The organism is Streptomyces cyslabdanicus (assembly GCF_052663305.1).
The window spans coordinates 1-97,169 of record NZ_JBQRUW010000055.1 but is presented as its reverse complement, the minus strand read 5'-3'; the positions used below and the strand labels follow the sequence as shown (position 1 = coordinate 97,169).

87 protein-coding genes, 1 other RNA gene and 6 pseudogenes are annotated in these 97,169 nt (G+C 72.5%); 43 read left to right on the top strand and 51 right to left on the bottom strand.

The annotated features are described in order from the left end of the window. Positions 1-319 precede the first annotated feature (319 nt). From ACTYVM_RS30405 to ACTYVM_RS30370, 8 genes and pseudogenes are all read right to left on the bottom strand, one after another. Entirely contained in the window at positions 320-1,771 is a 1,452-nt protein-coding gene (locus tag ACTYVM_RS30405; protein ID WP_445529045.1) for an amidase, read from the bottom strand. A 209-nt stretch (positions 1,772-1,980) separates the two neighbouring features. After that, a pseudogene (locus ACTYVM_RS30400) lies at positions 1,981-2,550 on the bottom strand (ADP-ribosylglycohydrolase family protein); the annotation flags it as partial. 233 nt (positions 2,551-2,783) lie between these two features. Beyond that, a complete protein-coding gene (locus ACTYVM_RS30395; RefSeq protein ID WP_445529038.1) occupies positions 2,784-3,431 on the bottom strand; it encodes a class I SAM-dependent methyltransferase in 648 nt (215 codons plus the stop codon). Between the two features lie 157 nt (positions 3,432-3,588). Next, positions 3,589-5,328: an MFS transporter gene (locus ACTYVM_RS30390; RefSeq protein WP_445529037.1), complete on the bottom strand. Its 1,740-nt coding sequence runs from the start codon at positions 5,326-5,328 to the stop codon at positions 3,589-3,591. 248 nt (positions 5,329-5,576) lie between these two features. Beyond that, on the bottom strand, positions 5,577-6,209 hold the full coding sequence (locus tag ACTYVM_RS30385; RefSeq protein WP_445529044.1) for a response regulator: 633 nt from the start codon (positions 6,207-6,209) through the stop codon (positions 5,577-5,579). A gap of 58 nt (positions 6,210-6,267) precedes the next feature. Further along, positions 6,268-7,596 (bottom strand): sensor histidine kinase, encoded by a 1,329-nt coding sequence (locus tag ACTYVM_RS30380; RefSeq protein WP_445529036.1) that lies wholly within the window; start codon positions 7,594-7,596, stop codon positions 6,268-6,270. Between the two features lie 45 nt (positions 7,597-7,641). Next, complete coding sequence (locus ACTYVM_RS30375; RefSeq protein ID WP_445529043.1) at positions 7,642-8,361, bottom strand: ABC transporter permease; 720 nt, start codon at positions 8,359-8,361, stop codon at positions 7,642-7,644. 8 nt (positions 8,362-8,369) lie between these two features. Then, entirely contained in the window at positions 8,370-9,308 is a 939-nt protein-coding gene (locus ACTYVM_RS30370; RefSeq protein ID WP_445529035.1) for an ABC transporter ATP-binding protein, read from the bottom strand. Between the two features lie 196 nt (positions 9,309-9,504). Here ACTYVM_RS30370 and chsH3 point away from each other — a divergent pair, with 196 nt between their 5' ends. Continuing rightward, positions 9,505-10,362 carry an enoyl-CoA hydratase ChsH3 gene (gene chsH3, locus ACTYVM_RS30365; RefSeq protein WP_445529034.1) on the top strand — a complete coding sequence of 286 codons (858 nt, stop codon included), beginning with the start codon at positions 9,505-9,507 and terminating at the stop codon, positions 10,360-10,362. Between the two features lie 56 nt (positions 10,363-10,418). Here chsH3 and ACTYVM_RS30360 read toward each other — a convergent pair whose 3' ends face one another. From ACTYVM_RS30360 to ACTYVM_RS30350, 3 genes and pseudogenes are all read right to left on the bottom strand, one after another. Then, on the bottom strand, positions 10,419-10,574 hold the full coding sequence (locus ACTYVM_RS30360; protein ID WP_445529033.1) for a hypothetical protein: 156 nt from the start codon (positions 10,572-10,574) through the stop codon (positions 10,419-10,421). A 149-nt stretch (positions 10,575-10,723) separates the two neighbouring features. Beyond that, the gene (locus ACTYVM_RS30355) at positions 10,724-11,047 is read right to left on the bottom strand and encodes a hypothetical protein (RefSeq protein ID WP_445529032.1); all 324 of its coding nucleotides are present in this window, start codon (positions 11,045-11,047) and stop codon (positions 10,724-10,726) included. Between the two features lie 636 nt (positions 11,048-11,683). Further along, positions 11,684-12,928, bottom strand: a pseudogene (locus tag ACTYVM_RS30350) (hypothetical protein); the annotation flags it as partial. A 196-nt stretch (positions 12,929-13,124) separates the two neighbouring features. On the opposite strand from ACTYVM_RS30350, the gene ACTYVM_RS30345 reads away from it, so the two are divergent. From ACTYVM_RS30345 to ACTYVM_RS30335, 3 genes are read left to right on the top strand one after another with little or no spacing between them, the layout of a single operon-like run. Continuing rightward, positions 13,125-14,006, top strand: a complete 882-nt coding sequence (locus ACTYVM_RS30345) for a Nif3-like dinuclear metal center hexameric protein (protein WP_445529031.1) — start codon at positions 13,125-13,127, stop codon at positions 14,004-14,006. A 13-nt stretch (positions 14,007-14,019) separates the two neighbouring features. Then, a complete protein-coding gene (locus ACTYVM_RS30340) occupies positions 14,020-14,763 on the top strand; it encodes a zinc ribbon domain-containing protein (protein ID WP_445529042.1) in 744 nt (247 codons plus the stop codon). Between the two features lie 36 nt (positions 14,764-14,799). After that, a complete protein-coding gene (locus ACTYVM_RS30335) occupies positions 14,800-16,083 on the top strand; it encodes a bifunctional RNase H/acid phosphatase (RefSeq protein WP_445529030.1) in 1,284 nt (427 codons plus the stop codon). Between the two features lie 62 nt (positions 16,084-16,145). On the opposite strand, the gene yaaA is transcribed toward ACTYVM_RS30335, so the two are convergent. After that, positions 16,146-16,946 carry a peroxide stress protein YaaA gene (gene yaaA, locus ACTYVM_RS30330; RefSeq protein WP_445529029.1) on the bottom strand — a complete coding sequence of 267 codons (801 nt, stop codon included), beginning with the start codon at positions 16,944-16,946 and terminating at the stop codon, positions 16,146-16,148. Positions 16,947-17,022: 76 nt separating this feature from the next. Here yaaA and ACTYVM_RS30325 point away from each other — a divergent pair, with 76 nt between their 5' ends. The 9 genes from ACTYVM_RS30325 (at position 17,023) to ACTYVM_RS30285 (ending at position 25,438) form a co-directional block, all read left to right on the top strand. Next, positions 17,023-18,558 (top strand): RNB domain-containing ribonuclease, encoded by a 1,536-nt coding sequence (locus ACTYVM_RS30325; protein ID WP_445529028.1) that lies wholly within the window; start codon positions 17,023-17,025, stop codon positions 18,556-18,558. Between the two features lie 175 nt (positions 18,559-18,733). Beyond that, on the top strand, positions 18,734-19,312 hold the full coding sequence (locus ACTYVM_RS30320) for a Uma2 family endonuclease (protein ID WP_445529027.1): 579 nt from the start codon (positions 18,734-18,736) through the stop codon (positions 19,310-19,312). Positions 19,313-19,366: 54 nt separating this feature from the next. Further along, positions 19,367-19,768: RNase P RNA component class A (gene rnpB, locus ACTYVM_RS30315), an RNA gene on the top strand. Positions 19,769-19,948: 180 nt separating this feature from the next. Continuing rightward, a complete protein-coding gene (locus ACTYVM_RS30310) occupies positions 19,949-20,407 on the top strand; it encodes a PaaI family thioesterase (RefSeq protein ID WP_445529026.1) in 459 nt (152 codons plus the stop codon). Between the two features lie 400 nt (positions 20,408-20,807). Beyond that, positions 20,808-22,646, top strand: coding sequence for a sensor histidine kinase (locus tag ACTYVM_RS30305; protein ID WP_445529025.1), 1,839 nt, complete (start codon positions 20,808-20,810; stop codon positions 22,644-22,646). Positions 22,647-22,814: 168 nt separating this feature from the next. After that, positions 22,815-23,234, top strand: coding sequence for a roadblock/LC7 domain-containing protein (locus tag ACTYVM_RS30300; RefSeq protein ID WP_400025587.1), 420 nt, complete (start codon positions 22,815-22,817; stop codon positions 23,232-23,234). Beyond that, positions 23,231-23,587, top strand: a complete 357-nt coding sequence (locus ACTYVM_RS30295; RefSeq protein WP_400025589.1) for a DUF742 domain-containing protein — start codon at positions 23,231-23,233, stop codon at positions 23,585-23,587. Before ACTYVM_RS30300 ends, ACTYVM_RS30295 begins: the two co-directional genes overlap by 4 nt. Continuing rightward, on the top strand, positions 23,568-24,185 hold the full coding sequence (locus ACTYVM_RS30290; protein ID WP_400025590.1) for a GTP-binding protein: 618 nt from the start codon (positions 23,568-23,570) through the stop codon (positions 24,183-24,185). The genes ACTYVM_RS30295 and ACTYVM_RS30290 overlap by 20 nt, the downstream gene beginning before the upstream one ends. Then, positions 24,182-25,438, top strand: coding sequence for a cytochrome P450 (locus ACTYVM_RS30285; RefSeq protein WP_445529024.1), 1,257 nt, complete (start codon positions 24,182-24,184; stop codon positions 25,436-25,438). The genes ACTYVM_RS30290 and ACTYVM_RS30285 overlap by 4 nt, the downstream gene beginning before the upstream one ends. 276 nt (positions 25,439-25,714) lie before the next feature. On the opposite strand, the gene ACTYVM_RS30280 is transcribed toward ACTYVM_RS30285, so the two are convergent. After that, positions 25,715-26,944, bottom strand: a complete 1,230-nt coding sequence (locus tag ACTYVM_RS30280) for a cytochrome P450 (RefSeq protein WP_445529023.1) — start codon at positions 26,942-26,944, stop codon at positions 25,715-25,717. A gap of 221 nt (positions 26,945-27,165) precedes the next feature. On the opposite strand from ACTYVM_RS30280, the pseudogene ACTYVM_RS30275 reads away from it, so the two are divergent. Next, positions 27,166-27,552: pseudogene (locus ACTYVM_RS30275) on the top strand (nucleotidyltransferase domain-containing protein); the annotation flags it as partial. A gap of 10 nt (positions 27,553-27,562) precedes the next feature. On the opposite strand, the gene ACTYVM_RS30270 reads toward ACTYVM_RS30275, so the two are convergent. From ACTYVM_RS30270 to ACTYVM_RS30230, 9 genes are all read right to left on the bottom strand, one after another. Continuing rightward, positions 27,563-28,393: an urease accessory protein UreD gene (locus ACTYVM_RS30270; protein WP_445529022.1), complete on the bottom strand. Its 831-nt coding sequence runs from the start codon at positions 28,391-28,393 to the stop codon at positions 27,563-27,565. Then, a complete protein-coding gene (ureG, locus tag ACTYVM_RS30265) occupies positions 28,393-29,154 on the bottom strand; it encodes an urease accessory protein UreG (protein WP_445529021.1) in 762 nt (253 codons plus the stop codon). Before ureG ends, ACTYVM_RS30270 begins: the two co-directional genes overlap by 1 nt. Further along, positions 29,144-29,914, bottom strand: a complete 771-nt coding sequence (locus ACTYVM_RS30260) for an urease accessory protein UreF (protein WP_445529020.1) — start codon at positions 29,912-29,914, stop codon at positions 29,144-29,146. Before ACTYVM_RS30260 ends, ureG begins: the two co-directional genes overlap by 11 nt. A 21-nt stretch (positions 29,915-29,935) precedes the next feature. Then, a complete protein-coding gene (locus tag ACTYVM_RS30255) occupies positions 29,936-31,645 on the bottom strand; it encodes an urease subunit alpha (protein WP_445529019.1) in 1,710 nt (569 codons plus the stop codon). Beyond that, positions 31,638-31,949: an urease subunit beta gene (locus ACTYVM_RS30250; protein WP_445529041.1), complete on the bottom strand. Its 312-nt coding sequence runs from the start codon at positions 31,947-31,949 to the stop codon at positions 31,638-31,640. The genes ACTYVM_RS30255 and ACTYVM_RS30250 overlap by 8 nt, the downstream gene beginning before the upstream one ends. Positions 31,950-32,107: 158 nt before the next feature. Further along, positions 32,108-32,410, bottom strand: coding sequence for an urease subunit gamma (locus ACTYVM_RS30245; RefSeq protein WP_445529018.1), 303 nt, complete (start codon positions 32,408-32,410; stop codon positions 32,108-32,110). A gap of 95 nt (positions 32,411-32,505) precedes the next feature. Next, positions 32,506-32,997: a hypothetical protein gene (locus tag ACTYVM_RS30240; RefSeq protein WP_445529017.1), complete on the bottom strand. Its 492-nt coding sequence runs from the start codon at positions 32,995-32,997 to the stop codon at positions 32,506-32,508. 191 nt (positions 32,998-33,188) lie between these two features. Further along, positions 33,189-34,994: a peptidoglycan recognition protein family protein gene (locus tag ACTYVM_RS30235; RefSeq protein WP_445529016.1), complete on the bottom strand. Its 1,806-nt coding sequence runs from the start codon at positions 34,992-34,994 to the stop codon at positions 33,189-33,191. Between the two features lie 528 nt (positions 34,995-35,522). After that, on the bottom strand, positions 35,523-35,885 hold the full coding sequence (locus ACTYVM_RS30230; RefSeq protein ID WP_445529015.1) for a hypothetical protein: 363 nt from the start codon (positions 35,883-35,885) through the stop codon (positions 35,523-35,525). A gap of 144 nt (positions 35,886-36,029) precedes the next feature. Here ACTYVM_RS30230 and ACTYVM_RS30225 point away from each other — a divergent pair, with 144 nt between their 5' ends. Then, complete coding sequence (locus ACTYVM_RS30225; protein ID WP_445529014.1) at positions 36,030-38,012, top strand: sensor histidine kinase; 1,983 nt, start codon at positions 36,030-36,032, stop codon at positions 38,010-38,012. Beyond that, positions 38,000-38,641, top strand: coding sequence for a response regulator (locus ACTYVM_RS30220; protein ID WP_445529013.1), 642 nt, complete (start codon positions 38,000-38,002; stop codon positions 38,639-38,641). Before ACTYVM_RS30225 ends, ACTYVM_RS30220 begins: the two co-directional genes overlap by 13 nt. On the opposite strand, the pseudogene ACTYVM_RS30215 reads toward ACTYVM_RS30220, so the two are convergent. Together ACTYVM_RS30215 and ACTYVM_RS30210 are read right to left on the bottom strand one after the other, a co-directional pair. Continuing rightward, positions 38,623-38,805, bottom strand: a pseudogene (locus tag ACTYVM_RS30215) (hypothetical protein); the annotation flags it as partial. The gene ACTYVM_RS30220 and the pseudogene ACTYVM_RS30215 overlap by 19 nt on opposite strands. Positions 38,806-38,866: 61 nt before the next feature. Beyond that, a complete protein-coding gene (locus ACTYVM_RS30210; RefSeq protein WP_445529012.1) occupies positions 38,867-39,412 on the bottom strand; it encodes a DoxX family protein in 546 nt (181 codons plus the stop codon). A 216-nt stretch (positions 39,413-39,628) separates the two neighbouring features. On the opposite strand from ACTYVM_RS30210, the gene ACTYVM_RS30205 reads away from it, so the two are divergent. Together ACTYVM_RS30205 and ACTYVM_RS30200 are read left to right on the top strand one after the other, a co-directional pair. Beyond that, a complete protein-coding gene (locus ACTYVM_RS30205) occupies positions 39,629-40,624 on the top strand; it encodes an aldo/keto reductase (protein ID WP_445529011.1) in 996 nt (331 codons plus the stop codon). A 139-nt stretch (positions 40,625-40,763) separates the two neighbouring features. Continuing rightward, positions 40,764-41,990 carry a D-alanyl-D-alanine carboxypeptidase family protein gene (locus ACTYVM_RS30200; RefSeq protein WP_445529010.1) on the top strand — a complete coding sequence of 409 codons (1,227 nt, stop codon included), beginning with the start codon at positions 40,764-40,766 and terminating at the stop codon, positions 41,988-41,990. Between the two features lie 305 nt (positions 41,991-42,295). Here ACTYVM_RS30200 and ACTYVM_RS30195 read toward each other — a convergent pair whose 3' ends face one another. Next, positions 42,296-43,054 carry an SDR family oxidoreductase gene (locus ACTYVM_RS30195; protein WP_445529009.1) on the bottom strand — a complete coding sequence of 253 codons (759 nt, stop codon included), beginning with the start codon at positions 43,052-43,054 and terminating at the stop codon, positions 42,296-42,298. A gap of 89 nt (positions 43,055-43,143) precedes the next feature. Further along, positions 43,144-44,202: a Gfo/Idh/MocA family protein gene (locus ACTYVM_RS30190; RefSeq protein WP_445529008.1), complete on the bottom strand. Its 1,059-nt coding sequence runs from the start codon at positions 44,200-44,202 to the stop codon at positions 43,144-43,146. 129 nt (positions 44,203-44,331) lie between these two features. Between ACTYVM_RS30190 and ACTYVM_RS30185 the strand changes: the two genes are divergently transcribed. The 5 genes from ACTYVM_RS30185 (at position 44,332) to ACTYVM_RS30165 (ending at position 49,505) form a co-directional block, all read left to right on the top strand. Next, the gene (locus ACTYVM_RS30185; RefSeq protein WP_445529007.1) at positions 44,332-45,639 is read left to right on the top strand and encodes a multidrug effflux MFS transporter; all 1,308 of its coding nucleotides are present in this window, start codon (positions 44,332-44,334) and stop codon (positions 45,637-45,639) included. Beyond that, positions 45,588-46,775 carry a serine hydrolase domain-containing protein gene (locus ACTYVM_RS30180; RefSeq protein WP_445529006.1) on the top strand — a complete coding sequence of 396 codons (1,188 nt, stop codon included), beginning with the start codon at positions 45,588-45,590 and terminating at the stop codon, positions 46,773-46,775. Before ACTYVM_RS30185 ends, ACTYVM_RS30180 begins: the two co-directional genes overlap by 52 nt. 167 nt (positions 46,776-46,942) lie before the next feature. Next, positions 46,943-47,938 (top strand): small ribosomal subunit Rsm22 family protein, encoded by a 996-nt coding sequence (locus ACTYVM_RS30175; protein WP_445529005.1) that lies wholly within the window; start codon positions 46,943-46,945, stop codon positions 47,936-47,938. Positions 47,939-48,025: 87 nt separating this feature from the next. Next, a complete protein-coding gene (locus ACTYVM_RS30170; protein ID WP_445529004.1) occupies positions 48,026-48,667 on the top strand; it encodes a TetR/AcrR family transcriptional regulator in 642 nt (213 codons plus the stop codon). 100 nt (positions 48,668-48,767) lie between these two features. Beyond that, entirely contained in the window at positions 48,768-49,505 is a 738-nt protein-coding gene (locus tag ACTYVM_RS30165; RefSeq protein ID WP_445529003.1) for a bifunctional DNA primase/polymerase, read from the top strand. Between the two features lie 79 nt (positions 49,506-49,584). Here ACTYVM_RS30165 and ACTYVM_RS30160 read toward each other — a convergent pair whose 3' ends face one another. The 4 genes from ACTYVM_RS30160 to efeO are packed head-to-tail and all read right to left on the bottom strand — an operon-like array spanning position 49,585 to position 53,834. Continuing rightward, positions 49,585-50,592 carry an SCO2278 family lipoprotein gene (locus ACTYVM_RS30160; protein ID WP_445529002.1) on the bottom strand — a complete coding sequence of 336 codons (1,008 nt, stop codon included), beginning with the start codon at positions 50,590-50,592 and terminating at the stop codon, positions 49,585-49,587. Beyond that, complete coding sequence (gene efeU, locus ACTYVM_RS30155) at positions 50,552-51,424, bottom strand: iron uptake transporter permease EfeU (protein ID WP_445529001.1); 873 nt, start codon at positions 51,422-51,424, stop codon at positions 50,552-50,554. The genes ACTYVM_RS30160 and efeU overlap by 41 nt, the downstream gene beginning before the upstream one ends. A gap of 3 nt (positions 51,425-51,427) precedes the next feature. Next, the gene (gene efeB / locus ACTYVM_RS30150; RefSeq protein WP_445529000.1) at positions 51,428-52,687 is read right to left on the bottom strand and encodes an iron uptake transporter deferrochelatase/peroxidase subunit; all 1,260 of its coding nucleotides are present in this window, start codon (positions 52,685-52,687) and stop codon (positions 51,428-51,430) included. Between the two features lie 10 nt (positions 52,688-52,697). Next, positions 52,698-53,834 carry an iron uptake system protein EfeO gene (gene efeO / locus ACTYVM_RS30145; protein WP_445528999.1) on the bottom strand — a complete coding sequence of 379 codons (1,137 nt, stop codon included), beginning with the start codon at positions 53,832-53,834 and terminating at the stop codon, positions 52,698-52,700. A 257-nt stretch (positions 53,835-54,091) separates the two neighbouring features. Between efeO and ACTYVM_RS30140 the strand changes: the two genes are divergently transcribed. After that, on the top strand, positions 54,092-54,823 hold the full coding sequence (locus ACTYVM_RS30140) for a DUF4097 family beta strand repeat-containing protein (RefSeq protein WP_445528998.1): 732 nt from the start codon (positions 54,092-54,094) through the stop codon (positions 54,821-54,823). Positions 54,824-54,845: 22 nt separating this feature from the next. Here ACTYVM_RS30140 and ACTYVM_RS30135 read toward each other — a convergent pair whose 3' ends face one another. From ACTYVM_RS30135 to ACTYVM_RS30125, 3 genes are read right to left on the bottom strand one after another with little or no spacing between them, the layout of a single operon-like run. Continuing rightward, on the bottom strand, positions 54,846-55,700 hold the full coding sequence (locus ACTYVM_RS30135) for a heme ABC transporter ATP-binding protein (protein WP_445528997.1): 855 nt from the start codon (positions 55,698-55,700) through the stop codon (positions 54,846-54,848). After that, positions 55,697-56,791: a FecCD family ABC transporter permease gene (locus tag ACTYVM_RS30130; RefSeq protein ID WP_445528996.1), complete on the bottom strand. Its 1,095-nt coding sequence runs from the start codon at positions 56,789-56,791 to the stop codon at positions 55,697-55,699. Before ACTYVM_RS30130 ends, ACTYVM_RS30135 begins: the two co-directional genes overlap by 4 nt. After that, complete coding sequence (locus ACTYVM_RS30125) at positions 56,788-57,792, bottom strand: heme/hemin ABC transporter substrate-binding protein (protein ID WP_445528995.1); 1,005 nt, start codon at positions 57,790-57,792, stop codon at positions 56,788-56,790. Before ACTYVM_RS30125 ends, ACTYVM_RS30130 begins: the two co-directional genes overlap by 4 nt. Positions 57,793-57,903: 111 nt before the next feature. Here ACTYVM_RS30125 and ACTYVM_RS30120 point away from each other — a divergent pair, with 111 nt between their 5' ends. The 3 genes from ACTYVM_RS30120 to ACTYVM_RS30110 all read left to right on the top strand — a co-directional run bounded on the left by ACTYVM_RS30120 (position 57,904) and on the right by ACTYVM_RS30110 (position 61,873). Next, a complete protein-coding gene (locus ACTYVM_RS30120) occupies positions 57,904-59,436 on the top strand; it encodes an HtaA domain-containing protein (RefSeq protein ID WP_445528994.1) in 1,533 nt (510 codons plus the stop codon). Positions 59,437-59,537: 101 nt separating this feature from the next. Next, positions 59,538-61,118 (top strand): HtaA domain-containing protein, encoded by a 1,581-nt coding sequence (locus ACTYVM_RS30115; protein WP_445528993.1) that lies wholly within the window; start codon positions 59,538-59,540, stop codon positions 61,116-61,118. Positions 61,119-61,183: 65 nt separating this feature from the next. Further along, a complete protein-coding gene (locus ACTYVM_RS30110; RefSeq protein WP_445528992.1) occupies positions 61,184-61,873 on the top strand; it encodes a PhzF family phenazine biosynthesis protein in 690 nt (229 codons plus the stop codon). A gap of 45 nt (positions 61,874-61,918) precedes the next feature. Here the strand turns inward: ACTYVM_RS30110 and ACTYVM_RS30105 are convergent, their stop codons facing one another. Together ACTYVM_RS30105 and map are read right to left on the bottom strand one after the other, a co-directional pair. Then, on the bottom strand, positions 61,919-62,566 hold the full coding sequence (locus tag ACTYVM_RS30105) for a biliverdin-producing heme oxygenase (RefSeq protein WP_445528991.1): 648 nt from the start codon (positions 62,564-62,566) through the stop codon (positions 61,919-61,921). A gap of 202 nt (positions 62,567-62,768) precedes the next feature. Continuing rightward, on the bottom strand, positions 62,769-63,626 hold the full coding sequence (map, locus tag ACTYVM_RS30100; RefSeq protein ID WP_445528990.1) for a type I methionyl aminopeptidase: 858 nt from the start codon (positions 63,624-63,626) through the stop codon (positions 62,769-62,771). A 58-nt stretch (positions 63,627-63,684) separates the two neighbouring features. Between map and ACTYVM_RS30095 the strand changes: the two genes are divergently transcribed. Next, positions 63,685-63,933, top strand: coding sequence for a hypothetical protein (locus ACTYVM_RS30095; RefSeq protein ID WP_445528989.1), 249 nt, complete (start codon positions 63,685-63,687; stop codon positions 63,931-63,933). 62 nt (positions 63,934-63,995) lie between these two features. Here the strand turns inward: ACTYVM_RS30095 and ACTYVM_RS30090 are convergent, their stop codons facing one another. Both ACTYVM_RS30090 and ACTYVM_RS30085 read right to left on the bottom strand, forming a co-directional pair. After that, entirely contained in the window at positions 63,996-65,273 is a 1,278-nt protein-coding gene (locus ACTYVM_RS30090) for an MFS transporter (protein WP_445529040.1), read from the bottom strand. Positions 65,274-65,459: 186 nt separating this feature from the next. After that, positions 65,460-66,060: pseudogene (locus tag ACTYVM_RS30085) on the bottom strand (hypothetical protein). Between the two features lie 107 nt (positions 66,061-66,167). Between ACTYVM_RS30085 and npdG the strand changes: the two are divergent. Together npdG and ACTYVM_RS30075 are read left to right on the top strand one after the other, a co-directional pair. Next, positions 66,168-66,872 (top strand): NADPH-dependent F420 reductase, encoded by a 705-nt coding sequence (gene npdG, locus ACTYVM_RS30080; protein WP_400025648.1) that lies wholly within the window; start codon positions 66,168-66,170, stop codon positions 66,870-66,872. A 4-nt stretch (positions 66,873-66,876) separates the two neighbouring features. Further along, positions 66,877-67,143 carry a hypothetical protein gene (locus ACTYVM_RS30075; protein WP_445528988.1) on the top strand — a complete coding sequence of 89 codons (267 nt, stop codon included), beginning with the start codon at positions 66,877-66,879 and terminating at the stop codon, positions 67,141-67,143. On the opposite strand, the gene ACTYVM_RS30070 is transcribed toward ACTYVM_RS30075, so the two are convergent. After that, positions 67,133-67,942, bottom strand: a complete 810-nt coding sequence (locus ACTYVM_RS30070) for a site-2 protease family protein (RefSeq protein WP_445528987.1) — start codon at positions 67,940-67,942, stop codon at positions 67,133-67,135. The genes ACTYVM_RS30075 and ACTYVM_RS30070 overlap by 11 nt on opposite strands. Before the next feature lie 152 nt (positions 67,943-68,094). Here ACTYVM_RS30070 and ACTYVM_RS30065 point away from each other — a divergent pair, with 152 nt between their 5' ends. Beyond that, a complete protein-coding gene (locus tag ACTYVM_RS30065) occupies positions 68,095-71,976 on the top strand; it encodes an AfsR/SARP family transcriptional regulator (protein WP_445528986.1) in 3,882 nt (1,293 codons plus the stop codon). Between the two features lie 20 nt (positions 71,977-71,996). On the opposite strand, the gene ACTYVM_RS30060 is transcribed toward ACTYVM_RS30065, so the two are convergent. Further along, positions 71,997-72,878, bottom strand: a complete 882-nt coding sequence (locus ACTYVM_RS30060) for an ABC transporter permease (protein WP_445528985.1) — start codon at positions 72,876-72,878, stop codon at positions 71,997-71,999. Further along, entirely contained in the window at positions 72,875-73,900 is a 1,026-nt protein-coding gene (locus ACTYVM_RS30055) for an ATP-binding cassette domain-containing protein (RefSeq protein ID WP_445528984.1), read from the bottom strand. The genes ACTYVM_RS30060 and ACTYVM_RS30055 overlap by 4 nt, the downstream gene beginning before the upstream one ends. 753 nt (positions 73,901-74,653) lie before the next feature. Here ACTYVM_RS30055 and ACTYVM_RS30050 point away from each other — a divergent pair. After that, the gene (locus ACTYVM_RS30050) at positions 74,654-75,667 is read left to right on the top strand and encodes a LysR family transcriptional regulator (RefSeq protein ID WP_445528983.1); all 1,014 of its coding nucleotides are present in this window, start codon (positions 74,654-74,656) and stop codon (positions 75,665-75,667) included. A 220-nt stretch (positions 75,668-75,887) separates the two neighbouring features. Here the strand turns inward: ACTYVM_RS30050 and ACTYVM_RS30045 are convergent, their stop codons facing one another. Then, positions 75,888-76,100 (bottom strand): hypothetical protein, encoded by a 213-nt coding sequence (locus ACTYVM_RS30045; RefSeq protein WP_445528982.1) that lies wholly within the window; start codon positions 76,098-76,100, stop codon positions 75,888-75,890. A gap of 10 nt (positions 76,101-76,110) precedes the next feature. Continuing rightward, a complete protein-coding gene (locus ACTYVM_RS30040; RefSeq protein ID WP_445528981.1) occupies positions 76,111-76,446 on the bottom strand; it encodes a recombinase family protein in 336 nt (111 codons plus the stop codon). 184 nt (positions 76,447-76,630) lie between these two features. Here ACTYVM_RS30040 and ACTYVM_RS30035 point away from each other — a divergent pair, with 184 nt between their 5' ends. The 4 genes from ACTYVM_RS30035 to ACTYVM_RS30020 are packed head-to-tail and all read left to right on the top strand — an operon-like array spanning position 76,631 to position 79,275. Then, a complete protein-coding gene (locus ACTYVM_RS30035; RefSeq protein ID WP_445528980.1) occupies positions 76,631-77,092 on the top strand; it encodes a GntR family transcriptional regulator in 462 nt (153 codons plus the stop codon). Then, a complete protein-coding gene (locus tag ACTYVM_RS30030) occupies positions 77,089-78,003 on the top strand; it encodes an ABC transporter ATP-binding protein (protein WP_445528979.1) in 915 nt (304 codons plus the stop codon). The genes ACTYVM_RS30035 and ACTYVM_RS30030 overlap by 4 nt, the downstream gene beginning before the upstream one ends. Continuing rightward, a complete protein-coding gene (locus ACTYVM_RS30025; RefSeq protein WP_445528978.1) occupies positions 78,000-79,082 on the top strand; it encodes an ABC-2 membrane transporter-related protein in 1,083 nt (360 codons plus the stop codon). The genes ACTYVM_RS30030 and ACTYVM_RS30025 overlap by 4 nt, the downstream gene beginning before the upstream one ends. Positions 79,083-79,095: 13 nt before the next feature. Beyond that, positions 79,096-79,275: a DUF6191 domain-containing protein gene (locus ACTYVM_RS30020; RefSeq protein ID WP_445528977.1), complete on the top strand. Its 180-nt coding sequence runs from the start codon at positions 79,096-79,098 to the stop codon at positions 79,273-79,275. Between the two features lie 59 nt (positions 79,276-79,334). On the opposite strand, the gene ACTYVM_RS30015 is transcribed toward ACTYVM_RS30020, so the two are convergent. The 3 genes from ACTYVM_RS30015 to panB form a co-directional block, all read right to left on the bottom strand. After that, positions 79,335-79,691, bottom strand: coding sequence for a Tn3 family transposase (locus ACTYVM_RS30015; RefSeq protein WP_445528976.1), 357 nt, complete (start codon positions 79,689-79,691; stop codon positions 79,335-79,337). A gap of 7 nt (positions 79,692-79,698) precedes the next feature. Next, the gene (locus tag ACTYVM_RS30010; protein WP_445528975.1) at positions 79,699-79,905 is read right to left on the bottom strand and encodes a Tn3 family transposase; all 207 of its coding nucleotides are present in this window, start codon (positions 79,903-79,905) and stop codon (positions 79,699-79,701) included. Positions 79,906-80,007: 102 nt separating this feature from the next. Beyond that, positions 80,008-80,874, bottom strand: a complete 867-nt coding sequence (gene panB / locus ACTYVM_RS30005) for a 3-methyl-2-oxobutanoate hydroxymethyltransferase (RefSeq protein WP_445528974.1) — start codon at positions 80,872-80,874, stop codon at positions 80,008-80,010. Positions 80,875-81,065: 191 nt separating this feature from the next. On the opposite strand from panB, the gene ACTYVM_RS30000 reads away from it, so the two are divergent. The 4 genes from ACTYVM_RS30000 to ACTYVM_RS29985 all read left to right on the top strand — a co-directional run bounded on the left by ACTYVM_RS30000 (position 81,066) and on the right by ACTYVM_RS29985 (position 86,048). Next, a complete protein-coding gene (locus tag ACTYVM_RS30000; RefSeq protein ID WP_445528973.1) occupies positions 81,066-82,664 on the top strand; it encodes an MFS transporter in 1,599 nt (532 codons plus the stop codon). A 120-nt stretch (positions 82,665-82,784) separates the two neighbouring features. Beyond that, positions 82,785-83,411 (top strand): TetR/AcrR family transcriptional regulator, encoded by a 627-nt coding sequence (locus ACTYVM_RS29995; protein WP_445528972.1) that lies wholly within the window; start codon positions 82,785-82,787, stop codon positions 83,409-83,411. Positions 83,412-83,704: 293 nt separating this feature from the next. Continuing rightward, the gene (locus ACTYVM_RS29990; protein ID WP_445529039.1) at positions 83,705-84,643 is read left to right on the top strand and encodes an endonuclease/exonuclease/phosphatase family protein; all 939 of its coding nucleotides are present in this window, start codon (positions 83,705-83,707) and stop codon (positions 84,641-84,643) included. Between the two features lie 109 nt (positions 84,644-84,752). Continuing rightward, positions 84,753-86,048 (top strand): MFS transporter, encoded by a 1,296-nt coding sequence (locus ACTYVM_RS29985; protein WP_445528971.1) that lies wholly within the window; start codon positions 84,753-84,755, stop codon positions 86,046-86,048. Positions 86,049-86,319: 271 nt separating this feature from the next. On the opposite strand, the gene ACTYVM_RS29980 is transcribed toward ACTYVM_RS29985, so the two are convergent. The 4 genes from ACTYVM_RS29980 to ACTYVM_RS29965 all read right to left on the bottom strand — a co-directional run bounded on the left by ACTYVM_RS29980 (position 86,320) and on the right by ACTYVM_RS29965 (position 91,904). Further along, positions 86,320-88,074, bottom strand: coding sequence for an NAD+ synthase (locus tag ACTYVM_RS29980; protein ID WP_445528970.1), 1,755 nt, complete (start codon positions 88,072-88,074; stop codon positions 86,320-86,322). A 350-nt stretch (positions 88,075-88,424) separates the two neighbouring features. Then, complete coding sequence (locus tag ACTYVM_RS29975) at positions 88,425-90,329, bottom strand: S53 family peptidase (protein ID WP_445528969.1); 1,905 nt, start codon at positions 90,327-90,329, stop codon at positions 88,425-88,427. A 274-nt stretch (positions 90,330-90,603) separates the two neighbouring features. Then, positions 90,604-91,236: a DUF305 domain-containing protein gene (locus tag ACTYVM_RS29970; RefSeq protein WP_445528968.1), complete on the bottom strand. Its 633-nt coding sequence runs from the start codon at positions 91,234-91,236 to the stop codon at positions 90,604-90,606. Then, a complete protein-coding gene (locus tag ACTYVM_RS29965; protein WP_445528967.1) occupies positions 91,233-91,904 on the bottom strand; it encodes a thioredoxin-like domain-containing protein in 672 nt (223 codons plus the stop codon). The genes ACTYVM_RS29970 and ACTYVM_RS29965 overlap by 4 nt, the downstream gene beginning before the upstream one ends. 154 nt (positions 91,905-92,058) lie before the next feature. On the opposite strand from ACTYVM_RS29965, the gene ACTYVM_RS29960 reads away from it, so the two are divergent. Then, positions 92,059-92,502 (top strand): RrF2 family transcriptional regulator, encoded by a 444-nt coding sequence (locus ACTYVM_RS29960; protein ID WP_445528966.1) that lies wholly within the window; start codon positions 92,059-92,061, stop codon positions 92,500-92,502. Positions 92,503-92,672: 170 nt separating this feature from the next. Here the strand turns inward: ACTYVM_RS29960 and ACTYVM_RS29955 are convergent, their stop codons facing one another. Further along, positions 92,673-93,872: a globin domain-containing protein gene (locus ACTYVM_RS29955; RefSeq protein WP_445528965.1), complete on the bottom strand. Its 1,200-nt coding sequence runs from the start codon at positions 93,870-93,872 to the stop codon at positions 92,673-92,675. 331 nt (positions 93,873-94,203) lie between these two features. On the opposite strand from ACTYVM_RS29955, the gene glnA2 reads away from it, so the two are divergent. Then, positions 94,204-95,565 (top strand): gamma-glutamylpolyamine synthetase GlnA2, encoded by a 1,362-nt coding sequence (gene glnA2 / locus ACTYVM_RS29950; protein WP_445528964.1) that lies wholly within the window; start codon positions 94,204-94,206, stop codon positions 95,563-95,565. 64 nt (positions 95,566-95,629) lie between these two features. Here glnA2 and ACTYVM_RS29945 read toward each other — a convergent pair. Further along, a pseudogene (locus ACTYVM_RS29945) lies at positions 95,630-95,989 on the bottom strand (tyrosine-type recombinase/integrase); the annotation flags it as partial. A 224-nt stretch (positions 95,990-96,213) separates the two neighbouring features. Here ACTYVM_RS29945 and ACTYVM_RS29940 point away from each other — a divergent pair. Then, a complete protein-coding gene (locus ACTYVM_RS29940; RefSeq protein ID WP_402690543.1) occupies positions 96,214-96,414 on the top strand; it encodes a hypothetical protein in 201 nt (66 codons plus the stop codon). The last annotated feature ends 755 nt before the right edge of the window (positions 96,415-97,169 follow it).

The following is a 97,169-nucleotide window of genomic DNA, read 5'->3' as shown; positions in this document are numbered from 1 at the left end:
TCCAGTACGAGGGCCAGGGCCCGGCACTCCCCCAAGCTCTTCGAGCAGGGGGGACCCCCAGAGCACGCACCTGACGCCGCGAGGCCCGCCCTCCGGGCGGACGACGGGAGTTTGACGACAGGACCTAGCGGCCGTCCATGGAGTCCATAGGGCCCCTGGCGGGCCGGTGGAAGCCACCGGCGCGGTGGGCGTCGGTCGTGGCCGGCCGGCGCCGTCCGTCGATTCCGCTGATCTCCACATCGACCTGCACCTACGGTGCGGAGGCAGCAGCTGGGCGTGATCCGCACCCCGCCCTCGACGGACACCCAGGTAGTACTCCCTACTTCGGTGCCTGGAAGCCGCCGATCTTCTGCTCGAGCAGTTCGGCCAGCCGCAGCGGGGTGCGGTCCTCGAACATCGGACCGATGAGCTGCACTCCCACCGGCAGACCCTCGGGCGATCGGCCCGCTGGTACAGCGGTGGCGGGTAGACCGGGCAGGGTGGCCAGACCGGCCCAGACCAGCTGGTCGAAGTACGGGTACTCGACGCCGTCGATGTCGATCCGACGTTCCATCAGGTCGGGGTTGTGGTCGTGCGGGAACGCGGGAGTGGGCGTGATGGGACACACCACGGCGTCGAACTCGGTGAAGAACTGCCGCCAGCCATGGCGGTGGAGCTCGTGAAAGCTGTTCGCCTCGATCCAGTCGCGGTGGCTGAGCACCATGCCGCGCAGCCGCGTCGCATCGAGACTCTGGTCGTCCGCGCTCAGTCCGGCGGCGCGGGCCCGCAGTTGCTCGTACGCTTCGACGGGAAAGCGTGCGACGGAGCCCGAGAACAGGAACTTCGTGTAGAGCACCGCGGCTTCGGCCAGATCGGGCAGCAGCGGACTGTCCCGCTCGACGCGAGCACCGGCGTCGACAAGCGCGTCGGCCACCCGGCCCACGCCCGCCCGCACGGCGGACCCGGTCGGAATGAGCGGATGCTCGTCGAGGACCAGGACCCGGAAGTCGCGGAGCCGTTCGTGGCGCGCGGGCGGCAGCGTCAGGTGGTACGCCACACCGAGCGTCAGCGGGTCCGGCCCGGCCATGACGTCGAGCAGGAGCGTGAGGTCGCGAGCGGTGCGCGCCATCGGACCGACGACGGCGAGGTCGTGCTCGACCGGCAGGGCCGGCCCGGGCGGCGGGACCATGCCGCGGCTCGCTGCCAGCCCGAGTGTCGGCTTGTGCGCGTAAATGCCGCAGAAATGCGCGGGGGTGCGCAATGAACCGGCGAGGTCGGAGCCGATGGACAGCGCGCCGAATCCGGACGCGAGGGCCGCCGCCGAGCCGCCGGAGGATCCGCCCGACGTACGACGGTGGTCCCACGGGTTGTTGGTGGTGCCGTAGATCTCGTTGAAGGTCTGTATGTCCTGCAGCCCGATGGGCACATTGGTCTTGCCGAGCACCACCGCGCCCGCGGCCCTGAGCCGCGACACCTGCACCGCGTCCTTTGCCGGCACGAAGTTCCGGTGCTGCGGCAGACCCCAGGTCGTGGGCAGCCCCGCAATGTCGTACGACTCCTTGACCGTCACCGGAATGCCCAGCAGCGGCCGGTCCTCACCGCGGGCACGCGCCCGGTCGGCATCGCGCGCGGCGGCCCGCGCACGGTCGAAGTCCGGCACACAGATAGCGTTGATCGCCTCGTCGTCGCGTTCCATACGGGCGATCGCCTCGTCGGTCAGTTCCGCCGAGGTCACTTCACCGGCACGCAAGGCAGCCGCGAGTTGTTCGGCCGTCGGAAAATTCCACTCCATGAATGCGACCGTATGGGCCTGCGGAAAAGGGCACGAAATGCCATTTCGCACAACGGGGTGGATCTCCCCGTACTCATCTGCCTGACGGTCCTCGACCCGATCGTCGTAGTGCACCGCGCGCGGCGTCTGGACCAGCCGTTGGTCTAGGAGTGGTGTCCGTGCAGCCAAGCGGGCAGGGGCTCCGTGCGGTTGCGCCAGGGGGCGGGGATGCCCTCGGTACCGACGCGGGAGGCGACGATCGCGCGGCTGGCGGCGACGGCGACCGCGACGGCCCCGGCGACGGCCTCGGGGTGGGTGTGGGTCACCTCGGCGGACAGGGCAGCCTGCCGGGCCGCGTGTTCCGGGTCGCCCGGGTAGCGGGCGCCGAGAGGGGCGACGCGCATCGCCGCACCGTTGCCCCAGGAGCCCTGCCCGTCGAACAGCCCGGCCGCGAGTTCGCGCCAGTTGTTGCCCTGGCGGACCAGGCGCAGCAGGCGGTTCATCGCGGGACCGTAGCCGCGGTCGAAGTCGTGCCGTTCGGCGAAGCAACGGGCGAGTTCATCCTGGTCCACCTCACCTCGCCGCACGGCGAGTTGGTGGAGGGAGCAGGCCATCTCCGTGTCGTCGGTCCACGGCCAGGGCGCGTCAGGCAGTTGCCGGGCACGCAGAGCGGGGAGGTTGTCGGGGACGAAGAACTGGGCTCCGAAGGCGTCGCCGACGGCCAGGCCGTTCAAGGCGTCGCGGGCGGTGGCGATGGGATCGATCGGAGAACTGTCGAAGGAGTACGAGCGGGAGGCCATTGCCGGGCATCCTGCCAATCCCGACCCATGCAGGCCACTGGTTTCATCGTGTGGAGAACCGCGCCTGCGGGACCACCGGTCGCGTCGGGGTCCCCCGGGCTGGTCGCGTGCTGACTCTTCGCGGCCGGGGGCGATGCGACGGCGCCCCCTCAGAGCAGGCGGAGCGCAGGGCTAGGTAGCCGTGGATCGTGCCCGCGTCTGTCAGTGCCTGGAGGAACTGCGGCGACCATGGCTCATGCGGCTTCCGTTCGGCGCAGGACGCGTAGTGATCCGGTCGACGGCAGTTCGGTGAACTCGCCCGATTCCAGGGCCCGGAGGTAGACGCGGTACGGGGCCTGTCCGGTGAACTCGTCCACCGGGTCCGGGAACACGTCGTGGATGACCAGCAGCCCGCCCTCGGCCAGGTGCGGCGCCCATCCCTCGTAGTCGGCGCCGGCGTGCTCGTCGGTGTGGCCGCCGTCGACGAAGACCAGGCCGAGCGCGGTGTTCCACAGGGCGGCGATCTGCGGTGAGCGGCCGACGAGTGCCACGACGTGGTCCTCAAGACCCGCCCGGTGCAGGGTCCTGCGGAACGTCGGGAGCGTGTCCATCAGCCCGATCTCGGGGTCGACCGTCTCCGGGTCGTGGTACTCCCAGCCGGGCTGCTGCTCCTCGCTGCCGCGGTGGTGGTCCACGGTGAGCGCGGTGACCCCGGCCCGCCGGGCCGCGTCGGCGAGCAGGATCGTCGAGCGCCCGCAGTACGTGCCGACCTCAAGCAGCGGCAGCCCGAGCCGCCCGGCCGTCACGGCCGCCGCGTACAGTGCCAGCCCCTCGTCGGTGGGCATGAACCCCTTCGCTGCCTCGAACGCGGCGAGGATCTCTGGCTCGGGTGCCGCGGGCATGGGGTCCTTCCGGTCGTGCGTCGTGATCGGTCGTCTCGATCGGTCGTCTCGGGCGTACGTGTCGTGCGTCCGTTCAGGCCGCCATGGTGCCGCACCCCCGGTCGCGGGGCGACAGGGGGTGCGGTGGCGTGCGTGTCAGGCGTACGTCGCGCGGAGGTCAGGCGGTGACCGACTCGCCCGGCAGGGACAGGTCCAGGTCGACGGGGCGGTCCTCGCCGTGGTGGGCCGCCGCGCTGGCGTGCGGGCCGTGTCCGGCGGCGCGGGCGGCCAGGACGTACGGGCCCTGGGACGGGACCGCGAGGGCGTAGCTGCCGTCCTCCGCGGAGAGCGTGGCGCCCGCCTGGCGGCCGCGCCGGTCGATCAGCGTGACCTTGGCGCGGGCGACCGGGGCGCCGCCGGCGTCCAGGACCCGGCCGCGGAAACCGCGCAGGACCGCCTCGGCCCTCGCCAGGTTGGCGTCCTCCTCGCTGCTCGCGCGCAGCCGCAGTCCCGTCGGGAGGTTCGGCTTGGGCAGGCACAGGGCCAGCACCAGGCCCACGACGACGGCGGCCGTGGCGATCAGGAAGGAGACGCGGAAACCGTGCAGGGTGGGTATCGCGACGCCGCCGCTGTGGTGCGCGGTGTTGGCGAGCACCATGCCGATCACGGCGCTGGACACGGAGGTGCCGATGGACCGCATCAGGGTGTTGAGACCGTTGGCCGCGCCCGTCTCGGAGGCCGGGACCGCGCCGACGATCAGCGCGGGCAGCGAGGAGTACGCCAGTCCGATGCCCGCGCCCAGGACCACCGAGACGACGACGGTCTGCCAGGCCGCGTTCATCAGGCCGAGGCCGGCGGCGTACCCGACCGCGATGACCAGCAGTCCGATGATCAGGGTGACCTTCGGGCCGTAGCGGGTGGACAGACGGGCGTAGACCGGCGCGGTGAACATCATGGTCAGGCCCAGCGGGGCCACGCACAGACCGGCGACGACCATCGACTGCCCGAGCCCGTAACCGGTGGCGGTGGGCAGCTGGAGCAGCTGGGGCAGGACGAGGGAGACGACGTAGAAGCTGACGCCGACCATGATCGAGGCCAGGTTGGTCAGCAGCACCTCGCGGCGGGCGGTGGTGCGCAGGTCGACCAGCGGGGCCGCGATCCGCAGCTCCATCAGGCCCCACAGCAGCAGGACGGCGACGGCCGCCGCGAACAGGCCGAGCGTGGTGGGCGACGACCAGCCCCAGTCGCTGCCCTTGGTGACGGGCAGCAGGAGCAGGACCAGGCCGCCGGACAGGCCCAGCGCGCCCGGCAGGTCGAAGGAGCCCTCGGCGCGCGCCGGCGACTCCGGTACGACGAGGAGGGTGAGGCCGATCGCGAGGGCGCCGAGACCGGCGGCGCCGTAGAAGAGGGTGTGCCAGTCGGCGTGCTGGGCGACCATGGCCGCGGCGGGCAGGGCGAGACCGCCGCCGACGCCGATCGAGGAACTCATCAGCGCCATGGCGGAGCCGAGCCGCTCGCGCGGCAGCATGTCCCGCATCAGGCCGATGCCGAGCGGGATCGCGCCCATCGCGAAGCCCTGGAGCGTGCGGCCCACGATCATGGGCACAAGGGCGGAGGTGAACGCGCTGACCAGCGCGCCGACCACCATCACGGCGAGGCTGGCGATCAGCATGCGGCGCTTGCCGTACAGGTCGCCGAGGCGGCCCATGATCGGCGTGGCCACCGCGCCGGACAGGAGGGTCGAGGTCAGAACCCAGGTGGCGTCGCTGGGCGAGGTGTCAAGGAGCTGCGGCAGGTCCTTGATGACCGGGACGAGCAGGGTCTGCATCACCGCGACTGCGATTCCCGCGAAGGCGAGCACCGGGACGACGGTCCCGCTCGCGCTCCGTTCGGGCCGTCCGGTCGTCGTGAGCGTCATCGAGTGGGGCCTCCGGGCCGTGAGGGGGGAACAGGCGGTCATCCGTGCGGAACGGGCGCCGGGTGAACCCCGTAGACCCAGGCAACTATTCCGATGCTTTGGCGTACTAACGAATTCTTGACCGTTCCGTGAGGATCTGAACGCCTGTCAGGACGCGTGCGGACCTGGGGAGTGGGGGTGGCGGCGGTCCGGCGGTTGTGGCTGTCCGGTGGTCGCGGTCGTGCCGGCGGCCGCGGTCGGCCCGGTGGTCACAGCCATCCCTGGCGGCGGGCCTCCCGTACGGCCTCCGTGCGGTTGCGGGTGCCGGTCTTGCCGATCGCGGCGGACAGGTAGTTGCGGACGGTGGACTCCGACAGGTGCAGCCTCGCGGCGACGTCGGCGACCGTCGCCCCGTCGGCGGAGGCCCTCAGCACGTCGCACTCGCGGGCGGTGAGCGGACTGGGGCCCGCGCTGAGGGCGGCCGCGGCGAGTACCGGGTCGACCACCGTCTCCCCGGTGAGCACCCGACGGATCGCGGCCGCCAGTTCCTCCACCGGCCCGTCCTTGACCAGGAAGCCCCCGGCCCCGGCCTCCATGGCGCGGCGCAGATAACCGGGCCGGCCGAAGGTGGTCAGGATCAGCACCCGGCAGCCGGGAGCCTGCTCGCGCAACTCGGCGGCGGCGTCCAGACCGCTCATCCCGGGCAGTTCGATGTCCAGCAGCGCCACGTCGGGGCGGTGGGTCAGCGCGGCGTCCACGACGGCGTCGCCCGCCGCGACCTGGGCGACGACCTCCATGTCGTCCTCCATGCCGAGCAGCAGGGCGAGCGCGCCCCGCATCATCTGCTGGTCCTCCGCGAGCAGGAGGCGGATGGACTTGGCGGGCCGGCGGTCCCCGGGCATCTCGTTCACGGACCAAGGCTATGGACTCGCGCCCCGCGGGCGCGGGCACTCGGGGCAGTTACCTCGACGCGGAGCCGAGCCGGGCGCGGCCGCTGTCCACCGGCTTCCCGGTCTCCACCGGCTTCCGGCTGTCCACCGGCTCCCCGCTGTTCACGGGCTCCTCGCTGTCCACGGGGACTTCGGCCGTCACCGTGAAACCGCCGTGGGACGAGGGGGCGGCCCGCAGCGAGCCGCCCGCCGCCGCGAGGCGTTCGGTCAGCCCCTTCAGACCGGTGCCGCCCACCGCAGCCGGTCCCGGATCCCCGGTCGGTCCCGGATCCCCGGTCGGTCCCGGATTCTCGGTCGGGTCCGAGTCCTGGAGCTGCCCCGGGACCCTGACGCCGGTCCGCCCCCTGGAGGTGCCGTCCCCGTCGTCGACGACTGTCAGACGCGCCCGCCCGGCCGTGCCGGTGACGGTGATCTCGCAGCGGCTCGCGCCGCTGTGCCGTACGGCGTTGGTGACCGCCTCGCGCACCACCCAGCCCAGCAGCGCCTCCGCGTCCGGCGTCAGCGGAGGGCCCGAGCGGCGTACGACGGGCTCGATGCCGGCGGCGGTCAGCGCCGAGCGGGCCCGGTCCAGTTCCGCGCCGAGGCCGCCCTCGCGGTAGCCGGTGACCGCCTCGCGGATCTCGGTGAGCGCCTGCCGCCCGACGGACTCGATGTCGGTGATCTGCGTGAGGGCCGCCCCCATGTCGCGGGCCGCCAGCCGTCGGGCCGCCTCCGACTTCACCACGATCACCGACAGCGTGTGGCCGAGCAGGTCGTGCAGGTCCCGGGAGAAGCGCAGCCGCTCCTCCTCCACGGCCCGACGGGCCAGCTCCTCACGGGCGGCGCGCAGTTCCCGTACGGCGTCGGACAGGCTGAGGATCACCGCCGTCACCACCGTCGACAGGAACGTGCCGTAGCCGATGTTGATCCCGTTCCAGCCCTCGTGCAGCCCGGCGACGACCCCCGCGAACACGCCCAGTCCGACGCCGAACCGGCCGAGCGACGGCCCGCGCAGGGACGCGCCCGCCGCCAGGCCGAACAGCGGCAGGAACAGCAGCCAGGTGCCGCCGTACCCGACGGCCAGACCGCACGTCACCAGGAACAGCAGCAGCAGCGCGAGGCGGGTGGAGCGGGCCGTGCGCGTCTGCTGGTGGAAGGCGCGGAACACCACATAGACGTAGAGCGAGTTGAAGGCCAGCAGGCCCAGGGCGCCGATCCACGGGTTGGGCGTCTCGCCCTGGAAGAGGTTGGAGAAGGCGCCCATCCCCATCAGCAGCCAGGGCAGCAGGGAGAAGCCGTTGGGCGGCGGCCCCGGGTGCTCGGACTCCAGCCCGCCTCGGCGCCCCATCCCGTTTTCCATGCGGCAGGAGATCCTGTGTGACCAGCTCATGTTCCGTTCCCCCGATCAGGCCTCGCCGGCATGGCGGCGGTAGGACAGCACAGCGTACGAACCGAACAGCGACAGCCAGGCCGCCAGTACGAGGATGGCACCCGCCGCCGGGGCGGTCCCCTCGGTGACCGAGATTCCGAGTTCGGCGATCCCGCGCGTGGGCGTGTACCCGGACAGGGCGCGCAGCCAGCGCGGGAACAGCTCCACGGGGAACCACAGGCCGCCGAGCACCGCGAACCCCAGATTGCACACCATGTTGACCACGCCGGTGGTCTGCGCGGTCAGCTTGTAGCCGTTGCCCAGCCCGAGCAGGGTGAACGGGATCGAGCCGAGCCACAGCAGCAGCGCCGTCGACACCCACTGCCACGCCGCCAGCCGTACGCCGTTGAGCAGGCCGCCCGCCAGCAGTACCGCGCAGATCGCGGGCAGCACGGTCACCGAGGCGGTCAGCGCCCGCCCGGCGACGACCTGGCGCGGCGTCATCGGGGTCACCCTCAGCTGCCGCAGCCAGCCGACCGTACGGTCCTCGGCGACCCCGCCGCCGGTGTTGAGGGCCGAGCCGACCGCGCCGTAGGCGGCCATGCCGACCATGGAGGCGGTCCGCCAGCCCCGGTCGGCGCCGTCGCCGAGGTTGGTGAACAGCAGGTACATCATCACCGGCATCGCGATCCCGCCGATCACGAAGCCCAGGTCGCGCAGGGCGCGGCGCACCTCGAGGCGCAGGTAGTCCAGTATGTCGCGCATCACGCCGCCTCCCGCTCTCGCTCCGTGGCCGCCCGCGCGCCCGTCAGGGCGAGGAACGCGTCGTCCAGCGACGCCGGTGCGACCTCAAGACCGCGCACGGCACCCAGTCCGGCCAGGGCGATCACGGTCGCGTCCGGGTCGTCGGTGCGCAGCCGCGCCCGGTCCCCGCGCACCTCGAGGGACCGCACGCCGGGCAGGAGGTCCAGGCCCTCGGCGCCCCGCCCGGCCAGGTCGAAGGCGACCAGGCCGCCGCCCGCCGCGCGCCGCAGTTCCTCGCCGGTGCCGTCGGCGACGAGCCGGCCGTGGTCCAGGACGAGGATCCGGTCGGCGTGGGCGTCGGCCTCCTCCAGGTAGTGCGTGGAGAACAGCACCGTGCGACCACCGCGCGCGTAGGTCCCCATCGCGTCCCAGAAGGCGTGGCGCGCCTCCACGTCCAGGGCCGCCGTCGGCTCGTCCAGCACCAGCAGCGCGGGGTTGCCGGCCACCGCGACCGCGAACCGGACCCGCTGCGTCTGGCCGCCGGACAGCCGGTCCACCCGCCGTCCGGCCAGGTGCGCGATCCCGGCCAGTTCCAGCGCGCGGGCGACGGACAGCGGCGCCGGGTAGCGGCCGGCCACGAAGGCCACCAGCTCGCGGACGGTGACCCGGGGCACCGCCCGTGCCTCCTGGAGCATGGCCCCGACCCGGCCCGCGCGCACCGCCCGCTCCGGCGGCCCGCCGAACAGTTCGACTCTGCCCGCGTCGGGCGCGTGCAGGCCGAGCAGCAGCGAGATCGCCGTCGACTTGCCGGCGCCGTTCAGGCCGAGCAGGGCCACCGTCTCGCCCCGCTCGATGGTCAGGTCGACGCCGTCGACCGCGCGTACGGCGCCGAAGGCCTTGACCGCCCGTGTGAAGGACACGGCACGTTCCGTGTGTGTCATGTCTACGACCTGTGTCATGTCTACGACGCTACGAACTCCCCTGCCGGGCGGGGCAGATGCGCTTGTACGGACTCCGGCAGGACAAATGTCACGGCCGGCGGATGTGCCTCGCGTCTCGCGTCTCGTGCCTCGTGCCGGACTGCCGGATTCCTTCACAGCCGAAGGGCGCTGGGCTATACAGGGGAGCGCCAGGAGATTCTGATTCCGGAGACCCATGCCCATCGACGCAGCCCAGGCCCTCGCGGCCGAACCCCGTACCGGTGAGATCTCCTGGAGCCACGGGGACGTCCTGCTCTACCACCTCGGCATCGGCGCGGGCCTGCCCGCCACCGACCCCGGTGAACTGCGCTACACCCTGGAGACCCGGCTGCACGTCCTGCCGAGCTTCGCCACCGTCGCCGGCGGCGGCCCGCCCGGTGTGATCAGAGGCCTGTCCATGCCCGGCGTCGACGTCGACCTCGCCCGTGTCCTGCACGGCGGCCAGTCACTGACCGTGCACCGCCCCCTCCCGGCGGCGGGTACCGCCACCGCCACCAGCCGTATCGCCGCCGTGTACGACAAGGGCACGGCGGCCGTCCTGGTCATGCGCACCCAGGTCGGTGACGGCGACGGCCCGCTGTGGACCGACGAGGCGGAGATCTTCGTCCGGGGTGAGGGCGGCTGGGGCGGCGCCCGCGGTCCCTCCGCCCGCCCCGTGGCGCCGGCCGGCGAGCCGGACCGGGTCGTCGAGCGGACGGTCCGCGAGGACCAGGCCCTGCTCTACCGCCTGAGCGGCGACCGCAACCCGCTGCACGCCGACCCGGAGTTCGCCGGGCGCGCCGGCTTCGACCGGCCCATCCTGCACGGGCTGTGCACCTACGGCATGACCCTCAAGGTGGTCGTCGACACGCTGCTCGGCGGTGACGTGGCCCGCGTACGGTCCTACGGCACGCGCTTCGCCGGGGTGGTGTACCCGGGGGAGACCCTGCGCATCCGCATGTGGCGGGGGGACGGCGGGGTCCTGGTGACGGTGAGCGCCGTCGAGCGGGGGGACGCGCCGGTGCTGACCGGCACGGTCGTCGGCCACGCCTGACACGAAACGGCCCCGCCCGTCAGCTGACGGGCGGGGCCGCGGCGTTCGACGTGCCGTCAGGCCGCCGATTCGTTCTGCTCCGCGGGCCTGCGGTGGCGGCCGCTGGGTGCGGTCTCACCGTCGCCGATCGAAACCGGACCCCGGTGCTTGCCGTGAGCCGCGGACTCTTCGACGTCGGCGGCGGACGGCTGGTTCGTGCTGGCGTCGCTCATCGGAAGAAATTCACCCCGTCAACAATGATCTTTCGTGCAGCCGGGCGAGTCTAACCGGCACACCTCGGGTCGAATCCAGGCGGCCACGCCGACTGGCACTACTTCGTTACAAGCCGCCCCAGGGGTTGGAGTACGCGCCGTCCGCTGCGTCAGCGACGGCCCCTGCACTTCGCCGCGAGCACGCGCAGGAGTTCGGCGCGGCGGGCGGTGCCGAGCACGTAGCGCTTGCCGTCGGACACCGTGATCTCCACGGCGTCGTGTCCCCGCATGACCAACCCGAGCGTGCCGTCCGTGGTCATGCGAAGTCCCAGGCCCTGCATGTCGCGAGCCTGAATCCGACGGGGCTGGACGGCGACCACGTCGGTGACCTCGATGGTTCTCCTCCACACCGGAAACAGGGACAGGACGATCTTCTCGTCGTCGATCCGGAGCGTGCTGTGCATCGACAGCATCAGCACAGGCACGAGGCCCATGCAGGTCACGACCAGGAGGCGGGGAACGATCTGCGCCGACTGGGCCCACAGAAACGGGGTGCTTGCCGCGCAGGCAGCCAGGAACACGGACAGAGGGATGTCGACAGGGCGAGGCAGACGCCTCCGTTCACAGAAGAGCAACGTGCCTGTCCGCCTCTTCTCCGTCACACCGCCACCTCCCGAGGGCCCGATCCAGCCGTGGCCTCTCGGCTGCCCATCGAGGGGGCGGAGGTGCCACTTCGGGTGAGTCTCCACGGTAGTCAGGCCCGGGTCGAGCCAACTGGAGGCTCCGAAGGCCGGATCCGAGGACCACCAGCCTCCCTACTTCCGCTCCGATCGTAGGAACGGTGCCTGTTGGAGCGGAACGGGACGGGGGGTGGGGCGGGGGCCGAGCGGGGGCGGAGAACCGGGTTCCGGTGCGGAGCCGGGGGGCGTTGCGGCTTCGGGTGGGACGTGCGCGGGTGCTTCGGACGCGGGGCGGGGGCCGGTTTCGCGCCCGATGAGGGGGGTGGTGCCGAGGGTCGCGTGCGTTCTGGTTCCCGGGGTGAGGTGCCGGCGCGGGGCGGCTTCGGCTTCGCGAGGGACTTGGGGGCCGGTGTGGTGTGCGGGGTCGGGCCCGGTGGGGGGTACGGCCGGGGGTGCGGGATGCGGTCCGGCGTCGGCTCGCGGTCCGGATGCGGCGGGTGGTTCGGGCTCGGATCGCGGCGTGGATGCGGCGGGTGGTCCGAGCTCGGATCGCGGCGCGGACGCCGTGGATGGTCCGGGGCGTGGGGCGGGGGCCGGGGGCAGGCCCGGCGTGTCGGGTGGGGTGGGGGTCGGGGTGCGGGCCCCACCCGGTTCCGGCGCCGGGGGTGACTGCCTTGTGGGAGACGTCCACCGCGCCACACCGCACGGCACCGCGCTCGTGGCGTAGGGCAGACGGAGTACGCCGTCGTCGGTCCACAGTCCGGACCCGGCCAGCCACCCCTCGGGTGCCCGAAGATGACGTACCTGACGCTCGGCGGGCTGCCACACGGCCACCCAGCTGCCGGACGCGCCGTCGCACCGCAGCGCCACCCCGCACTGCTCGGGGGTGAGGACCTGCCCCGGCTGGATCGCGAACGGCGTCACCGCGCAGTCCGGCAGCCGCAGGCACTCCGGGAAGCGCACCGGCTGCGTGCTGCCCAGCACGCCCCAGCCCAGCCGCTGCCGCCCGGGCGAGGGGGCGTCCGAGCGGATCAGCAGCAGTCCGCTGTCGAGGTCGGCGAGCAGCAGCCGGTCGTCGCTTCCGGCGGCGATCTGGAGCAGCGGCGACGTCTCGCCGCCGCCCTCCAGGTCCACCACGACCGCCTTGGTGCGCCCGCCCGTCTCCTGGTCCAGGGCCAGCATCCGCCCGGCGCGGTCCAGCCAGACCCCGCCCGAGCAGCGACCCGGCACCTCGGCCAGGTGCTCGGGCCCGAAGCCGCCGCCCACCACCAGCCACACCGCCGAGGACCGCCGGCCCACGGCGAGCGCGTAGGCCCGCTCGCCGCCGGGCGCCGGGGGCAGCAGTCGCAGCCCGGTGCCCTCCGGGCACTCGATGGCGCCGAGCGGCAGCTCACCGGTGCCCGGGCCGGTCGGGTACAGCAGCGAGAAGGTGTGCCGGCCGGCCACCAGCCGCCGGATCAGCACCCGGCCGTCGCCCATCGGCAGCACCTCCGTGCCGGGCTCCTCGGGCTGGTTGCCGGGCAGCGGCACCGCGTACGGCTCGGGGCCGTCCAGCGTCCAGCGCTCCGGGTACCAGGAGTCGCCGCCGCGAGCGAGCCGGGCGGCGTAGGCGCCGTCCACCGTGATCGTGCAGCCCGCCCGCGGGGTACCGTCGTCCTCGCCGGCCGCCGAAGTCTCGACAATGCAGGCTGTCATTCTTCGGTCACCTCCTGCCAGGACGGTAGTTTTCCTCCGCACACAGGACGGACCGGCGGGCGGCTGCTTCACACATACGGGTGGCCCAAAAACGATTCGCCTGAGGAAACCGAGACCGGTGTGCTGAGCGGACCGGTCCGTACGGAGGCGACGGGACCGGTTCAGCCGCGGCGAACACCCAGGTAGCCTTGCACCCGTGCCCCGTCTGTCTGAAGTCATCGCCGCGCTGGAGAACCTGTGGCCCGCCGAGCGGGCCGAGTCCTGGGACGCGGTCGGCACCGTCGTGGGCGACCCCGAGCAGGAGGTCGGCCGGGTCCTGTTCGCCGTCGACCCGGTCCAGGAGATCGCCGACGAGGCGGTGGAGCTCGGCGCGGACCTGCTGGTCACCCACCACCCGCTCTACCTGCGCGGTACGACGACCGTGGCGGCCTCCACCTTCAAGGGCCGCGTGGTGCACACCCTGATCAAGAACGACATCGCCCTGCACGTGGCCCACACCAACGCGGACACCGCCGACCCGGGCGTCTCCGACGCGCTGGCCGGGGCGCTGGACCTCAGGGTCGTACGCCCCCTGGTGCCGGACACCGCCGACCCGGAGGGCCGTCGCGGCCTCGGCCGGGTCTGCGAACTGGACCATCCGCTGACCGTGCGCGAACTCGCGGCCCGCGCCGCCGAGCGGCTGCCCGCCACCGTGCAGGGCATCCGCGTGGCCGGCGACCCGGAGGCGGTCGTCCGCACGGTCGCCGTGAGCGGCGGCTCCGGCGACAGCCTCTTCGACGACGTACGGGCCGCGGGCGTGGACGCCTTCCTCACCGCGGACCTGCGCCACCACCCGGCCTCCGAGTTCATCGCGGCCGGCGCCCGCAGTCCCCTCGCGCTGCTCGACGCGGCGCACTGGGCCACCGAGTGGCCCTGGTGCGAGCTGGCCGCCGCCCAGCTCGACGGGATCTCCGACCGGTGCGGATGGGGCCTGCGCGTCCACGTCTCCAAGACGGTCACCGACCCCTGGACCGCCCACGCGGCGTCCGCCGCCACCCTTCCGACGAGCGCTTCGCGCGCCCCTTCCTCTACTAGCTAACGGGAGCCCCCAACTGAACGCCGCGCCCGCCGACCAGATCCGACTCCTCGACGTCCAGGCCCTCGACGTCCGCCTCCAGCAGCTGGCCCACAAGCGGAAGTCCCTGCCCGAGCACGCCGAGATCGAGTCGCTGAACCAGGACCTCACGCAGCTGCGCGACCTCCTGGTGGCCGCGCAGACCGAGGAGAGCGACTGCGCACGCGAGCAGACCAAGGCCGAGCAGGACGTGGACCAGGTGCGCAGGCGCGCCGCCCGTGACCAGCAGCGCCTGGACTCCGGCGCGATCACCTCGCCCAAGGACCTGTCGAACCTCCAGAACGAGATCGTGTCCCTCGCCAAGCGGCAGGGCGACCTGGAGGACGTGGTCCTGGAGGTCATGGAACGCCGCGAGTCCGCGCAGGAGCGGGTCACCGAGCTGACCGGGCGCGTCGCCTCCGTCCAGGCGAAGGCCGACGACGCGACCGCGCGCCGGGACGCGGCCTTCGAGGAGATCGACGGCGAGGTCGCGTCCGTGACGAAGGAGCGCGAGGTCATCGCCGGTGCCGTACCCGCGGACCTGCTGAAGCTCTACGACAAGCTGCGCGGGCAGCAGGGCGGCATCGGCGCGGCCAAGCTGTACCAGCGCACCTGCCAGGGCTGCCGGCAGGAGCTCGCCATCACCGAGCTGAGCGAGATCCGCAAGGCCGCCCCCGACACGGTCGTACGCTGCGAGAACTGCCGCCGCATCCTGGTGCGCACCGCCGAGTCCGGTCTGTAGTCGGGTCTGTAGCCGGGTCTGCAAGGAGCGAGCGGCGTGCGGGAGTTCATCGTCGAGGCCGACGGCGGGTCACGGGGCAATCCGGGGCCCGCGGGCTACGGGGCGGTGGTGCTGGACGCGGCGACGGGGGAGACCCTGGCGGAGCACGCGGAGTACCTCGGCGTGGCCACGAACAACGTGGCCGAGTACCGGGGCCTGCTGGCCGGCCTGCGCGCCGCGCACGCCCTGGACCCCTCGGCGGCCGTGCACGTCCGCATGGACTCCAAGCTCGTCGTCGAGCAGATGTCGGGCCGCTGGAAGATCAAGCACCCCGGTCTGAAGCCGCTCGCGACGGCGGCGGCGCGGGAGTTTCCGGCCGACCGGGTGACCTACGAGTGGATCCCCCGCGAGCGCAACAAGCACGCCGACCGGCTGGCCAACGAGGCGATGGACGCGGGCGGCCGCGGCGAACAGTGGTCCGGCCCGTCCGCGGACACGCGGGTCGGCCCGGCCACCGACCGACTCCCCGACACCGGCCAACTTCCCGGCGCCGAACAGCTCCCCGGCATCGGCGCGGGCACTGACCAGCTCCCCGGCACCGGCGCGAGCGCCGACGTGCGGGCGGCGCGCGCCACCGCCGCGGGCGGCCCGGAGGCTTCCGCTGCCGGTGCGGAGCCGGACAGGGCCGCCACGCCCGGCTGGGCACCCGCCGACCTCGGTACCCCCGCCACCTTCGTTCTGCTGCGGCACGGCGAGACGCCGCTGACACCGCAGAAGCGTTTCTCGGGCAGTGGCGGCACCGATCCGTCGCTGTCCGGCGTGGGCCGGGAGCAGGCCGAGAAGGTCGCGGCGGCGCTCGCCCGGCGCGGCACCGTCCAGGCCGTCGTGTCCTCGCCGCTCGCCCGCACCCGCGAGACCGCCGGTGTCGTCGCCGCCCGCCTCGGCCTCGACGTGACCGTGGAGGAAGGGCTGCGCGAGACCGACTTCGGCGCCTGGGAGGGGCTCACCTTCGGCGAGGTGCGCGAGCGCTACCCGGACGACCTGAACGCCTGGCTGGCCTCCCCGGAGGCCCAACCCACCGGTGGCGGCGAGAGTTTCGCGGACACCGCGGTCCGGATCGCCGCCGCCCGGGACAAGCTGGTCGCCGCCCACGCGGGCCGCACGGTGCTGCTCGTCACCCACGTCACCCCGATCAAGACGTTCGTCCAACTGGCCCTCGGCGCCCCGCCGGAGTCCCTGTTCCGCATGGAGCTGTCGGCGGCGTCCCTGTCGGCGGTGGCGTACTACGCGGACGGCAACGCGAGCGTCCGCCTGTTCAACGACACGTCCCACCTGCGCTGAACGCCACCGCCGCGCGGGCGAGCGGATGCCCACGGCGTGGGCCGCGTGGGCGGATCCCCGCGTCAGTGGATCTCCGTCACCACCACGTCCAGCGCCCACGGCCGCCCCGCCTTCCCCGGCGGCTCCGCCTCCACCACGTACCCGAGGTCCCGCAGCGCCTCCACCAGCTCCGCCGGGTCCTTCGGGGCGGCACCCTCGGTCAGCAGGGCGCGTACGATCCGGCCCTTCGTGGCCTTGTTGAAGTGGCTGACCACGGACCGCTTCTCCACCCCGTCCACGACCTGGGAGTGCAGCACCCGCACGGTCGCCGTCCGGCCGGCGACCTCCCCCTTCGGCCTCCACGCCGCCGCGTACGCCGAGGACCGCAGGTCGAGCACCAGCCCGTCACCGGCCGTCTCGGGCAGCACCGAGGCCATCGGCGTGCGCCAGTACGCGGCCAGCGCGCCCAGTCCGGGCAGCTTCACGCCCATCGAGCAGCGGTAGGACGGGATCCGGTCGGTCACCCGCACCGCGCCCCACAGCCCCGAGAAGACCAGCAGCGAGCGCGCGGCGCGCCGCTTGGCCGCCGGGTCGAGGGAGGCCAGGTCCAGGGCGTCGTAGAGGACCCCGGTGTAGATCTCCCCGGCGGGACGCGTCCCCGCCGTGCGCAGCCCGGCGTTCTTGGCGACCTCGCCGCGCAGACCCTCGCTCAGCCCCAGCACCTCGCGGGCCTTCTCCTCGTCCCCGGCGCACAGCTCCACCAGTTCCGTCAGCACCGTCTCACGGGCGGCGGCCAGCCCCGGCAGCGAGAGCGACTCGGGCCTCAGCGGGGCGCCGCGGCCGGCGGCGGCCTTGCCTTCGGACGGGGGCAGCAGGACAAGCACGGAGTTGCTCCTTCGGGTAGCGCTCCGCGACAGCGTACGGCGTGCCGCCCGCGCGCCTCCGCCCTACGCTCGCTGTATGCCCCGCCGCCCGCTCCGCGTGACCGGCGCCCCCGAAGGACCCCTGCGGGCCGCCCTCGCCGCACTGCGCACCACGCTCGGTGTGCCCGGAGGCTTCCCGCCCGCGGTGCTCGCCGAGGCGGAACGGGCCGCGCGGGACCCCGCGCTCCCCCTGCACGACGCCACCGACATCCCGTTCTTCACCCTCGACCCGCCCGGATCCGCCGGTCGTGACCGGGCCGGACTCGACCGGGCCGGACTCGACGGGGCCGGTCGCGAAGGGTCCGGACTCGACCGGGCGATGCACCTGTCCCGCCGGGGCAGCGGCTACCGCGTCCGCTGCGCCGTCGCCGACGTGGCCGCCTTCGTCGTGCCGGCGGGCGCCGTGGACGCCGAGGCGCACCGGCGGGCGGTCACCCTGTACCTCCCCGACGGCGGCGTCCCGCTGCACCCGGCCGTCCTGGGCGAGGGCGCCGCGAGCCTGCTGCCCGGGCAGACCCGGCCCGCCGTGCTGTGGACGGTCGACCTGGACGCGGAGGGCCGCACGCGGTCCGTCGACGTCCGCCGCGCCCTGGTCCGCAGCCGGGCACAGCTGGACCGCACCGGCGTGCAGAAGGAGATCGACGGCGGGACCGCCGACGAACCGGTCGCGCTGCTGCGGGACGTGGCACGACTGCGGGAGCGGCTGGAGGCCGAGCGCGGCGGCATCTCGCTCGTGGTGCCCGAGCAGGAGGTCGTGGAGCACCCGGCGGACGTGCCCGGGGGCCGCGCCTACGAGCCGGCGTACCGCGCCCCGCTCCCGGCCGACCGCTGGAACGCCCAGCTCTCCCTGCTCACCGGCATGGCCGCCGCGGAACTGATGCTGGCCCACGGCACCGGCGTACTGCGCACCCTGCCGCCCGCCCCCGACGGCGCGGTCGGCCGCCTGCGGCGCAGCGCGCACGCCCTGGGCGTCGACTGGCCGCACCACGTGTCCTACACCGCCCTCCTGCGCACCCTCGACGCGGACCGGCCGCGGCACGCGGCCTTCCTGCGGGAGTGCGCGTCCCTGCTGAGCGGCGCCGGCTACACCGTCTTCCGGGACGGCGGTCTCCCGGCGATCACCACGCACGCCGCCGTCGCCGCGCCCTACGCGCACTGCACGGCCCCGTTGGGCCGCCTCGCCGACCGGTACGCCACCGAGATCTGCCTGGCCGCCGCGGCCGGTCAGGACGTGCCCGAGTGGGTGCTCACCGGGCTGGACGCGCTGCCGGAACGGATGGCCGAGGGCACCCGGCGCGCGGCCGCCGTCGAGCGGGAGTGCCTGGACGTGGTGGAGGCCGCGCTGCTGAAGGACCGGGTCGGCGAGCTCTTCGACGGCTGGGTGATCGACGTCGACGCACACGGCCCCACGGCCGGCACCGTCCGCGTGGAGTCCCCGCCCGTCGTCGCCCGCGTCGAGTCCGGCACCGTCGGCGCCGCCCCCCTGCCCCTGGGCGAACGGCTCCGCGTACGCCTCACCCGGGCCGACCCGTCCGCCCCACCACCCGCGAGGGTGCGCTTCACCCCCGCGTGAGCACCCGCACGAGCCCACCGGCATCCTCGGCGTGGAACCGCACGAGCCGCACCGCCGGTCCGGCGGCTGACCCGGGTGGTGCTCCTGTGCCACGATCGAGGGAAGGTTCCCGGTCTCTCGAAAAGGTGATCTTGGAATGTCCCAGTCCGGTGAGCGACCGAAGGAGGGGCGTGACATGACTGCCGTGGCTCATGAGCCCACCACGCCGGCTGAGGGCCTGCTGGAGATCTTCCTGTCCCTCGACACCCCGGAAGGCTTCCGGGCCGAACTGATCGAGGGGGAGATCGTCGTGACGCCGCCGCCGGACGGGGAGCACGAGAAGTACATCAGCCGGGTCGTGAGGCAAGTGATCAAGCGGCCCAGGATCGACATGGACTTCTCGGGGAACAAGGGGCTGAAGCTGACGAAGGGCGGCGGGTGCCCGAAGAACTACGCGGTCCCGGACGTCACGTTCGCTGCCCTGAAGCTCGATTTCTTCGGGGGCGCCGACTGCTGGATGCCCTGTGACGGTGTGGCCATGGTGCTGGAGGTGACGTCCGCCAAGCCGGAGGCCGACCGTGAGGCCAAGCGCCGCTGCTATGCCCGAGAGGGGATTCCCCTCCATCTGCTCGTCGATCGCGACGCCTCCATGGTCACGCTGTTCAGCGAGCCGGAGAAGGGCGACTATCTACGGCTGCTCAAGCGCTCGTTCGGCGACTCTCTGTCTCTCCCCGAGCCCTTCGCCTTCGACCTAAACACAGCGGACTTCCTCTGACCAGCCGGAAGCGGTACCGGTCTGGGTGACCGGTACCATGGTGCCTACGGCAGACGAGCCGGGCGGACGGCCGCGTGGAGCCCTCAGGGGCTTCCCGAGGAACGTCCGGGCTCCACAGGGCAGGGTGGTGGCTAACGGCCACCCGGGGTGACCCGCGGGACAGTGCCACAGAAAACAGACCGCCGGGGATCTCGGTCCTCGGTAAGGGTGAAACGGTGGTGTAAGAGACCACCAGTGCCCAGGGTGACCTGGGCAGCTCGGTAAACCCCACCCGGAGCAAGGTCAAAAGGGGCCGCCGCAAGGCGGCCCTGCGCGGACGTTCGAGGGCTGCCCGCCCGAGTCCGCGGGTGGACCGCACGAGGCCGGCGGCAACGCCGGTCCTAGATGGATGGCCGTCGCCCCGGGCTCCGCGAGGAACCCGGGGAACAGAACCCGGCGTACAGCCCGACTCGTCTGCCGCTTCCTACGGCTTTGACTGGGAAAGGGCCTCCGACCTGCGTCGGGGGCCCTTTCCGTGCCTTCGGTGCCATGATGATCGTCCTCGGCGGGTTCCTGCTGGTGGAACGTCTGGTCGGCTGACGGGCCCGCCCTCGGCCCGTACGCACACCTGGATGTCCGCCGAAGGAGAGAACGTACGTGGAAGACTTCACGCAGCAGGAACAGGCACACCCCGCGGTCCACAAGCGCGTGCAGGACAGCTTCGACCGCCAGGGGCTGATGGCCCACCTCGGCGCCCGGATAGCGCACATCGCGCCGGGCCGCGTGCACATCGTGCTGCCGTCCCGCCCCGAGGTGACCCAGCAGCACGGCTACATCCACGCGGGCGCCACCAGCGCCGTCGCCGACACCGCGGGTGGCTACGCGGCGCTCACCCTGTTCTCCGAGGACTCCGACGTCCTCACCGTCGAGTACAAGATCAACCTGATCGCGCCCGCCGTCGGCGACCACATCGAGGCGATCGGAACCGTGTTGAAAGCCGGAAGCACCCTGACCGTCTGCCAGTTGGAGGTGTACGGCGTCCAGGCGGAGGGCGGGCGCAAGCTCGTCGCCAACGGCCAGCAGACCCTGATCCGTGTGACCAGGCCCGCCCCGTGAGTCCCAACTGCCCCGGAAGGCGGATGTGTTCCGCTTCGGCTTGCCCGTGCTTGGCTGGAAAGTGGTTGGTGGTGTTCGGAGTTGACGCGCCAGGGGAGTTCGTTTTTACAAGTTTGACACTTCGTCAACACATTTGGCAGCCTGTCCCCGTGCGCCGGCCGGGCTGAGGGTATGTCATCTTCCTTATCACGAGCGGGCGTTCAGGCGGTTGGTTCACGACGAAGTTGGGTCACCGGCGGTCTGTGCGGCCGGTCAGATCTTCTCGCGCGACAGTGTGGCTAGCATGATCAGGAACCCGGTCGGAAGATCGTCATCCACTTGGCGACCTCCTTTCCGACCTGCGGCCGCCGTGAGTCGGCTGCCCCGTTTCTTCTGATCTCCTGGACCGAGGGACCGCGGAATGTCAGTGCCTGCACCGCCCAGTCAGCACCGGCCGGCGAAGGCGCCGCACACCTCGCCGACCATGCCCCTGGTCGTGCTGGTGGTGGGCGCCACGGCCGGCGGTGTGGCCGTCACGCTGGCGCCGTCCGGCGTCCACACCTGGGCGCTGACCGTGGCGGCGGTCGCCTGGGTGTGCGTGGCCGTGACCGTCCTCGTGAGCCATCGGCTCGTCCAGCGGGCCCGGCGTACGGCCGCCGCGCAGACCTCCGAGACCGGCCGTCTCAGGGCGCAGTCGGCGCAGCTGTCGGCGGAGACCGCGCACCTGGTCAACGTGGTGCTGCCCGACCTTGCCAAGCGGCTGCGGGACGGCGCGAGCGCGACCGACGCGCTGGGCAGCGTGCCGCCGCCGTCCGAACCGCAGTTGGGCCGGATCGCGCACACCTTCGCCGCCGCAGTCGAGGAAGGCGTGCGGCACGCGGCAGCCCTGGACGGCGAGCGCCGGCAGGCCCAGCGGGAGCTGAACGAGGCGGCCGACGCGCTGGAGCGGCTGGTGCAGGAGACCCTGCCCGCCGCGGTCGCCCGGCTGCGCGAGGGCCAGTCCGCCGACACGGTGCTCGCCGAACTCGACCTGCCGCGGCTGCCCATGGTCCGCACCCCGACCGAGTCGTTCGTCCGCGAACTCGCCCACAGCGAGCGGCGCGCCGCCGCGGCACAGGCCGCCTCCACCAAGGCGCTCAGCCGCGTCCAGGCCAAGTCCGTCAGCATGCTCGCCGACCTGCGGGACATGCAGGAACGACACGGCGAGGAGGTCTTCGGCGACCTGCTGAAGCTGGACCACGGCACCTCCCAGCTCGGACTGATGACCGACCGGCTGGCGCTGCTCATGGGCGGCCGGTCCAGCCGCGCCTGGAACAAGCCGATCGTGATGGAGAGCATCCTGCGCGGCGCCGTCGGCCGTATCGCCGCCTACCAGCGGGTGCGCCTGCACTGCTCCACCACCGCCGCGATCTCCGGCTTCGCCGCCGAGGGCGTCATGCATCTGCTCGCCGAGCTGATGGACAATGCCGCGAACTTCTCCCCGCCCATCGACGAGGTGCACGTCTACGTCGAGGACCGCAGCGCCGGCATGGTCGTCACCATCGAGGACAGCGGCCTGAAGATGGCCGACGCGGCGATGCGCCGCGCCGAGGAGGCGGTGTCCGGCCACATGACCGACCTCGCCTCGCTCCAGGGCACCCGGCTCGGCCTCGCCGTGGTCGGACGGCTCGCGGTGAAGTACGGCATCAGCGTCAACTACCGCCCCTCGTCGCGCGGCGGCACCGGCGTCGTCGTCCTGCTGCCCCCGCAACTGCTCGCCCAGCAGCGCGAGTCGGTGTCGCGCGAGGTGGCCGGCCGCCCTGCCGCGGGGGCCGCGCCCACGCCGGGCCCCGCCCCCGCCGCCTCGCTCGCCCCGGCGCCCGAGCCCACCTCGCGCCCCGGCGCCGGCACCCCGGAGCGGCCCGCCGCCCGGCCGGAGCTGCCCGAACAGGGCCTGCCCCGGCGCGCCACCGGCGCCACGCCGAACGGCCTGCCCGTCCGCGCCCCCGGCCGCACCATGGCCGAGGCGGAGCGGGAGCGCGAGCAGCGCCGGTCGGCGTCCGAGGCGGCGTCCGGGTCGGCGACCGGCTCGGCATCCGGGGGCGCGTCAGAGGCGGCGGACGGAGCCCGCCCGGAGCCGCGTTCGGCACGCGACGCCGGCGCACGGTTCGGCGCCTTCCACCGCGGGCGCCGGTCCGCGGGCGGCACCGCCGGGCCGGACGCCGGGCCGGACGCAGGACCGGACGCCGGGTCCGAGTCCGAGCCGCCGGCCGCCCCGTAGCCGCCGACCGTTTTCGTACGGCGCCTCCGAGCCGCCGGCCGCCCCGTAGCCGCCGCCCCTTCCCGTACGGCGCCCGGGGCGTCGGCGCTCACTTCCCGCTCGAGTTCCTGAGATTGGAGGAACGGGCCGGTGACCGGTCAACCGGGCACCACCGTCCCATCACCCATCATGCAGACCACCGACAACAGCCTCACCTGGCTTCTGAAGAGCCTCCTGGAGCGCACCCCCGGAACCCGGCACGCTCTCGCCCTGTCCCGGGACGGCCTGAAGCTCTGCTGGACCGAACACCTGACGCTCGACCAGGCCGACCAGCTGGCCGCGATCTGCTCCGGCATCCAGGCCCTCGCCCAAGGCGCGTCCGTGGAGTTCGGCGACGGCAGCGGCGGCGTCCGGCAGTCCATGACCGAATTCCACGGCGGCCTGCTGTTCATCGTGGAGGCCGGCGAGGGAGCGCATCTGGCCGTCCTCGCCGAGGAGGACGCCGACCCCGGAGTGGTGGGCCACCAGATGTCGGAGCTGGTGGAGCAGATCGGCGAGCACCTGCGCGCCGAGCCCCGGGATTCCGTTCCGGGCAGTGCCGCCTCGTGATGCGCAAGCCCGTGGACACCGGTGACCCCGACCGGCTCTACACGGTCACGGCCGGCCGGAGCCGCGCCGGCGAATCCTTCGACCTGGTCACCCTCATCGTCAGTGAGTGCCGGCCCACCGCGGGAATGCAGTCGGAGCACGCCCGGATCCTGGAGCTGTGCCAACACCCCACGGCCGTCGTCGAGATCGCCGCGGAGCTGAAGCTGCCCATCACCGTGGTGCGGATCCTGCTCGGCGACCTGCTCGACACGGGCCGCATCACCGCCCGCCACCCGCGCGCGGCGCGTTCCGTCGCCTCGCTCCCCGATTCCGCGCTTCTCAAGGAGGTGCTCCATGGGCTCCGCAACCTCTGAGCCGCCCTCCCACCGCACGCCACTGGCCGATGCGGCGGAGACCGGCCTGAAGATCGTCATCGTGGGCGGTTTCGGCGTCGGCAAGACCACCCTGGTCCGCTCGGTGAGCGAGATCCGGCCGCTGAACACCGAGGAGGTGATGACGCAGGCCGGCGTCGGCGTCGACGAGACCAGCGCGGTCGCGACGAAGACGACCACGACGGTGGCGTTCGACTTCGGGCGGATCAGCCTCAACGAACGCATGGTGCTGTACCTGTTCGGCGCGCCGGGACAGGAGCGCTTCTGGTTCCTGTGGGACAGGCTGTTCTCCGGAACCCTGGGCGCCGTGGTGCTCGTGGACACGCGCCGGATGAACGACTCCTGGTACGCGATCGACCGGCTGGAGCACCACAGGACGCCGTTCGTGGTGGCCGTCAACCGGTTCGACGACGACACCAACCGGTACTCCCTGGAGGAGATACGCCAGGCGCTCGCGCTGCCCGAGCACGTGCCGATGCTCGACTGCGACGCGCGGGTCCGGGAGTCCGGCAAGGACGTGCTGGTCACTCTCGTGGACCACCTGTACGAACTGGCGACGGCCCAGGAGGCGACACCATGACCGACCCCTCTTCCGCGCAACCGGCTCCGCCGGGCTGCCCCGCCCACACCGACGCGGTGCGCCTGGGAGGGCTCGAGTACCAGCAGACGCCGTCGCAGCTGTACCGCGCGCTGCGCCGCGAGCACGGCGCGGTCGCGCCGGTGCTGCTCGACGGGGACATCCCGGCCTGGCTGGTGCTCGGCTATTCCGAGGTCACGTACGTGACCGGTCACGACGAGCTGTTCGCGCGGGACTCCCGGCGCTGGAACCAGTGGGAGAACATCCCGGCGGACTGGCCGCTGCTGCCGTACGTCGGCCACCAGCCGTCGGTGCTGTTCACCGAGGGCGACGAGCACCGGCGGCGGGCCGGGGTGATCACTCAGGCACTGGAGGGCGTCGACCAGTTCGAGCTGGCGCGCAACTGTCAGCTGATCGCCGACCGGCTCATCGCCGACTTCGCGGGCAGTGGCCAGGCGGAGCTGATGACCGGATACGCGCACGCCCTGCCGATGCGGGCCGTGGTCCAGATGTGCGGGATGCCGACTTCGGGCGAGGACACCCAGCAACTCGTCGAGGACCTGCGGATCTCGCTGGACGCCGCGGAGGGCGACGACCCGGTGGCCGCGTACGGGCGTGTGGGCGAGCGGCTGCGGCAGCTGGTGAAGGACAAGCGGGCCAGCCCCGGTCCTGACGTCACCTCGCGCATGCTGCTGCATCCGGCGGGGCTGACGGACGAGGAGATCGTCCAGGACCTGATCTCGGTGATCGCCGCGGCGCAGCAGCCGACGGCGAACTGGATCTGCAACACGCTGCGGCTGTTGCTGACGGACGAGCGGTTCGCGGTGAACGTGTCGGGCGGGCGGCTCAGTGTGGGCGAGGCGCTCAACGAGGCCCTGTGGCTGGACACGCCGACGCAGAACTTCATCGGGCGCTGGGCCGTTCGGGACACCCAGCTGGGCGGGCGGCAGATCCGGGCGGGCGACTGCCTGGTGCTGGGGCTGGCCGCGGCCAACACCGATCCGCAGATCTGGCCCGATGCGCACGTGGGTGCGGAGAACGCCGCGCACCTGTCGTTCAGCAACGGCGAGCACCGCTGCCCCTATCCGGCACCGCTGCTGGCGGACGTGATGGCGCGGACGGCGGTCGAGACGCTGCTGGAGCGGCTGCCCGACCTGGTGCTGTCGGTGGAGCCGGAGACGCTGACCTGGCGCCCGTCGATCTGGATGCGGGGGCTGACGGCGCTGCCGGTGCGGTTCACGCCGGTGGTGCAGTAGGGCGGGCGCCCGCTGACTCGGTAGGGCAGGCGCCCGGTGACCCGGTAGGGCAGGCGCCCGGTGACCCGGTGACGCGGTGGCCCGGTGGCCCGGTGGCCCGGTGAGGCGGCGGGCGCCCGGGCGTGCGGCGGCCGATGACCCGGTAGGGCGGGCGCCCCAGTCGTGCGGCGGTGCGATCCACCCGGTGGTGCGGCGGCGCGGGCACGGCGCCGGTGCGGGTGGGCTCATGGGCCCCTGGCGGGGCCCATGACCTCGGCGGTGGTGCGGGCTGGGCGGTCAGGCGTCCGTCACGGGCGTGAACCGCACCGGCAGGCGCTGCGGTCCGCGGGTGAAGACGCCCTCCTCGACCGGGTCGAAGCCGTCGGCGAGGCGCAGGTCGGGCATGGCGTCCAGCAGCTGGCTGACGCCGATCTCGACCTCCGCCTTGGCGAGCAGCGCGCCGACGCAGAAGTGCCGGCCGAGCGCGAAGGCGAGGTGGTCGGCGGCGGCGGAGAAGGCGGTCGTGGTGGTCAGGTCGTCGCGGAAGATGTCGAACCGGTCGGGGTCGCGGTAGCGGCTCTCGTCGCGGTTGGCGGCGCCGATCAGGCAGGTGACGGTGGCGCCGGCGGGTATGGTGCCGCCGCTGAGCTCCACCTCGGTCGCGGACTGCCGCATGATCATGTGGACGGGCGGGGTGTACCGCAGGGTCTCGGCGAAGGCCCGCGGGATCAGGTCGCGGTCGGCGCGGACGGCGGCGAGCTGGTCGGGGTGGAGCAGCAGGTTCGCGAAGATGCTGGCGATCGCCTTGTCGGTGGTCTCGCCGCCGGCGGCGAGCAGCAGGCTGCAGAACGCCTTGATGTCCTCGTCGCTCATCCGCACGCCGTCGACCTCGGCGGCGCACAGCGTGGACAGCAGGTCGTCGCCCAGGTTCTCGCGGCGTTCCCGGATGATCGGCAGCATGTACTCGGCGAACTCGACACGGGTCCGCTCGCCCGCCGCGGCCACCTCGGGGTCGCCCGAGAGGTTGCCGAGGAAGGCGATGACGGACGTGTACCAGCGGTGGAAGCGGGGGTGGTCGGCCTTGTCGAGGCCCAGCATGTCGGCGATCACGTTGACCGGGAAGCGGGTCGCGTAGTCGTTGACCAGGTCGGCGGAGCCGGAGTTGCGGAAGGCGTCGATCAGTTCGCGCGAGTTGCGCTCGATGACGGGGAGGAACTTCTCCTGGAGGTCGGCGCCGCGGAAGGCGGGGGCGACGAGGGCGCGGCGCACGGCGTGCTCACGGCCGCTGAGCTGGAGGATCGTCTTGCCGTGCACGGGCTCGATCTGCCAGTCGTAGTTGTCGGTGGTGAACTCGCCGTTCTTGTCCTTGAAGACGCGCTCGACGTCCTCGTAGCGCGAGATGATGTAACTCTGCGTGGCCTCGTGCCAGATGAGGGGCGCGGTGTCGCGCATCAGACGGTACGCCGGGTAGGGGTCCGCGGCGAACTCGGGCGAGAGGATGTCGGGCACCTGCTGCGCGGTGGACATGGGGCTCCCTCAAGATCAGTGACTCGCTTTCGCCACAAGGTAATTGATCAATGGTCAGCAAAGACAGCCCCCACTGGTCCCCGGCTGTCCCACCTACTACGGCGCAGACCACGACCACCCGGGCCCGCGGCCGGACCGGTGCTGCGCCGAACTGGCCGGCGGTCCGCTGGACGGCTGTTGTTGTTCCCTGGATCACCCGGTTGAGGCAGTACGTTGGTCCGATGATCGATGCTGTGCCGCCCGGCGGTGCTGTCCTTGATGCGGATGAACTGGACGCTCGGTGGGCGAATGCCTGGCGGCCGGAACAGGTTGCGGAGCGGTTGGCCGGCGTCAGCGCGCCCTGGTGCGTCGTGGCAGGCTGGGCGCTGGATCTGTTCCGCGGAGGCCAGTCGCGGCCCCACGGTGATCTGGAGATCGCGGTGCCCGCGGCGGGGTTCACGGAGGTTCGGGACCGCTTCCCCCAGTACGTGTTCGACGCGGTGGGCTCGGGACGGGTTTGGCCGAGGGCAGGAGCCGAGGTGCTCGCGGCCACGCACCAGACCTGGCTGCGGGATCCGGTGAGCGGTCGGTTCCTGCTCGACGTCTTCCGTGAACCGCACGAGGGTGGCAGGCCCCCGGTTAGCGAGACATGGTCAGCCGCGTAATCGCACGCGGTAAACCCGGCGATGTCGATGGTGGGTCGGTCAGGCCCCGGTCGAGGTGCCGGCGGAGGGCGAGGGCGTCGTCGGCCAGGGCGGTGAGCAGGGTGGCGGTGGGGGAGAGGCGCAGGACGGCCGCGTCCGCTTCGACGGGCGTGGGCTCGGGTTCGGGTGCGGACGGCTGGTCGGGGTCGACGACCAGCAGCGTGCCCAGCGCTCGGTGACCGCCGGTGACGGCCGGGCCGTGCCAGCCCGGGACGTCCGGGCCGACGGCGAACTCCTGGTCGTGGAGGGGGCGGCCGGCGAGGGTCACCCGCAGGTGCTGGCGGACCGCGCCGGGGGCTTCGCCGCGGCGGCCCAGGAGCAGTTCCTCGCGGGCGAGCAGGCGGGCGCCCGGTGCCAGGTCGACGCGTGTCGTGGCGTGGTGGTCGCAGCGCCCGGCGGCGATGACCGGTTCGGGCAGCCAGACCAGGGTGCCGCCCGGCGCGACCCGCAGGTGGGTCTCCATGTGCGAGGGACGGCCGTGCGGCCCCGGCAGCACCAGGGTCGCCGCCACCGTGCGCACGACGAGCGCCGCGTCCGCCGCGACCTCGACGTCCAGCCGCAGGAGGTCCCCGCCGATCGGGCCCGCGGCCGCGGCGGCCAGCGCGACGTGGGCGGCGCCCCGCGGGTTCCAGCGGCCCGTCGGCTCCGCCGCGACGGTGGGGCGCAGCACCAGCGGCGCGTCGGAACGGAGCCGGCTGATCCGGGTCCTGGCCCTGCCGGACCGGTCCCGGTCGGCGGTCACCTCGAGGCAGGCGTGGGCACGCATCACCGGGCGGGGACGCCGAGGCGCTGCCGTACCCACGCGGCGACGTCGGCCGCGGTGGGGTCCTGGACCAGTGAGGTGAACAGCACGGGCAGGTCGCCGCGCTTGGCGCGGGCGTCGCGGTCCATCACGGCGAGGTCCGCGCCGACCTGCGGCGCCAGATCGGTCTTGTTGATGACCAGCAGGTCGGCCGAGGTGACACCGGGGCCGCCCTTGCGGGGGACCTTGTCCCCGCCGGCGACGTCGATGACGAAGATCTGGTGGTGGACCAGTCCGCGACTGAACGTGGCGGTGAGGTTGTCCCCGCCGCTCTCCAGCAGGACGAGGTCGAGCGGCGGCAGGGTCGCCTCCAGTTCCTCCACGGCTTCGAGGTTGGCGGAGATGTCGTCCCGGATCGCGGTGTGGGGGCACGCCCCGGTCTCGACCGCCCGGACCCGTTCGGCGGCCAGTACGCCGTTGCGCAGCAGGAAGTCGGCGTCCTCGGTGGTGTAGATGTCGTTGGTGACCACGGCCAGGGAGAGTTCCGGGGCCAGGGTGCGGCACAGTGCCGCGACCAGTGCGGTCTTGCCGGAGCCGACCGGGCCGCCGATACCGATGCGCAGCGCCCGGCCGGGGTGGCGGGGCAGGGCTCCGGCCCCCTGCGCGCCGACGTCCGAGTGGTCGTGCGCGTGGCCGTGTGAGTCGTCGTGCGCGTGGTCGTGCGGGTGTGAACGGGGGCGGTCGGGGCGCGGGGTGGGGTCGGGGAGCAAGGGGTCAGGACGCAAAGAGACGCACCTCCCAGGCGGCGTGGTGTTCGGCACGGATGTCGAGGAGAGGGCCCGCGCGGGACGGGAGCGCCGCGGGCGCGGTGTGCGCGTGGTGTGCCGCCTCGGCGGCGACGGCGGCGATCCGCGGGCCCAGCCGGGCGACCGCCGCGTGGACCGCGAACGGGTCGAGACCGAGCAGCCGTACGGCGGCCGTCGCCGGGGTGAGTACCGCGTCGTGAGCGGCGGCCAGCGCCGCGGCGTCCGGCCCCAAGCCCGCCGCCGCGGCCACCGCGCCCAGGGCCACCGGGTGATGGGGGCCGTGCCGGGGCGCCGCGCTCAGCTCGTCCAGGCGGGGGTGGGGCCAGATCGTACGGGCTGCCCGCAGCAGTTGCCGTCCCAGGCGGCGGGAGGCGGTCCGCAGCGCCGTTGACGGGGTCCTCGCGGCGAACTCGTGGTCCAGCGTCTCCAGTGTCTCCAACGCTTCCAGAGCCGCGCCGGTGTCAGACCCCCGGCGGTCCGTACCGCCGAAGGCGGCACACGCCGCCGCCGTGAACGCGGCGGTCACCACGCCGGTCGTCGCCAGGCGCCCGCGCAGGAACTCCTCGAGCGCGGCCAGATCGCGTACGCCGTCCAGGGCCGCCGCCGCTTCCAGACCGCCGGAGTGGGCGTGCCCGCCGGAGGGGAAGCGGCCGTCGGCGAGCAGCAGCAGCGCCGGCAGCGTCGTCTGCGGCTGCCGGTCCTCGGATGTCCGGGTGTCCTGGGTGTCGTCGGCGTTCATCGAAGCGCGGTGGTGTCGGGGTCAGAAGAGGAAGTAGCGCTGAGCCATCGGCAGCTCGGCCGCGGGCTCGTGCTCGATCAGCTCGCCGTCGACGCGCACGCTGTACGTGTCGGCGTCGACCTCGATGCGTGGAGTGGCGGTGTTCTCCGGAAGGTCCCGCTTGCCGCGCCCGCGGACGTTCTCCACGGCCACGAGCGGCCGCCGGATCGCCAGGCGCTCGGCGAGCCCGTCCTCCAGGGCGGCCGGCGAGACGAAGGCGACGCTGCTCGCGGCGGCGGCCGGGTTGCCCACGTTGTAGCCCAGCCGGTTCAGCACCGGCTGGGGCGTGGGGATCGACGCGTTCGGGTCGCCGAGGGCGGCGCTCGCGGCCATGCCGGCCTTGAACACGACCGTGGGCCGCACACCGAACAGGGCGGGCTGCCACAGCACCAGGTCGGCCAGCTTGCCGGGCTCGACGGAACCGATCTCGCGTTCGAGGCCGTGGGCCACCGCCGGGCAGATCGTGTACTTGGCGACGTAGCGGCGGGCCCGGTGGTTGTCGGCCACGCTGTCGCCGGGCAGGGAGCCGCGCAGCTTCTTCATCTGGTGGGCGGTCTGCCACGTCCGGGTCACGACCTCCCCGATCCGGCCCATCGCCTGCGCGTCCGACGACATGATCGACAGAGCTCCCAGGTCGTGCAGCACGTCCTCCGCGGCGATGGTCGTGGGACGCACCCGGCTCTCGGCGAACGCCAGGTCGTTGCGCACCTGGGGGTTGAGGTGGTGGGCCACCATCACCATGTCCAGTGCCTCGGCGACCGTGTTGACGGTGAACGGGCGGGTCGGGTTGGTCGAGGCGGGCAGCACGTTCGGCTCGCCGGCGATCCGGATGATGTCCGGTGCGTGGCCGCCGCCCGCGCCCTCGGTGTGGAACGCGTGGAAGGTCCGGCCGCCCACGGCGGCGAGCAGATCCTCCACGAAGCCCGCCTCGTTGAGGGTGTCACTGTGGATCGCGACCTGCACCCCGGCCTCGTCGGCGACGGTCAGCGCGGCGTCGACCGCGGCCGGGGTGGCTCCCCAGTCCTCATGCACCTTGAACCCGCCGGCGCCGCCGCGCAGCTGCTCCCACAGTGCCTCGTGGGACACGCTGTTGCCGCGGGCCAGGAACAGCACGTTGAGCGGCCAGGGCTCGCAGGCCTCCAGCATCCGCCGCAGCCACCAGGCGCCCGGCGTGGCCAGGGTCGCCTTCGACCCCTCGCTCGGCCCCGTGCCACCGCCGACGAACGTGGTGGTGCCCGCCGCGAGGGCTTCCTCGAACATGTCCGGGCCGACGAAGTGCACATGGGTGTCGACCGTGCCCGCCGTGAGGATCAGGCCGTTTCCGGCCGCGATCTCCGTGGACGGGCCGATGACGAGGTCGGGGTGGACCCCGTCCATGGTGTCGGGGTTGCCCGCCTTGCCCAGTGCCACGATCCGGCCGTCACGGACGCCCACGTCGGCCTTCACCACGCCCCAGTGGTCCAGGACCACCGCGCCGGTGATGACCAGGTCCGGGGTGCCCTCGCCACGGGTGGCCCGGGACTGGCCCATGGACTCCCGAATGGACTTCCCGCCACCGAAGACGGCCTCGTCACCGCCGCCGCAGAGGTCCTGTTCGACCTCGATGAACAGGTCGGTGTCGGCCAGGCGGATCCGGTCCCCGGCGGTCGGGCCGAACGACGCGCCGTACTCGCGCCGGCTGACCTCAGCCATCGAGTCCCCCTCCGCACAGACCCCGCAGGCCGGCCACGATCCGCCGGCCCCCGATCGGGACCAGCTCCACTTCCTCCACGGCGCCGGGCTCGAAACGCACCGAGCCGCCCGAGAGCACATTGAGCCGCAGCCCCCACGCGGCCTCGCGGTCGAACTCCAGCGCGGCGTTGACCTCCGCGAAGTGGAAGTGCGAACCGACCTGGATCGGGCGGTCGCCGGTGTTTTCCACCCGCAGCCTGACGACCTCCATGCCGGCGTTGATCACGACCGGTTCGTCGCCGTAGAGCACCTCACCCGGGATCAGCGGCCGGTCGGTCTCCGGTTGATCGCCCGTGCAGTACCCCCCGGTCCCGCCCCGGCGCGGCGGGCTGGGGCTGCCGACGCCGCCGGCGGGGTGGAGCACCGAGCCGTGCTGGTTCGGCCTGCCCGGGTCGTCGCCGGCCTGCCGGCCGCCTTTCGTGATCATGAGATGGGTCCTGTCACCGTGATCAGGTTCGTGCCGTCGGGGAAGGTCGCTTCGACCTGCAAGTGCCCCAGCATCTCCGGCACCCCCTCCATCACGTCGTCGCGCGTGAGCACCGTGCGGCCGGCCTCCATGAGTTCGGTGACGGTCCGGCCGTCCCGAGCCCCCTCCAGCAGGAACGACGTGATCACCGCGGTCGCCTCCGGCAGGTTCAGCAGCAGGCCCCGCTCCCTGCGCTCCAGGGCCAGCTTCGCTGCCGTGTAGATCATCAGGCGCTCACGCTCGTGCAACGTCAGCAGCATCGGCCGCCTCCACGGGCTCAGAGGTAGAACCAGGCACTTGCAGTTAATCCCAAACGCCATCCCGTCGCAGAGCGAGAACTCACCCAGGGTGGTGATCAGCGGGACCCTTCGACGCGCCGGACGTCCTCCGCGCGCACGCCATCGGCCTGGGCGTCCGACACGGTCGCCCGCCGCGGCCGGCCGTGCAGGGTCAGATAGAAGATCTGGAGGGAATCCCGTGCTCCGCCCGTCTCGAAGCGGTTGAGGACCTTGCCCAGCGGGTTCCACAGACGCCCGTCCGGCATACGGACGCCGACCGGCTGGCCGAAGCAGGCCCGCAGGTCGGCATCGAAGTCCACCCAGGTCGCTCCGGCGTGGCGCACCAACACCTCACCTACGTAAGCTCCGAGCCCGAGTAGGGGTCCCCGTACGCGCTCGCACGAAGCACCACCCTTGCGCATGCCGTCGATCAGGAAGTCGACGATCCGCAGACTCGCCACGGAGTAGTCCAGCGGCAGCCGGCTGCGCCCCGTGAGGCGCGCGACCAGGGCCGCCGCGTGCAGGTGCATCCCCTCCGCGTCCGGGTTGTTCTCGTCGGCCTCGGCCATGGAATCCCACCCCTTCGCTTGCTGTGGGGCCTTGACTTGCTCCCCGGTTAGCAAGCGGATTCCGTTGCCGGAACGTCACGCGAGGCCGGTGCTACGACCGGTGCCGCCGCCCTGGCCGGTGCCCCCGCCCGGCCGGTGGGGACGGGTCGGCCGATGGGGACGGGGCGGCGTGGCCGGGCGGGGCGGTCGGGTCAGCGCGTGGCGTAGCGGGACTGTCCGGCGGCGGTGCGGATGCCCGGGAGCGCGGAGTAGAGGGTCTTGCCCGGGCAGAGGGTGGCGAAGCCGTCCCTGTGGCCGGAGATGGTGTTCAAGGTGGCCTTCTGGCCGGACTTGTACACGCCGGTGTCACCCGCCGCGGTGAGGGTGACCTTGGCCTCCGGGTCGACGCCGTCCAGGCCGAGCTTCCAGGCGGCGAGGTCGGCGATGGCCTGCTTGGCGGCGGCGGTCGGAGTGCCGCCGTTCTCGTAGTCGCCCAGCAGGGAGATGCCCGCCGAGTTGCCGTTGAAGCCATAGGTGTGGGCGCCGCGCACCCGTTGGTCGACGCCGCCGGCGCGGCCCTCGAAGACGGTGCCGCACTTGTCGACGAAGAAGTTGTAGCCGAGGTCGTTCCAGCCTTCGGTGCGCACGTGGTAGACGAGGATCGCGCGGATGATGGCGGGTGAGTCGGCGCAGCTGTAGTCGTTGGTGCCCGCGGTGTGGTGGACGAAGACGGCCTCGATCTTGTCCAGGTACTCGGGCGGGTCCTCGACCAGGGACTCGTCGGCGCCCCAGGCGGCGCGGTCGACGATCGCGGGGGCGGCGGGCCCGGTGGGCGCGGTCGTGCCGGGCGCCGAGGAGGCGGGCGGCTCGGAGGTGTCGCCCGTGGACTGAGGGGCCGAGTCGGCCGGCTCCGGCCCGGTACTGTCGCCAGGAGCCGGGGAGCCGCCGGAGTCCGCGGGGCCGGTGGGCTCCGAACCTGTGGTCGGCTGTGTGTCCGAGCCGGTGTCCGAGGTGGGTACGGGTGCCTCGGTGGTGTGGTCGGCGGGGTTGGTCGGCTCGGGTGCCTTCCCGTCGTCGGTGGTGGCCTCGGCGGTGGGGGAGGGGGCCGTGTCCGAGGAGCCGTCGCCGTTGCCGGCGGCATCGGTGGGCGTGGCGGACGAGTCGGTGTCCGTCGGGGTGTCGCCGGGCGCGGAGGAGGAGCCGGGGGAGGACGGCTGTGGGGTGGGGGCTGCCGTGCCGCCTGTGGCGTCGCCCGGCTTCGTGCCACCCTTGCCGTTGCCGTTGCCGTTGCCGTTGCCGTTGTTGCCCTGGCCTTGGCCGTTGCCCTTGTTCTGGCCGTTGCCCTTGTTCTGGCCGTTCCCCTTGTCCTGGCCGTTGCCTTGGCCTTGGCCGTTCCCCTTGTCCTGGCCGTTCGCCTTGCCGTTGCCGTTGCCGTTGCCGTTGCCGTTGCCGTTGCCGTTGCCGTTGCCGTTGCCGTTGCCCTTGCCCTGCGGGGCGGTGCCGGGGTCGATCAGGTCGAGGCGCAGTCCGTCGGGGACGGTGGTCTGCCTGCCGTCGGCCGTGACGCGTGCCTCGACCGCGTCGGAGGGGCCCACCCACAGCGGTTCGGAGGCGCCACGGGTGCCCGGGGCGCGGCCTTCGTCGGTCTCGGGTCCGACCGTGTCGAAGTCGAGGTCGCGCCAGTCGGTCCACTCGCCGTCGGCGGCGGCGCGGGTACGTATCTGGGCCGTGCCGTCGAAGGACCTGGCGCGGTCCTCCCAGGAGACACCGATCAGGGAGAAGGCCTTGGTGTCGGTGCGGGGAAGGGTGCGTTCGGAACTGTCGGAACCGGCGAGCGTGATGGTGTCCGCCCTCGCCGGGCGAGCGTCCGCGGCCCCCGCGTCCGTGGCGTGATCGGGAGTCAGGACCACGGCGGCCGTGGCCAGACCGGCGCCGCCGATCACGGTGGCGCCGACGGCCAGCCAGACCCGGCGTCTACCGGCACGTGCGCGGCGGGAACGAGATCTTGTGGAGCTCATGCTTTTCCCTCGGTGGTGTCGAGTGCGTGCTCTTCGCGCTCTTCGCGATCAGGCAGCGCGCGGGGAATGCCGGTCGGCGGATTCGAATGCGGCGACGCTCGGTGACATGCCGTCATGATTTCCGTCCCCTCGTGCATTCCATTCAGCTGTTGTGTGAGTCGGCGTTTATACCCGGTACCGGGAACAGCTGTCCACCGAAAGGAAATAGCGGACATTCGGGGCTTCTGCTCCGCCTGGAGTGTTGGCGAAGTCGATGAAGTGCCGGTAATGTCCGCTCGCTTGACATGGTGTCTGTGAGGTGACTAGAAATTCGGCGCGGCTGCGCATCGCGTCGACCCGGAAAGGCGGAGCGGAAAAGCACCGCACGGCACCCGTTGATGCGGGAAAAGGGGACTCAATTCCTGGAACGCGGAATTCAATGCTCCGGTTGCTCGGGTGCCGACCGCCGTGAGCCCCGTCCCGCCAGGCCGATTTCGCGCACCCCGCTCGGCGCGGAGGCGGGCGAGGCGAGGGCCACGAGGGTCGTGGTCATCCCTCCGTCGCCGCGCGGTCCCGCAGTCCCGGGGCGATCAGGGCGACGCAGCCGAGGGTGAGCAGGATGGCGAGCGCGACGAGAGCGACCAGCGCTCCCGGCACATCGTCGGCGAAGAACGCCGGTACGGCGCTGAGCGCCGACAGCAACCGGGTGACGATCACGGCCACCGCTCCGGCGCGGCTCCCGCGCCAGGCCAGGACGACGCCGACCAGAGTGATCAGTCCGATGACGGCGCCCGCCACGGCGACCGCGAACGGGGGGTGTTCACCGTCCCCGAACGGCATCGAGACCACGTCGACGAGACCGAGCAGGCCGGCCAGGACCAGCCCGGTGACGAGAACACGGGAGCGCTTCACGGGATCCTCCTCCGCAGGGGGCGACATACCGACGTCCGCAGTCTGGGGCCGCGTACCCGGCTCGCGGATCGGGGCCGGCCCGGGACCGTGTCTCCGTGCTGACACGTATTCACTCCCGGTGACCGCCCGAACTACCCTGAGTACGTGGCAACTCGGCGTCTGTCCGCGACCGCCGCCGCAGTCCTGACGTGCCTGCTGGCGGTTGCCGGAGTGGTGCTCGCCGTGCTCACCGGCGACGCCGGCGCGGCTGCGGCGTTCGCGATCGGCGCGGCCTTCGGGCTGCCGTCCGTCGTGCTCGGCATGCTCGTCGCCGTCCGCCGGCCGGACAGCGCGGTCGGTCTGCTGCTGGTCCTGGTCGGCGCGACGACCGTGTGGCTCACGGTCAGCGACCTCTCCGCGCTGGCTCTCGCCCGGCGGCCGGGCCTGGCGGTCTCCTCCTGGTACGCGGCGCTGTCGCAGGGCGACTGGATGTTCCTCTACGTACCCGCCGCGCTGCTCATGCTGGTCTTCCCGGACGGGCGGCTGCCGGGTCGGCGCTGGCGCTGGGCGGTCGCCGGGCTGCTGGTCGTGCCGACGCTGTTCACGCTGATCGCGGCTGTGGACCCCGGACCGTTTCGGCAGCCCCTCGAGTCGATCCCGCACCCCTTGCGGCTCTCCGAGCCCTACGTGCCGGTGCTGGGTGCGGTGGCGCTGTTCCTGCTGCCGGTCTTCCTCGGGCTGCTGACCGCCTCCGCGGCGGCGGTGGTGGTCCGCTACCGGCGGGCCACCGACGAGGTGCGGCGGGCACAGCTCAAGTGGTTCGCGCTCGGTGCCGCCTTCCTGCCACTGACCCTGCTGCTGTGCTGGGCCGGCTACCTGCTTCTCGGCGGGCCGGAACTGGCCGTCGTCGGCCTGGCGGCGACGGCCCTGGCGATCCCGGTGGCGACCACGATCGCGGTGCTGCGGCACGACCTCTACGACATCGACCGGGCGATCAGCACCGCGGTCAGCTACGGCCTGGTGACCACGGTCCTGCTGGGCTTCTACACGGCGGCCTCGTTCGTGGCCGGCCTCGGCGCCGGACGGACCTCGCCGGCGGTGGCCGCGGCGGCCACCGCCGTCTGCGCCGCCGCTCTGTCCCCGCTGCGCTCCCGGCTCCAGCGACGGGTCGACGGACGGTTCTACCCGGCGCGGCAGGCCGTGTTGACCGCCATCGAAGGTCTGCGCGTCCGCACCCACGCCGGCCAGGACCGGCCCGAGCAGCTGGAGCAGGCGCTGCGCGAGGCCCTGCGTGATCCGTTGCTCAGGGTCGGCTACCGGCTGCCTGGTGCGTCCGGGCTGGTCGACGCGGCGGGCGCGGCGTTGGATCCGGGGGAGGCGCACGTGGCTCCGGTGCGGCTCGGCGGCCATGACATCGGTGCGATCGTCCGCGGTGGCACCGGCAGCCGGGAACTGCTGCGCGAGGTGGCGTCCGCCTGCGCCCTGCTCGTCGAGGTGGTCCGGCTGCGTATCGAGGTCAGCCGGGCACTCGACGAGGCCGAGGCCAGCCGCACACGGTTGCTGCACGCCGGATACGAGGAGCGGCGGCGCCTCGAACGCGACCTGCACGACGGGGCGCAGCAGCGCCTGGTCTCCTTGGGCATGGCGATCCGCCTGGCGCAGCGCCACCTTGCCGACGGCACGGTCGACGTCGACGACCTGCTCGACCGCTCGGTGTGCCAACTTGCGTCAGCCGTAGCAGAGTTGCGGCAGATCGCGCACGGTCTGCGGCCGAGCAGCCTCGATGACGGGTTCGGCAACGCGCTGGCCGTACTGGCCGGCCGGGCACCGGTGCCGGTGCGGCTCGAGGCTGCCGTCGACGACCTTCCCGAGGATGTGGCCATGACCGCCTACTACGTGGTGAGCGAGGCGATGACCAACGCGGTCAAGCACGCGGGCCAGGCCGCCATCGCGGTCCGTGTCCACCGGGTCGCCGGCCAGGTCAGCGTGCGGATCGGCGACGACGGGCCGGGCGGGGCCACCATGCGCCCGGGTGCCGGCCTGGCGGGGCTGGCGGACCGGGTCGAGGCGGCCGGCGGCACACTGCGGCTGACCAGCCCGGCGGGTGGCGGCACCGTGGTGGAGGCGGTGCTGCCGTGCGCGTGGTGATCGGTGAGGACTCGGCGTTGTTCCGGGAGGGCCTGGCACGTCTGCTGGCCGACTCGGGATACGAGGTGGTGGCCAAGGCGCAGGACGCACCAGAGCTGGTCTCGGCGGTCGCGGCCACGCGCCCCGATCTGGCGATCATCGACATTCGGATGCCGCCCGACCTCACCGACGACGGCGTCCGGGCGGCCCGGCGGATCCGCGACACCCACCCGGAGATCGGGATCGTCCTGCTTTCCCAGCACGTCGAGACCCGGCACTCCGTCGACCTGGTGTCCCGGGGGAGGTTCGGCTACCTGCTCAAGGACCGGGTGTTCGACGTCGACGACTTCCTGGACGCGCTGCGCCGGGTGGCGGCCGGCGGCTCCGCCCTCGACCCCGAGGTGGTGTCGCGACTGATCGGGGCGCACCGGACCGCCGATCCGCTGGAGTCCCTGACCGCCCGGGAGCGCGAGGTACTGGCGCTGATGGCGGAGGGCCGCACCAACGTCGGCATCGCGCGCCGGCTGTGGCTCACCAACCGGACGGTGGAGACCCACGTCAGCTCCATCCTCACCAAGCTCGGCCTGGCCCACTCCGCGGAGGACCATCGCCGTGTGCTGGCGGTGCTCCTCTATCTCAACCGGACCTGACCGATCTCAACCGGACCTGATCGCTCGTCACCATCCCGACCCCAGCGCACCCGGCTCCGGGGTTTCCGGCTCCGGAGCCCCGCCCCCAGGGACCGCTGCCTGACCCGGCCCAGATGCCGAGCGAAGACCTCCCGGGCCTGCGGGGTCAGGGTGCGCAGGGCCACCCCTCCCCACCACGGCTCCTCCCCACCACGCTTCGAAAAGCGTCTACTCCCCGAACAGCGTCTACTCCTCGAACAGCGTCTCCTGCTCCCCTTCCTTCTCCCTGCGCAGTTGCCGTACGCGCGCGCCCAGGACCACGCACGTCGCCGCGGCCACCGTCGCGAACGCCGCCGGGACCATCCAGCCACGGTTGACGGTGTGTCCGAGGGCGTGGTCCACGGAGATCCGGCCAGGGCCCGCGATGGCCAGGCCCGCGGAGGTCAGGCCCAGAGAGGCGGCGTACTCGTAGCCGCCGCTCTGCGCGAAGAAGCCGCTCGGCGCGTGCACCGCCGCCGCCCCCGCCATCGCACCGGCCGCCGCCGCGCCCGCCGCCGGGGTCGCCAGGCCCACGGCCAGCAGCAGACCGCCGCCGGCCTCGGCCAGGCCGGCCGCCATCGCGCTCGCCTTCCCCGGCCGGTAGCCCACGGACTCCATGAACCGGCCGGTCCCCTCGATCCCGCCCCCGCCGAACCAGCCCAGCAGCTTCTGCGCGCCGTGCGCGGCCAGCACGCCGCCGGTACCCAGCCGGAGCAGCAGCAGGCCCAGATCGCGGCGGTCGAAACAGGTCACGGTGACTCCCCAGGCAGACGGCGGAGGAACAGCGGCAACGAGCCCTTTCCGGCCCCTTTCCGGATGTCCACCGTCGCACCGCCCACACCCGGCGGGCCCGTCCTGGGCGCCGTTCGGGTGGCGGGGTCCGGGGGCGATGCGACGCTGCCGACGTGACACGAGTCCCCGCACGGTCCCTTGCCCTCGTGCGCGCTCGAACTCGTAGCGTTCCCGGGCATGGAGACCACCACCTTCACAAGGACACTGGGACGCGGCGGGACGGAGGTCAGCGCGCTCGGCTTCGGGTGCTGGGCGATCGGCGGGGAGTGGCGGTCCGCGGACGGGCAGCCGCTCGGCTGGGGCGCGGTGAACGACGAGGAGTCCGTACGGGCGATCGGGCGCGCCCTCGACCTCGGCGTCACCTTCTTCGACACCGCGGATGTCTACGGCTGCGGGCACAGTGAGCGGCTGCTCGGGCGGGCTCTCGGCAAGCGCCGGGACGAGGTCGTCGTCGCCACCAAGTGGGGCAACCTGTTCGACGAGCGCACCCGCACGGCCGACGGGCAGGACGCCACGCCCGAGCACGCCCGCCGCGCCCTCACCGCGTCCCTCGCCCGCCTCGGCACCGACCATGTGGACCTGTACCAGCTGCACCTCTCCCACGCACGGCTCGACGAAGCGGCCGCCCTTCGGGACGCCTGCGAGGAGTTCGTGGCCGAGGGTCTGATCCGGTCCTACGCCTGGAGCACGGACGACCCCGCCCGCGCGGCCGTTTTCGCCGAGGGTGAGCACTGCACGGCCGTGCAGCACGCGCTGAACGTGCTCCAGGACGCGCCCGGGATGCTCGCGCTCTGCGAGGAGAGGGGCCTCGCGAGCGTCGATCGCAGCCCGCTGGCCATGGGACTGCTCACGGGCAAGCATGCCGGGCGCGCGCACCTGGAGGCCGGGGACATCCGCAGCCGGCCGCCCGCCTGGCTGAAGGGCTTCGGCGACGGCTCCGGCGCCGACCCGGAGTGGCTGGCCCGCGTCGAGGCGCTGCGCGAGGTCCTGACCAGCGACGGCCGTACGCTCGCGCAGGGGGCCCTGGCCTGGTTGTGGGCGCGCAGCACGCGGACCGTTCCCATCCCCGGCTTCCGCTCGGTCGCCCAGGCCGAGGAGAACGCGGGCGCGCTCGCCAAGGGCCCGCTCACCGCCGCCCAGCTGGCCGAGACCGACCGCATCCTGGGGCGGTGAGGGGGCAGGGAGCCGGGCGGGGTGCGGGCCGGGAGCGCGATCCGGCAGGGCATCCGGTGACTCGCCCTTTGATGATCTTTTAGTCAGGTTTTGAGCGCATCCCGTGCACGGGCTCGGGATCGCTTTGTACGGTCCCGGGGTGCGTGATTCCTCTCGGTCCCCCCACTCCCCGTCCCCCCACCCCCTGACCCGACGTTCCCTGCTCGCCCTCGCCACGGCCGCACCGCTGACCGCCCTGACCGGCACCGGCCCGGCCGCGGCCGCCACTCCCGCCCGCGCCGCCACCGTGGTCGGCGGCGAGCGGCTGGCGCGTGCGGGGGTGCAGGTGAGCGGCGCCACCGGTCTGCCCGGCCGCCTCACCGCCCGCGCCTGGCTCCTCGCCGACTGGGAGACGGGACACGTGCTCGCCGCCCACCGCGCGCACCAGCGCCTCGCGCCCGCCTCCACGCTGAAGATGCTGTTCGCGGACACGGTGCTGAGGAAGTTCCACCGTGCCGAGCGGCACACCGTCACCGACGCCGACCTGGCCGACATCCCCATGGGCTCCAGCCTCGTCGGGATCCAGGCCGGGACCACCTACACGGTGGAGCAGCTGTGGCAGGGCGTGTTCCTGCGCTCGGGCAACGACGCCGTGCACGTGCTCGCCCACATGAACGGCGGAGTGGCGAAGACGGTCGCCGAGATGCAGGCCAGGGCGGAGGACCTCCAGGCCCTGGACACGCACGTGGTCAGCCCCGACGGCTTCGACCACCCCGGTCAGCTGTCGTCGGCGTACGACCTGACGCTGATCGCCCGGCACGGGCTGCGCGACGCCGACTTCCGCGGCTACTGCGGCACGCGCGACGCCGACTTCCCGGCCGGCCGGAAGAAGAGCTTCCAGATCCAGAACACCGACCGCCTGCTGACCGGCGCGTGGGGCCTGAAGGCGTACCAGGGCCTGATCGGGGTGAAGAACGGCTACACCAGCGACGCCGGCAACACCTTCACCGGCGCGGCCGTACGCGGTGGCCGCACCCTGCTGGTCACGGTGCTGAACCCCGCGGCCGGCAGCAACGCCGTCTACGAGGAGACCGCCGCCCTGCTCGACTGGGGCTTCGGGCAGGGGCGTTCCGCGCAGCCCGTCGGCACGCTGGTCGAGCCGCTGAGTGAGGGCGGGGCGAAGGCGGACGCGGGCGCCCCGCCCGAGAAGCAGGCCGCACCGGCCGCCGCCGGGCCGCCGGGCGCCGCGGCGGAGAGCCGCCCCTCGGCCTGGCGGCTGCTGGAAGGCGCGGGCGGGACGGTCGCGCTGCTGGCCGGCGGCGTGTGGGCGCTGCGCCGGCGCCGGGGCGCGGTCGCCGCGGACTCCGGGGGCCGCCACCGGCGCTGAGCCGACAGTGCGGCAGCCGTTCCACGCGCCGGCGCGCACCCCACGGTCCCGCCGCGGGGTTCACCCCCTGCCGGTGCGGTGGAACGGCTGCCGCCTCCCCCCGGGAATGTGGCTCCGGACCCGGCCGACGGAAGCGCGCTGCTCCAACTGTGAAGCTTTGGTGGAGGAGATGTCGAGCATAGGGGGCCAACCGGCTTTGATGGTACGGACGTTGGGATTCCGCTTGTGCAGATCGCCGTCGGCGGCCCGTCCCGTACCGCACGCGGTCCGTCACGTGGTCCCTCACGCGGTCCGTCCCGTGCCGCTCAACCCCGCCCCACGTACGGCATCGTCGTCGCCAGCACCGTCGCGAACTGCACGTTCGCCTCCAGCGGCAGCTCCGCCATGTGCCGCACGGTGCGTGCCACGTCGGCGACGTCCATCACGGGCTCCGGCACGACCTCCCCGTTGGCCTGGAGGGCGCCCGTCTCCATCCGGGCCGTCATGTCGGTGGCCGCGTTGCCGATGTCGATCTGCCCGACCGCGATCCGGTACGGCCGCCCGTCCAGGGAGAGCGCCTTGGTCAGGCCGGTCAGGGCGTGCTTGGTGGCGGTGTAGGGCGCGGAGTGGGGCCGGGGCGTGTGCGCCGAGATCGAGCCGTTGTTGATGATCCGGCCGCCCTGGGGGTCCTGCTCCTTCATCCGCCGGTACGCCGCCTGCGCGCACAGGAAGGCCCCGTTGAGGTTGGTGTCCACCACGTGCCGCCACGCCTCGTAGGACAGGTCCTCCACCGGCACGCCGCCCGGCCCGAACGAGCCGGCGTTGTTGAACAGAAGGTCGACGCGCCCGAACCGTTCGACGGTGGCGGTGAACAGCGCGGCCACGTCGTCCGGCCGGGTCACGTCGGTGCGCACGGCGAGGGAGGCGGTCCCCGGTGCGAGCGCCGCCGTCTCCTCGAGGGTCTCGGGGCGCCGCCCCGCCAGGGCCACGCGCCAGCCCGTGCGCAGCAGTTCCACGGCGACGGCCCGCCCGATGCCCGAGCCGGCTCCGGTCACCACCGCGATCTTCGATTGCCTGTCGGTCATGGCACCGGAGCGTACGAGGGCGGTCCGTCACGCGGAATCCACTGTCCGCCATACGGATGCCCGCCGAGGCCGCGGGTCTCGGGCGGGGCTCAGGCGAGCGCGGCCTCCCGGGCCTGGCCGGCGTCCGGTCCGGCCGCCTCCCCCGGATACCGCACGCCGATCCGCTCCCGCACCGCGTCCAGCGTCCGCATCACCGCCAGGGTGCCGTCCAGGGGTACGAGAGGCGACTGCTTCTCGCCGGCGCGCAGGGCCCGCATCACCTCCCGCGCCTCGTGCCGCAGGCTGGTGCGCGGACCGTCGGCCGGGTCCGCGGTGAACTCCTCCGGCTCACGGCCGTGCCGGCGCAGCACGAAGCTCTCCGGGTGGAAGAAGCCGGAGGGCACGTCGATCCGGCCCTCGGAGCCGGTGACCGAGGCGCAGGTCGCCGTGGAGCCCGTGATGGAGCAGTGCAACTGGGCCAGCGCGCCGCCGTCCCAGGAGAGCAGCACGCCGGTCTGGAGGTCGACGCCCTCCGCGGAGAGCACCGCCCTGGCCGTCACGTCCGACGGCTCGCCGAGCAGCAACTGGGCGAACGACACCGGGTAGACGCCGAGGTCGAGCAGCGCCCCGCCGCCCAACTGCGGGTCGCGCAGCCGGTGCGAGGCGGGGAAGGGGCCGGCGAGCCCGAAGTCGGCCTGGACGGTGCGCACTTCGCCGACCGCGCCGTCGTCGACCAGTGCCTTCAGTCGCCGTGTCAGTGGATTGCAGTACATCCACATGGCCTCCATCAGGAACCGGTCGTGCTCCCGGGCGAGGGCGACGAGTTCCTCGGCCTGCCGCAGGTTCAGCGTGAACGGCTTCTCGCACAGCACGTTCCGCCCTGCCTCCAGGCACAGGCCGGCGGCCGCCCGGTGGGCCGTGTGCGGGGCGGCGACGTAGACGACGTCGATGTCGGGGTCCTCGGCGAGTGACTGCCAGTCGCCGTAGGCCCGCGGGATCCCGAACCGTTCCGCGAACTCCTTCGCCGGACCCTCGGCGCGCGAGGCCACCGCCATGACCTCGGCGTCCGGCAGGTCCACCAGGTCCGCGGTGAACGCGGCCGCCATCTGGCCGGTCGCCAGAATCCCCCAGCGCACCGTCTGTTCCGCCACCCCGGACACTTCCGACATCCCGGACCCCACCCTCGCTCGCGCGTTCCTCGGCACGGTGTACGAGCTGAGAGCATAGGCGGCGGATCAGCCGCAGAGGGCCGGAGGGCCGCAGAGGGCCCGGCGAGCGCCGGGTGAGGAAGGACACACATGTCGGAGGGTGGGGCGCCGGCACCGCACGCGCCGCGAACGGCCGTACCGGAGCGGGGACCCGCCGGCCCGCCGGCGCGCGCGGCCCGCCGCGCCGGACTGCTGGTGACCCTGATCCTCGGCGGGCTGACCGCGACGCCCCCGCTCGCGATGGACATGTACCTCCCCTCCCTGCCGGAGGTCACCCGGTCCCTGCACGCCCCGGCCGCGACGGTCCAGCTCACGCTCACCGCGTGCCTGGCCGGCATGGCGCTCGGGCAGCTGGTGGTCGGCCCGATGAGCGACCGGTGGGGGCGCCGCCGCCCGCTGCTGGCGGGGCTCGCCGTCTACGTCGTCGCCACCGCGCTGTGCGCGTTCGCCCCGAACGTCGAGACGCTGGTCGCCTTCCGGCTGGCCCAGGGCCTGTCCGGCGCGGCCGGCATCGTGATCGCCCGCGCGGTCGTCCGGGACCTGTACGACGGCGTGGCCATGGCCCGCTTCTTCTCCACCCTGATGCTGATATCCGGGGTCGCCCCGATCGTGGCGCCGCTGATCGGCGGGCAGATCCTGCGGGTGACGGACTGGCGGGGCGTGTTCGTCGTCCTCACGGTGGTCGGGGCGCTGCTGGCCGCGGTCGTCTGGGCCCGGCTGCCGGAGACCCTGCCGCCCGCCCGCCGGCACGGCGGCGGGGTGGGCGAGACGCTGGGCTCGATGCGCGGGCTGCTCGCCGACCGCGCCTTCACCGGGTACCTGCTCGCGGGCGGCTTCGCCTTCGCCGCGCTGTTCGCGTACATCGCCGCCTCGCCGTTCGTGATCCAGGAGATCTACGGCGCCTCCCCGCAGACGTACAGCCTGCTGTTCGGGCTCAACTCGGTCGGACTGGTCATCGTGGGCCAGGTCAACGGCCGGGTGCTGGTCGGCCGGGTCCGCCTGGACCGGGTGCTCGCCGTCGGCCTCGCCGTGGTCGTCCTGGCCGCGACCGGCCTGCTGCTGATGGCCGCCGGCGTCTTCGGGGACGTGGGCCTGGTGCCCGTGGCCGCCGGGCTGTTCGTGCTCATGTCCGCGATGGGCGTCACCCTGCCCAACGCCCAGGCGCTCGCCCTGATGCGCACCCGGCAGCACGCCGGTTCCGCGTCCGCCCTGCTCGGTACGTCCTCCTTCCTCATCGGCGCGGTCGCCTCCCCGCTCGTCGGGATCGCCGGGGAGCACACCGCCGTGCCGATGGCGCTGGTCCAACTGGCGGCCGCGCTGGTGGCGCTGGCCTGCTTCATGGGAATGTGCCGTCCCTGGAGGCCATATGCGGCCGAGAGCGTGCAGGAGGAGAGCTGAGCGCACCGAGACTGCGCCGGGACACACCGGAGAAGGCCGGACTTGACCCCGCCGAGCTGCGTCACCTCGTCCGCGAGGTCCACGACCTCACCGCCGGGGAGCACCCCTGGGCGGCCGGCGCCGTCGTGATCGCCGGACGCGGCCCGGTGATCGCCGTGGCCGAGGCGGTGGGCTGGGCGGTGCGGTACGCGTCCTACGACCCGGCCACCGACCGGGGCGTCGAACTGCCGCCCGACCAGCGGGTGCCGATGACCGTGGACACGCCGTTCGACCTGGCCTCCCTCACCAAACTGTTCACCGCGGTCGCCGCCGTGCAGCAGATCGAACGGGGCACGCTGGGCATCGACGCGCGGGTGGGGGCGTACCTGCCGGAGTTCCGGGCGGCCGCCGCGCACGGCGTCACCGTACGGCAGCTGCTCACCCACACCTCCGGGCTGCGGCCCGAACTCCCGCTGTACGACTGCCCCGACGACGCCTCCCGGTCGGCGCTGCTGCACGCGGAGGCCCCGGTGGGCGTGCCCGGCACGTACACCTACTCGGACCTCAACCCGCTGCTGCTCCAGCGCGTCCTGGAGCGCATCACCGGCCGCCCCCTGGACGTCCTGGTCCGCGACGGGATCACCCGACCGCTGGGCATGGCCTCGACCCGCTTCGGCCCGTGCCCCGGCGCGGCGGCGACCGAGGACCAGCGGCGGCCGTGGGCCAAGGCGGACCGGGGGATGCTGCGCGGGGAGGTCCACGACGAGAACGCCTGGGCGCTGGGCGGCGTGGCCGGTCACGCGGGCCTGTTCTCGACGGGACCCGACCTCGCGGTCTTCTGCCGTGCGCTGCTCGCGGGCGGCTCCTACGGCCCCGCCCGGATCCTGGGCCCCGACCTCGTCGACCTGCTGCTCGCCCCGCCGGGCCTGGGCTTCGCCGTGGACCAGCCGTGGTTCATGGGCGAGCTGGCGGGCCACGGAGCGGCGGGCCACACGGGTTTCACCGGCACGTCCCTGGTCCTCGACCCCGCCACGGACACCTTCCTGGTCCTCCTGGCCACCACGGTCCACCCCCGCCGCCGCCCACCCGCGAGCGGCCCACGCGCGACGGCGGCGACACGACTGGCACGGGCGGTCCGGGGCGCCCGCCGGACCTGAGGGGGCGAGTACCCCGGGCCTCCGCCGGGTTCGACGGGCCGGCGGCCTGCCGGGCCCGAGAGCCGCGAGGCCCCTGCGCGCCGCGGTGACCCGGCGGCGCGGGTGGCCGGGTTCGAGAGGCGTCGGGGGCGGTTCTGAGGGTCCGCCGGACCTGAGAGAATCGCACGGTGAACGACGTCGTACCCCCGTCGGAGACCCTCCGTGCCGCGCTCTCCGGGCTGCTCGACGGGCTGCCGCCCCGGCAGGCCGCGGGCGCCGTGGAGCGGCTGATCGCCAACTACCGGGGGAGCACCCCGACCGACGCGCCGATCCTGCGCGACCGCGCGGACGTCGTCGCGTACGCCGCGTACCGGATGCCGGCCACCTTCGAGGCGGTGCGCTCGGCGCTGGCGGCCCTCGCCGAGGCCGCACCGCAGTGGACGCCCGGCAGCCACACCGACGTCGGCGGCGGCACCGGCGCCGCCGCCTGGGCCGTCGGCGCCACCTGGGACGAGATCCGGCCGGTCACCGTACTGGACTGGGCCGAGCCCGCACTCGCCCTCGGCCGGGAGATCGCCGAGGCCGACCCGGCCCTGCGGGACGCCCGCTGGCAACGTACCCGGATCGGCGAGGCGCTCACCCTCGACGACACCGACCTCGTCACCGTCTCCTACGTCCTGGGCGAGCTGACCGAGGCCGACCGCGCCGCCGTCGTGGACGCCGCCGCGGCCGCCGCCCGTGCCGTCGTGGTCGTCGAGCCCGGCACACCCGGCGGCTACGCCCGCGTCATCGAGGCCCGGGACCGTCTGATCGCGGCCGGCTTCCAGGTCGCCGCGCCCTGCCCGCACAGCGCCGCCTGCCCGATCGTGCCCGGCACGGACTGGTGCCACTTCTCGGCCCGGGTCAGCCGGTCCTCCCTGCACCGGCAGGTCAAGGGCGGCTCCCTCGCCTATGAGGACGAGAAGTTCAGCTACGTCGCCGCCACCCGCTTCCCGGCCACCCCGGCCCCCGCGCGCGTCGTCCGCCGCCCCCAGATCCGCAAGGGCCAGGTCCTGCTGAACCTGTGCGCGCCCGACGAGGGCCTGCGCCGGGAGACGGTCACCAAGCGCCACGGCGACCTGTACAAGGCGGCCCGCGACACGGACTGGGGCGACCCCTGGCCGCCCCCCGACCCGACGCGTTAGCCACCGGCACCGCGGCGGGTGGCGGACCCGCACGGTTCGGCGGGAGCGGCGAGACGGGCCGTCTCACGTCCCTGCTACCGTCGGCCCATGGTCGACAAGCCCGCCCCCGACGCCAGCCGCCGCAGTGAGAAGTCCCGCCGCGCGATCTACGCGGCCGCCCTCGCGCTCGTCGCCGAGACCGGGTATCCGAAGACCACCATCGAGTCGATCGCGGCGCGGGCCGGGGTGGGCAAGCAGACGATCTACCGCTGGTGGCCCTCGAAGGCGGAGGTGCTCATGGAGGCGTTCCTCGACCTCGGCGAGCAGGCGGCGGCCCGGCAGGGGGACGAGCAGGTGGACGGGCCGGGAGAGGGGCCGCCGGACGGGATCCCCGACACCGGTGACCTCGCCGCCGACCTCAAGGCCGTCCTGCGCGCCACCGTCGACGAACTCCTCGACCCGGCGTTCGAGGCGCCCGCCCGGGCCCTGGCCGCCGAGGGCGTGGTGAACGAGCGGCTCGGCCGGCAGTTCGTGGCCAAGCTGCTCGAGCCGCAGCTGGAGCTGTACGTCCGCAGACTGCGCTCGGCCCAGGACGCCGGCGCCGTACGCCCCGGCGTCGACCCGAGGGTCGCCCTGGAGCTCTTCGTCTCCCCGCTCGCCCAGCGCTGGCTCCAGCGCACGGCGCCGATCTCCTACGAGTACACCGACACCCTCGTCGACTACGCGCTGTACGGGCTCGCGCCGCGCTGAGCGTCGCCGCCACCACCCCGGTTGCCGGCTCCGGTCCCGCGGGGCGGAGGATGGTGGGACCATGGGACATGCTGTCCACACCAGCGAGGTCAGGGGATAGATGAGCGCGGAGTTCGGCGACCGCACCGGCCGGCAGGGCAAACTCACCAGGTGGCTGCGGGGACGCCGCCCCAAGGAGACCGCCGGGGACGGCGGTCGTGAGGCACTGCTGCTCGCCGCCGCGGCCGCGGGACTGCCCCTCGCGCCCGCCGCGCACCCGGGCACCGGATACGGCTGCTCCTGCGACCGCGTCGGCTGTCCCACGCCCGCCCGGCACCCGGTGTCGTTCGCCTGGCAGACGCAGTCGACCACCGACCGCGCCCAGATCGAGCGCTGGGCCCGGCACCAGCCGCGGGCCAATTTCATCACCGCGACCGGAATGGTGCACGACGTCCTCGACGTGCCCCTGGAGGCCGGCCGCCAGGCCCTGGAGCGGCTGCTCGCCGAGGGCGTCGACGTCGGCCCGGTCGCCGAGAGCGACGACGGCCGCATGCTGTTCTTCGCCCTCACCCGCGGCACGCCCGAGGACGAGGACGAGTGGTGGCCCTGCGAGCTGGACTGCCACCCGGAGACCATGGACGAGCACCCGGGCCTGCGCTGGCACTGCCGCGGCTCCTACGTCCTGGTACCGCCGGCCCGCCTGCCCGGCGACGACGACCAGCAGGTGCGCTGGCTGCGCGGCCCCGAGCACGCCCTCCCGGACCCCCTGAGCCTCCTGGAGCCCCTCACCGACGCCTGCGCCCGCCACGCCGCCCAGGAGCCGGACCTCCACACCACGACCTGGCCCCTGCGCCACTGACCTCCGGTGGCCGACCCCGGTGGCCGGACCCCTTCGCCCTGCGGCCCCGGGCCCTACTCGCCCTGGGCCGCCTTGGGTCCTACTCGCCCTGGGCCGAGGTGAGGCCCTGGACGCGGGCCAGTATCGACACCTTGCCCCCGGCCGCGCCCGCGCCCTTCGCCGGGTCGAGGGCCGCCTCGTTGGAGATGAACTCCATCGTCAGGGACTGCTTGACCTCGCCCGTGGTGAGGGCCTGGACGTCCTTGTTCGGGGTGGGGACGGAGGCGCCCTCGGCGGCGGTCTGCTTCTCGTAGTGGCGGGTGGTGAAGAACACCAGCGCGCCGCCGTCCGCGGTGCGCAGCGCCAGCGGGGCGTAGGCGCCGTCCGTCATGGGCTGGTCGATGTACTGCCGCGCCAGCCCCGGCCGGCTCGCGGCCTTGGCGCGCAGCCCGCGCCACCCGGTGGTGTGGGTGCCGTCGGCGAAGGCGTCCCCGCCGCTGCTCAGATACGTCGCGTAGGCCTTGCTCAGGTCGCCGGGCGCGACCGACAGTCCGGGGCTGTTCACGGGCAGGGCCTCGGCCAGGCCGTCCGCGTCCTTCCGGAACTCCGGCACGCCCCCCGTCGGCGCCAGCGTCAGATACGCCACCCGCCACTTCTCGGTGGCGCCGTAGCGCAGGAACACCAGCAGCCAGCGCTGGTCGCCGCCCTTGTTCCCCTTGGCGTCGGCGAGGAACCAGCGCGGCCAGCCCGCCTTCTTGGGGATCGTGAACCTGGCGTCCGTCAGCGTCAGCGGAGTGTGCGCCGAGTTGCCGCCCGGGTTGTTGGTGTGCCCGGCCTTCAGCCGCGCCCCGTCGATGGCGCCGAGCGCGCCGGTCACGACGTCCGCGTCCAGGGAGCGGTCGTAGGCCTTGTCGGCCGCGTTGTAGGCGTCGGTGAACCGGGTCAGCGCCTTGGCCGCCTCGGCGGGGGTGGTGGCCGGAAGCACCTCACGCTCCCCGTGCACCACCACGCACCCGCTCGCCGTCAGTGTCAGCGCGGCCGCCGTGACCGCTGCCGTCGCCAGGCGCTCAAGCCTGCGAAGCCTGTGAGGGCCGCGAACCCTGCTCATCAGCCACCGTCACCTTCCTCTTCCCGGAGGCGAACCCTACCGGGGCGAAGAAGAGGGTGAGCGTCGGGACCAAGTAGAGCAGCCACACCGTGACCTGGAGGACCGTCGGGTCGGGCTGGAAGTTGAACACGCCCTTCAGCAGCGTGCCGTACCAGCTGTCCGGCGGGATGGCCCCGCTGATGTCGAAGGCCAGATCACCCAACCCGGGCACCCAGCCGGCCTCCTGGAGGTCGTGGAGGCCGTACGCCAGCACGCCCGCCGCGACGACGACCAGCATGGCGCCGGTCCAGGTGAAGAACTTGGAGAGGTTGATCCGCAGCGCGCCCCGGTAGAACAGCCAGCCCAGGAGGACCGCCGTGGCCAGGCCCAGCGCGACGCCGATCAGCGGGCGCGGGGTGCCGTCGGAGGCCGCGTGGACGGACGCCCACACGAACAGCGCGGTCTCCAGGCCCTCACGCCCCACGGCCAGGAACGCGGTGGCGACCAGCGCGCCCGTGCCCAGGGCCAGCGCCTGGTCCAGCTTGCCGTGCAGTTCGGACTTCAGATGCCGGGCGGTGCGCCGCATCCAGAAGACCATCCACGTCACCAGGCCCACCGCGAGGATCGACAGCGAGCCGCCGAGCGCCTCCTGCGCCTGGAACGTCAGCTCCTGGGAGCCGAATTCGAGGACGCAGCCGAAGCCCATGGCGATGGCCACCGCGATGCCGATGCCGGTCCAGATCGGCTTCAGGGCGTCCCTGCGGCCGGTCTTGACCAGATAGGCGATGAGGATGCACACGACGAGGCTGGCTTCCAGCCCCTCGCGCAGGCCGATCAGGTAGTTGGAGAACAAGGGTCACGCCTCCTCGGACAGCAGGGTGCGTCCCCACCAGTCGTGCGCGTCACGCACGCCGGGCGGGATCGCGAAGACCGCCGAACCCACGTGCTGGATGTACTCGTTGAGCGCGTCGTGCGCGGCCAGCTTGCGCTGGAGCGGGATGAACCCGTTGCGCGGGTCGCGCTGGTAGGCCAGGAAGAACAGCCCGGCGTCCAGGCGGCCGAGGCCGTCGGTTCCGTCGGTGAAGGAGTAGCCCCGGCGCAGGATCGTGATGCCGTTGTTGGCGTCGGGGTGCGAGAGCCGTACGTGTGCGTCGGGCTTCATCGCCTTCAGGAACGGCTCGTCGTGCTCCTTGGGCCTGCCGACCGGCGCGCCCTCGCCCTTGTCCCGGCCGAAGATGTCCTCCTGCTCCTGGAGCGGAGTCCGGTCCCAGGTCTCGACGTTCATCCGGATGCGCCGGGCGACGAGGTACGAACCCCCGTTCATCCAGGCGTCGTTCGCACCGCCGTCCCCGTCGCCGACCCACACGAACTTCTTCAGCCGGCCGGTCTCGGTGCCCGCGATGTTGCGGGTGCCGTCCTTGAACCCGAAGAGGTTGCGTGGGGTGTGGGCGTCCGGGGTGGTCGAGGAGGTCTTGCCGAAGCCGAGCTGGGACCAGCGGACGGCGACCTTGCCGAAGCCGATGCGGGCCAGGTTGCGGATCGCGTGCACGGCGACCTGCGGGTCGTCCGCGCAGGCCTGGACGCACAGGTCGCCGCCGGTACGGGAGCGGTCCAGGTTGTCGCCGGGGAACCTGGGCAGGTCCACCAGGGCGGCCGGCCGCCTGTCCTGCAGCCCGAACCTGTCGAACAGCGAAGGCCCGAAGCCGATGGTCAGCGTCAGCCGCGAGGGGTTGAGGCCCAGCGCCTCGCCGGTGTCGTCGGGCGGCGCCTCGGGGAGTCCGCCGTACGCGCCCTCACCGACCTCCTTGCCGGCGGTCATCCGGCGCGCGGCGGCCGTCCAGTCCTTCAGCATCCGCACGAACTCGTCGCGGTCGTCGGTCTTCACGTCGAACGCGGCGAAGTGCAGCCGGTCCTGCACGGGTGTGGCGATGCCGGCCTGGTGGGCGCCGTGGAACTCCACCGCGCCGCCCGCGTCCGCGCCGACCGGGTCCAGGTCGGAGCCGGTCCTGGTCATCGCCACCGCGCCGCCGGCCGCGACGGCGCCGAGCGCGACCCCCGCCCCGCCCCAGCCGATCACGGCGCGGCGGGACGGAGTGCTGCCCTGGGTCTCGGTCATCTCGCGTCCCCTACTTCACTACGGCCGCGGCGAGCTTGGACAGCGGCTCGGCGAGCGCGTTCACCGCGTCCGAGAGCTCCTTGCGGTCGCCCTTGCCGACCTTGTCGTAGGAGACGAACTCGTACGACGTCTTGTCCGTGCGGTACTTGTCGAGAAGCGCCTCGAGCGCGGCGAACTGCTTGTCGAGCTCCTTGGCCAGCGCCGGGTCGTTCTTCGAGGCGACCGGCCTGAGGAGTTCGTACGCCTTCTGCGCGCCCTCGACGTTGCCCTTGAAGTCGACCAGGTCGGTGTGGGCGTAGCGGTCCTCCTCGCCGGTGACCTTGCCGGTGGCGACCTCGTCGAGGAGTTCCTTGGCGCCGTTGGCCATGGAGGTCGGGGTGATCTCGGCGGTGCCGACGCGCTTCTGCCAGTCCTTCAGGTCGACGAGCAGCTGGTCGGCGAGCGCCTTCTCCTCCGCACCGATCCTGCCGTCCTGCCACAGCGCCTTCTCCAGGCGGTGCCAGCCGGTCCACTTCTGGCCGTCCTCCAGGCCGTCCTCGCGGACGTCGACCTTGGGGTCGATGTCGCCGAAGGACTCCGCGACCGGCTCGGTGCGCTCCCAGCCGAGGCGGGAGATCGCGTACGCCTTCTTGGCGGCCGGCAGGTCGCCGGCCTTGATCGCCTTCACGAACGCCTCGACGCGGGGCAGGGTCTCGTCGGCCTGATCCTGGGCGTACTGGCGGTAGTCGGCGACGGCCGCGTCCAGCTTCGGGTCGCGCTCGGCGACCGTGCCGCCGGTCACCTTGACCTCCTGGCGGATGCCCTTGCCCTTCATGCCCGGCTTGCAGGCGATCAGGTACTCGCCGGCCTTCACCTCCGCGGTGACCTTCTGCTTGATGCCGGGGCCGATGTTCTCGCGCTCGGCGACGATCCGGTCGTCCGGGAAGAGGAGGTAGACCTCGGTGACCTTCGAGCCCTTGTTCTCGATGGCGAGTTCGACGTGTCCGGCCGGGAACTCCTTCTTGGAGACCTCGCAGGAGTCGTCCTTCGCGGTCACCTCGACCACGCGGTCGCCGTCCTGCGCGCCGCTCTTCTGCGTGCAGGCCGTCACGGCGGTCAGAGCGACCGCGGCGGCGGCGGTGATGACGGAGAGGCGGGCGGCGCGCATGCAGACTCCAGAAGAAAAAAGTTCGGTGAGGCTCGCCTAACTTACCCTAGGCTTATCTAAGTCATTCCCGGACGGGTCTGTGATGCGGCTCGCACGGCTGGCCGAGGCCGACTCCCCGTCGGGGGTGAGGGTGACCCGCGGCCCCGGTCGGGGGTTTTCCCCATGGTTGAGTGACGGCCCACGGCATAGCTTCGAGGGGTGTCGGGCCCGAACCGTTCGCGCCGGCACCTGGCAGAAGTCCACCACGGGGGGAAATCATGCGTCAGCGGGTCCGCGCTCTCGGGATCCTGGCGGCGGCTGTGGTCGCGGCCGGTCAACTGGCCGCGTGCGGCCTGGTGCAGGGGAAGACCTTCGAGGACGACAGCACGTTGTCCGGGAAGATCACCTCGGTACGCCTGGAGACCAGGGCGGGCAGTGTCACGGTGAACGGCACCAAGGGCAACGGCGGATCGTCGCTCCACCGCTCGGTCACCTACCGGGGGGACAAGCCCCGGGGTGCCACCCACCGGATCGAGGACGGAGTCCTGGTCCTCGGCGGCTGCGGCAGCCGCTGTTCGGTCAGCTACACCGTCGACGTGCCCGCTGGTGTCCCGGTGAGCGGCGGGACCCGGAGCGGCTCCGTCCGCCTGGCGCACGTGGGCGCGGTGAAGGTCAGCACCAGCTCCGGCAGGATCGAGCTGAACGGGGTGTCAGGCCCCGTCGAGGCGCGGACCTCCAACGGCCGGATCAGCGGGCACGGCATCAACGGCCCCCGGATCCAGGCACGGACCTCCAACGGCTCGATCGACCTCACCCTCGACACCGCCCAGGACGTGCGGGCCAGGACGTCCAACGGGCACATCTCCCTGACCGTGCCCGAGGCCCGCTACAAGGTGACCGCCAAGACCAGCAACGGCGCCAAGAACATCGACGTGACCGACGACCCGTCGGGCGAGCACCGACTCGACCTCACCACCAGCAACGGGGCCATCACCGTCAAACACTCCTGATGAGCGGCGTGCGCCACCGGAATCAGGTCGCACGGGCGCCGCCCCGCGACGGGCTCCGTCTCGGGGTCACCAGAACCGCGCCCGTGCGCGGGTGGGGCAGCACCTCGACCGGCTGGTCGTACACCCGGGACAGGAGCTTCTCCGAGAAGACCTCGGCGGGCGGGCCGTCGGCCGCGACACGGCCGGCGCACAGGACCGCCACCCGGTGCGCGTACGCGGCGGCCAGTCCCAGGTCGTGCAGCACCACGACGACCGCGTCCCCGGCGTGCGCCCTTTCCCGGCACAGCCGCAGCACCATCTCCTGGTGCTTCAGGTCCAGCGCGGCGGTCGGCTCGTCGAGCAGCAGCAGCGGCGCCCGCTGGGCCAGCACCCGGGCGAGCGCCACCCGGGCCCGCTCGCCGCCGCTGAGCGCGGCGAACGGGCGCGCGGCGAACGCGGTCACCTCGGTGGCGGCCATCGCCTCGGCCACGATCCGCTCGTCCTCGGCCGGGGAGGACGAGGACGCGTGCGGGGCCCGTCCCATCCGTACGACCTCCTCGACCGGGAAGGGAAAGGAGAGCGCCGTCGACTGCGGCAGCACGGCGCGGCGCAGGGCGAGTTCGGGCGCGGACCACTCGGCGGCCGGGCGGCCGTCGATCCGCACCACGCCCCGCGTGGGCGGGAGGTCGGCGGCGAGCGCGCCCAACAGGGTCGACTTCCCGGCGCCGTTGGGACCTACCAGGGCCAGCACCTCGCCGGCGCGGACCGAGACGTCGACGCCGTCGAGCACCTCGCGCGCGCCCAGCCGCACATACAGCGCCTCCGCCTCGGCGAGCACGTCCCCGGCCCGGGCCGGGGCGGGGGGAACCGGCCGTGTCCTCGAACCAGGCAGTCTCATGCCCAGCCTCCTTGCCTGCGACGGGTGCGGCGCAGCAGCCAGAAGAAGAACGGGCTGCCGACCAGTGCGGTCAGTACGCCGAGCGGAAGCTCGGCGGGCGCGGCGACGGTACGGGCGGCCAGATCCGCGCCGAGCAGGACGAGCGCGCCGAGCAGGGCGCTGCCCGGCACCAGGAAGCGGTGCCCGGGCCCTGCCACCATGCGCAGCAGATGCGGGACGACCAGGCCGACGAAGCCGATGATCCCGGAGACGCTCACCGCGGCCGCGGTCAGCAGCGCGATGACCAGCACCAGCACGATCCGCAGCCGCTCCACGTCCACGCCCAGATGCCGGGCCGGACCCTCGCCGAGCGAGAGCAGGTCCAGGCGGCGCGCGTACAGCGGGGCGATGCCGAGCCCGAGCACCGCGCACGGCAGGACGGCCATGACCTTCGGCCAGGTCGCCTGGGAGAGCGAGCCGAGCTGCCAGAAGGTGATCTGGCTGACCGCGGCGGAGTCCGCGAAGAACAGGAACAGCCCGATCAGCGCGCCCGCGAACGCGTTCACCGCGATCCCGGTGAGGAGCAGCGTCACCACCTCCGTACGGCCGCCCGAGCGCGCCATGGCGTACACCAGCAGGACCGTGCCCAGACCCGCGGCGAAGGCGGCCACCGGGACCGTCCAGGTGCCGAGGAGGTCCAGACCGAGGGCGATCGTGGCGACCGCGCCGACCGCCGCGCCCGAGGAGACCCCGATGACGCCCGGCTCGGCCAGCGGGTTGCCGAACACGCCCTGCATCAGCGCGCCCGCGCAGCCCAGCGAGGCGCCGACGAGCAGGGCCAGCACGATGCGCGGGAAGCGCACGTTCCACAGCACCGACTCCGGGACCCGGTCGAGACCGCTGCCACCGAGCCCGATCCGGTGCAGCACGGACGAGAGCACCTCACCGGTCGGGATCGGGTACGCGCCGGTCCCGGCGGCGACCGGCACCAGGACGAGCAGGCCGAGCACCAGACCACCCGTCAGGAACCAGGGTGTGCCGCGCCGCTTCCGTACGGCGGGCGCGGGCGGTGCCTGGAGCGGGCGTACGGGCTTGTCGTCCAGCGCCGTCACCGGGCACCGCCCGCGTACAGCTGGTCGACGATCGAGCGCAGCACCTGGTCCGTGCGCGGCCCGTAGTTGAGCAGCACGCCGTCCTCCACCGAGACGACCCGGCGCTCCATGCCGGCCGGTGTCTGGGCGATGCCCGGGATCTTCACCAGCCCGTCGAGGCCACCGACGGATTCGAGTCCCTTGCTCATCACGAGGATCGCGTCCGGCGCGGCCTTCGCCAGGGCCTCGGTGGTGATGGCGGTGAAGTCCCTTGTCAGCCCCGAGTCGGCGCCCGCGTCGATCCCGCCGGCCGCCTCGACCAGCGAGGTCGCGCCGGACGTGGCGCCGCCGATGAGGTAGACGGAGGCCGAGCCGCGCAGGTACAGGAAGGCGACGCGGGGGTGGTCGGCGTGCGCCGGGATCGCCTCGCGCACGGCGTCGATCCGGTCCTGGGAGCGCTCGGTCAGCTCCTTGCCCGCGGCCGGGACGCCGAGCGCGTCGGCGACCGCCCGGATGCGCGCTCCCACGTCGGCCAGGCCCGTCGCCGGCTTCACCACGAGCACCGGGACGCCCGCGGCGCGGATCTGGTCCAGGGCCTCCTGCGGCCCGGTCGTGGTCTCCGCGAGCACCAGGTCGGGGGCGAGGGACAGGACGCTCTCCGCGGACACGTCGTGATTGCGGGTCACCACCGGCAGTTTCGCCGCCTGCTGGAAGGTGGCGGTGATGTCGCGGGCGACGACCCGGTCGCCGAGTCCCAGCGTGAACACGATCTCGCTGAGGCTTCCGGACAGCGGGACGATCCGCCGCGCCTTCGTGACGGTCACCTTCCCGCCGTCGGCCGACTCGGCCGTGACGGGGAGCCGGGGCGCGGGTGGGGAGGCGAGGGGTTCGACTCGGTTGTCCACGGCACCCGACGTCGTCGTGGTCCTGGTGGGGGAGGCCTCGGTTCCCCCTTGGCACCCGGTCGCGGTCAGGGCGAGGGCGAGCACCGACACCAGGGCTGTCGCCAGTCGGGTGCGCAAGCGTGGCACGGTCCGGTCCGTTCTCTCGTCGGCGGTGCCGATCTTTCGGCGGTCATAGCTTAGGTTAGCCTTACCTTGGTTTGCTACTGGCTCCGGATCCGGAGGACTTCCATGCCTGCGCGCGCTCGCGCCCTGGTCACCGCGTGGTGCACCGCACTCGCCGTACTCGCGGCGGCCCTGCTGACGACCCTTCTTCCGGCCACCCCCGCGTACGCCGAGAGCCGTACCGTCCAGGGCGGCCGACTGGACTGGGGCGTCAAGTCCTCCTTCCAGAGCTATGTCACCGGGCCCATAGCCAAGGGGAGTTTCTCCCTGACCGGCGGTGCCTCCACCGTCGGCGGCAGCGCCTTCCGCTTCCACTCGGCGACCGGCTCCTACGACGGCACCACGGGCGCGTTCCGGGCCGCCTTCTTCGGCGGGGTCCGCTTCGTCGGCCACCAGGAGGCGGGCGGCGCATACCAGTTGGACCTCACGCTCAGCCGTCCCACCGTGAGCGTCTCCGGCTCCACCGGCACCCTCTACCTGGACGTCGTCAGCAAGGCGAGGGACACCGGGAGGGTCACGACCTCCCCACAGGTGCCCTTCGCCACCCTCTCCCTCGGTGGCATCGACATGAAGGGCGGCGGCAACGCGGTCGTCCTCAACAACCTGCCCGCCACCCTCACCGCGCAGGGCGCCCGGTCCTTCGCCGGCTACTACACGGCCGGGACCCCGCTGGACCCGGTGAGCCTCGCGGCGGACGTACGCCCGGTCGCGAAGACGGCGGCCCCGTCGCCCACGCCCACCCCGTCCAAGTCCGCGAAGAAGAAGACGACTTCGCACCAGGCGCTCGTGAACGGCGCCGTCGACTGGGGCGTGCGCCGCACCTTCCGCGAGTACGTCACCGGCGACATCGCCCGCGGCAAGTGGACCCTGACCGACGGGGCCCAGGACGGCGGCGCCCTCTTCCGCTTCCCCTCCGGCCGGGGCACGTACGACAAGGGCACGCTCGACGCCACCTTCAAGGGCACCGTGCGCTTCACCGGCGCGCACGGCCTGGACCTGGAACTGAGCGCCGTCCGCGTCACCGTCGCCAAGGGCACGGGCACGCTCTACGCCGACGTGACGAGCCCCGGCCTGACCGCCGCGAAGATGCCGCTGGTCACCTTCGCGGCCAGGGACCTGACCGCCCGCGACGGCCTGGCGGAGGTGACCGAGGCACCGGCCGAGCTGACCGCCCGAGGCGCCGAGGCGTTCGGCGGGATGTACCCGGCGGGCACCGCGATGGACCCGGTGTCCCTGGCCGTCGCCCTCACCGAGGACGCCAAGCTGCCCGCCCTGCCCGACCTGGGCAGCGCGGGCACGGACACCACCGCCACGCCCGCACCCGCGACGGCCGCCCCCGCCGCCGCGGCCGAGCCGGTCGCGGCCACCGGCGGCGACGGCACGCCGGTCCTGCCGATCGCGCTCGGCGCGGGAGGCGCGCTGGTGGCCGCGCTCGGCGCGACGGCGCTCCTCCGTCGCAGAAACCGCACGGCGTCCGCCGCGGCCGCCGCGGGTTCCGGCAGCTCCGGGAACTCCGGTGCCGCAGGCTCCGCTTCCTCGGACTCTGCTTCCTCGGACTCCGGTTCTGGTTCCGGCGAGGAGCGGTCCGCCGGGTCGTGACCCTTCCCGACCTCCCCTCCCACCCCCACTTTCCCTCCCACCCCCACGTCCTGATCCCCTCCGCCGCCCCACCGGCGGACCCCGTCACGAGGAGAACCGTCATGTCCGCCACCGCCACCGCCACCCGCGCCCGCAGACGGCCGGTGATGTTCGCCGCCGCCGTGGCCACGGCCACCGCGCTGAGCGCCGCCGCCCTGGCGGCGGCCCCCGGTGCCGCCGCGGCCTCCGTGCCCCTGACCGGCTACGAACTGAGCTGGGGCATCAAGGAGACGTACCGGAACTACGTCACCGGCCCCTACACCAAGGGCACCTTCACCGTCACCGACGGCGCCTCCCAGGCCGACGGCAACGGCGTCTTCACCTTCACCGACGGCCAGGGCACCTACGACAGCACCAACCACACGCTGCGCCTGGCCTTCAAGGGCACCATCGTGGCCGAGTCGCCGGTGCACGGGTTCAAGCGGGTGCTCAGCGACTTCCAGTACGACAGCGCCACGGGCGTCCTCACGGCCGACCTGACCGCCGACGACGGCCCGACCCAGCAGGACGTGCCGATCGCGGACGTCGCGGCGCCCGCGAGCTCGGACATGAGCAACCTGGCCACCACCCTCACCGCCGAGGCCGGCACCTTCCTCGGCAGCGCCTCCTACGCGGGCGCGGCCGGCGACCCGCTGTCCGTGGTGAAGAAGCAGGACACGACGTCGCCGAGCCCGTCGCCCAGCGAGTCGGAGACCACCTCGCCCGAGCCGACCTCCTCGCCGACGTCGTCGGCCTCGCCGAGCGAGTCGGAGACCGGCACCCCGTCGTCCCCGAAGCCCAGCGACTCCGCTTCCCAGAGCGCCGAGCCCACGGCGTCCACCTCCCCGTCCGCGTCCACCGCGCCCGCCCCGGCCAAGGGCGACATCGCCGACGGCAGGCTGACCTGGGGTGTGAAGGACTCCTTCCGCAGCTATGTCGTCGGCCCGGTGGCCAAGGGCCGGATCACGGCGTCGGACGGCGCCTCCCAGGCGTCCGGCAACGGCGCCTTCACCTTCGCCGACGCCACCGGCACCTACGACACCGACGCCGGCACCCTCTCCGCCGCGTTCAAGGGCGCGGTGAACTTCAAGGGCCACCAGGGCGAGGGCGACGGCGGCGGCTACGGGCTCGACCTCACCCTCAACAATGTCAGGGCCGCTCTCGCCGGCGGGTCCGGCAAGCTGACCGCCGATGTCACCAGCCTCGGCGAGAAGTCACCGAACGTGGTCCTGGCCGACCTGAAGGCCGCCTCCACCAAGTTCACCGCGAAGAGCGACGTCATCACCGTGAACGGGGTGACGGCGACGCTGACCGAGGCCGGCGCCCAGGCGTTCGGCGGCTTCTACGCCAAGGGCGCCGCGCTCGACCCGGTGAACCTGTCCGTCGCCCTCAGCAAGGGCGCCCAACTCCCCTCCGGCGACGGCACGTCGGGCGGCGGCTCCGGCACGGGCGGCACCGGCACCTCCGGCGGCACGGGCGGCATCGGCGGTACGGGCTCGACGACCGGGGGCATCGGCTCCACCACCGGCGGCATCGGCGGCAGCATGGCCGCCACCGGCGCGGACGTCCCGGTGGGCGCCCTGGGCGCGGCCGCCGCGGCGACCGTGGCGGCGGGCGCGGGTGTGCTCTACGCGCTGCGCAGGCGGCGCGAGACGCAGGCCTGATCCGCGTCGGCGGCGGCGCCGTCCCGGTCCGGACGGCACCGCCGCCGCGATGCTTCAATGCCCGGGTGACTGATTACGACGTGCTGCGCGTCTTCTGCGGGCCCCGCGGCGGCTACGGCAACGAACTCGGTGTCGTCCGCGACGGCTCGCGCGTCCCCGACCAGGACGACCGCCAGGAGCTGGCCGCCAAACTCGGCTTCAGCGAGACGGTGTTCGTCGACGACCCCGAGCGCGGCGTCATCGACATCTACACCCCCATCCTGCGCCTGCCCTTCGCGGGCCACCCCTGCGTGGGGGTGGCCTGGCTCCTGGACGTGCCGGAACTGGTCACCCCCGCCGGCACGGTGGGCACCCGCCTGGACGGCGAGTTCACCTGGATCGAGGCCCGCCCGGAGTGGGCCCCGCCCCGCACCCTGCGCCAGTACGCCACCGCAGCCGAGGTCGACGACCTGCCCGTCCCGCCGCCGGGCGAGTGGATCTACGCCTGGTCCTGGGAGGACGAGGCCGCCGGCCGCGTCCGAGCCCGCGCCTTCCCCGGCCGAATCGATGAGCGCGGCGACAGCCGCTCCGGTGGAGCCGGGGCTTGCACCGGGGGCATAGAGGAGGACGAGGCAACAGGCGCGGCGGCCCTGCTCCTCACGGCCCACCTGGGCCGAGCCCTCAACATCACCCAGGGCACGGGCTCCCAGATCCTGACGGCCCCCCAACCGGGCGGCTGGGTCGAGGTCGGCGGCCGGGTGACCCTGGAACGCTGACGCGCACCCGCCGCCCCCCTGGGGCTTCGTGGCCCCCGCCCACGGTCACGCCGACAGGGGGAACTCCTCGGCCAGGGCCTGGAAGACCGCCGTGTTCAGGGAGAACGCCTTCCTGCACTCGGTCACGATGCGCTGCTTCTCCAGGTCGTCGGCGTCGACCGTGTCCAGGAGCTCGCGGTAACTCCTCTTGAAGGCGGCCGGGTTGGGGATCTGTTCGAAGACGTAGAAGCGGACGCCGTCGCCCTTCTTCGTGAAGCCCCACGTCTTCTCCGCCTTGTCGCGGATGATCTGGCCACCGGAGAGGTCGCCGAGGTAGCGGGTGTAGTGGTGGGCGATGTAGCCCGCCGGCCACCGCTCGGCGCACTCGCGCACCCGTGCCGCGTACGCCTCGGTCGCGGGCAGCACGCTCACCTCCGAGCGCCAGGAGGCGCCCCGCAGATGGGCCAGGTCCCGCTCGAGCTCGGCCAGGCGGAACAGCTCGGGCCGGATGAAGGGGCCCGCCACCGGATCCGACGCCAGCCGTTCGGCCTCGTCCTCCAGCGCCTCGTACACGAACCAGAGTTGCTCGGTGTACCGCGCGTACGCGTCCACGCCGAGCCGGCCGCCGAGCAGGTCGCTCATGAAGGTGGAGGTCTCCGCCTCCGTGTGCTGCTCGTGGGAGGCGGTGCGGATGAGTGTCGAGAAGGAATCCATGAGGCCATCCTCTAAGGTAAGGCTTGCCTAAGTCAATGGGTTACCGACATCTTGTCGGGAAAACCTTACCCCGGATTCCGGCCAAACGGGCATGGGTGGGTATAAGGGGATAGGGGTGTGAGGGTGTGACGGCATGAGGGTGTGGGGGCACAAGGAAAGGCCCGCCCCCTGAAGGGAGCGGGCCACAGCGGGCGGACGCGGTCTACGGCAGCGTCAGGATCTCCGCCCCCGTGTCCGTCACCACCAGCGTGTGCTCGAACTGGGCGGTGCGCCTGCGGTCCTTGGTGACGACCGTCCAGCCGTCCTCCCAGACGTCGTACTCGTAGCTGCCGAGCGTCAGCATCGGCTCGATCGTGAAGGTCATCCCGGGCTGCATGACCGTCGTGGCGTGCGGGCTGTCGTAGTGCGGGACGATCAGGCCGGAGTGGAACGACGTGCTGATGCCGTGGCCGGTGAAGTCCCGGACCACGCCGTAGCCGAACCGCTTGGCGTACGACTCGATGACCCGGCCGATGATGTTGATCTGCCGCCCGGGGCGGACCGCCTTGATCGCGCGGTTGAGGGCCTCGCGGGTGCGCTCCACCAGCAGGCGGCTCTCCTCGTCCACGTCACCCACGAGGTACGTCGCGTTGTTGTCCCCGTGCACCCCGCCGATGTACGCGGTCACGTCCAGGTTGACGATGTCGCCGTCCCGGAGCACCGTCGAGTCCGGGATGCCGTGGCAGATGACCTCGTTGACCGAGGAGCACAGCGACTTGGGGAAGCCGCGGTAGCCGAGCGTGGAGGGGTAGGCGCCGTGGTCGCACATGAACGCGTGCGCCACCCGGTCCAGCTCGTCCGTGGTGACGCCCGGCGCGATGTGCCGTGCCGCCTCCTCCATCGCCTGCGCGGCGATCCGCCCGGCGGTCCGCATCGCCTCGACGGTCTCCGGCGTCTGCACCTCCGGCCCGGTGTACGGCTTCGGTGCGGGCCTGCCGACGTACTCGGGGCGGCGGATGTTTCCGGGCACGGAACGGGTCGGGGACAGCTCCCCGGGGACGAGCAGTGACTGGCCAGACATGTCGGGGAGTCTATCCGGGGGCGATGGGGGAACATGTCCGTGGCGAGAGGAGCTGGTCATGGCCCTGTTCAAGAAGCGGACCGCCGGTAAGCCGGGCGAGTGGTACTACTGCCTGGAGCACAAGAAGGTCGAGGAGGGGCCCGAGTGCCCCGCCAAGGACCGGTTCGGCCCGTACACCTCCCGCGAGGAGGCCCAGCACGCGATGGACACCGCCCGCGAACGCAACCTCCAGTGGGAGAACGACCCGCGCTGGCACGACGCGTCGGCGGGCGGCACCGACGAGGGCAGCGGGGGCAGCGGGGGCTGAGCAGGCCCGGCAGCGGGGGGAGCAGGCCTGAAGGAAGAGGTCGATCGCATCGCTCGCGCCGATCACGCGGCCGCGCGCACGGTGGCGGCCGCGCGGTCCTCCCGCAGCCGCACCGCGTGCTCGTTCGTGCGGGCGTCGTACCGCATCAGCCCCGGCAGGCACAGCGCCAGCAGCCCCACCGCGCCCGCGCACAGCAGCCCGCCCGACCACACCGACGCCCGTACACCCCACCACGCGGCGAAGGAGCCCGAGCGGACCTGCCCGAGCTGGGGGCCCGCCGAATAGGACAGCAGCTCGATCCCGGCGAGCCGGCCGCGCAGCGCGTCCGGGATCGTCTGGTTCCACATGGCGCCCCGGAAGACCCCGCTGACCATGTCGCAGCCACCGGCCACGGTCAGGAACAGCAGCACCAGCCACAGATTGCCCACGAGACCGGCGGCGGCGATCGCGAGACTCCACAGCAGCGCCGCCAGCACCACCATCCGCCCGTGCCGGTGCACCCGGGAGGTCCAGCCGCTGGTCAGGCTCACCAGCAGCGAGCCCAGCGGCACGGCGGCGTACATCAGACCCAGCGCCCACCGCGCGTCCAGCTCGTCCGCGAGGAACGGCAGCACGGCCAGCGGCATCGCCAGGAACATCGCGGCCAGGTCGACCACGTACGTCCCCAGCAGTTCCTTGCGGCCCCAGGCGTACCGGGCGCCCTCGGCGATGGCCCGCAGGGACGGCTTCGCGGCTTCGTGGGTGGCCGGCTGGGCGGCGATGCGCACGACCAGGACGACCGAGACGGCGAACGTCACCGCGTCCGCGGCGTACGCCCAGGAAAGGCCCGCGTACGCCACCACCACGCCCGCCGCGGCCGGGCCCGCCACCCCGCCGACGGTCCAGCGCAGGGAGTTGAGCGCGGTCGCCGCCGTGAGGTGCTCGTGGGCCACGATCCGCGGCCACAGCGAGTCCAGCGCGGGCCGCTGCACGGAGGTCAGCGCGGCACAGAGGGCGGCGATCACGTACAGCGGCCAGACGGCCGGGTGCGGCAGCAGCGCCCCGGCCAGCAGCGCCACGCTGAGCAGCCCCTGCCCGACCTCGGTCCACAGGATGAGCCGGCGCTTGTCCAGCGCGTCCGCGAGGGCTCCGCCGTACAGCCCGAACACGATCAGCGGGACCAGCTCCGCGGCCCCGAGCGCGCCCACCGCCGCGGCCGAACCGGTCAGCTCCTTCATCTGCACCGGCAGCGCGACGAAGGTGAGGAAGCTGCCGAAGTTCGAGATCAGGCCCGACACCCACAGCCGCCGGAAGTCGCGTGAGGCGTGCCAGGGGGCGAGGTCGGGGAGCACGGCCCGCAGGCCGGAGGCACCGGAGGCACCGGGGGTACCGGGAGCGCCGGAGGCATCGGAAGCGCCAGGGGCACCAGTGGCACCGGAAGCGGAGGCACCAGAGACGTCGGTGGCAGGGGCGGGGCAGTCGTCGGTCACGAGGGGCCATCGTCGGCAGGCGGAGGGCCACCGGCAACCGGTTTTCCTCGCGCTCCGCTACCAGCGCGGCGGCGGAGGCGCCGTCAGCAGGTCCGCCAGCCGCGACAGGCGGTCCCGGAAGCGGCCGCGACCGCGCGGGGCCGGCAGCGCGTTCTCCCCGGCCGCCGCGCTCACCAGGTGCGGCACGGTGTCCAGGTCCAGCTCGGCCCCTGGCGGCACCGCCGGCGTCTCGTGCGCCATCGCCTCCAGCTCGCCCCCGCCGCACCCCAGGGCCAGCACCGTCGCTCCGGCCCGCCGGGCCTCGTGCACGCGCTCCAGGAGCGGGGCGGGCTGCTCGGGGGCCACCACGAGCAGGCTCTCGCCACGCCGGGCCGCCGCCAGCCGCCCCAGGCCCACGGAAAGATGCGCCCGGTCCGCGGGGCGCGGGGCGGGCCGTACGAGGGTCGGGGCCAGCTCCGGGGTACCCGACCAGGCGGCCTCGTCCACCAGGTGGGCCGCCAGGTGCCAGGGCTCGTCCTCCGGCGTGCCCACCAGCAGCAGCCCGCCCCCGTGCGACACCACGGCCCCCCCGCAGCACCCCCGCGAACCGCCGGGTGGCCCCCAGCCACTCGGTCCCGGCGAGCACCTCGCGCAGCAGCGTGACCCGTACGGCGTCCATACGCGCACATCCTGTCGCAAACAGGCGCGGGCGGGGCGGACTTCGGTCCGCGTTCGTCCTCCCGGGGGACCCGGCGACAGCGGGGGTCGCGGACGTAGAGTCGGCGCATGACCTCTAGCGACAGTGCACACAAGGCCCCCGCCAAGGATCCCTGGGACCTCCCCGACGTCTCCGGGCTGGTCGTGGGCGTGCTCGGGGGAACCGGTCCGCAGGGCAAGGGCCTGGCCTACCGGCTCGCCCGCGCCGGGCAGAAGGTGATCATCGGCTCGCGTGCCGCCGAACGGGCCCGGGCGGCGGCCGAGGAGACCGGGCACGGCGTCGAGGGCGCCGACAACGCCGAGACCGCGCGCCGCAGCGACATCGTGATCGTCGCCGTGCCGTGGGAGGGCCACGGCAAGACCCTCGAGGCCCTGCGCGAGGAACTGGCCGGCAAGCTCGTCGTGGACTGCGTCAACCCGCTCGGCTTCGACAAGAAGGGCGCCTACGCGCTGAGGCCGGAGGAGGGCAGCGCCGCCGAGCAGGCCGCGGCGCTGCTGCCGGACTCACGGGTGGCGGCGGCCTTCCACCACCTGTCGGCGGTCCTCCTCCAGGACCGTGCGATCGAGCGGATCGACACCGACGTGATGGTCCTCGGCGAGGAGCGCGCCGACGTGGAGACCGTCCAGGCGCTGGCCGGCCGCATCCCCGGCATGCGGGGCGTCTTCGCCGGGCGGCTGCGCAACGCCCACCAGGTGGAGTCGCTGGTCGCGAACCTGATCTCGGTCAACCGCCGCTACAAGGCGCACGCCGGGCTCCGGATCACGGACGTATGAGTCCATGGGGGACACTGGTGGCCGTAGCAGTGTCCCCCGACAGGAGCCGACCACCATGCAGTCATCGCCCCAGCCCCACCCGGCCCGGCGACTCGCCCTCTACGCCCTGATCGTCTGCCTGCTCACCGCGGCCGCGGCCGTCGTCTCCTTCGTCCAGGGCATGTGGCTGGTGGGGGTTGTGTGGGTGCTGCTGGCGGGCCTGTCGTCCAACATGACCTGGTACTACGCCCGCCGCGGCCGGGCGGGGCAGGACGGCTCCGTCACCGGCTGACCGGGCAGAGTCCGCTGCCGCCCTGCCAGAAGCGGTAGAGCTCGTGACCGCAGTACTGGTCGAGGGGGCCGACGCCGAGGTGGTGCAGCAGCGTGTGGATCACGTCGAAGAACGCGATGTTGAGCGAGGGCACCCACAGCAGCGCGAAGACGAAGATCAGACCGAACGGGGCGAACGGTTCCACCTGGCGCTTGACGCCGTGCGACAGCCAGGGTTCGACCACGCCGTAGCCGTCCAGGCCCGGGACCGGCAGGAAGTTCAGGATCGCGGCCGTGACCTGGAGCAGTGCGAGGAAGGCCAGGGCGTACCGGAACCCGTCGGGCACGCCGTCCAGCGCGTGCAGCCAGAACGGGGCCGTGCACACCGCCGCGAACAGTACGTTCGTCAGCGGTCCGGCCGCCGAGACCAGGCTGTGCCGCCAGCGGCCCCGGATCCGGCCGCGCTCGATGAACACCGCCCCGCCGGGCAGCCCGATCCCGCCCATGACCAGGAACAGCAGCGGAAGCAGGATGCTCAGCACGGCATGCGTGTACTTCAGCGGGTTCAGTGTCAGATAGCCCTTGGCGCCGACGGAGACGTCGCCGCTGTGCAGCGCGGTGCGCGCGTGCGCGTACTCGTGCAGGCACAGCGAGACGACCCACGCCGCGGTCACGAACAGGAACACCGCCAGACCCGGCCGGCCCGGAATCGGGGCGAAACCGGTCCAGGCGGCCCAGCCCCCGACCGCGGTGACGGCCAGGATGCCGAGGAAGACGGGACTGATCCGGCGGTCGCCGCGGCGGGTGGTGGCGGACGTCATGGGGGACGGCTCCTGTGCTCGTACGGTTCGTGCGGCGAGCCCGACCGTACCGGGCACACGGGCGGAACGTCCCGCCCGGGGCCACGGGTTCCCGGCCGCCCGTGCGCCGCGCCGCCGAAATCCCGTGACTGTCCGTGAGACCACCGGAGACAATGGACCTCGTGCGCTATCGCATCCTCGGCACCACCCAGGCACTCCGTCCCGACGGCACCGCCGTTCCACTCGGCGGGGCGCGGCTGCGCGCCCTGCTGACCGTGCTCGCCCTGCGCCCCGGCCGTACGGTCCCGGTGCGCGCCCTCGTCGACGAGGTGTGGGACGGCGAGCCGCCCGCCGACGCCACGGGCGCGCTCCAGGCCCTGGTCGGGCGGCTGCGCCGGACGCTCGGCGCGGACGCGGTGGCCTCCGCGGAGGGCGGCTACCGGCTGGCCGCCACGGCCGACGACGTCGACCTGCACCGCTTCGAACGGCTGGCCGGGGAGGGCGTGCGGGCGCTGGGCGACGGCGACCCCGCGAAGGCGGCCGTCGTCCTCGACGACGCCCTCGCGCTGTGGCGCGGCCCCGCCCTCGCCGACCTGCCCGACCGCACCGCCGAGGCGGCCCGCTGGGACACCCGCCACCTGGACGTGCGCCGCGCCCGCCTCACCGCCGCCCTCGCCCTCGGGCACGCCGAGCGGAGCCTGCCCGAGCTGACCGCCCTGTGCGACACCCACCCCCTGGACGAACCCCTCCAGACCCTCCGCCTGCGCGCCCTGCGCGACGCGGGCCGCACCGCGGAGGCCCTGGCCGCCTACGAGGACGTACGCCGCCTGCTGGCCGACCGCCTCGGCTCCGACCCCGGCCCGGAACTGCGCGCGCTGCACGGGGAACTGCTGCGGCCGCGGGAGCGACACCCAGCCTCCGGACCACAGCAGGCACCTCGCCCGGCCGCGGGCACCGGGGTCCGGACCCCGGCGCCTGACTTCGGCACGGCGCCTGGTTCCGATGCGGCGCCCGGCCCGCGCACGGGCGGCGGGGGCTGGGCTGCTGAGCCGGGTTCCGGCGCGGTGTCCGGTCCGGGCGTGGGCTGGCCTGCTGAGGATGGTCCCGGCGCGGTGCCCGGTTCCGGTGCGGCATCCGGCGCAGGCGCGGGCGGTGGGGGCCGGCCCGCTGAGTCCGGTTCCGATGCGGCGCCCGGCCCGGGCACGGCGTGGCCCGCTGAGCCGGGTTCCGGCGCGGTGTCCGGTTCCGGTGTGGCGCCCGGCGCAGGCGCGGGCGGTGGGGGCTGGCTCGCTGAGCCCGGTTCCGGTGTGGCGTCCGGCCCGGCCACGGGTGGCGGGGCACCGGCCGCCGAGGCCGGTTCCGGTGTCGCGTCCGGTTCCGGTGTGGTGGCCGGGCCGTGTGCCGCCGGTGAGGCCGCTGTCCCCTCGGCGGCGCTCTCCCGCGGTGCGCCCGCGGTGGTACCCCTCGCCGGGCCCGCCGCCGGCGTCCCGGACGGCGCGGCGGGCGAGCAGGCGGGCCCCGGTACGCTCGCTCCCCGCCCCCCGAGCAACCTCCGTGCCCGGATCACCTCCTTCGTGGGCCGTGAGGCCGATATCGAGACGATCGGAGCCGACCTCGGGGCCGCGCGTCTGGTGACGCTGCTCGGGCCGGGCGGGGCCGGGAAGACCCGGCTGTCGCAGGAGGCGGCCGAGGCCGTGCGGCCGGTGCCGCGGGACGGCGTGTGGCTGGCCGAACTCGCCCCCGTCGACGACGCCGAGGCCGTGCCCGAGGCCGTGCTCACGGCCGTCGGCGCCCGCGAGACCGTGCTGTACGGCGCCGGTGCCGAGGAGATGCGGGCCGCGGTCGCCGACCGGCACGACGACCCCGTCGAGCGGCTGGTCGAGCACTGCGCCCGGCGCCGCATGCTGCTCCTGCTCGACAACTGCGAGCACGTCGTCGACGCGGCGGCCCGGCTCGTCGAGGAACTGCTCGCCCGCTGCCCGCACCTCACCGTCCTCGCCACCAGCCGGGAACCCCTCGGCATACCCGGCGAGGTGCTGCGGCCGGTCGAGCCGCTGCCCGAGCCGGTGGCGCTGCGGCTGTTCGCCGACCGCGGGGCCGCCGTACGGCCCGGTTTCCGCACCGACGCCGACCAGGACACCGCCGACGCCTGCGCCGAGATCTGCCGGCGCCTGGACGGGCTGCCACTGGCCATCGAACTCGCCGCCGCCCGGCTGCGGATGCTGGCCCCACGGCAGATCGCCGACCGGCTCGACGACCGCTTCCGCCTGCTCACCTCCGGCAGCCGTACCGTGCTGCCCCGCCAGCAGACCCTGCGGGCCGTCGTCGACTGGTCCTGGGACCTGCTCGACGCCGAGGAGCGGGACGTCCTGAGCCGGCTGTCCGTCTTCGCCGGCGGCTGCGACCTCGCCGCCGCCGAGGCCGTGTGCGGACCCGCCGCCTTCGACGCGCTCGCCTCCCTCGTCGACAAGTCCCTCGTGGTGGCGGCCCCCGCCGCCGACGGCGAGATGCGCTACCGGCTCCTGGAGACCGTCGCCGAGTACGCCGGGGAACGGCTCGACGAGGCCGGTGGCCGCCCGGAGACCGAGCGTGCCCACCTGACGTACTACCGCGAACTGGCCCGCACCACCGACCCGTTGCTGCGCGGCCCCGGCCAGCGCGCCGCCATCGCACGGTTCGAGCTCGAGTACGAGAACCTGCGCACCGCCCTGCGCCACGCCGTCGCCGCACGCGACGAGCAGGAGGGCCTGTGCATGATCCTCTCGCTCACCTGTTACTGGCAGATGCGCGACGTGCGCATCGAGGCCCGCAACTGGTGCAGCGAGGTCATGGAGCTCGGCCCCGACCCCTTCACCGAGCCGGTCCGGCGCGCCGCATCCGTCTGGCAACGGTGCACGGACGCCCCGCCCCCGATGACGGGCGAGGTCCTCGCCGAGGCCCGCCGGGGCCTGCATCTCGTCCATCTCGCCTGCATGGACACCGAGTTGGAAGCCTGGGAGTCGCCCGAGGCAAAACAGAAGCTGCGGCTCATCGCCGAGGTCTACCAGCCCGGTCAGCCGCAGACGTGCCGCAGCCCCGGCGTGCTGTGGGTCTTCGCGGTGATGCTGAGCGGCGACGTGGAGCGTCTGCACGAGGTCACCGACGCCGCCGTACGCACCTGCCGCGAGACCCCGGGATTCGAGTGGGAGCTGGCCCACGCCCTCCAGTGGCGCGCCAACCTGCTGGCCAACCGCATCGAGTGGGCCGGGGACGCGGGCCGGGACGCCGACGAGTCGCTGGAGATCTTCCAGCGCCTCGGGGACGCCTGGGGCACCGCCGAGGCGCTCTCCGCGCGCGCGGAGACCCGCGAACGCACCGGCGCCTACCTGTCGGCCGCCGCCGACTACCGGGCGGCCATCGAGCACGCCGATCGCCTCGGCGCCCCCGCCCAGGTCGCTGTCCTCAACGCCCGCCTGGGCAGCGTGCTGATGGAGGCGGGCGAAGGCGAACGCGGCGAACGGATGCTGCGCGAGGTCATCGAGCAGAGCCGCAACGGCCACAACGACGCCATGCCCGCCGCCCGGCTCTTCCTCGCCGGCCGGCTGGGCATGACCGGCCGCGTCTCCGAGGCGCGCGAGCAACTGCAGTTGCTTCGGGAGGAGTTCGGCATCTCCCACTTCGTCGTCTTCGACGCCTTCATCCTCGGTGCCGAGGCGTGGCTGGATGCCGTCGACGGCCTCTACGAGGACGCCCTGGACAAGTCCCGCCGGGCCCTCACGCGCGCCCAGGACCCGCTGTCCGAGGCCATCGCGCCCCATATGCGCTCGGCGTACCTGACCATCGGCGCCAGGGCCCTGGCCGGCGTGGACGGCGGACGCCGGGCCCGGGACGCCGCCCGCTGCATCGGCGCCGCCGACGCCCTGCTGTCGCCCCGCCACGTGCCCTCGTCCATGGAACGTTACGCCCGCGACGAGGCCGTCGCGCGCACGCGGGCCACCCTCGGCGAGGAGGCGTACCAGGCCGCGTACGCGGAGGGCGGCGGCCTGTCCCGGGAGGAGGCCGCCGCCCTGCTCTGAGCCGGCGTGGCGCCGCGCGGTCAGCTCTTGGTGCGGAACTTGTGGATCGCGACCGGAGCCATCACCGCGGTGATCGCCAGCGACCAGCCCAGGGTGATCCACAGGTCGTGGGCGACCGGGCCGCCCACCATCAGCCCGCGCGCGGCGTCGGCGAGCGTGGACAGCGGGTTGTAGGCGGTGAAGGTCTGGAGCCAGCCTGGCATCGACTGCGTCGGCGCGAAGATCGACGAACCGAACTGGAGGGGGAACAGCACCAGGAAGCCCATCGCCTGCACGGACTGCGCGTTCTTCAGGACCACGCCCAGGGTGAGGAACACCCACATGATGGACGAGGCGAACGCGGCGGACAGGGCGACGGCCGCGAACAGGCCGCCCCAGTGGTGGATGCGGAACCCGACCAGGACGGCGACGAGCATCAGCACGGCGGTCGCGAACAGCATCCGCGCCAGTTCCACCGAGATCTTCGCGAACAGCACCGAGCCGCGCCCGATCGGCAACGACCGGAACCGGTCCATGACACCGGAGTTGAAGTCCTGGCTGAACCCGGTGCCGACGCCCTGGGACAGCGTCATGCTCATCATCGCGATCATGCCGGGGATGACGTACTGCACGTACCCGTCCTGCCCGCCGCCGAGGGCCTGCCCGATCGAGCCGCCGAAGACGTACACGAACAGCAGGGTGAAGACGATGGGCATCAGCAGGGCGTCGAACATCGACTCCGGGTCCTGCCGGATCCACAGCAGGTTGCGGCGGATCAGCGCGCCGGTGTGCCGCAGATGGGCACGCAGCGGGATCCGGGCGTCGGCCTGGGAGCCGGGGGAGCCCAGCGGGGTCGTGGCATCCAAGGGGGCGGCGCGGAGCGCCTCGTTCAGGGTGGTGGTGGGCGACGGGTGGGCGCTCATGCGGCGACCTCTTCGCGGGTGTCGGCGGGAACGGTGTCCTGCGGGGCACTGGCGCGGTGGCCGGTGAGGGACAGGAACACCTCGTCCAGGCTGGGCAGTTCGGTGGTGATGGAGGTGATCGTGATGCCGCGCGCGGTCACCGCGCCGATCACGGCGGTGAGCTGCTCGTCGCTGAGGACCGGTACGAGCAGGCAGCCGGCCTCGGCGTCGATGCTCGTCGTGGCCATCCCGGTGATGCCCAGCTCGTCGAGCATGGCGGCCAGCGGGCCCAGTTCGAGCGCGTCGGCCGGCTTCACACGCAGGGTGCGCCCGCCGACCTTCGCCTTCAGCTCCTCGATGCGGCCGTTCGCGATGACCTTGCCGCGGTCGACGACGGTCAGTTCGGAGGCGAGCTGCTCGGCCTCCTCCATGTACTGGGTGGTCAGCAGCACGGTGACCCCGTCGCCGACCATCGTCTTGACCTCGTCCCACACCTCGTTGCGGGTACGGGGGTCGAGGCCCGTGGTGGGCTCGTCCAGGAAGAGGACGGCGGGCCGGCCGATCATCGAGGCGGCGAGGTCGAGCCGCCGCCGCATGCCGCCCGAGTACGTGCGCGCCGGCCGCCGCGCGGCCTCGGTGAGCGAGAACCGCTCAAGCAGTTCGTCGGCGCGGGCGCGGGCCTCCTTGCGGGGCAGGTCGAGCAGCCGGCCGATCAGGTACAGGTTCTCCCAGCCGGGGAGCTTCTCGTCGACGGAGGCGTACTGCCCGGTCAGGCCGATGACCCGGCGCAGCTGACGGGGCTGCCGTACGACGTCGTAGCCGGCCACGGTGGCCTGCCCCGCGTCCGGGACGAGCAGGGTGGACAGGATGCGTACGAGGGTGGTCTTGCCGGCGCCGTTCGGCCCGAGCACGCCCATCACGGTGCCCTCGCGCACGTCCAGGTCCACGCCGTCCAGTGCCTTGGTCTCGCCGTAGTGCTTGACCAGCCCCCGCACGGTCACGGCGTTCGGTACGCCGCCGGGGTTGTCGTCGATTCGCGTCATGCCCTGAACGGTGCCAGTCCCCACCGACAAACCACCGACAGCCCACCGACAGACGGCACCGGGCGCCGACATGTCCCCGACGAGGGGTGCCGGTAAGAACCGTGTCACCGATCCTGCTGGCTTATTCGGTCACGCGGCGAGGGAGAGGTCGAGGCGGGCAAGGTGGCTGACATAGAAGTCGTTACTCCTCGTGCGGCATGGGAGCCGGTTTGGCCTCCTCCATGCGGCGGTCGGTCCAGTACTCCTCTACGTCGCGCTGGTCGTGCTGAACCTCGGAGGTCGATGTGTCGCCCCCGGGCTCAGTGCCCGTTAGCGAAACGCTCATCACCTGGGCGTCCATCACGTTGATGACCCGCCGCCTGACCCGTCACCCGACACGACGACGGGGCCGGAGGCTCCCGGTTGCGGCCGCCGCCTGACGCCTCACCACACCCGCCTCCGTCTCCATCATTCGATGGTCTTGCTCGACCGAGACCATGCCAGGCGTCTGAGCGCCCGCCACAACCGGCTCGGCCGTCGGCGACGCCGGGCGTCTGCCGGAGACTCCGTGAACTCCGGTAATGCAGCAACGACGAAGGTCTCCCCCAGGACGGCGAGCGCAAGACCGTGCGGAGGGCGGCGGTCCGGCCTGGACGCATAGCAATCTGTCATGGAGCCAGCCTCGTCAGCAGTGTGCTGAGGCGTCCAACACCTGTTTCTCCTGCGTTCAGGCAATTCCGTTGTGAATCAAGTCGAGTTGGTGAGAATGGAGGCGTGCGCCATGACATCAATCCCAGGCTGTTGCGCGCGTTCGTGGCCGTCGCGGAGGAACTGCACTTCACCCGGGCCGCGGCCCGCCTGTTCATCGCGCAGCAGGCGCTCAGCCGGGACATCCGGCGCTTGGAGCAGGCGTGGGGCAGGGCCTTGTTCAACCGGGACACCCGGCACGTCGCCCTCACCCCCGAGGGGAAGCGCCTGCTGCCCATCGTGCGCCGCGTCCTGTCCGCCCATGCGCAGCTGAGCGAGGAACTGGACCACACACAGGTTTCCAGAAACGCCCGCCCCTTGATCGTGGATGTCGCCCTCCACGGTTCCACTGGTCCTCCAGTACTGGCAGCGGCCCGTGAAGCAGCTCCCGACCTGGAATTCGTCCCCCGGTTCCACAGCGGCCTGGCGCGGTCAGCGGCCGAGATCGCGGACGGTCGGCTGGATGTCTCATTCGGCCGCGTTGCCGGGCTGCCGCCAGCTGTCCGCGACGGTCTTGAACACCAACTGATCCGATACGACCAGTTGGCCGTCCACCTGCCTCCTGGCCATCGGCTGACTGCCTTGCCACGGGTGCCGTTGGCAGCGCTGGCAGGCGAAACCGTTTACGCCGCCGCAGGCAATGAAGACACCACCGAGTGGACGGACTACGCACGCACCCTGTTCGCGGGCCGCGGCATCAAGCTGGCACCGCCCTTCCCGAAGATCGAGGGCGAGGTTGAATTCAGACGAGTCATGGACAAGCACAGCTGGTCGGTTCTGGCCAACATCAACTTTTCCGACGTTCCTGAGATGGCTCTGCGCCCGTTGATCGACCCAGTACCCCTCGCCCCCGTCTCCATAGTCTGGCGCCGTGGTCTGCGCCACCCGGGAGTGAGCGCTCTGATCGACGCCGCTCAAGCCCTCGGCACAGCTGAGGGGTGGCTCGAACGCCCCTCAGACTCCTGGCTCCCCGACGTTGACATCGCCATCACAACAGACCGAAACAGACTTCAGACAGACCCGCGGCCGTCGAGAATGTGAAACAGGCACTCAGGCGGAAAGGCGGGGGACTCGGACGTGTCCTGACGGAGTGCGACGCCGGTGGCCACAGCCGCAGCGACGCCTGCGGTGACGACGAGGGCGCGGATGCCGGAGCGCTTCATGGGCGACCTCTTTGGCGAGTGCGAAGCCGTACGGGAACGGCGCTCACCCCGCCACGCTACTTGGCTGTGCGGCGGGGTGAACACCAATCCGCTGGATGTCAGGTGACGGAGCCCTGGTCGTCGAACATCTGCTTGACGCTGTCGCCGAAGTAGGAACTCCGGTTCACGCCGGCGGAGTCGATGGTGCTCGTGACCCCGTTGGTCTGGCCCAGCCCCGAGGACTGGTTGAACACGCGCATCCACGGGCCGCCGCTGGAGCCGCCAGCCCCGCCGGGCACGGAATAAGCCAGCAGGATCGTCACCAGCCGCAAACGGCGGTGATCAGTCCTCGGACCTGGCAGGTTGGGGCAGCTCCGGCGTATTGGTCGCCTCGGCGAGTGCGAGGCGACTGCCCTTCAGCTCGGGCAGGCGCCCGCCAGGCGTGGTGGTGTCGAGCGCCTCGTGCAGTGAGGTGAAGCCGATACCGCGCTTGCCCAGGCCGGACACGATGGCGATGAGGTCCTGGATGGAGCGTCCGAGCCGGTCCAGCGACGGAACGACGAGGGTGTCGCCCTCGCGGAGGTAGTCGAGGGCCTTCCACAGTTCCTCGCGTTCGGCGTTCTTGCCGGCCGGAGGCTGCTGCACCTGCCAGATCGTACAGAAAAGGGTGCTGCTCAAGTCCGCGAGTGCATAGACGTTCTGACACCGTTTTATGGGCATGATCCGGGGTCGATCCGGCCGCGCGCCACCACTTGCCGATCTTGCTCATCAATTGGTCGTTTTCCACTCGCCCCCTTGTCCATACTGGTTAGCTGGTGTTCTACTCAACCGAAACAATCGAGGTAGGGGAGAAGTGGGAGACGTGATCGACTTCCATGTCGACCGGTCCAGCAGCGTCCCTGCGTACGCACAGCTGGTGCGGCAGGTGCGCGAGGCGCTACGGATGGGGCGTCTGCATCCAGGGGATCAGCTGCCGACGGTCCGCAGTGTCGTGACTTCCTGCACGGTCAATCCCAGCACGGTGTTGAAGGCGTACCGGGAGCTGGAGTTGTCCGGTCTGGTGGAGGCGCGGCAGGGGGCGGGCACCTTCGTCAGCGGGTCCCTGGGGGAGACGGATCCCCATGTCATGGCGCGGCTGCGCGTGGGGCTGGCCCGCTGGCTCGGGCAGGCACAGGAGGCGGGTCTGGAGAACGAGGACGTGCAGGCCTTGATCGCCTCGGTGGTCGCGGAGGACACCCTGAACCAAATGCGGGCCGGCACAGGCGCGTCGACGCAGAAGCCGGCGCGAGAGCACCGGGTGCGGGCAGAGGGAGGTGCGGCGTGAGCGAGCAGCACACTGCTCTGGAGGCACGCGACGTGAGCAAGCGCTACGGCGATGTGTGGGCGCTGCGTGAGTGCAGCTTCCGGTTGCCCGCCAACCGGATCATCGCGTTGGTCGGGGCGAATGGCGCGGGCAAGTCGACGCTGATGAGCATCGTCAGCGGCATGATGCCCGCAACCAGCGGCTCGCTGCTGGTCGACGGCAAGCCGGTCGCCCGCGGCCGCAGGGGTAGTACCGAGAGTGGGAACCGGGTCACGATTCTTGGTCAGGACAAGCCCCTGTACCGCGACTTCAGTGTGGCGGACATGCTCCGGTTCGGACAGCACACCAACCGCGTATGGGACCAGCAGCGGGCGCTGTCCTGGCTGGCCCGCTTCGAAGTGCCGTTGAACCGCCGCTGCGGCAGGCTCTCCGGGGGCCAGCGCACTCAGGTCGCCCTCGCGGTTGCCCTGGGATCGCGCCCCACCTTGATGTTGCTGGACGAGCCACTGTCCAATCTCGACCCGGTGGCCCGCACCGAGGTGACCGGCGAGCTGATGGCGGAGGCAGCCGACAGCGGCATGACCGTGATGCTGTCGACCCACATCGTGGCGGAACTGGCCGGTGTGAGCGACCACCTGCTGCTGCTCGCCGCAGGTCGCCCCGTTCTGACCGGCGACGTCGAACAGCTCCTGGCCGAGCACACCCGGCTCAGTGGGCCCCGCGCAGCCCAGCCGCCGAGCCCCGGCACGGTCATCCAGGCGCAGCACACCGACCGCCAGTCGACGTTCGTCGTCCGGCAGCCGGACCCGGCTGCCGCGCCCCAAATCGTCGCTCCCGGTTGGAGCGCCCAGCCAGTCTCTCTGGACGACCTGGTCCTCATCCATCTCAAGGCGTCGGGAGAGGCGCCCCACGGCTCGGAGGCGGCCGCATGACGTCACTCACCCACGCCCCGCGGGCCGAGAAGAGCCCCGACGTCTTGGAACCCGCCCGGCGGGGCGCAGGCTTCGCCGGCCTGGCGTGGCTGACCTGGCGCCAGCACCGCTTGGCCCTCTTCAGCTCCCTCGTCCTAGCGGCCGTGCTGACCGGCTGGATGGCCTACCTCGCCTCCGACATGACGAGCATCTACCACCAGTGCCACGACACCCTCTGCCCGCCCGGCTCGCCCCAGTTGGAGACGCTCAACGCCCCCTTCGGTCCGGTCGACATCGCCAACAAGCTGCTGCTGGCCGTGCAGTACCTGCCGGTACTGATCGGCATGTTCCTGGGCGTTCCGCTGCTGGCCAGAGAGTACGAGCAGCGCACTCTGCTGCTCGCCTGGAGCCAGGACGTCTCCCCGGTGCGCTGGCTGTGGACGAAAATCGTCCTGATCGGCCTGTTCGTCGCGGCGCTGACCGCAGCACTCTCCGCGGTCGCTGACCATCTGGCACACGTGCTCCACGACGTCGTCGGCGGCAGCATGTTCGACGGGACGCTGTTCCTTGACTCCGGCATGCTCCCGCTCGCGAACGGCGTCTCCTGGTTCGCCATCGGCGTGGCTCTCGGCGCCGCCATCCGGCGCGTCCTCCCCGCCGTGATGGCTGTGATCACCGGCTTCATCGGCCTCCTACTGACCGTCCAGTGGCGCTACCCCACCCTGATGACGCCGGTGTCCCGGTTCTCCGAGTTCAGCGACGCGGCGAACCACGACCACACAGCGAGTACCAACGCTCTGGTGATCAAGGCGGGCATCCAGGTCGGCCCCGGCCATGTGGTGAACCTGTTCGACGCCTCCGGACACGCCCTCAGCTATGCACAGGTGCAGCACGCGTGCCCGAACTTCCTCTCACTCTCAGGCAAAGCCTCTCTCTCCTGCCTCGTTCGCAACCACTTCCAGCAGTACGTGGAGTACCAGCCCGGCAGCAGGATCCCTGAATTCCACCTCATCCTCGCCTCTGGCTACCTCGGCCTCGGCGTCCTTGCCCTCGCCGCCGTCTGGCTGCTCGTGCGCCGCGCCAGCCTAAGCGCGGGCTGAGCGGAGCGTTTCGGTGAGCATCCTCGAAGAGGTCTTTCTTCCGAGCGCCCGCCACCAGCGCGAGGAGCGACACCGCCTGGAGTGGATGCGCGACGACGAGGGCGAGGGCGATCCCTACCGCGGGCCGATCGACCTCGACAGCGGCATAGTCCACATCAGGATCGGCCCAGAAGCGGCCGACCCCGCGGAGTGACTTCGAGGACCTGGCACGCCGGCGGCCGCCGACTGGGATCAAAGAGCGCGGAGGTGAGCTCACGAATGCTCAGCCGGCTGCTGGTCGTCGGCGTCGGCTGGTGCCCGAGGGCTAGGCACAGTGACCGCGGTGAGGTTCAGGCGGGCGCCCATGTCGAGGTTGACCTCGCCGTACGGGCGCACGTGGGACCAGAACAGAGGGGTCAGGCCGCGCCGGTCGGCTGGCGTGAGGAGGTCGGCCCACTCCGGTTCTCCGAGGATGTCCTGGAGCATCAGGGTGTTCACGTACACCAGGGCGGACTGGAGGATCCGCAGGCACCGGACGAACGTCTCCTGCTCGTCACGCCGGTTCGAGGCGATCTCTCCGCCCTTGCCGAACGCGGTCCGGGTCCGGATCGCGGTGGCGTACTTGATCATTTGGTCGTTACTGCTGGGCGATGAGCTCCCAGCGGATCGGGCGGGTCAGCGCCGGGGTCAGCTGCGGGTAGGCGTCCGATTCGCCGGCCACCGGCCGGTACAGCTTGGCCTTGTTGATCCGCTTGATCCTTGGCAGCAGGTCAAAGTTCAGCAATCTCGTGACGCCAAACCCGATTTTTTCATCGATCGAGGAACCACGACGGTGAGCAACCACCTCCGCGAGAGCGGCGCCGGTTCAGGCGCAAAGGAGTTGGCCCCGCCGACGGGGGAAGATCGGCGGGGCCAACTGTTTCTACCGCGATGGCTCGATGGGAGGTCAGTGCACCGAGTGCTCCTCCAGCGGGAACGTCCCGCTCACCACGTCCTCGGCGAAGGCCTTCGCCGCGTCGCCCATGACCTCGCGCAGGTCGGCGTACTTCTTGACGAACTTCGGCACGCGTCCGCCGGTCAGCCCGAGCATGTCGGTCCACACCAGCACCTGCGCGTCCGTCTCGGAACCGGCGCCGATGCCGACGGTGGGGATGTGCAGCACCCGCGTCACCTCCGCGGCCAGTTCGGCCGGCACCAGCTCCAGGACCACCGCGAACGCGCCCGCGTCCTGCACGGCCTTGGCGTCGCGCAGCAGTTGCTGCGCCGCCTCCTCGCCGCGGCCCTGCACGCGGTAGCCCATGGCGTTGACGGACTGCGGGGTCAGGCCGATGTGGGCCATGACCGGGATGCCGGACTCCACCAGGAGCCGGATCTGCTCGTGCGACCGCTCGCCGCCCTCCAGCTTCACCGCGCCGACGCCCGCCTCCTTCACCAGCCGGGTCGCCGAGCGCAGCGCCTGCACCGGGCCCTCCTGGTAGGAGCCGAAGGGGAGGTCGCCGACGATCAGGGCGCGCTGGGTGCCGCGGACGACCGCGGCCGACAGCATGGTCATCTCGTCGAGGGTGACGGGCACGGTCGTCTCGTAGCCGAGGTGGCAGTTGCCCGCGGAGTCACCGACGAGCATCACCGGGATGCCGGCCTCGTCGAAGACGGACGCGGTCATCGCGTCGTAGGCGGTGAGCATGGGCCATTTCTCGCCGCGTTCCTTGGCGAGGGAGATGTCGCGAACAGTGATGCGGCGAGTGCCCTTTCCCCCGTACAGCGCCTTGCTGCCGTCGGAGGGTTTGTTGCGGGCAGCCGAAAGCTGCGTCATGACAACGGCTCCTTCAGTCATCTCGGGGCACCCTGACGGCGTCCCCGGATCCCTCCCATGGTGGCACCTCGTGCCGGAGGCGGCCAGAGGAGCCCCGTGTGCGCAAGATCTCGCACGAAAGTCGTAAGATCTGGGTAAAGGATTTCCGATACGAGACGGTCTCGTATCGGAAGGGGCCTAGGCTCGACGCCATGACTAATCCTGCCGACCGTGCCGCCCCCGGCTCCCGGGTTCCGGAGGCGGTGCACCGCCGACGCTGGGCGATTCTCGGCGCGTTGATGCTGAGCCTGCTGATCGTGGTGCTCGACAACTCGATCCTGAATGTCGCGATCAAGACCATCTCGACCCCCGCGCCGACCGGCCTCGGCGCCACGCAGAGCGAGTTGGAGTGGGCGATCAACGCCTACACCCTCGTCTTCGCGGGCCTGCTGTTCACCGCGGGCCTCGTCGGCGACCGCATCGGGCGCAAGAAGGTCCTGATCGGCGGCCTGATCGTGTTCGGCGCCGGTTCCGCGCTGGCCGCCGAGTCCGGCTCGCCCGGCCAACTCATCGCCTTCCGCGCCCTGATGGCCCTCGGCGCCGCCTTCGTCATGCCGGCCACCCTGGCCGTCCTGATGAACGTCTTCGAGCGCGAGGAGCAGCCGAAGGCCATCGGCATCTGGGCCGGCGGCGTCGGTCTGGCCATCGCCATCGGCCCGATCACCGGCGGTCTGCTCCTGGACCACTTCTGGTGGGGCTCGGTCTTCCTGATCAACGTGCCCATCGTCGTCATCGCGGTCGCGCTGATGCTGTGGCTGGTGCCCGACTCCCGCGACCCGCGGCCCGGCCGCCTCGACCCGGTCGGCGTCGTGCTGTCCGTCGTCGGCCTGGTCCTGCTCGTCTACGGCATCATCAAGGGCGGCGAACTCGCGGACTTCACGGACCCGGCCGTGCTGGCGTCGATCGTGGCGGGCCTGGTCGTCCTCGCGGCCTTCGTGGTGTTCGAGAAGCGCAGCGACCACCCGTCCCTGGACGTCACCTACTTCAAGAACAAGGTCTTCTCGGCCGCCATGACCGCCATCGCGCTGGTCTTCTTCGCGCTGATGGGCGTGACGTTCTTCGGCGTCTTCTACACCCAGAGCGTGCGCGGCTACTCGCCGCTGGAATCCGGTGTGCTGATGCTGCCGCTCGCCGTCGCGCAGCTGATCTTCGCGCCACGGGCCCGGCTGGTCGTCGACCGCTTCGGCAACAAGGCCACCACCACGGCCGGTCTGCTCCTGCTCGCCGGCATGCTGGCCGCCTTCGCCGGCTTCGAGGCCGACACGCCGATCTGGCTGCTGGAGGTCGTCTTCTTCCTCATGGGCACCGGCATGGCGCACATCATGACGCCGACCAGCGTCGTCATCATGCAGGCCCTGCCCCGCGAGAAGGCCGGCTCGGCCTCCGCGCTCAGCAACACCTTCCGCCAGGTCGGCGGCGCCCTCGGCATCGCCGTCCTCGGCTCGGTGCTCTCGACGGCGTACCGCAACGACATCGAGGGCAAGCTCGGCCTGCTCCCGGCCGGACTGCGCGACAAGGCCGGCGAGTCCATCGAGGCCACCCTCGGCATCGCGGCCAAGCTCGGCCCGCAGGGCAAGGACCTGATCGGCCCGGCCAACGACGCCTTCCTGCACGCCATGCACGTCACCGCGCTGTGCGGCACCGTGGTCGCGCTCGTCGGCGCGGCGGTGGTGGCCGTGTTCCTGCCGGGCAGGCAGCCTGTACCGCAGAAGGGCGAGGAGGAAGAGGAACTGGTGGCAGCGGTGGAGTAGCGGGGCCACGACGGGCCACGCGGCGACGGGGGACTGCCGGCCGAGGTGGCCGTCGGTGGGGTGGACTCACCGGCGGCCGCCCGATAGGACAATCTCCTGTGCAACGAAAGGACGGCCCACGTGAGCCTTGCCGACAGCCACGCCGCTGCCGACGCCCCCGTGCGGGGACGCCCCCGCAGTGAGGCGGTGGAACGCGCCATCGTCGAGGGCGTGATGAAGCTGCTGGAGGACGGCGTGCCGCTGGCCGAACTCTCCATCGAACGCATCGCCCGCACCGCGGGTGTCGGCAAGGCCACCATCTACCGGCGCTGGAGCGGCAAGGAGGAGCTGTTCGTCGACGTCGTACGCGCCGCCGAGCCCCCCGACCCCGAACTGCCGGGCACGTCCATGCGCGACGACCTCGTGGCCATCCTCGAACAGCTGCGCCACCGCGGCCTGATGAGCCGCACCTCGCTCATCCTGCACAACGTCTTCGCCCAGATGAAGAGCAGCCCGAAGATCTGGTGCGCCTACCACGCGACCGTCGTCGAGCCGCGGCGCAGGCTCCAGATCGAGGTCCTGCGCCGCGGCCAGCGCGACGGCGAACTGCGCCCGGACATCGACGTCGATCTGCTGACCGACATCTTCGTCGGCCCCATGCTGGTGCGCAGCGTGATGCGCCCCGACGCCGACCTGCCCGAGGGCCTGTCGGAGCAGATCGTGGACTCGGTGCTCGAAGGGCTACGCCCTGTCAGTTCCCCGCTGTGATGTGCACGTTTCGTCACAGACCGGTCCCTGTGCGGTGCAACCGGAACTCCGCGCACCGCCTTCTTCGTCCTCCTGCCCGTACGGCCGTCAAGGACGGCGGGAGCGGTGCCGATCATCCCCTAGGGTCGTAGACCACGGGGGTGGACGGTGTGCACGGCAGGCAGTGAGGCGACGGTATGGCGCGACAGGCGTACGTGACGGAGACGGCGGGCGGCTCGGGGTACGGGCGCCGCGGGGACCGGCTCCGGCGCCTGGTGCGCGGCGGGCCCCACGGCGGGCCCGGCGACGGGCGGATGTGGCGCCGGGGCCTCCTCCTCGCCGCGTTCGCGGTCGTCCTCGCCCTGGTGATGCTGATGCACGCGCAGATCCCCAACCGGATCGGCAACCTCGGCAGCCTCACCGAGACCTTCCTGCCGTGGGCGGGCCTGTGCGTACCGGTGCTCCTGGTCCTGGCCCTGGTGCGCAGGTCGGCGACCGCGGTGATCGCCGTGCTGCTGCCCGTGATCGTCTGGCTCCACCAGTTCGGCGGCCTGCTCACCGACAAGACGGGCACCGGCGGCGACCTGATGGTCGCCACGCACAACGTCAACGCCGAGAACCCCGACCCGTCCGGAACCGCCCGGGACCTGGCCGCCTCCGAGGCCCAGGTGCTCGCCCTCGAGGAGCTGAAGGCCTCCGCGCTCCCGGTCTACGAGCGGACGCTCGCCCCGGCGTACCGGTACCACACGGTGCAGGGCACGGTCGGGCTGTGGAGCAAGTACCCGATCAGCGGCGTCCGCGCCGTCGACATCAAGCTGGGCTGGACGCGCGCCCTGCGCGCCACCGTGGCAACGCCCGAGGGGCCCGTCGCGGTGTACGTGGCCCACATGCCCTCGGTGAGGGTGAAGCTGAACGCCGGGTTCACCGCCGCGCAGCGCGACGAGAGCGCGGACGCGCTGGGCGAGGCGATCGCCGGTGAGCAGTTGCCCCAGGTGATCCTGCTCGGCGACCTGAACGGCACCATGAACGACCGCTCGCTCAACGCCGTCACCTCCCAGCTGCGCTCCACCCAGGGCGCCGCGGGCAGCGGCTTCGGGTTCAGCTGGCCGGCGTCGTTCCCGATGGCGCGGATCGACCAGATCATGGTCAGGGGAGTGGACCCGGTGAGCTCCTGGACCCTGCCGCGCACCGGCAGCGACCACCTGCCGGTAGCCGCGCGTGTGAACGTCACCACATCGGCAACCGGGTCTTAACCTGCCGGAATACTGGGCCTGAGAGGCTTTGTTCCGTCTCTGAACTAACGCGGATCACCGCGCTACGGAACTCCTGCCCCGCACGCTTCGAAGCCCAGAAAGGCCCTCCATGCCCCTGGCCCTGCTCGCCCTCGCCGTGGGCGCCTTCGGCATCGGTACGACCGAGTTCGTCATCATGGGGCTGCTCCCCGACGTCGCGGACGACCTGCACATCTCGATCCCCGCCGCCGGGCACCTGGTCTCGGCGTACGCGCTGGGCGTGGTCATCGGCGCCCCGCTGCTGGCCGCCGTCACCGCGCGGCTGCCCCGCCGGCACGTCCTGATCGGCCTCATGGTCCTGTTCGTCGCCGGCAACGCGCTGTCCGCCCTCGCCCCCGGCTACCACTCCCTGCTCGCGGCCCGCTTCCTGAGCGGTCTGCCGCACGGCGCCTTCTTCGGCGTGGGCGCCGTCGTCGCGACGAACCTGGTGGCGCCGGACCGCAAGGCCCGTGCGGTGTCCCTGATGATGCTCGGCCTGACCTCGGCGAACGTCGTCGGCGTCCCGGCCGCCACCCTCATGGGCCAGCACCTCGGCTGGCGGCTGACCTTCCTCGCGGTCAGCGCGATCGGGGTCGCGGCGATAGGCTCCCTCGCCCTGCTGATCCCGCACGACCGCACCCACGCCGCCACGGCCGGCCTGCGCGGCGAACTGGCCGCCCTGCGCTCGCTCCCGGTCTGGCTCGCCCTGTCCACGACGGTGGCGGGCTTCGGCGCCCTGTTCGCCGCCTACAGCTATGTCGCGCCGATGCTCACCGGCGCCGCCGGGTACGCCGAGGCGGGGGTGACGCTGCTGCTCGGTCTGTTCGGCGTGGGCGCGACCGCCGGCAACCTGCTGGGCGGCCGCCTGGCCGACCGCTCGACGCGGGGCACGCTGTTCGGCGGGCTCACCGCGCTGGCGGTCGTCCTGACGCTGTTCCCGCTGCTCATGCGCGCCGAGTGGAGCGCGGCCCTCGCACTGGTCCTGCTGGGCCTGACCGCGTTCATCGCCGGTTCCCCGCTCCAGCTCATGGTCATGGAGAGGGCGTCGACGGCCCCGTCCCTGGCCTCCGCGGCCAACCAGGCCGCGTTCAACCTGGCGAACGCGGGCGGCGCCTGGATCGGCGGCCTGGCCCTCGCCGCGGGCTTCGGCGTGACGTCTCCGGCCCTCGCGGGGGCCGCCCTCGCGGTGCTGGGTCTCGCGGTGGCCGGGGCGGCCCAGCGCGTGGACCTGCGGCGGACGGGTGCCGTGCGAGGCAGGGAGCGCGTGGTCGCCTCGCACCTGCCGACCGCGGCCCGCCCGGGGACCCCGCCCCTCACGGCGAGCACGGGGGACCTCCGGGACGAGGCCGTTCGGACCGAGGGCACGGCGGGCGGCCCGGCTGTCTAGTGCCGCGACAGGCAACGTTTGCCCCGTCGCGACGCCCGGCACTCCCCCAAGCTCTTCGAGCAGGGGGGACCCCCACTCGCCGCACCGGCCGAAAGCCCGAGTACATCCAGTACGAGGACTTCCGGCCGGCACTCCCCCAAGCTCTTCGAGCAGGGGGGACCCCCAGAGCACGCACCGGACGCCGCTCCTTGACGGGCAAACGTTGCCCGCCGCGGCACTAGCGCTACGACCGGGCCGCCCGTGTGCTCGTACCTCTGTGAAGGCCCGGCGCCTACGCCGACTCCCGCCAGCCGTTGGTGATCGGCAGGCGCCGGTCCTTGCCGAAGCCCTTCGCGGAGATCTTCGTGCCCGGCGGGTACTGGCGCCGCTTGTACTCGGCCGTGTCGACCATACGGAGCGTCTTCGCGACCAGCTCGCGGTCGTAGCCCGCCGCGATGATCTCGTCGGCGCCCTTGTCGTGGTCGACGTAGAGCTCCAGGATCGCGTCCAGCACCGGGTAGTCCGGCAGCGAGTCGGTGTCGACCTGGCCGGGGCGCAGCTCCGCGCTCGGTGGCTTGGTGAGGGAGTTCTCCGGGATCGGCGGGGTCTCGCCGCGCTCGGCAGCGGCCCGGTTGCGCCACTCGGCCAGCCGGAAGACCGACGTCTTGTACACGTCCTTGATCGGGCCGTACGCGCCCACCGAGTCGCCGTACAGCGTCGAGTAGCCCACCGCCAGCTCCGACTTGTTGCCGGGCGCGAGGACGATGTGGCCCTCCTGGTTGGAGACCGCCATCAGCAGCGTGCCGCGCAGCCGGGACTGGAGGTTCTCCTCCGCCAGGCCCGTCAGGCCCAGGGAGCCCATGTACGCGTCGAACATCGGCGCGATCGGGACGGTGCGGAAGTTCAGGCCGGTGCGCCGTGCCAGCTCCGCGGCGTCGTCCTTGGAATGCTCTGAGGAGTACTTGGACGGCATGGACACGCCGTACACGTTCTCCGCGCCCACCGCGTCGCAGGCGATCGCCGCGACCAGCGCGGAGTCGATGCCGCCGGACAGGCCGATCAGCACCGAGCGGAAGCCGTTCTTGCGCACGTACGCGCGCAGGCCCACGACCAGCGCCGTGTAGACCTCCTCGTCGTCGTCCATGCGCGCGGCGCGCTCGCCGGTCGCCTCCGGCGCGTAGGCCGGTACGGGCTCCTCGGACAGCACCGTCCGGTCGATGCGCAGACCGTCGTCGACCACGCCGGCCGGGGCGTCTGCCGAGGCGGCCGGCAGGTCCAGGTCCAGCACCATGAGGTCCTCGGCGAACTGCGGCGCCCGCGCGATCACCTCGCCGTCGGGGGCGACCACGATCGAGTCGCCGTCGAAGACCAGCTCGTCCTGCCCGCCGGTCATGGCGAGGTAGGCGAGGGTGCAGCCGGCCTCCTGGGCCCGCTTGCGGACCAGGTCGAGGCGGGTGTCGTCCTTCAGGCGCTCGTACGGCGAGGCGTTGACCGAGACCAGCAGCCCCGCGCCCGCGCTGCGCGCGGCCGGCACCCGGCCGCCGTCCTGCCACAGGTCCTCGCAGATGGCGAGCGCGACGTCGACGCCGTGCACCCGCAGGACCGGCATGGTGTCGCCGGGGACGAAGTAGCGGAACTCGTCGAAGACGCCGTAGTTCGGCAGGTGGTGCTTGGCGAAGCTCAAGGCCACCTCGCCGCGGTGCAGCACCGCCGCCGCGTTCTGCGGCGCGCCGGCCGGCATGCCGTACTTCGGCTGGGCGGTCTCACCGCGGTCGAGGTAGCCGACGAGCACCGGCAGCTCCCCGAGGCCCTCCGCGGCGAGCCGGGCGGCGAGGTCGCGCAGCGCGGCGCGGGACGCCTCCACGAACGACGACCTGAGGGCCAGGTCCTCGACGGGGTACCCGGTCAACGCCATCTCCGGGAACACCGCGAGATGCGCTCCGCGCTCCGCGGACTTTCGGGCCCGGCGGACGATCGCCTCGGAGTTCCCGGCGAGGTCTCCGACGCGCGAGTCGATCTGGTTCAGGGCGAGACGTAGTTGAGGCACGCGCCCAGTGTAATCGTCAGACCGACGCGATCACCGGGCCCATGTCTGTGGTCCGCCCCACGTCGTCCCCGCGTCCCCGACGGCACCTCCGGCCCGCCGCGACGCGGGCGAACGACCCCGCGCGGGCCCGCCATGAGCGCGTCAGGCGTGCCGGGCTTGCCGCGGGTGAGGCGGCCCGGTCCACGCACCCGTCCCGGTCGTGGTCGAGCCGGGCCTCGACGCCCCCAGCCATCCGCCGACGCGTCTCAGGAACCGGGCGCACTGTGACCCGGCGTCCGGCGTCGTGCCGCGCACACGCGTGCGCCCGCCCCTCTCTGAGGAGGAGCGGGCGCACGGCCGTTGACGTGGTGTCAGCGACGGTAGGACTCCAGGTAACCGTCCGCGGGCGAGCCCACGCCGGTGACCGCGTCGTAGCCCTTGACGGCCTTCAGCGAGCTGTCCTTGCCGAGGCTGCGGACGGAGACGATCAGACCGTCGGCGGCGTCGAAGGCGTTGGCGTAGTCCACGCGCGCGACCGCGAGTTCCTTGCCGTTCGGCTGGTCCACCACGTCGTGGTAGACCTTCGTGCCGTACTTCGAGTAGATCGCCGGGTTGGCGAAGCCGATCGCCCTGCCGCCCGCGGCCTGCTGGGCGAGCGCCTGGACGCCCGCGATGACCGGCGCGGCCAGCGAGGTGCCGCCGATGCGGTACTCGCTGTACTGCTGCGACCCGTCCGGGAAGGTCTGCGTCTGGCCCACCAGGAAGCCGGTGTTCGGGTCGGCGACCGCCGCGATGTCCGGGACGACGCGGTTACCGGTGGAGTGGTACGCCGTGGCCAGCGCCTGCGGTACGACGCCCTGCTGGTAGTACGGCTGCGGCACGGTCCGGCTGGTGCCGCCGCCCGCGCCCGAGGTGAAGGCGCCCGGGAAGCCGTTCCAGCTCTTGCCGTCCGCGGACAGCGCGGCCCGCTCGGTGCCCCAGCCGGTCTCCCACAGGTACTTCTGGCCCTTGCCGACGGCCAGCGAGGTACCTCCGACCGCGGTCACCCAGGCCGAGTTGGCCGGGGTGTCGACCTGCTTCCTGCCGGTGTTGGCGACCTCGTCGCCGTCGTCACCGGAGGAGAAGTAGAAGCCGATGCCCTCGACGGCGCCGAACTGGAAGACCTGGTCGTAGGCGGCCGCGACGTCCGGCGTCTCGTTGGCCTCGATGTCGCCCCAGGAGTTGGAGACGATGTCGGCCAGGTGCTCGTCGACGATCTTGCTCAGCGAGTCGAGCAGGTCGTCGTCGTAGCAGGAGGCGGCGCCCACGTAGACGACGTCCGCGTCGGGCGCGACCGCGTGCACGGCCTCGACGTCGAGGGTCTCCTCGCCGTACCAGCCGGCCGCCCCGCACTCCTCGGTCTTGGTGTACTTGGCCGGGAGCACCTGGCGCAGCTGACTGGTCTTCCAGGGCTTGTCGCCGTTCTTCTTGGCGTAGGTGGCCGCGTCGAAGGCGATGGTCGGCGAGGCGTACGCGTCGGTGATGGCGACCCGGACGCCCTTGCCGGTGTACTTGTTGCTGTTGGCGCCGTAGGCGGCCCGCAGCTCCTTGCCCGTGTAGCCCCGGACGGCGTACGGGATCTTCTGGCCGTACGCGGTCGGCAGCGTGCTCGCGACGTTCGAGCCGTGGTACGTGGAGAATGGCCCGGCGTTCCTGAACACGTCGTCCGGCGGCGGCAGCTGGTCCTTGTGCTGCGCCTTGTGCGGGGCGTTGTCCAGGCCGGTGACGGTCAGGACCGCGCCGTTCAGCGACGCCGGCACCGAGGCCGTCTGCGCCGGAGCGCGGTAGGTCCTGGAGCCCTTGGCGTAGTTGTGCAGCTGGGTGCCGAACGCCTTCTCGGTGGCGGCGACGTCACCGCTGACGGCGATGTAGTGCGGGGTGACGGCGGTGACCTTCAGACCCGCCGACGCCAGCCAGGACTTGACCGCGTCGACCTGGGCCTCGGTCGTGCCGAAGCGCGCCTGTGCCTGCTGGGCCGTCAGGTACGTGCCGTACCGGGCCGAGGACGGGTCGGAGACCTCCTTGGCGTACTGGGCGAGGCCGGCGGCGTCCCGCCCGGCCAGGTAGACCCGGGCGGTGACCTGGGCGCTCCTGGACGCGGCGCCCTTGTCCGCGTCGGCCGTCGCCCAGGCGGGCCTGGTGCCCGCGAGCGCGTGCCGGCCCGGGTTGTCCGCGGCGTTCGCCGCGGGTGTGCCGAACGCCAGTGCGCCGGCGAGCAACGGCAGTGCCGCTGCCATGCTCAGTCCGGCTCGCGCTGTGGCGCGGTTGGATCTCATAGAACCCCCTGCGATGCGGTTCGCATGTGACGCAATGAGTGGTGTGTCCTCGCGTGATCTGCGTGGAGCCCGCGGCGGTACGGCCCGTCAGTGGATCACTCGTGGGGGGGCCACTCTTCCCGATGATCCGCTCATGTCAGGGGAATGTGGAGGCCAAGAGAATCCCAAGTAAACGTCAGGTGGGGTGAATTGCGGCTTTCGCCCGCTGGTCGGTGAACGGAAAGAGGTGTCCGGATCACGAACGGGGCGCCGCGCCACGCTCCTTGAGCATGTCGGCCATCAACCGCATCTCCGAGCGCTGCGAGGCGACCATGCCCCGCGCGAGCCGCCTCTCCACCCCGACCGCGCAGCGGGCGACACAGCCCTCGGCCATGTGGACGCCGCCCTTGTGATGGTCCGTCATCAGCTGGAGGTAGAGCACCTCGGCCTGCCTGCCGCTGAGTTCGCCGAGCTTGCGCATCTCCGCGTTGGTCGCCATGCCGGGCATCAGCGCGCCGTCCTCGCCGGCGGGCATGTCGCCCATGCCCATCCACGTCATCGGCGGGTCCGCCGACACCTTCGGCAGCTCCCACAGGTCGAGCCAGCCCAGCAGCATGCCCCGCTGGTTGGCCTGCGTCTGCGCGATGTCGTAGGCGAGGCGGCGCACTTCGGTGTCCGTGGTGCGGTCGCGCACGACGAACGACATCTCGACGGCCTGCTGGTGGTGGACCGCCATGTCCCGGGCGAAGCCGGCGTCCGCGGAGTCGGCGGCGGGCGCCTTCGCGGCGTGGCGCGCCCCGCCGCTGTCCTCGGCGACCGCGTACGTGATCGCCCCCGTCGCCACCAGCGCGGCCGCCGCGGCCCCGGCGATCAGTCCGACGTGCCTCACCGGTCCAGTCCGCCCGTGCAGGTGGCGCCCGGCTCCGGCGTCTGCGGGCCCTGGACGAACTCGGCGAGGAACCTGTCGACCTGCGGGTCCGCCGCGCTCGTCACCGTGCGCTGGTGCGCCCAGGCCGACAGCATGAGCGGGTCCTTCTGGTCCTCGACCGGACTCATCAGCGTGTACGGCGTCTTCCGCACCTTCGCCGCGAGCGCGGCCACGTCGGCCTTGGAGGCCTTGCTGGTGTACGTCACCCAGACGGCGCCGTGCTCCAGCGCGTGCACGGCGGCTTCGTTCTTCACCGGTTCGGTGTACACGTCGCCGTTGCAGTTCTGCCAGACCGGGTTGTGGTCGCCGCCGACCGGGGGCTCCATCGGATAGGTCACCGGGGCGGTGGTGTGGTTCCGGTCCAGCGTGCCCTTCCAGGTCCGTACCCCGTCCGCCCGGGTGACGAAGTGCCCTCCGCCGCCCTTCCCGTCGCTCGCCGCGGCCGGCGCGGCGTCCGAGGACCCCGAGTGCAGGAGCACCACACCGCCGGTGACCAGCCCGGCCACCACGACCACGCTCGCGGCCACCGTGAGCCACCGTGTGCGCCGCTCGCGGACGCGCTGCGTCCGGCGCATCTCCTCTATACGGGCCTTGTGCGGTTCGGTACCGGTCGGGTGCGGGGAGTCCATGGCGGGGTCCTTCGTGGGGGAAGGGGCGGGCGGGTGTGGCGATGCGGTGGCTGTGCGTGCCCGAGGGGCCCGCTGATCGTAGTGGGACGCACGCGCCCGCAGGGAGACCGCCGATAAGTTGAATGACAGATTCGTGTTATCTACCCTGGCCTCCATGCGGCTGCTGCGTTCCACCGACATGGCGCTGCGTGTCCTGATGAGGCTCGCGGTCGCCGGCGACTCCAGTCCCACGACCCGTGAGGTCGCGGACGACATGGGCGTGCCGTACACGCACACCGCGAAGGTGGTCGCCGAGCTCCAGCACCGCGGCCTGCTCGCGGCCCGCCGCGGCCGCGGCGGCGGACTGACGCTCACCGAAGCGGGGCGCAACGCCTCGGTCGGGGCCCTCGTGCGCGAGCTGGAGGGCGAGGGCGACGTCGCCGACTGCGAGGGCAGCACACCCTGCCCGCTCAGCTCCGACTGCCGTCTGCGCGGCGCCCTGCGCCGGGCCCAGGAGGCCTTCTATGTCGCGCTCGACCCCTACACGGTCGCCGACATGGTCGCGGCCCCGACGGGACCGCTGCTGCTGGGCCTGCCCGCCATGCGGCCGCCGACCTGACCGTGGCCGCGCGCGACCGGACCCGGCGAGGCCCGGAAGGGCAAGCACGCCGAAAGGCCGGCCGAGGCGGTTCGCACCGTCTCGGCCGGCCTTCGCGGCACCTGGGGCCTCTCGTTTGGATCACGCAGGGCTCCGGCCTGATCCAGACGAAAGACCCTGGGCCGGACCGGTCAGGCGGCCGGCTGGGCCAGCCACAGGTCGGGGCCGAAGACCTCGTAGTGGATGTCGGCCGGGGAGACACCCTTGCCGATCAGCTGCTCGCGCACCGCCCGCATGAAGGGCAGCGGGCCGCACAGGTACGCGCGCGTGCCGGCCGGGACGTCGACGTCACCGAGGTCGACCAGGCCGGGCCGTCCGACGCCTGCCGCGTCCTCGGCGTCCCGCTCGTAGAAGAAGACCGGCCGCGCGTCCGGCAGCTTGGCCGCGTACGCCTGGTGGTCGGAGCGCAGGGCGTGCGCGCCGGGGGAGCGGTCGGCGTGGACCACGGTCACCGGGGCGCGGTGACCGGTGTCGGCGAGCTGCTCCAGCATGGCGATCATCGGGGTGACGCCGATGCCCGCGGAGGCGAGCAGCAGCGGAGCACCGGTCTCCTCCAGGACAAGGTCGCCGTACGGGGCGGACAGCTGGAGGACGTCGCCCACGTGCACGTGCGCGTGCAGGTGGTTGGAGACCTCGCCGTCGGGCGTCGTGGCGTCGCCGGTCACCCGCTTGACGGCGAACTGCCGCACCGGCGAACCGGGGGCCGCGGTCAGGCTGTACTGGCGGATCTGGCGGGCCCCGTCCGGGAGCTCGACGCCGACCGAGACGTACTGGCCGGCGCGGTAGCCGGGCACCGGGGCGTCGTCGACGGGGCGCAGCTTGAAGGTGGCCACGTCCGCGGTCTCCTCGATCCGCTCGACGACCTCCCACGCGCGCCAGCCCTGCTGCTCGCTCTGCTCGTACAGGCGCTTCTCGATCGCGATGAGGGCGTTGGCCATCAGCCAGTAGACCTCGGTCCAGGCGGCGGCGACCTCGGCGGTCACCGCCTCGCCGAGCACCTCGGCGATGGCCGCGAACAGGTGCTCGTGGACGACCGGGTACTGCTCCGGGGTCACCCCGAGGGAGGCGTGCTTGTGGGCGATGCGCTGGAGCATCAGGTCGGGCCGCTGGTCCGGGTTGTCCACGAGGTACGTGGCGAAGGCGGCGATGGAGCCGGCCAGGGCCTGCCTCTGCGTGCCGGCGGCCTGGTTGCCGCGGTTGAACAGGTCGCGCAGAAGTTCTGGGTGGGCGTCGAACAGCCTGGCGTAGAAGCGCTCGGTGATGTCGCCGATGGCGGCGCCGACGGCGGGGAGGGTGGCGCGGACGGTGGCTGCTGACTGCTCGGACAGCATGGTGACTCCTCGATGGCTCGATCGGACGGGCTCGATCGCTCGACTGATCGAAACGGTATTAAAACTTGCATTTGAGATGCAAATTTAACGGGCGTGGTGTCGGTCACGCGGGTGACGGCTCGGCCGTTACGGATGGCGGCGCGAGCGGGCAAGATGGGCGGCAGAGCGGTACACCTGCCGTACGCGGGGCGAGCACCCCGGTGACGGCCGGACTGCCGGGCTCTTCGGCAACATGTGCGAAACGCGGCCGTGGTGTGATGCTCGGGTGCCCGACGGTCTCCCGTGACAGCGAACACAGGCGGCCTGGCCAGCAAGGATGGGGAAGCGGAAGATGGACAAGCAGCAGGAGTTCGTGCTCCGGACGTTGGAGGAGCGCGACATCCGGTTCGTACGCCTGTGGTTCACGGACGTGCTCGGCTTCCTCAAGTCCGTGGCCGTCGCCCCCGCCGAGCTGGAACAGGCCTTCGACGAGGGCATCGGCTTCGACGGCTCCGCCATCGAGGGCTTCGCCCGGGTCTACGAGTCCGACATGATCGCCAAGCCCGACCCGTCCACCTTCCAGATCCTGCCCTGGCGCGCCGAGGGCCCCGGCACCGCCCGCATGTTCTGCGACATCCTCATGCCGGACGGCTCCCCCTCCTTCGCCGACCCGAGGTACGTGCTGAAGCGGGCCCTGGCCCGCACCTCCGACCTCGGCTTCACCTTCTACACCCACCCCGAGATCGAGTTCTTCCTGCTCAAGGACCGCCCGCTGGACGGCTCCCGGCCCACGCCCGCGGACAACTCCGGCTACTTCGACCACACTCCGCAGGCCGTCGGCATGGACTTCCGCCGCCAGGCGATCACCATGCTGGAGTCGATGGGCATCTCGGTGGAGTTCTCCCACCACGAGGGCGCCCCGGGGCAGCAGGAGATCGACCTGCGCTACGCCGACGCCCTGTCCACCGCGGACAACATCATGACGTTCCGGCTGGTCATGAAGCAGGTCGCGCTGGAGCAGGGCCTCCAGGCCACGTTCATGCCCAAGCCCTTCTCGGAGTTCCCCGGCTCCGGCATGCACTCGCACCTGTCGTTGTTCGAGGGCGACCGGAACGCGTTCTACGAGTCCGGCGCGGAATACCAGCTCTCGAAGGTGGGCCGCTCCTTCATCGCGGGCCTCCTGCGCCACGCCGCCGAGATCTCCGCGGTCACCAACCAGTGGGTCAACTCCTACAAGCGCATCTGGGGCGGCTCCGAGCGCACCGCGGGCGCCGGCGGCGAGGCACCCTCGTACATCTGCTGGGGCCACAACAACCGCTCGGCCCTGGTCCGCGTCCCGATGTACAAGCCCGGCAAGACCGGCTCCGCGCGCGTGGAGGTCCGCTCCCTCGACTCCGGCGCGAACCCCTACCTGGCCTACGCCGTCCTGCTGGCCGCCGGCCTGAAGGGCATCGAGGAGGGCTACGAGCTCCCGCCGGGCGCCGAGGACGACGTCTGGGCCCTGTCCAACGCCGAACGCCGCGCGATGGGCATCGAACCGCTCCCGCAGAACCTCGGCGAGGCCCTGACCCTGATGGAGAACAGCGACCTGGTCGCCGACACCCTCGGCGAACACGTCTTCGACTTCTTCCTCCGCAACAAGCGCGCCGAATGGCACGAGTACCGCTCGGAGGTCACGGCCTTCGAACTGAAGAAGCATCTGCCGGTGCTATAGGTGCAGGTCAGGAAGGTTTCCCGCCCATTCGGCGGAAGGGGCCGACGGTCGCGGACCGTCGGCCTCACGGCGTCTCACCGCCCCTGGGCCGTCTCTGGGCCGTCTCTGGGCCGTCCGGCACGGGATCGGTGCCCCCGTACAGGCCGTCCACGGCCTTCCGGGCCCGCGCGTCGCTACTCGGCATGAGGTGCGTGTAGACCCGGAGCGTGAACCCCGGATCGCTGTGTCCGAGGTAGTGGCTCAGGACCTTGATGTTCTCGCCGGCGTGCAACAGAACCGAGGCGTAGAAATGCCTGAGCGCGTGCATGCCATGCTCGCGGGCGGCTTGGTGACGCTCGCCCGGCTTCGGCTGGGGGATCACCTCGGCCGCGACGAGAGCGGGCTTCCACGCGCGGTCGTTGAAGTCGGTCCGCCGAACCGCGCCAGATGGGTCGCGTCATGCAGACCGTCCCCACCCCGAGAGTTGCCATCGCTCCGCCGTCCGTCCCGCCTTCCCAGTCGGCCGCGAAGGCCTTGGGCGGGCCGGGTCAGCGGCCCCGCTCCCGACAGCCATGTCACCCGAATGGCGCCACATGCCGTGCCACCCACATGGGTGAGGATCAAGCTGGCTAGTGCCCCAGCCGAGGCAATCCGTGAAAGGGGAACCAAATGCGCATTCGACGAATCCTCGCCGCCGTCATCGCCACGGCAGCCCTCGCCGGGCTCGGCCTCACAGGCGCCGCCACCGCCACCGCGCAGGGTGGCGGCTTCACTACCCCTTCTCAGTGCAGGGAGGGCGGTGGACAGCCCTATCTGCACAACACCGTCAAATGCTGGGGCGGTAAATACGACGGGCTGACTGTCGACTAAACCCCACAAGGCGCCCCGCGGCCACGCGCTGCGGGGCGCTCCCGCGCGAGCGTAGCCGGGAGAGTCGCAGGGACTGTGCCGACCCGTCGGACACGCCTTGGACGCCACCCGCAACCGGCCTCAGTCTGAGGCCGGTTGACGCGTGGCAGGTCGAGGGAGTCCACGCAGCAACAAAGTTCCGCCCGAACGCGAGGGCGACGCTTCCGGGCGCATCGTGGGGCACGTGTGGGGTACGGAGCGGCGCACTGCGGGAACGGTCAGCTCAGCGCCTAGTGATCGCGCGGTCTGTAAAACCCCCGTGGGCGACAGACCCTCTGCGAAGAGTCACAGCAAGCCCCGCCATGTGCCCCCTCGCAGCGCCAGGGCGAAGGGAACCCGCAGGCCGTAGTAGACATACGGAGCCCGCTGGAAGTCTGCCGGCGCCTGGGCGCTGGTAGCGGACGGGCTTTTCCCTCGCACGTGCCAGTGGGGAGGATCAGGTCGGGCTGGATCTGCTCGACGGTCTAGATGCCGACGAACTAGCGTTTACAAGTGAAGCCGCAATCGGGGCACGCCCCGTCCGGCGAGTCTCCTCAGTGACGTTTTCTCAGCGAAATGATCTACGCGAAGCGTCATGAACCACTCGATGCGTGAGCAGGCCGGACGAGCTGGGCCCGGCCGTGGACAGACGTAAAGCCCCTGGTAGGACAGGTCTCACCACAAGATCATGTCCGTAACCACCAGAGGCTTCACGTTGGTCACCTATGTTGCCACGC

Bases quoted from the DNA above. Each gene is read 5' to 3' on its own strand.
- ACTYVM_RS30405 (WP_445529045.1), bottom strand. From the start codon at position 1,771: ATGGAGTGGAATTTTCCGACGGCCGAACAACTCGCGGCTGCCTTGCGT.
- ACTYVM_RS30395 (WP_445529038.1), bottom strand. From the start codon at position 3,431: ATGCCCGCGGCACCCGAGCCAGAGATCCTCGCCGCGTTCGAGGCAGCG.
- ACTYVM_RS30390 (WP_445529037.1), bottom strand. From the start codon at position 5,328: ATGACGCTCACGACGACCGGACGGCCCGAACGGAGCGCGAGCGGGACC.
- ACTYVM_RS30385 (WP_445529044.1), bottom strand. From the start codon at position 6,209: ATGCCCGGGGACCGCCGGCCCGCCAAGTCCATCCGCCTCCTGCTCGCG.
- ACTYVM_RS30380 (WP_445529036.1), bottom strand. From the start codon at position 7,596: ATGGAAAACGGGATGGGGCGCCGAGGCGGGCTGGAGTCCGAGCACCCG.
- ACTYVM_RS30370 (WP_445529035.1), bottom strand. From the start codon at position 9,308: ATGACACAGGTCGTAGACATGACACACACGGAACGTGCCGTGTCCTTC.
- chsH3 (WP_445529034.1), top strand. From the start codon at position 9,505: ATGCCCATCGACGCAGCCCAGGCCCTCGCGGCCGAACCCCGTACCGGT.
- ACTYVM_RS30360 (WP_445529033.1), bottom strand. From the start codon at position 10,574: ATGAGCGACGCCAGCACGAACCAGCCGTCCGCCGCCGACGTCGAAGAG.
- ACTYVM_RS30355 (WP_445529032.1), bottom strand. From the start codon at position 11,047: ATGGGCCTCGTGCCTGTGCTGATGCTGTCGATGCACAGCACGCTCCGG.
- ACTYVM_RS30325 (WP_445529028.1), top strand. From the start codon at position 17,023: ATGCCCCGCCGCCCGCTCCGCGTGACCGGCGCCCCCGAAGGACCCCTG.
- ACTYVM_RS30320 (WP_445529027.1), top strand. From the start codon at position 18,734: ATGACTGCCGTGGCTCATGAGCCCACCACGCCGGCTGAGGGCCTGCTG.
- ACTYVM_RS30305 (WP_445529025.1), top strand. From the start codon at position 20,808: ATGTCAGTGCCTGCACCGCCCAGTCAGCACCGGCCGGCGAAGGCGCCG.
- ACTYVM_RS30300 (WP_400025587.1), top strand. From the start codon at position 22,815: ATGCAGACCACCGACAACAGCCTCACCTGGCTTCTGAAGAGCCTCCTG.
- ACTYVM_RS30290 (WP_400025590.1), top strand. From the start codon at position 23,568: ATGGGCTCCGCAACCTCTGAGCCGCCCTCCCACCGCACGCCACTGGCC.
- ACTYVM_RS30285 (WP_445529024.1), top strand. From the start codon at position 24,182: ATGACCGACCCCTCTTCCGCGCAACCGGCTCCGCCGGGCTGCCCCGCC.
- ACTYVM_RS30280 (WP_445529023.1), bottom strand. From the start codon at position 26,944: ATGTCCACCGCGCAGCAGGTGCCCGACATCCTCTCGCCCGAGTTCGCC.
- ACTYVM_RS30270 (WP_445529022.1), bottom strand. From the start codon at position 28,393: ATGCGTGCCCACGCCTGCCTCGAGGTGACCGCCGACCGGGACCGGTCC.
- ACTYVM_RS30260 (WP_445529020.1), bottom strand. From the start codon at position 29,914: ATGAACGCCGACGACACCCAGGACACCCGGACATCCGAGGACCGGCAG.
- ACTYVM_RS30255 (WP_445529019.1), bottom strand. From the start codon at position 31,645: ATGGCTGAGGTCAGCCGGCGCGAGTACGGCGCGTCGTTCGGCCCGACC.
- ACTYVM_RS30245 (WP_445529018.1), bottom strand. From the start codon at position 32,410: ATGCTGCTGACGTTGCACGAGCGTGAGCGCCTGATGATCTACACGGCA.
- ACTYVM_RS30240 (WP_445529017.1), bottom strand. From the start codon at position 32,997: ATGGCCGAGGCCGACGAGAACAACCCGGACGCGGAGGGGATGCACCTG.
- ACTYVM_RS30235 (WP_445529016.1), bottom strand. From the start codon at position 34,994: ATGAGCTCCACAAGATCTCGTTCCCGCCGCGCACGTGCCGGTAGACGC.
- ACTYVM_RS30205 (WP_445529011.1), top strand. From the start codon at position 39,629: ATGGAGACCACCACCTTCACAAGGACACTGGGACGCGGCGGGACGGAG.
- ACTYVM_RS30195 (WP_445529009.1), bottom strand. From the start codon at position 43,054: ATGACCGACAGGCAATCGAAGATCGCGGTGGTGACCGGAGCCGGCTCG.
- ACTYVM_RS30190 (WP_445529008.1), bottom strand. From the start codon at position 44,202: ATGTCGGAAGTGTCCGGGGTGGCGGAACAGACGGTGCGCTGGGGGATT.
- ACTYVM_RS30185 (WP_445529007.1), top strand. From the start codon at position 44,332: ATGTCGGAGGGTGGGGCGCCGGCACCGCACGCGCCGCGAACGGCCGTA.
- ACTYVM_RS30170 (WP_445529004.1), top strand. From the start codon at position 48,026: ATGGTCGACAAGCCCGCCCCCGACGCCAGCCGCCGCAGTGAGAAGTCC.
- ACTYVM_RS30165 (WP_445529003.1), top strand. From the start codon at position 48,768: ATGAGCGCGGAGTTCGGCGACCGCACCGGCCGGCAGGGCAAACTCACC.
- ACTYVM_RS30160 (WP_445529002.1), bottom strand. From the start codon at position 50,592: ATGAGCAGGGTTCGCGGCCCTCACAGGCTTCGCAGGCTTGAGCGCCTG.
- efeB (WP_445529000.1), bottom strand. From the start codon at position 52,687: ATGACCGAGACCCAGGGCAGCACTCCGTCCCGCCGCGCCGTGATCGGC.
- efeO (WP_445528999.1), bottom strand. From the start codon at position 53,834: ATGCGCGCCGCCCGCCTCTCCGTCATCACCGCCGCCGCCGCGGTCGCT.
- ACTYVM_RS30140 (WP_445528998.1), top strand. From the start codon at position 54,092: ATGCGTCAGCGGGTCCGCGCTCTCGGGATCCTGGCGGCGGCTGTGGTC.
- ACTYVM_RS30135 (WP_445528997.1), bottom strand. From the start codon at position 55,700: ATGAGACTGCCTGGTTCGAGGACACGGCCGGTTCCCCCCGCCCCGGCC.
- ACTYVM_RS30120 (WP_445528994.1), top strand. From the start codon at position 57,904: ATGCCTGCGCGCGCTCGCGCCCTGGTCACCGCGTGGTGCACCGCACTC.
- ACTYVM_RS30115 (WP_445528993.1), top strand. From the start codon at position 59,538: ATGTCCGCCACCGCCACCGCCACCCGCGCCCGCAGACGGCCGGTGATG.
- ACTYVM_RS30105 (WP_445528991.1), bottom strand. From the start codon at position 62,566: ATGGATTCCTTCTCGACACTCATCCGCACCGCCTCCCACGAGCAGCAC.
- map (WP_445528990.1), bottom strand. From the start codon at position 63,626: ATGTCTGGCCAGTCACTGCTCGTCCCCGGGGAGCTGTCCCCGACCCGT.
- ACTYVM_RS30095 (WP_445528989.1), top strand. From the start codon at position 63,685: ATGGCCCTGTTCAAGAAGCGGACCGCCGGTAAGCCGGGCGAGTGGTAC.
- npdG (WP_400025648.1), top strand. From the start codon at position 66,168: ATGACCTCTAGCGACAGTGCACACAAGGCCCCCGCCAAGGATCCCTGG.
- ACTYVM_RS30075 (WP_445528988.1), top strand. From the start codon at position 66,877: ATGGGGGACACTGGTGGCCGTAGCAGTGTCCCCCGACAGGAGCCGACC.
- ACTYVM_RS30070 (WP_445528987.1), bottom strand. From the start codon at position 67,942: ATGACGTCCGCCACCACCCGCCGCGGCGACCGCCGGATCAGTCCCGTC.
- ACTYVM_RS30065 (WP_445528986.1), top strand. From the start codon at position 68,095: ATGGACCTCGTGCGCTATCGCATCCTCGGCACCACCCAGGCACTCCGT.
- ACTYVM_RS30060 (WP_445528985.1), bottom strand. From the start codon at position 72,878: ATGAGCGCCCACCCGTCGCCCACCACCACCCTGAACGAGGCGCTCCGC.
- ACTYVM_RS30055 (WP_445528984.1), bottom strand. From the start codon at position 73,900: ATGACGCGAATCGACGACAACCCCGGCGGCGTACCGAACGCCGTGACC.
- ACTYVM_RS30025 (WP_445528978.1), top strand. From the start codon at position 78,000: ATGACGTCACTCACCCACGCCCCGCGGGCCGAGAAGAGCCCCGACGTC.
- ACTYVM_RS30015 (WP_445528976.1), bottom strand. From the start codon at position 79,691: ATGATCAAGTACGCCACCGCGATCCGGACCCGGACCGCGTTCGGCAAG.
- panB (WP_445528974.1), bottom strand. From the start codon at position 80,874: ATGACGCAGCTTTCGGCTGCCCGCAACAAACCCTCCGACGGCAGCAAG.
- ACTYVM_RS30000 (WP_445528973.1), top strand. From the start codon at position 81,066: ATGACTAATCCTGCCGACCGTGCCGCCCCCGGCTCCCGGGTTCCGGAG.
- ACTYVM_RS29990 (WP_445529039.1), top strand. From the start codon at position 83,705: ATGTGGCGCCGGGGCCTCCTCCTCGCCGCGTTCGCGGTCGTCCTCGCC.
- ACTYVM_RS29985 (WP_445528971.1), top strand. From the start codon at position 84,753: ATGCCCCTGGCCCTGCTCGCCCTCGCCGTGGGCGCCTTCGGCATCGGT.
- ACTYVM_RS29975 (WP_445528969.1), bottom strand. From the start codon at position 90,329: ATGGCAGCGGCACTGCCGTTGCTCGCCGGCGCACTGGCGTTCGGCACA.
- ACTYVM_RS29965 (WP_445528967.1), bottom strand. From the start codon at position 91,904: ATGGACTCCCCGCACCCGACCGGTACCGAACCGCACAAGGCCCGTATA.
- ACTYVM_RS29960 (WP_445528966.1), top strand. From the start codon at position 92,059: ATGCGGCTGCTGCGTTCCACCGACATGGCGCTGCGTGTCCTGATGAGG.
- ACTYVM_RS29955 (WP_445528965.1), bottom strand. From the start codon at position 93,872: ATGCTGTCCGAGCAGTCAGCAGCCACCGTCCGCGCCACCCTCCCCGCC.
- glnA2 (WP_445528964.1), top strand. From the start codon at position 94,204: ATGGACAAGCAGCAGGAGTTCGTGCTCCGGACGTTGGAGGAGCGCGAC.
- ACTYVM_RS29940 (WP_402690543.1), top strand. From the start codon at position 96,214: ATGCGCATTCGACGAATCCTCGCCGCCGTCATCGCCACGGCAGCCCTC.